The following is a 115343-nucleotide window of genomic DNA, read 5'->3' on the forward strand; positions in this document are numbered from 1 at the left end:
TATTATATTCTTTAAAAAGTCGGGCAATTGTAGCGCCGTAATTTCTTTTTTTATCTAAAGAATTTAAGGCGATTTGATATTCTTTATTTGCTTGAATATCCTTTTGTTGTCGTTCAAAATTATAGCCTTTTATGATGTTTAAAAACACCAAATTTGGTTTTTCTTTTATTCTTTCAGATAAAAGAGCATCAGCAACTAAAAACTGATTGGTTTCTTGATAACTGGTTACAAGCCTTTTTAAATACAGGCTATTGTAGGGGCTTTTATTGTGTAATTTTTTATAAAGATGTACTGCTTTTTGGTAGTCGTTATTTCTGAAATAATTTTCAGCGACTATAAATTCATTTTGTTGGGCATGTAATTGTACATTACAAAACAAGCTAAAAATGAGTATATTAAATAGAATAACGGCTTTTTTCATGTATCAAAAATACAGAAGAAAATTGTTCTAATTATGATTTGTGTTTGAAAATTTGCTGTTTTTTTAAGCGAAAAGATATAAATTATTTAGTTAAACTTATACCTCACAGGTTTTAAAAACCTGTGAGGTTTGTTGCTATTGCGAGGAAATTAAATAAATTTAGTTTCTCACATTTTTATTTTTTTTAAACAAGCTCTTAAAATAGTACAAATGCCTAGCCCCGATTGACGCATTTGTTTGAGCTCTTTTTTATTTTTTTCTTTTGAAAAATAAAAAAAGCGAGTGCGGAAAGCGGGAAATTGCTTCAAAAAAATAGTTTATAACTAAAAAACCGAATTCGTTAAAGATATTTTATTTCAGTTTTACATCCTGATTTGTCACAATTTTGTCAATTCGAGTGATTTTAATGACTAGAAGGAATTAAAATTGTATCGAGAATTTTATTTTGATTGATTTTGATGCTAAAAAGTTCTCGATACAATTTTTTTGAAGGAAAAAAAATCACTCGAACTGACAGGGTATTTGTAAATTTTTGTAATAAAATTTAAACAAGCTCTAAAGGCATTTAAAAACCCCAAGTTTTCAACAAAGAAACTTGGGGTTTACTATTTTATAAAAGTATATTTTTTAATGATTAATCAATCATATCAAAACCACAATAAGGAACTAAGGCATCAGGAATTTTAATTCCGTCAGCTGTTTGATAATTCTCTAAAATACCCGCTAAAACTCTAGGTAAAGCTAAAGAACTTCCGTTTAAAGTATGCACTAATTGACTTTTTCCTTCTTTGTTTTTAAAACGTAATTTTAAACGATTTGCTTGATAGGTTTCAAAATTTGAAGCCGAACTAATTTCTAACCAACGCTCTTGAGCTGTTGAATATAATTCGAAATCGAAAGTTAAAGCCGATGTAAAACCTGTATCGCCACCGCATAAACGTAAAATACGATATGGTAATTTTAAATCGCGTAAAATATCTTTAATATGTTCAACCATTTCGCTTAAAACATGGTACGAATTATCAGGGTGTTCAATGCGAACAATTTCTACTTTATCAAACTGATGTAAACGATTCAACCCACGAACATGTGCGCCATAACTACCAGCTTCTCTACGGAAACAAGGCGTATAACCTGTGTATTTAATTGGTAAATCGGTTTCTTTTAGTAAATCATTTCTGTGGATATTGGTAATTGGTACTTCACCGGTTGGAATTAAATATAAATCATCTACCGTTGAATGATACATTTGTCCTTCTTTATCTGGTAATTGCCCTGTTGCAATTCCTGAAGCTTCGTTAACTAAATGAGGAACTTGAACTTCTTTATAGCCAGCATCTGTATTTTTATCTAAAAAATAGTTGATTAAAGCACGTTGTAAACGAGCCCCTTTTCCTTTGTAAACAGGAAAACCTGCACCGGTAATTTTTGTACCTAATTCAAAATCAATAATATCATATTTTTTAGCTAATTCCCAGTGAGGTAAAGCGTTTTCGCCTAAATCAGGAATAATTCCTTCGCTAAAAATTTTCTCGTTGTCTTCTTCACTTTTTCCTGCTTTTACAGAGGCGTGAGGAATATTCGGAATTTGATATAATAATTCTTGTAATTTATCAGAAATGCTATTTAAATCTTCTGTAAATTGTTTTGAATCTTCTTTTAACTGCCCTGTTTTTTCTTTTAATAAATTGGCTTTTTGAATTTCGCCTGCTTTAAAAAAACCACCAATTTCTTTGGATATTTTGTTTGATTCAGCTAATACATTATCTAAAGAAACCTGTGTAGCTCTACGAGTTTCATCAAAAGTTAATACTTGATTAATAATTGTTTCGGCATTGGCAAAATTACGTTTTGCTAAACCGTCTAAAACAACTTGTTTGTTGTCTCTAATAAACTGAACCTGTAACATCTTTTTGTTTTTTTTAAGAACTGCTAAGATATAAGAAGCCGTACACTTAAACAACCTGTTTTTGAAGCTAAATTTGTTCTAGCATGATAAAAAAATCTAACATGGTTATATTGAAGTAGTCGCATATTTTTTCGAGTGTGAGTATTGTTATATTAGTTCTTCCTTGTTCAATTCTAGCTAAATGAATGCCTGTATCAATATAAAAATCATTAGAACTAATTCCATTTTTACTGCGTAATATTTTAAGACAAAGCACCATTTTTTTTAGGATTATCTCTTCTTTGGAGAGTATCATTTTTTCACATAAAATTCTAAAAAACATATTAAAGTAAAATGACAACTATGTCATTTTACTTTAATATGAATGCTTTAATTTTGTATCAGTAAAAAATAACCTAATAAGAGTTGTATTTAAGAGTTATCTTTTTTATATCAAGAAGGGGGTGTATTAAAATTTAGCTCTTGACGCAACTTTTTGTTTTAAGGGAAATCTAATATAGGTTTAATCTTTTGTTAAATAGGTTTTTTGGGGTTTTCAAGAGGTTACGCTTAAAAGTTGTTTTTAATTCAGATGTTTTGGGAGGGGCGTTATTATTAATTTAGCTTTTGGCGTAATTTCTCAAGCTTATTTTTTTAAATACTCTAAACTAATATCTTTATCCTTTTCAAGTTGGATAACCAAATCGTTTAAAGAATCAAATTTTTGCTCATTTCTTAAAAAATACAATAATTCTACAGTAATATTTTGATGATATAAATCGGCTTTAAAATCAAAGAAATGTACTTCAATACTTTGGTTTTTTCCGTTAACTGTTGGTCTGTTTCCAATGTTCATCATTCCAAAAACACTCTTGTTTTCAATAGTTGATTTTACAATATATACACCTGTTTTAGGAATTAATTTATAAGATTCAGGAATTTCAATATTTGCTGTAGGAAAGCCTATTTTTCTGCCTAGCTGTTTTCCTTTAACTACTTTTCCTGATAAAGAAAACGGCGTTCCTAAATAATTATTGGCTGTTTTTAAGTGTCCGTCTGCAAGATTTTTTCTGATTTTTGTAGAGCTTACCGAAACTTGGTCAATATCTTGCGCCGGAATTTCTTCAACAGTAAAATTATATAAATGAGAATATTCTGTTAATTGGGCTATATTTCCTTCTCTATTTTTACCAAAATGATGGTCGTAACCAATAATTAATTTTGAAGTATTAAATTGATTTACCAAAATTGTACGTACAAAATCTAGGGCGGTAAGTCTTGAAAATTCTTTGCTAAAAGGGTGAATAATTAAATAGTCTAAGCCTAATTTTTCAAGATATGCAGCACGTTCATCTATGGTATTTATCAATTTAATAGTAACATCTTTTTGCAATACCATTCTAGGATGCGGAAAAAAAGTTAAAAGCACCGATTTTTTACCAGATGTTTTTGCTTCGGCAACCAATTTTCGAATTATTTTTTGATGTCCTATATGTACGCCGTCAAAAGTTCCAATAGTTACAATTGTTTTTTGCGTTGGCTTAAAATCAAAAATGGAATGGATAATTTTCAAGATAAAATTTTTTGTAAAAATACAATTTGTAAAAGAGCTTTAAAAGGTTGATTAAATTTTATTAACTAAAAAAGCCGAGATAGGAGTCTCGGCTTTTTTAATAGTGGGTATTAATATTACAACATACTTACTTTTCCGCTGCTAATATGGTAAACTCCTCCTACAATTTTAATTTCACCAGCTTGCTCCATTTCATTTAAAATAGGGCTCTTTTCTCTGATTCGTTGAATTGTTAAACTTACATTGTTTTCAATGGTTTTATTAACAAATTCGGTGTTTGATGAATTATGATCACCAGTAATTTCTTTTTCTGATTTTTTTACAGCTGGTTGAATATTACTTAACATAGATGTAATATTTCCTAATTCTACATGATCGCAGGCTGCTTTAATTGCACCGCAACTTTCATGACCTAGCACAAAAATTAACTTACTTCCTGCTACTTTACATGAATATTCCATGCTTCCTAAAATATCAGTATTTTCAAAATTTCCAGCAACTCTAGCTACAAAAACATCGCCAATAGTTTGATCAAAAATTAATTCAACAGGTACTCTTGAGTCAATACATGAAAGTACAATTGCTTTTGGATGCTGACCATCTGTTGTTTGAGTAATTAAGGCTTTATGGTCTATGGTGTGAACTTCATCTCTAATAAAACGTGAATTTCCTTCGATAAAATCTTGTAACACAATCATTGGTGTTAATTTGTCTTGAGCGTCTTTTGTTAGTGCTTTATTTCTGTGTGGCATAATTTTTTTATTTTTTAAAATCGTCTTTTATATTTTTTATTAAGAGTACACATTTTTTTAAATATAAACGTGTATTTAAATAGTATTTTTTTTAGTTCTTAAATTAAAAAACTCAATATAACTCGGCGGATTTTTTACAATACCTCTTTCTGATATTAATTGAATATCTATATTTCTTTCTTTGGCTTTAAAAGCAAAATCTTCTAAAATTTCGATGATATCATTATCTAAATATCGTGTTTTTCGAACATCTAATTCTAAAAAAGTTTCTTTAGGTAAGCTGTCTAGTTCTTTTAAAATAGCTCCTTTGTTAAAAAAAGTAACTTCTTCTGCAAGTGTCATTTTAATTTTGTGCTTACCATTACTTTTATCTTCAATATGTAAAAAGTGTGAGTTTTGAAAACTTTTAATTAAAATAACCACAATTCCTACTGTTAATCCTAAGGCGATACCTACTAATAAATCGGCAAATACAATACCTATTACTGTTACTGTAAAAGGTATCCATTGTTTCCATCCTAGTTGAAATATTTCTTTAAAAACCTTTGGTTTCGCTAAGTTATATCCTACAACTAATAAAATTGCCGCTAAAACAGATAGTGGAATTTTATTTAATAAAGTAGGAATTAAAAGTACTGAAATTAATAATAAAAATCCATGAATTATTGTCGCTAACTTTGTTTTTCCTCCTGATTGAATATTTGCAGAACTTCTTACAATAACCTGTGTAATTGGCAAACCACCAATAAGCCCAGAAATAATATTCCCTGTTCCTTGCGCTAACAATTCTCTATTTGTTGGTGTTACATTTTTATCTGGATCTATTTTATCTGATGCCTCCACACATAATAATGTTTCTAAACTTGCTACTAAAGCAATAGTAAAAGCAGTAACCCAAACTTGTGGATTTGTAATAGCGCTAAAATTAGGAAAGCTAAACTGCCCTAAAAAAGAATCTAAACTATCAGGTACTGGTACGCTTACTAAATGTGCTGGGTTTATACCATATTTAGTATTTTGAATTGTAATAAAATAATACACAATACCTGCAACAACTGCTACTAAAGGACCTTGTATTATTTGAAATATTTTTCCTTTTTTAGATAAAACAGTACTCCATAGTAATAATATCACTAAACCAATAAACCCAATGATTGTAGCGCCTAGGTTAATATTATCAACAATATTTAAAATAGCAGAAAAGGTGTTTTCACCAGAAGCCTCTATAAAACTATCGGCTCCTTCAGGCTCTGAATCGTAGCCAAAAAAGTGAGGGATTTGTTTTAAAATAATAATAATACCAATACCTGTTAACATTCCTTTAATTACTGATGAAGGAAAATAATACCCAATAATTCCAGCCTTTAAAAAACCAAAAATCACCTGAATAACTCCTCCTAAAACTACGGCAACTAAAAAGTTTTCATAGCCACCTAAAGTACCAATAGCGGTTAATACAATAGCTGCTAAACCTGCTGCCGGACCACTAACTCCAATTTTAGAGCCACTTAAAGCCCCTACAACAACACCACCAATTATACCTGCAATTAATCCAGAAAATAAGGGTGCGCCACTAGCTAATGCAATACCTAAACACAAAGGTAATGCAACGAAAAATACGACTACACTTGCTGGTAAATCGTTTTTAATATATTTGAACATATATATAAGTAATTTGCCTCTAAGCTTTATAAACTTAGAGTTGTTTTTAATAATAAATAATTTTTTTGTACTGCTTAGAAATTAAATAGCAAACTTTGGTGGAGGAGTGGTGGTCTTTAAATATTGAGAAACATAATTTTTAGAATGAAAAATTACAATTTCTATTTTTTGAGTTTTTCTGAAAAATAAATTTAAATCAGCGGTTTGATACAGTTTCAACTCTTTAGAGGTTTCCTCTACAGTGCTTTCTTCTTCCTCTTCGTTTAAGTCTAAAAAAATGGTAACATCTTGGCTGCTATCAATTAAAGTTATAATTGTAGGTGCAGCAATCATGCTCATAAATAAGATAGAGAAAAAAAGTGCAATTTTTACTTTCAACTGATTAAGTTTAATTTAAGAGATACAAAAATAAGAAAGGTTTTTTAATTTATGAGTTAAATTATAGCTAATAATTATGTAACAACTTAACTGAGCTGCTAATAACCCACCCTGTTTTTCCGTCAGATAATTTTATTTTATTCCAATTATCAACAGTGTCAATAACTAGAATTTTTGTGCCTTCGTGTAGTGTGAATAGTCTATCGGCATCATTTGTAGGCGCATTTTTTACTGTCATTTTTTCTGAAAAAACAATCGCTTTAACCTTGTTTTTTGATTGATTGTATTGAAAATTGGCAATACTTAAAGTAATTATTAATAGTAAAAAAGAGATTATACTAGTTGCAAAAAACACCCTTTTTTTGCTTGGAGTGTATGAAAAATAGTACAAAACAACTAAAATACTCGCTAAAAAAGACAGTATAACTACAAAAACAGCCCAGGTGTTATAGGTGAATTTTTGTAATACATTGTAATTTATCCTTTGTAAAAAAGTAAGCGGTAATTCTTCAATTCTATCTAAAGTTAAACGTTTTGCGATGTTTAAATTATTTCTAGCATCGCTATTTAATGGGTTTAATTGAAGTGCTTTTTCATAATTATAAATAGCAGGCGCTACTTTATGCAACTTATGATAGGCGTTCGCTAAATTAAAATGCACTTCAGAACAAACGACATTTTTACTGCTTTCAATTTGTTTATAAACCTTAATAGCATCAATATATTTACCTTCTTTGTATAAAGAATTGGCGTTTTCAAACAATTTATCCGCAGTTTGTGCTAATAAAATATTCGGTATTAAAAACAATAGTAATACAATACATTTTCTCATTATAATTGCTTGTCTAATTGAGTAATAATTTGTGTTGCTTTTTGGTATTCTTCGGTCATTTGCAGGTTTGTAATTGGCGTATATCGTGCAAAATCACAATCGGATAAAACAGTTATAAAGCTTTTAATAGTAGCCTTATCAACCTTTTTTTCTTGAAGTAAATCGGTAATTTTTTCACTACTAATATCCGTTGTTTCTATCTGTAGTTTTGCTTTTAAATAATTGTGTAACGCTCTTTCTAAAGCCTCATAAAAAGCTTCTTTTTCACCTAATTCCTTCTTTGCTTCCGATAAGTATTTTTTAGCTAATTTATCTGCCTTTCGTTGTTTATTTCCTACAATATCACCATTTCGTTCTTGTTTTTTCTTAGCGATAAAAATGCTAATAGGAATGGCTAAGACTGGTAATAATAGCAATACATAAAACCAAATAGATTTAAAAAAATCGGTGCTTTTTAAAGGTTGAAAACTTGTTGAAGTTTGAATATATTTAAAATCATCACCAGTAATTTCAACGGGTTTTTTATTTAAATCGCCCGATTTTTTGGTAGCAGGTAATGTTTTTCCTTCTAAAATAGCTACAAATAAATCATCAGTAATAATGGTTTTATAGGCTTTTTTCTTCGGATTAAAATAAGAAAAACTCGTTTTCGGAATTTTGTATTTTCCTTTATACTCAGGTACTACGGTATAAATATCGGCAACTTCTCCTTTTAAACCTGTTGAAGTAATGCTAACATTTTCTTTTCTTTCAGGCTGATAAATTTCAAGTTCTTCAGGCGTTTCTATCTTCGGAAGTTCAAATAATTTTAAATTCCCTTGCCCACGAACAGCTACTTTTAGCAAAGAAGATTCATTCGCTTTTAAAGTGTTTTTATTTAAGGAAACATTAAAATTAAATTCACCAACGGCACCTGTAAAATTTTCAGGTTTATTTTCAAGAGGTAAGGGTTTCGCATTCACTATTTTTTTAGCCGAAGAAAAGTCTTTACGAACTTGTTTTGTCATGGAATTTCCAAAAAAATCGGCACGACCCGTAGGAACCGCCACCACAATATCCATTTTCATAGGATTTAGGGTTAGTTTTCCATCTCTAGTAGGTATAAGAAACGCTTTGTGCATAACGGCATATCGGTAACGTTCACCATTATAGGTACCTATTTGCACGGGTGTTCCATTTCTTTTAATTTCTTGATTCCAAAACCCATTATATTGCGGATTCTTGGTAATAGCATGGTCGTAAATACCGATATTTTCACTAAAATATAATCGGTATTCAACATAAATACCTTCGCCAACATAAGGTTGAGAATTTGAAATTTGCGCTACTAAATGTATATTTTGTTGCGCAATATAATTAGGATCGTTAGGATCTTTAGGAACTTCAACAGTACTTAAAACGGTAATTTTTACAATGTTTGACTTTACTATTTCTCCGTCTATTTCTATTGTTGCAGCAGGAATATTGTATGTCCCCTTAGCTTTGGGTTCAATAATATAGGTGTATGATTTTTTAAAGGATGATTTACCATTTATCCAAGATTGACTAACCGATTGGCTAGGTCCTCCAACAACTTTAAAGTTTTTAAAGTTAGGTGGTGTAAAGTTATCGGCACCTTGTTGGCTAATGGTAAATTCTATACGCAAACGTTGGTTAACGCCTAATTTATTTTTACTAACGCTTGTTTTTAATACTGATTCTTGCGCATTAATAGCAAATGTTATAAAGCAGCTTAATAAAGCGATATATAGTTTTAATTTCATATTCATTTTCAAAAACGTAAAAATTAGTAAGGTTTTAAAAGTTGGAAAATTACCAATCTTTTTCTTGTTTTACTTTTCTTCCTTTCGATTTTTTCACATTCATTTTCTTTTGAGTCTTCTTCTCTTCATTATTTAAGCTTTCCAACAATTGTTTCATTTGTTGAGCAGACATTTTTGCCTGTTTAGGCTGTGGCTTTTTAGCGTCTTTTTTCGGATCATCTTTCTTCTTTTGATTATTCTGATCGTCTTTTTTATCTTTATCGTCGCCTTCTTTGTTCTTGTCTTTTTCCTTGTCTTTCTCTTTATTTTTATCGTCTTCTTTCTTATCCTTTTTATCTTTGTCGTCGCCTTTTTTGTCTTTATCTTTTTTATCCTTGTCTTTATTTTCTTTGTCGTCCTTCTTATCCTTATTGTCTTTGTTATCCTTATTATTTTTCTTGTCTTGCTGTTCTTTCTTTAATTTCTTTTTAGCAACAGCAAGGTTATAACGTGTTTCATCGTCATTCGGATTTTTACGCAACGCATTTTTATAAGCATCCACCGCAGGTTGATACTGTTTTTGCTCCATCATAGCATTTCCTATATTATGATATGCGGCTGCTTTTGATAATTTATCGGTAGCAGTTTTAGCAGTAAGTTCAAATTGTTCTACGGCTTCTTTGTATTTTTTTTGTTGATATAAAGTATTACCAAAATTATAACTTGCTTTATCGTAAGTACTATTTTTATCTAATGCTTTACGGTATAAAATACTAGCATCATCAAATTTTTGTTTATTGTAAAGCTTGTTTCCTTTACGTAACAAAGCCCTTGATTCTCGTTGTAATTTTAACGTGTCTATTTGTGCGGATGCCTGTATAGTCATCAGTATAAAAAGTACAAATAGTATATTTTTTGAATGTTTCATTTTCTATAAAATAGCCGTTACGACTCTTTTTCGTTAAACAAATCTGCTTTTTTAACCCATTTTGTTTTTCTTTCGAAGAAAAATAAATCGATTATTAAAAATAATAACCCAATTCCTAAAAACCATTGAAACTGATCTTTATAATCAGAAAATTGTTTGGTTTCAAATTCACTTTTTTGAGCATTCGTTATAATTTTTTCGATAGCATTCACAGGATTTGACGTTTTATTTCCATCGATATATTTTCCTTGGGAAGCTTCAGCAATATCTTGTAAAACATCCGATTTTCTTTTGGTGATAACCGTCTGTTCTTGATTATCTTTTTTATAACCAACTAGTGCACCGTTTCTTTTTATCGGAATTGGAGCTCCTTTTTCTGTTCCAACACCAATTGTATATACTTTTACGCCTTCATTTGAAATATTTTGGGCAAGTTGTTTTGTTTCTTCTTGATGATCCTCTCCATCAGAAATAACAATTAAAAAACGATTCGTTTGTTCATCATTATTATAATAGGTTTTAGCTAAATTTAATGCTTCATTAATAGCAGTTCCTTGGCTTGAAACCATATCAGGATTGGCATTTTGTAAAAACATTTTAGCCGCCGCATGATCCGTAGTAATTGGTAATAACGGATAGGCATTTCCTGCATAAATAATAATACCAATTCTATCGCTACCTAATTTATCAATAATTTTTGAAATGATTTGTTTAGCTTTCTCTAACCTGTTTGGAGCAATATCTTCTGCTAGCATACTTTTAGAAACATCTAAAGCAAAAACTACATCAACACCTTCTCTTTTTACGGTTTTCAGTTTTGTTCCCATTTTAGGATTTACTAACGAAACAATTAAAAAAGAGATTCCTATTAAGAAGAAAATCAATTTTAAAACCGATTTAAAAGTAGATGAATTTGGTGCGATTTTAGCTAACATTTTTGCGTTAGTAAACTTTTTTTGAGTGCGTTTTTTCCACCATAAAACAAATAAGAAAACAACAATTAATATCGGAATAATTGCAAATAGCCAAAAATATATCGGTTCTTCTAATCGGTATAACATGTTTATATAAAACTTTTAAATAGTGTGTTTTTCAATAAAAATTCTAATAATAAAAAGATACCTGCAATAAATACCAATAATCGGTAATTTTCGGTGTAATTATAATATTTGAATTCTTCTATTTTTGTTTTTTCTAGCTTATTAATTTCGCTATAAATGGCTTTTAATTTAGAGTTATCGGTTGCTCTAAAGTATTTACCATCTGTTTCTTTTGCGATATGTTTTAATAACTTTTCGTCTATTTCTACTTGTTGATTTCTAAAAGAAATTTTTCCAGTTCGAGGATCTTTTGCCCAAGGAAAAGGTGCCATTCCGTTTGTACCAATACCGATTGTATATACTTTAATTCCGTTTCCTTTGGCTAATTCGGTTGCCGTTTTCGGATCTACAAAACCAGCATTATTTACACCATCGGTTAAAAGAATAATCACTTTACTTTTGGCTTTGCTTTCTTTTAGTCTATTTACGGCAGAACCTAAGCCCATACCAATAGCTGTTCCGCCATCTAACTGACCCCATTTAATTTCAGAAATTGTTCTTTTTACAATCGATTTATCGCTAGTAATTGGCGTTTGAGTAAAACTTTCACCTGCATAAACAACAATTCCAATTCTGTCATTTGGTCTGCGATTTACAAAATCAACAGCCACTTTTTTCAGCGCTTCTAATCTATTAGGTTTTAAATCTTTTGCCAACATACTAGCCGATACATCAATTGCCATAACAATATCAATCCCTTTATTCGATTTTGTTTTTTTACTTACGGCTACATTTCTGGGTCTTGCTAAACCAACGATTAAACAAGCTAATGCAAGTAATCTGAAAATATATAATAATGGTTTTAGTTTTGGTAAAATTCCGCCATTTATTTTAAATCCTTTTACACTTGAAATGGTTAATTGTGCGCTGTCTTTTTTTCTAGAATAAAAATTCCAAAAAGCCAATAAAGGTATCAATATTAGCAACCATAAAAATTCAGGACTATGAAACTCAAAGTTATTCCACTTCATCTTCTATTGCTTCTTTTTTAGGTTTTAAATTATCGATAATGCTTTTAGCATCTTTACGATCTTGTTCAATTTGATAATCCATCGGTTTCGATTTTGCAAACTTTACTAAATCCGATTCTTGTAATAATTTTTTTAACTTATCGATAGTTTCTTTATTTGTTTCAATCGATTTTATGTTGTTAAAATCATTTAAAACATCCATTAATTCATCGGTTGTAATTTCTAAAGCGGGTAATTTTAATTCTCTTTCAATATATCCTCTAATAATATTTGTCAGTTCGCTATAGTATTTTTTTGTTTCATTATTTTGCCATAATAATTTTTTATCTAAAGCTTGTAATTTTTCAATAGCTTCTTCATACGGAGGCAATAATGGAACAATAGTTTTTTCTTTAATTTCTTTTTTCTTTCTGATAATAAAATAATAGAGTAGTGCTCCAATTAAAATAAGTAATGCTACTACCCACCAAAAATACTGTTCAAAATCATTATATTGATATCCTTCAGTTTTGATTCCTTTGATATCAAATTTTTTAGCTTTTGTTGTATCAATAGCAATTGTGGTTACATTGATAAGTAAACTATCGGTTAAATAAGCTTGGTTTTTAATAAAAATTTGTTGTTGTGGAATGTAAAAAGCACCACTATCAAAACCAGTTAAAATATATTTTTGAATTATTTTATTATTGATTTTTTCAATTTTTAAAGAATCAACAACTTCTAATCCTTTTAAATTTTCTAATTTAGGAATGATAACATTTTCAGTTTCATTTACTAAAATTTTATATTGAAATTGCTCACCAATACGAATATTAGTAGTATCAATTTCAACTTGTACTTTGTCTGATTGTGAAAAACCAACGCAATATATCAGTAGGAATATGTAAAATAATGTAGCTCTCATTTTTTTATGCTGTCAATTAAAATAGGCAATGATTATTTTCGTTTAAAATAGCCTAATAAACTTTTCACGTAGTTTTCATCTACTCGAGTATTAATAGTTCCTGAGCCACTTTTCTTAAAAGTAGTTTCAAAATAATCGGCTAATCGCAAAGCGTTTTCTTTGTATTGATTTCTAACAGATGTAGAACTTGTGTTTACTAAATGAGTATCACCTGTTTCAGCATCTTGCATTGGCACCATTCCTAAATTAGGAATTTCCTCATCATGTTTATCATAAATTCGAATACCAGTTACATCGTGTTTTTTACCAACAAGTTTTAAAGTACGTTCATAATCATCATCCATAAAATCCGAAAGCACAAAAACAATAGCTTTCTTTTTGGTGATGCTCGATAAAAACTTTAAAGCCTCATTAATATTTGTTTGTTTGCTTTTTGGTTTAAATTCGATTAATTCTCGAATAATTCTCAGCACATGACTTTTTCCTTTTTTAGGAGGAATATAAAGTTCCATTTGATCAGAAAATAAAATCAAACCAACATTATCATTATTTTTGGTAGCCGAAAAAGCCAATGTCGCGGCAATTTCGGTAATGGTATCTTTTTTAAATTGATTAGAAGTACCAAAAAATTCCGAACCAGAAATATCAACAAGCAACATCATGGTTAGCTCTCGTTCTTCTTCAAAAACTTTAATATGAGCTTCGTTATAACGTGCTGTAACATTCCAATCAATCGCTCTAATATCATCACCATATTGATATTGACGGACTTCCGAGAAAGTCATACCACGCCCTTTAAAAGTAGAGTGGTATTCTCCACCAAAAATATGGTTAGACAATCGACGTGTCTTTATTTCTATTTTACGAACTTTTTTTAGTAATTCTTTGGTGTCCATATTTTTTATTAAGGCACTTGTACTTCATTAATTATAGCATCAATAATATCCATAGAGGTAATGTTTTCAGCTTCTGCTTCATAGGTAATTCCAACCCTGTGACGTAAAACATCGTGTACAATGGCACGAACATCTTCAGGAATAACATAGCCTCTTTGTTTAATAAAAGCGTAGCATTTTGCAGCTTTTGCTAAGTTGATACTTCCACGAGGCGAAGCTCCAAAGCTAATTAAGGGTTTTAATCTTTCTAAATTATATTTTTCAGGATAACGAGTTGCAAAAATAATATCTAAAATATATTTTTCAATTTTTTCATCCATATAAACCTCGTTTGCAACCTTACGAGCTCTTAAAATATCATCTACAGAAATTACTGGATTTACCGTACCAAAACTTCCGTTTAAATTTTGACGCATAATTAATTGTTCGTCTTCAATTTTTGGATAATCAATAACTGTTTTTAACATAAAACGGTCAATCTGAGCTTCAGGAAGTGTGTAAGTTCCTTCTTGTTCTACCGGATTTTGCGTTGCCATTACTAAAAATGGTTCTTGCAGTTTAAAAGTAGTATCGCCAATAGTAATTTGACGTTCTTGCATCGCTTCTAATAATGCAGATTGTACTTTAGCAGGCGCACGGTTAATTTCATCAGCTAAAACAAAATTTGCAAAAATAGGTCCTTTTTTAATGGTAAACTCATTTTGTTTTACGTTGTAAATCATGGTTCCTACAATATCGGCAGGTAATAAATCGGGTGTAAACTGAATACGACTAAAACTACCTTGTACCGCTTTTGATAAAGTATTAATAGCAAGTGTTTTTGCCAAACCAGGCACTCCTTCTAATAAAATATGCCCGTTACCAAGAAGCCCAATAAGTAAGCGCTCAATCATATGTTTTTGCCCAACAATGACTTTATTCATCTCATTGGTTAAAATAGCAACAAAAGCACTTTCTTTTTCGACTTTTTCATTAATAGCTCTTACATCTACATCCATAGTAATTGAAATATTATTATAATTTATGAAACAAAGCTACAATAATAAGGAAATAATAGCTGTTAAAATATGGTTAAAGCTAAAAACTATACTACCGTTATATTATTGATACAATAATGATTATAAAATTAATTTTTTATAGTTATTTTTAGTTAAATAGGTTATTATTGTGAAAAAATTAACTTTTTTAAGAAAAATAATAAAACTATGTTAAACCACCATTTAAGAACACGGAAAACACAAATTATCAGCTGTTTTTTATTGATGACATTAACTACAATAAGCTCAATATTAGCACAAACAATTAAGGGTAAGGTAGTTGATCAAAGCGGGTCAGGAATTCCTTTTGTTAGTGTTTTAAAACAACACACAGTAAACGGGGTAAGCACTAATGAACAAGGAGACTTTTCATTAGATGTTGAAAAAATGCCTGTTACGTTGGTTTTTTCATCCGTAGGATTTACCACATTAACCAAACAAATTACTAAAAACACCTACATAACAGTTGTTTTAAAAGAAGGAAACGTTTTAAATGAAATTATTTTAACAGGAAACCGATCAAAACCACGAACAATTTTAGATTCTGCTGTACCAATCGATAATGTTAGTGTAGGCGAATTACAAGCAACAGGGCAAACAAATATTGATAAAATGTTAATGTATGCAATACCTTCATACAATGCGAGTAGTCAAACGGTTTCAGATGGAACAGCACATTTTGATCCAGCCGATTTAAGAGGTTTAGGACCTAGTAGAACCTTGGTTTTAGTAAACGGAAAACGTAAAAACCAAAGTGCTTTAGTCTATGTAAACGATACACCTGGTAAAGGTGAAGTTGGTGTGGATATGAAAAGTATTCCAACCGCAGCGATTGAACGAGTAGAGGTATTGCGTGACGGTGCATCGGCACAATACGGGTCGGATGCTGTTGCAGGAGTTATCAATATTATTTTAAAGAAAAACACTAAGTTTACGCAGGTAAATGTTACTTCAGGAGTTACTAGCCAAGGCGATGGAGCAAATGTTTCGGCATCAGCGAATCATACGCTTACCTTTGGCGAAGGAGGTTTTTTAAATGCCTCACTTGATTTGAGTTATCAAGATAAAACAAACAGAGCTGGCGAGCCATCAAAGGATGATTTATTTGGCGTAGATAATCAATGGACAAAAGAAAATCCTGCTTTAGGAATGACTATCGGACAGGCAGAAATGAAAAAAGCGGCAATTTTTTTAAATGCTGAATATCCTTTAGATGAAAACACCAAATTATATGCTTTTGGAGGTTTTAACGCTAGGCAAGGAACAAGTTTTGCATTGTATCGTCCGCCATATTGGATTACCAACGATTTTGGTTTATTAACACCAAAAGGAAAAACATACAGCGGTTTTCAACCTACTTTTGAAACAGGAATTCAAGATGTTTTAGTTACCGCAGGAAGTAAATTTATGTTAGGCGAATTCAATGCCGATGCAAGTGCTAGTTACGGTAAAAACTCGGTAGATTACACCATCGGAAATACCATTAATGTTGATTTAGGAGCAAAAAGCCCTACTTCTTTTGATGCAGGAGCCTATGCTTTTAGCAATATTATTGGAAACTTTGATGTAAGTCGTTCTTTTGGAGCTGTAAGTATTGGTTTCGGACTTGAAGGTCGTCAAGAACAATTTGATGTTATTAAAGGAGAAGAAGCTTCTTATTATAAAAGTGGTGCACAATCTTTTCCAGGATTACAACCAAGCAATGCTTTAAGTAAAACAAGAACAAATATTGGCGGATACACCACATTAGATTGGGATATTACTGATAATTTTTTAATAGGAGGAGCTGCTCGTTATGAAGAATATTCAGATTTTGGCGGAAATACTTCTTGGAAAATTAATTCAAGATATAAACTAGGAAGCGCAGCTGTTTTAAGAGGATCTTACGGAACAGGATTTAGAGCGCCCTCATTACACCAAGTATATTTAAGTAATGTACAAACCTTAATTTCTGATGGAAAAATTTCAAATCAAGGAACATTTAACAATGTAAGTTCGGTAATTAAAGGATTAGGCGTTGCCTCTTTATTTGCAGAAACATCTAAAAGTATTTCGGCAGGTTTAACGGTAAAAGCATCGAACGATTTTACAATTTCGTTAGATTATTACAATGTTAAAGTAGCCGATAGAGTTGTTTTTTCAGGAGAAATTGGCGGGAAAGATGACAACGGAATGCCAAATGCATCCGTGCAAAAAGTATTAGATGAAAATAAGGTAACGAGTATCAAATTTTTTATCAATGCGGCATCTACGAAAACTTCAGGTTTTGATTACACGATGCGTTATAAAAATATTGATTTTGCTTCAGGAAAACTAGCCTTAAATTTAGCTTTAAACGTGAATAAAACCAAGTTAGAAGGCGAGGTAAAAACGCCTACTAAATTATCAAATTATAAAAACGCTATTTTTAATAGAAAGGAGCAGTCAAGAATTATTAGCGCCCGACCAAATACCAAAATTTCTTTTGGTACAAATTATAAACGCGATAAATTTAATGCCAATATAAACAACACCTATTTTGGCGAAGTAATTTGGCAACATGCTTCGGATGCTCAAAAAGATCAAACCTTTGGCGGTAAAGTTTTAACCGATATATCTTTAGGATATGAACTTTCAGAGCTAATTTCATTTACAGCACAAGTGAATAATTTATTCAATGTGTACCCAGATACTATTGATACAAAAGGCGATGTAGTAACCGATTTAGGTGGTCGTTTTAAATATCCTTGGGAAGTAAATCAGTTTGGTTTTAGCGGAACAATTTTTAAAGCAGGCGTAACTTTTAAGTTTTAAAACTTATTTAAATTAAGATTTTATTTATATAGAAAAAGCACCTTTTTTAAAGGTGCTTTTTTTTAGAATTTATGATATTTTTATCTATATTCTTTTAACGATAGTGTATCGTTTTCAAAAACGGCATAAGTAAAATATTTAACCCAATCACCGGTATTTATATACATGCTTTTTTCTTGAGGTATTTCTTCGGATGCTTTTTTAGATACGTCAATTTCTAAAGGAAGATGACGGTGTCCGAAAACAAAATAATCGTAATGTTTTGTTTCTAGTTTACGCTTGCAATATTGCACTAGCCATTCTTTATCTTCGCCTAAAAATTTGGCATCATCATCGCCAGAAATCATTTTATTTTTAACCGACATATATTGCCCAATACGAACACCAATATCAGGATGCAACCATTTAAACATAAACTTAAACATCGGAAAAGTAAACACTTTTTTCATTCGTTTGTAGCCTTTGTCGTGTGGTCCTAAACCATCGCCATGCCCTATAAAAACTGTTTTTTGGTTGATGTTAAACACTTGCGGTTTATGATATACAGGAATATTTAATTCTTTTTCAAAATAATCGACCATCCATAAATCATGGTTTCCTACAAAGAAATAAATAGGAATTCCGCTGTCTTTAATTTCGGCAAGTTTCCCTAAAATACGTACAAATCCTTTAGGAACAACGGTTTTATATTCAAACCAGAAATCAAATAAATCGCCTAATAAAAAAATAGCTTCAGCATCGTCTTTTACTTGGTTTAGCCAACCTAGAAATTTTTGTTCTCTAGGAAAACTTTTTTCGGCTGTTGGCGCACCTAAATGCTGATCGGAAGCAAAATAGATTTTTTTATTTGGAGTAGTCGTAATTGTAATCAAAGGTGTAATTTTTGGTAAAAATAACTAATTTGAGGTACTTTTGTTGAATAAAACGATTAATAAATAACGCTTTAACATCAGTAGAATATCATGAAAATAAATCCTTTTGACGATACTTATTTTATGAAAAAAGCTTTAGAACAGGCTCAAACAGCTTTCGATAAAGGCGAGGTTCCTGTGGGTGCTGTTATTGTTTTTAAAGATAAAATAATTGCCCGAGCGCATAATTTAACTGAAATGCTAACTGATGTAACAGCGCATGCAGAAATGCAGGCTTTTACGGCTGCGTCTGATTTTTTAGGTGGAAAATATTTAAAAGAATGTATTTTGTATGTTACTCTTGAGCCTTGTCAGATGTGTGCGGGTGCAAGTTATTGGACGCAAATCGGGAAAATTGTGTACGGCGCTAGTGAGCCGAAATTAGGTTTTTCTGTGTTACAAACGAAGTTGCATCCTAAAACTAAAGTTATATCGGGGGTTTTAGAGGAGGAATGTGGTTTTTTATTGAAGAAATTTTTTGCTGAAAAACGAAATTTGAATTAGGATATCATTTATATGAAAAGAATTACCTAATTAAAATTTACTTCCTGCTTAATTTAAAGCCTTACTATATCTGTTGAAATTTTTGATGAAATAGTGATTTTTTTTCTTCAAAAATAAAACACTGGTATTCGATTGACTCAAATTGATCAATAGTTATGTCTATTATATGTTCCTTATAAATTAACCAGCTGTGTGATTGATTATTAAACCACATGTTTACTTTTTGTTCAATTTGTTTAAAACCATTTGCTTTTAATCTATCTAGTAATATGTTTGATGCATTACCACAGCAGCCTAAAGGGAAATTTTCACTTCCTGTAAACTGAATTTTTTTATTTAATATTTCTTCTCTTAAACAAATAATAATATTTTTTATTATTTGTTTTTCTTTTTTATTCATTTGAAATATTTTTATGACTATGTTAAATAGATATTTTCATTCGTAGTGAAATTTTAAAATAAACTTTGCTGTTTACAATCACTTTCGTGTTCTAAAAGCCATTTTTTACGCCATAAACCGCCTGCGTAGCCTGTTAATGAACCGTCTGAACCGATAACTCGATGACAAGGAATTATAATCGAAATGGGGTTTTTACCGTTTGCCGATGCTACGGCTCTAATGGCTTTCGGATTTCCTAATTGTTTTGATTGCTGTAAATAAGTGGTGCTTTTTCCGAATGGAATATTTAATAATTCTGCCCAAACTTTTTGTTGAAAATCTGTTCCTTGCGGATTTAGTTTTAACGTAAAGATAGTTCGTGTTCCTGCAAAATATTCGGATAATTGGGTAACACAATTTTGTAAACAAATCGGAATTTCAGTTGAAGAATTAATTTGTTCATCTACAACTGAAACCGATTGAATTCCGTTTTGGTTACCAACAATTTTGGCAGTTCCTAAGGGAGTTTTGTAATATGTGGTTTGTAAATTAGACACTAAAAATATCTTTAGAGTTTTGTGTGGTAATTGCTGAAATTTCATCAAAAGTTAATCCGTAAATATCAACTAATTTATCAACAACGTTGGTTAAATAAGCGCTTTCGTTGCGTTTTCCTCGGTAAGGTGTTGGCGCTAAATATGGAGAATCGGTTTCTAAAACAATATCTTTTATATCGATTTCATTTAAAAATTTATCGATTTTCCCCTTTTTAAAAGTGGCTACTCCGCCAATTCCTAATTTCATATTATATGAAATTGCTTGTTTTGCTTGTGCTAAAGTTCCTGTAAAACAATGAAAAATTCCAAATAAATCAGCGCCTTTTTCGGCTTCTAATACTTCAAAAACTTCGTCAAAAGCATCTCGGCAATGAATTACAATGGGTAACTTTTTTTCTTTTGCCCACTGAATTTGTGTTCTAAAGGCTTCTTGTTGTTGGGTTACAAAGGTTTTATCCCAATATAAATCAATCCCAATTTCGCCGATGGCATAAAAAGGGCGTTTGTCAATCCATTTTTTTACGTGTGCTAGTTCTTCTTTATAGTTTTCTTTGACATAAGTCGGATGTAAACCCATCATTAAAAAAACATCGTTCGGGAAGTTTTTTTCTAAATCGAACATTCTTTCTGTGGATGAACTGTCGATGGCTGGGATAAAAAAACGAGAAACGCCCGCATCTTTTGCACGTTGTATCATTTCGGTTCTGTCTTGGTCAAATTCTTCGGAATATAAATGGGTGTGTGTATCGGTAATCATTTATGTATATTTACAATTAGCAAAACCACAAAAGTACGAGAAATGGCAAGTTTGAAGAAGGTATTAAAGAAAAAGAAGTATTCAAAAATAAAACTCCGCAAAAAGGAAACACATCACTTAGAGTTAACTGCAAAAATAAACGGCATAAAAGGAACGTTTATTTTAGATACAGGTGCTTCAAATTCGTGTGTTGGTTTAGATTTGGTGAATCGTTTTAAATTGGTATCGCAAGAAAGCGAAGTCAAAGCAGCAGGAGCAGGCGCAATTGATATGGAAACTCGAGTGTCAGAAAATAATGTATTGAAAATAGGGAAGTGGAAAACCACAAAATCTAGCTTGGTTTTGTTTGATTTGGTACACGTAAATACGGCGTTAACTCAGCACGATGCTACAGAGGTTGATGGTATTATCGGGGCTGATATTTTAGAGAGTGGCAAGGCTTTGATTGATTATGATAAAGGTGTTTTATATCTGAAGAAAATCAACGAAAAGAAGCTTAAAAAGCTAGCTGAAAAAGCTGCGAAAAAACAGCAAAAAATAGCCCGAAAAATAGCAAAGAGAATAGCTCGAAAAAATGAAGGTAATTTATCAAAAGTGCCTTTTTAGTATTGTTTTAGCAGGTCGTTAAAGTATTTTGTTATCAATTAAAAAAAGGGCGTATTAAAATTAGGTAGTTTATCATTTCTAAAATAATACTCCCAAAAATTAGCAGCATACTATAATAAGAAAGGGTTTCTAAGATGTTTTGTTTCTTGTTTTCAGAAGATGTTTCAGAAGCTGTTTTCGAGCTTTTCATTTTAGAGGTAAAGAATAAAACAACGTATAAAAAACCACTAATCATCGGTAAATAATATACAATAGTTTGTCCTTCTCCTAAAAATTGTGATAAGTTGATCGAACTTCCAAAGAGATAAATAAATAGCCAATTAAGCCAAAAAAAGAAGAATTGCAGTATTAAAATACTCAAAATAGCGGCTGGCAATTTATTAGGTAATTCCTTGTTCTCATCTTGTATCTCTTGGTTGGAATTAAGATATATCAACACATAAAAAGGCATAAAACAATGTAATAATAATCGAATCCAAAAATTGATTTCTAATACAGGGAAATGAATCGTTAAAAATTGATAAGAAGATAGTATATCAAAAAAACTAAATACAAATAGCGTAAACATAGAAATTCCAAGCATCGGAAAAAATATAAATCCCATAATATTGCCTTCCATTCCTTTTAAATAAGTTCGTAAAGTACTCGTGGTAATTAACCAAGTAATTACCGAAATAAAAAGATGTTTAGGGGCAAAAAATTTCCAAATATTAAAATCAATAAAAAGACTAAACAGATAAGTAATACTTAAAATGATACTCAAATAAATTCCTGTAAAAAATATATAAGGCGCTAATTTAAGTTTGCTAACATTAGTTTCTTCTTTTGTGAAAAAATACGATTCATAACGAAATGAAAATAGTATGAATAGTAAAAACGAAAAAGGATTTAAAAGTATATTAACAATAGATAGTAGTATTTGTAGTATCAATTTAATAGGGTTTTCAAAAACTTAAAAGTAAGGTTTTATTGTTTTGTAAAGGGGTTTTAGAAGTATTTAAAATCAAAAAAAAAGGCTCGTAATTTTTAAATTACAAGCCTTTTTAAATTCTAAAAAATTATATAAAACTGAAAAATATTTAAGAAACTACTTCTTTAATTCTTCTAACTGCCTCACGTAATTGTAATTCCGAAGCCGCATACGACATACGAATACAAGCAGGCGCACCAAAAGCTTCACCAGTTACAGTTGCTACATTTGCTTCTTCTAATAATAACATAGAAAAATCGCTTGCATTTTTAATTTCATGTCCTTTAATTGTTTTTCCGAAGAAAGAAGATACATCAGGAAAAACATAAAATGCTCCTTCAGGAATATTTAATTTAAATCCTTCAATTTCTGAAAATAAACTTAAAACTAAATCTCTACGAGTTTTAAATTCATCAACCATATATTTAATTTTACTAGGCTCCGCTAAAACAGCCGTAATTGCAGCACGTTGTGCAATACAATTTGTTCCTGAAGTAATTTGCCCTTGCATTTTAGTACACGCTTTAGCAATCCATTGTGGCGCACCGATAAAACCAATTCTCCAACCTGTCATCGCAAATGCTTTCGCTAATCCGTTTACGGTAATGGTACGGTCGTACATATTTTCGATAGCTGCAAAACTAAAATGCTGTGTTCCGTAGTTAATATGTTCGTAAATTTCATCCGATAAAATATAAATATTTGGGTGATTTTCTAATACTTTCGCCAACGCTCTGTATTCTGCCTCGGTATAAATAGTTCCACTTGGATTATTTGGCGAGTTAAAGAAAATCATTTTTGTTTTAGGCGTAATTGCTGCTTCTAATTGTGCTGGAGTAATTTTAAAATCCGTATCAATAGAAGAAGGGATTTCAACAAATTTAGCTTCACATAAAGTAGCAATTGCCGAGTAACTTACCCAATAAGGAGCAGGTAATAAAACCTCATCGCCTGGGTTTAATAACACCTGTGCAATATTTGCAATCGATTGTTTTGCTCCCGTAGAAACGACAATCTGATTTGGGGCGTAGGTTACATTATTATCACGCTTAAATTTGGTGCAAATAGCTTCTTTTAATTCGACATAACCATCCACAGGTGTGTATGAATTATAGTCTTGATTAATTGCTTCGATCGCGGCATCTTTAATAAAATCGGGCGTATTAAAGTCAGGCTCTCCTAAGCTTAAACTGATAATATCTTTACCTGCGGCTTTTAATTCTCTTGCTTTAGCAGCCATCGCCAAAGTTTGAGATATTGGTAAACTGTTAATTCTGTTTGATAATGCGTTTGACATTGATTATATTATTAAGGTGCATTTTGTTAAAATGCGTGTTGTTAAAATGCGTATTATTTTAAGCTGCATGAGGTTTTTCACCCAAGCTTCCTAATTGTTTAAAGTGCTCAATAAAAGCTCTTGTCATTGTTTTGTACTCGTTGTATGGCAAGTCAAATTCTTGGGCAGTTTCCTTGACTATTTTTGCTATTTTGTTGTAATGAACATGCGAGATATGCGGAAAAATATGGTGTTCTACTTGATGATTTAATCCACCGGTATAAAAATTAACCAACCAGTTTGTAGGTGCAAAATTAGAGGTGGTATATAATTGATGAACTGCCCAGGTGTGTTCTAAATTTCCGTCTTTATCAGGCAATGGCATTTCTGTTTTTGGAACTACGTGTGCTAATTGAAAAACAACGCTTAAAATCATCCCTGCGGTATAGTGCATTACAAAAAAACCTAGTAATACTTTCCACCAAGCGATGTCTAAAACCAATAATGGCAATACAATCCATAATGAATAATAAGCAATTTTAGAAATGACTAATTTTGTCCATTCTACCTTCGGATTAGGGAATTTACCATACGATAACTTACGTTTTAAATAACTACTCATTTGTTTTACATCGGTAGTAATAGCCCAGTTAATGGTTAATAATCCGTATAGAAATATTGAATAAAACTTTTGAAATTGATGTACAGGCAACCATTTTGAATGCTTCGAAAAACGGATGATTCTACCAGCGTCAATATCTTCATCATGTCCTTTAATATTGGTGAAAGTATGGTGCAATACATTGTGTTGTACTTTCCAGTTATAGACATTTCCTGCTAAAATATAAATACTGCTTCCCATTAATTTATTCAGCCAATTTTTGCTTGAAAAAGAATCATGGTTGGCATCGTGCATTACGTTCATACCAACACCAGCCATACCAATACCGGTAATAACGGTAAGTAAAAGCATTGTTGATTCGGGCATTGGCACGGTTAATATTAAAGCAAAAGGAACTAAGAAAGTAGCAAACATAATAATTGCTTTACTATACAATTTCCAGTTACCGGTACGTTTAATATTGTTTTCTTTAAAATAGGTATTTACCTTTTTATTTAGCGTTCGAAAGAACTTTACGTTGTTTGTTCTGGAGAAGTTTATTGTCTTCATTGTGTTGTGTGTTATATATAGCAAAAATAAACGTTTTTACCCTATATTATTGATTACAAACCACTTTTTAACAAGAAAGATATCTTTTGTTAGATAAATGCGTATTCCCGATTAGTTTTTTACTTTTGCACTGAAAAATATATTCAATCATAATATCAATGGAACTTATAAAAAAATATTTTACCGACTTAACGGAAACACAATTAGCACAGTTTTCAAAATTACAAGAACTATATGAAGATTGGAATTTAAAAATTAACGTAGTTTCTCGTAAAGATATTGATGAATTGTACCTACGTCATGTATTACATTCTTTAGGAATAGCAAAAGTTATGCAATTTAAACCAGGTTCTAAGGTTATGGATGTTGGTACAGGAGGTGGTTTTCCAGGGATTCCATTGGCAATTTTATTTCCTGAAACTCAGTTTCATTTGGTAGATTCTATCGGAAAAAAAATAAAAGTAGTCAATGAAGTAGTGGCAGGCTTAGGTTTAGAAAACGTAAAAACCACCAACGGACGTGTTGAAGAGGTAAAAGATACCTACGATTTTATTGTAAGTAGAGCAGTAGCTCAAATGGAAACATTTGTAGGATGGACAAAAGGAAAAATCTCTAAAAAGCAGAATCACGATTTAAAAAACGGAATTTTATATTTAAAAGGAGGCGATTTATCGGAAGAATTAGAAAAATATACCTCAGCAACGATTTATGATTTACCAGATTTCTTTGAAGAAGATTTCTATGAAACCAAAAAAGTGGTGCATTTAGGGATGAAGTTTAAGGCGTAATTTTTTATAATTAGCTGTTTTCCTATAATTCAGTATCTATTTAAAAACGTTGTCAATTCGAGTGATTTTAATGACTAAAAGGAATTAAAATTGTATCGAGAATTTATATTTTATTTTTCTTTATTTTGAAGATAAAAAAGTTCTCGATACAATTTTTTGAAGAAAAAAATTACTCGAACTGACCGTTTTTTACAATTATTAAAGACTTAACAACATCCCGAATTAGGCGCACAGCTTGTTTGTTCTTGAATTTCCGCTAATTTTACGTTTGGTTTTTCACTAATTTTAGTTGCTTTTGCATCAGGAATTCCACATTTATCTTTGTCTAAGCAATCGGTTAGCGTGCTTGTTAATAAAAAGTGCGTTCCATCAAAATCTAAGCCATATTTCCCGATTGTTGTTCCTTGATATTCCACTTCAATATCTAAATCGGCAATATGTAGTACTTTTTCAGAAAGCGCAATAATGCTCATTAATTTTTCAGGATGCAATCGGTGATCGTAATCATCGGCTTCCCATAATTGAAAGTTTACAAGCTCTTCGGTTCTTACTGTTCCGCCACAATCGATAAAGTTTTTGGTAACTCTTCCGACTTCTGTTACGTGAAAATGACTCGGTACTAATTCGCCGTTTGGTAATTTAAAACTGATGTTTTTTAAGCTTGATAAATGTTTTTTAATTTCTGATAATTTCATGATTTTTTTTATTTTAAAATAAGTGAATCGTTTTATTATAATGAGAGATTAATATAATTTTTTTGAAGCTATTTCCCGCTTTCCGCACTCGCTCTTTTTTTTTGAAGGAAAAAAAAGGAGCTCAAACAATTGCTACAATCGGGGCTAGAAAAACAGTGCTAGCTTTAGAGTTTTACAGTCTTTAAAAGAGTATTTACACCTGCTTGTGCTACTTTAAAATCATTTTCTACCGTGCTACCGCTTACACCAATAGCGCCAATAAGTACGCCGTCGGAATTTTTTATAGGGATGCCTCCTGCAAAGGTAATCATGCCGTTATTAGAGTGTTCGATATTGTATAAAGGTTGCCCGGGTTGCGATAATGTACCTAGAACATCGGTGTTTTTACCAAACAAAGCGGCCGTTTTTGCTTTTTTCATGGCAATATCAATTGGGCCTAAAAAAGCGCCATCCATGCGTTCGAAAGCGACTAAGTTTGTCCCTGCATCTACGACAGAAATACTCATTTTGGTATTTAGAGAAATTGCTTTTATTGTTGCAGTAGCAAGTACTTTTTTTGCTTGGCTTAAGGTAATGTTCATAGAATTAAATTTTTTAGACGCTGATTTAGACGCTAATTTCACGAATTTTCGCTAATTCTTTTTAGAAGCTAATTTCACGGATTTTTGCTGATTTTATTTAGATGCTGGTTTAGACGCTGATTTCACGGATTTTCACTAATTCTTTTTAGACGCTGATTTCACGGATTTTTGCTGATTTTTATTTAGATGCTAATTTAATGGATTTTCGTTGATAAAAATTAAATAAAATTGGCTAATTATTTATTTTGAAATAGGTTCGAATCCTAGCCCCGATTGTAGCGGTTGTTTGAGCTCTTTTTTATTTTTTCTTTTAAAAAAATAAAAAAAGCGAGTGCGAAAAGCGGGAGATTGCTTCAAAAAAATTTTCTTATTAATTTTAATGTTTTGCATAAAAAAAAAGCCTTTTCAAACAGGTTGAAAAAGGCTTTTAAATTCTAAAAATAGAAATTTTATATAAGGTTTTAATACCAGCGTTTTTTCTTCTTTTTAGAAGCTTCAGACTTACGTCCTTTTTTATTGGTGCTAATGGTATTTGGTTGCTTTATATGTTTTGGTTTTACCAATAAAAACGGGTGATCTTCAATAATTTTTATCGGGCGTTTTAAAACTTCTTGAATGCTTTTAATATAGCTAGTTTCATCGGCACCACAGAATGAAAAGGCAATTCCCGCTTTTCCTGCTCTACCAGTTCTACCGATTCGGTGTACATAAGTTTCAGGAACATTTGGAATATCTACATTAATTACAGCATCAATTTTATGAATGTCAATACCACGAGCGGCAACATCGGTAGCGATTAGAATATTCGCTTTGTTGCTTTTAAAATCTTCAATGGCTTGGTTACGTAAAATTTGGGTTTTATCTCCGTGAATACTCGTTACGTTATAGCCGTTTTTAATAAGGGTTTGCTCTAATTTATCAACGCCAAATTTGGTACGTCTGAAGATAAGAATACGCCCTTGTATGGTGTTTTTTAGTAAATATAAACACAAATCTACTTTGTGTTTTTTAGGCGTGTAATATAATAATTGCCCAATTTTATTAACGGTATTATCGGTAGGGATAACGTTAACAATTGCTGGCTTATACAACATTTGTTTTGCTAAATCGCTTACTTTTTCGGGCATGGTAGCCGAGCATAAAAGCGTTTGTTTTTTGCGAGGACAAAGTGCTTCAATCTTTTTTACATCATGGATAAAACCCATGTCTAACATTAAATCGGCTTCGTCTAAAACAAAGGTTTTTAAGGTGGTTAAATCAACAGATCCTTGTTCGTGTAAATCGATTAAACGCCCTGGTGTTGCTACTAAAACATCAATTCCTTTTGCTAAAGTTTCTTTTTGTGCTTTGGTTGATATTCCTCCGTAAACAACTCCTGCTAGTATGTTTGTGTGTGCTGCGTAGGTGCTAAAACTTTCTTGAATTTGTATTGCCAGTTCTCTGGTTGGGCTTACTACTAAAGCTTTTATTTTTTTAGGGCCTCTTTCAGGAACAAGGGCTAGTTCTTGCGCTAAATTATGGATAATTGGCAATGCAAAAGCCGCTGTTTTACCCGATCCTGTTTGCGATCCAACAATTACATCTTTTTTATCTAGTACTAACGGAATTACTTTCTGTTGTACTAAGGTTGCTGTGTGATATTTTTGTTCACTAAGTGCTTTTAAAATATCGGTATTAAGATGTAAGTCTGTAAATTTCATTGATTATTTTTTTTGCAAAGATACTGTAATTCAAACTTACATGAAATTTATAAGTTTGGTTGAGGGTTATTTTAAAACACTCATAAATTCACCAACAATATTCATATCGTTAGCATTCTCTTGATTGATGATAAGATCTTTCTTAAAGTATTTTCAAACAAATATTTTTCTATTATTTTTTTTTATTCATTAATTTTAACCCATTAATATCATCTAGTACAGGTGGTTCACTTATTAAAGCATTAGTAAATAATTTAGTACCTGTTGCTATTAAAACTCTTTCAATTAAAAGTCTTGTATGGTCTGAAGTTTCTGGAGGAAGTTGAATAATAGAGTATTCACTCCAGTCTTCAAATGAATGATGTTCTTGATTTACAGGGTATCTTTGAGATAGAGATTTTTTAGTTTCACCAATATATAATTCTCGATTTTCTCTATTAAGAAGTAAATAAAGATTGTTCTCATTCAATTCTTTAGCGAGGTTAGTTCTTGGTAGCCAATCAGTAACTTGAATTCTTCTCAAAATTTCACTTTCATCACTTAAAAGATAATCTGCAATTAAATAAGAACTTAGTTCTTTAAAAACTTTAGGAAAACCTTGTGATTCATCCTTAACTCTAAAAAATTCTTTTATAAATACAATAGGTTTGTCATTATCCCATTTTATCTTGACTTGTAATTGTTCTTTAAAACCACCAATATCAAATTCAGTATATCTTAGATTTTTATAATGTTCATCTCCTATATGATATTCTAAAGCCCTCACAAAACTTTTAGGGTAGTCTTTTGCTAGCATAACAGCAAATTCATTATCCCATTTAATTCGATAACTACTTTCTTTAGATCTGTTTTTTATAAATGACAACCAGATTCGTGCTTTAAATGTAGATTTTAGCCTACCAAGTTCCCTTGGACTTTCATAAATAATTTCGATATCCCATTTAAAATTTTCTTTATTATGAGTATCTGTCAATTCACTTCCCCAGCTCTTAACATAGTAAGAAGGAATTGTAATAGTCAAGTCATTAATAAACATAGATTTATGTATGTCTAATGGAAAAAAATCAGCGGTTAATCTTATTGGCTGTACTCTATTACTTCTTTTATCCATTATTTATTTGCTTATAAAGAGCTTCCCCGATTTTTTCAATAACACCAACTACAAGTGCATTTCCCATAAAAAAAGCTCTTTTTGTATCTGTAACTCCATCCATTTTTGTGTGATCATCAGGAAACATATTTAAGCGTTCTAATTCAATAGGTGTCAATCGTCTTAAACCTCTTTCTGAAACAATAACGTGTTTGAATCTTGAAGGTGATTTCCCTCCTTCACCTGTAATTATAGTTCTTGAAGCATTATCTAAAGCATCAGGATAAATCATTCCGCCTTCTGAATAATTATATTCAAAACCATCTTTAGAAACTCTTAGGATAGATTTAGAACCTTTTAAATATTCCCACATTTCTTTCTCAGTAGTCATTGTTTTCTCAGTCCCGTCTTTTTCTAAAATAGATTTTGGAGTTTTTAACTTATTATCTTTAATGAAAAACTCATCTGTTACCTCTCCATTTTGAAGAATATCACCTAAAACGACTCTATCTCCTTTATAATCAGGACTTGTTTTACTTGTGTAAACTTTTCCCTTAAAGAGTAACCCTGTGTTTTGAAAAGGAGAAAGTTTCCCTTCTTTATTAAATTCAGTCGTTATTTCTTCTAAGCTTCCTTTGATTTCAAATTCTTCAATTTTTTTTATTTCTTCTAAAGGAAAAGCATTTGCAATTGTTCCTTTTTCTTGTAACCAATCTATTTTTTTTGATTTTGATATTCTTTGATATACTTTAGTTGATTTATGATAACCAATAATAAAAGTTCGTCTTCTTCTTTGTGGCATTCCATATTCGCCAGCATTTATAACTCGCCACTCTACAGCATAACCCAAATCATTTAAACTCTTTAACATTACAGCAAAATCACGACCTCTTTGAGATGCTGGAGATTTTAAAAGTCTATCAACATTTTCTAAAAACAAATATTTTGGTTGATTTTTTTTATCTTCTAGTATTTTATGAATCGCCCACCAAAGTACTCCTTTTTTACCTTTTAATCCTTTTGAATTGTTTAAAGTTGTTGCAACGGAATAATCTTGACAAGGAAAACCTCCTACTAATAAATCGTGATCTGGTATTTCCTCAACATTTCTGGTTACAACTTCATTTAAATCTTCATTTGAATGATTTTTTGTTCCAAATTTATTTTCATAAACCATTGATGCGTGTTGCATTTTTGTAGAAGGCTCCCATTGATTACTCCAAACAATATCGTAATTATTATATTTTTCAAGTCCAAGGCGAAATCCTCCAACACCTGCAAATAATTCTACTACTTTTATTTTATTATTTATCATTTTCTTGAGATTTGTAATAATTAATTTTTTCTTCGGCAACTCTTAGAATTTTAGTTGTTGCTTCTGTGTATTTTAAATCGTTTGCTATTTTATCAGAATACCAATTTATAATTAGTTCTTGTTCCGATAGATTGTAAAATTTAGCAAGTCTAATTAGTTGCTCTTTAGTAGGTTTTCTTTTGTTTTTTTCGAATTTGCTAATCAAAGATTGATCAATATCAACTTGTGCTGATACTTTTCTAAGAATCATTTTTTTTTCATCTCGAGCAACTTTTAAAATATTTCCTAATGATTTCATTGGACAAATTTATTTTAGACTAATTTTGTCCAAAAATAAATGTTATTATTTAATTAAATAGATTTTTATTCTTAGAATATTGAATATTTATTAAAAAAAACAAAAACAACTTCTTTCCATTTAAAATTCCAACCAAAAAAAAGCAACCTCATCTTTGAGATTGCTTTTAATTATAAAACAGGCTATAAATTAAAAATAGCGAGCTAGTAAAGTATTATTTAACCGTCTTTTTAGCATCGTTTAATAAAATAGGCTTTCCGAATCCTAATTTATTTAAAGGCGCTAATTGTGTTTTGGCATCACTTACAAAAAGCCAAATCATTCTGTTCGGATTGATGTATTTTTTAGCCAAATCCTGTATTTTTTCAATAGTCATATCAGCAACTATTTTTTCACGGTTTTTAATGTAATCACTATCTAAATTATAAGCACTAATATTTTGTAACATATTTAATTTAGCACTCATAGTTTCAAAACGTCGGGCGTTACTTTTAATTAAAAACCCTTTGGTAGTAGCCAAATCTTTATCAGAAAAAGTAGTAGGGTAGTCGGTAATTATTTTTTTAACCAATTCTGCCGATTCTAAAGTAACATTACTTCTAACACGACTAAAAATAGTAAACGGACCTGCTGCTTTTGTTCCTGAAAAATAAGAGTAAATACCATAAGTATATCCTTTTCCTTCTCTTAATTCTTGTGTTAATCGAGACGCAAAACTACCACCACCAAGAATATAATTCATTACCGTTGCAGGATAATAATCAGCATCGGTAGCCGCTAAAGCAGGCGCACCAAAACTAATAATAGATTGCTTTGAATTAGGAACATCGTAAAAATAAATACTTGATTTTTGTGGCGCTTCAGGAGTTTTATATACAGGAATACGTACTTCTTTAGCAGCCCATTTAGTCGTTAAATCGGTCAAAGGAGCAAGCGCTTTTTCTTTGCTTATCGCTCCAACAATGTGCATTTTAGCAACCGATGGCGAAAAATAGCTTGAATAATATGATTTTAAATCATCTAAAGTTATTTTTTTTACAGAAGCAATACTTCCTAAGGTGTTCTTAGAACGGATATTGTCTTTCCCGTAAATCAACTCATTATAAATGTTTTTGGTAATTGTTGCCGGGCTCGCTTCTTGCTGACGTAAATTACCAATTACCGATTTTTTAATCAATTCAAATTCGCTAGCATCCCAACGAGGTTCTAACAGCATTTCGCTAACCAAAGCAATGGTTTTATTGTAGTTTTTAGCCAAAGTAGTACCGCTTATAGTAATGCCTTGTTTCCCTGAATAAAAAGTAATATCGGCACCTAATTCTTCAACTGCCTCTTCTAATTGAGCTACGGTTTTATTTTTTGTACCGTTATTCATTAAACGAGCCGTTAGGTTTGCAACACCTAATAAATTCATGTTTTCTACTAGCTGACCGCCGTCAATAACAATATTAAAACGTACCAAAGGAACTTCACTATTTTCAATTCCAAATACTTTAATGCCGTTTTTTAAGTTGTTTTTCCAAATAGCAGGAACACTTAAAGTAGGTTTTTTTCCGTAAGATGGCTCTGTAGCTCTGTTTATTTTTGAAGGTGTTTTACTGTATTTTGCTGCAATTTTAGCATCGAATTTTTCTTCAGCTCCTGCAACAATTTTTTCTTGTTTTATAATCGCTTCTTTGGCATCTTTTAAGGCTAATTTTTTCATTCCTTTAGGAACAAAACTTGTTGTTACAACATTTTTATCTTTAATATAGGTAGTGTAAACACGCATTACATCTTCTTTACTAACCTTTAAAGTACGTTCAATTTCTTTGTTGATAAGCGCCGGATTTCCCGCATAGGTATTGTAAGATGCTAAATTAGTTCCTTTACCAAGTACGCTTGCCAAGCTGCTGTAAAAATTGGTTTCTAAACCTGCTTTTATACGGTTTAAATCTTTATCAGAAATCCCTTGTTTTTCAAAATTAACGAAAGCCGTAGTAATTCCCTTGTTAATAGCATTCAAATCAACATTATTAAAACCGCGAACCGATAATTGTGCTTGCCCTGCTAATTCTGCCGACCAATTCCACATACTTGTGCTAGCGGTAAGTTTTAAACTATCAACTAAAATAGTATTTAAAGGGGCTTTTTTTCCTTGCGATAAATACTGAGTTAATACATCTAAAGCATACGAATCTTCATGGTATAAAGCAACCGTTGGCCAGGCAATTGTTAGCTTTGGTAATTTGGCGAAATTATCTTCAAAATAGAATGATTTTGATGTTTCAAGCTTTCCTGGTTTTTTAGCTAAAGGTGTAATTTTTTCACCTCTTGGAATTTCGTTGAAATATTTATAAACCCATTCTTTGGCTTTTGCAGTGTCAAAATCCCCCGATAAAACTAAGGTAGCATTGTTAGGAACATACCATTTTTTGAAAAAGGTTTTTACATCGTTTAAGGTAGCATTTTGCAAGTCTTCTAATGAGCCAATTACCTGCCAGTTGTACGGATGATTTTTCGGGTATAAATTTCGATCAATAATTTGCTGATTAAAACCATACGGACGGTTGTCAACACTTTGACGTTTCTCGTTTTTTACCACTTGTTTTTCTTTGGCTAAAACAGGGTCGGTTACGGTGTTTATAAACCAACCTAATTTATCTGCCTCTGCCCAAATCATTTTTTCTAAAGCATCGTTTGGTACGGTTTGTAAATAATTGGTACGGTCTCTGTTGGTAGATCCGTTAGCGCCTGAACCACCAATTTTAGCACTCATTTTGTCTAAACCTCCTTTTCCTAAATTTTCAGATTCTAGGAATAATAAATGTTCAAATAAATGTGCAAAACCTGTTTTTCCTTCGGTTTCTCTAGCCGAACCTACATGAACCATTAGTTCAACAGCTACCACAGGATCGGATGTGTCGGTATGTAAAACAACTTGTAAGCCGTTGTCTAATTCAAATTTTTCAAAAGGAACACTTAACGATGAGGTCGGTTTTGAAATGTTTGTGGTATTATTTGTTGCGTTTTCTTTTGTATCCGAAGCACAGGTAATAAAAAGGATTGCGCTGGAAAATAAGAGTAGTTTTTTCAACATTATTTAAGGGTTTTTTAGTGTTTTTTTAATATTTATTAAAGCGATAAAGATACAGTATCTATAAAATGAATTTTTTTAAATAAATGCTAGAGTTTAGTAGAAAATAGCACAAAAAAAGCAACCTCAAATAAATGAGATTGCTTTTTAATATAAAAATTATCTAAATTTAGATATAATTTTAATTCTTATCCTAAGAAAGGATATTTAAAATCTGTAGGAGATACTAACGTTTCTTTTATCAAACGAACAGAAGTCCAACGTAATAAGTTTTGTGCAGAACCAGCTTTATCATTTGTTCCAGAAGCTCTAGCTCCTCCAAATGGTTGTTGTCCTACAACAGCTCCTGAAGGCTTGTCGTTAATGTAGAAGTTTCCTGCTGCATTTTCTAAAGCTTTAGATGCTTTTTCAACAAAGTATCTATCTTTTGAAAAGATAGCTCCTGTTAAAGCATATTCTGAAGTTTCATCAACTAATTTTAATGAAGCTTCCCATTCAGCATCTTCGTACACATAAACAGTCATTACAGGACCGAATAATTCAGTACACATTGTTGAATATTTTGGAGATTTTGCTACAATTACAGTTGGCTCAATAAAGTATCCAACAGATTTGTCATGGTTTCCACCAATTATAATTTCAGCATCAGCATCCGCTTTTGCAGCGTCAATGAAACTTGCGATCTTATCAAAAGAACCTTCGTGAATAACTGCATTTACAAAGTTAGAAGTATCTTCTGGAGAACCCATTTTTAATTGACTCGCTTGAGCAATTAAATGTTTCTTAACTTCTGGCCAAAGTGACGCAGGAATGTAAGAACGTGAAGCCGCAGAACATTTTTGCCCTTGGTATTCAAAAGCCCCTCTTGTCATTGCAGTAGCAACTTGTAAAGGATTTGATGAGTTGTGAACCCAGATAAAATCTTTTCCACCAGTTTCTCCAACAATTCTTGGATAGGTCTTGTAAGTATGGATGTTATTTCCAATTTGTTTCCATAATTCTTTGAAAACATGAGTAGAACCTGTAAAGTGTAATCCAGAGAAATCTGGAGAAGATAACACGATATCAGAAATCATAACAGGATCACCATATACAACGTTAATTACACCGTCAGGTAAACCAGCTTCTTTAAATAAATCTACAATTACTTGAGCAGAATATGCTTGATGATCAGAAGGTTTCCAAACAACAACATTCCCCATTAAAGCTGCTGCTGCAGGTAAGTTTGCTGCAATAGAAGTAAAGTTAAAAGGAGAAATTGCATATACAAAACCTTCTAAAGGTCTGTACTCAACTCTGTTCCAAACTCCCGCTGAAGATGTTGGCTGATCTTTGAAAATATCAGTCATATATTCTACGTTGAAACGGAAAAAATCAATCATTTCACAAGCTGCATCAATTTCAGCTTGATATACGTTTTTAGATTGTGCAATCATTGTTGCAGCGTTCATTCTTGCTCTATAAGGACCTGCTAATAATTCAGCAGCTTTTAAGAAAATAGCAGCACGTTCCATCCAAGAAACGTTAGACCAAGCTTCTCTAGCAGCTAAAGCAGTACTAATTGCAGCATCTACGTGCGATTTATCAGCAGTATGATATTGCCCAACCACGTGTTTATGATCGTGTGGAGGTGTAATGTTTTTGGTGTTACCAGTTCTAACTTCTTCCCCATTAATATGCATTGGCACATCGATGTTTCTGTTAAACATGTCTTTGTAAGTTGCTAATAACTCTTCTCTTTCTGGAGATCCAGGAGCGTATCCTTTTACAGGTTCGTTTACCGCTTTTGGAACTTTAAAAAATCCTCTTGCCATTTTAGTATGTTGTTTGTAAGTTAAAAAAAATCTTATTTAAAAATGAAAAATAGCATAAAAGCCTTTAATTAGCCGATATAAATTTTTCATAAAGTAAAAGAATCAAAAGATTACTTTACGGAACAAAGTTAACACTTATTTTAATATTTACTAAGTTGTTTTTACTTCTGATTTATCAAAAAAACATACAATATGTGCAGGCTAACTATTTGCCTTTGGGTAATAATGATTCGATATTAACGTCGAATAGAAATGAAGAGCTGAAATGAAATACAATTGCATTAAAAAATAACAGAGAATCTTGCTTTTCTTCCGAAGATAAAAATAGTTAATTTTCCATGTATATAAAACCAAATTAACTGCCGAAATTTCATTAAAAATAAACTGTTTTCTTGTAAAAAAAAAGTAAGTGTAATTTCTATTTTGAAGTAGTAAGTAGTTTCACTTAATCTTCATTTATGGCTACATATAGGGAGTTTTGAAATAAAGTTTATTATTACTTTTGCATAAAAAAAGTCATGTATAAAATACGATTGTTGTTTTTATCAATAATTTCGATGTTGTTATTTACAAGTTGTTTTGAGTTTGTAGAAGAAATATCTTTTCATAAAGATGGCTCAGGGACAGCTACATTTACACTAAATTTAAGTACAAGTAAAACCAAAATAGCCTCTATATTATTATTAGACAGTATAAACGGATATAAAGTTCCATCGAAAGTAATAATTCAAAAAAAAGTAGCTGTTATTGTAAAAAAAATGAAAACTATTCAAGGAATTCACCAAGTAAAAAACAGCTTAAATTTTGATGATTTTATTGTAAGTATTTCTTGTGATTTTGATACTGCAAAAGCACTTAACAGTGTTTTAGCAACTTTTAGTAATAAAAAGGACGCATTAGCACTGCAAAAAAAACCTCATTTTAAGTACGATAAAACACGTAAAACCTTCATCCGAAGTCATCATTTTAATATCGGAAAAGAGTTTCAAAAAACAAAAATGAAGGATAGAAAAGTTTTTGAAACTGCCAGTTATACTAGTGTGTATCGTTTTGAAACGCCTGTAAAATATTGTACTAATAAACTTGCTAAAATATCAAAAAGTAAAAAAGCAGTGTTTTTACGAGTAAATGCTCAAGAAATTATCAACAATAAACAAACGATAAAAAATAATATTAAACTACTAAACTAAACGCTAAACTAAACTTGAAAAAATTAAAAATAACCATGAAAAAACTAATTGCTACCCTACTATTTATAAACATATTTGTTGCTTTACAGGCTCAAAAATTAGAAAACAAAATTCCCAATACTTCCGATATTGTAGTCGTTGCCGATGCTGATAATTTATTCAAATTAATAAACATTTCAGAAATAGACAACAGTTTTTTAGGCGAAGAAATGTTAAAAGTCATTAATAGAAGCAGAGAAAAAAAAGTAAGCTCAGTGGGTGGCGCAGGAATTGCTATAAAATCAAACGCGTATTACTTTTTTGAAAGAACTGATAGTATTTCATACCATACATTTTTAGTGAAAATCAACGATAAAGCTCGTTATCAAGCGATGTTGAAATCAAGAGATTTAAAGAAAATTAAAAAAGAACAAGGGTACAGTTATATTCAAAAAAACAGCGAATTAATGCTTTGGAATAATGAGTTTCTTGTCTTTGTAAAAGGCGATAAACACCGTGGGTATTTTAAGCAACATACCGAGCGTTTTGAAAAACTAAAACAAGAAGGACAATCGATGTATGCTGTAAAAAAATCCCTGTCAAAACAATGGATTTTACAAAAAGGATTTTCAATAGCAACTAATGGTTTATTAACTTCAATTGCGGTAAATCCAAGCTTTCAAAAGGCGAAAAAAAGAAATGCTGCTGCAACACTTTGGGTGCGTAATTATGGCGAATTAATAGCCGATGTAATTGGTTCTTTAGGAAGAGGTTTAAAATCATCAATAGCTTCATTAATGCCTCAAAACGGTGAAAACATCAACGGAATAGAAACGGTAAGTGCTAATCTATTTTTTAATAAAAAAAATGCCAATTTATTATTAGAAATGACTGTTAGCGATGACATGAAAAAATCGTTCAAAAAGATTTATAATCAAAAAATGAACAGCACTCTAATTAATAGTTTTAATCATGATAATGCCTTGGCTTTTTGGAGTGTTTCTATAAATACCGAACAATTATTGCTAGAATATCCGGCAATGGTTGACAAAATGTATGGCGGAATGTTTCCAAAATTTAGTCAAGAGATTAGCGTTGTTGGCGATGTATTATCATTAATTATAGATGAAAAAGCAATGGCAAGCTTAGTTACTGGTGATGCTTTATTTGTATTAAATGGTTTTGAAAAAAAACAGGTATCATATAAATCATATAAATATGATGACAATTACAAACGTAAAGAAATAACCAAAACAAAAGAAACATTAATGCCGGATTTTACTTTTATGATGGGCTCAAAAGAAGAAAAGTTACTAACAAAATTATTCAAATTAGGGCAAAAGCACAAGTTGCTAAAAGGAGTAAAAAATGTTTTTGAATTGGATGTTAAAAAAGCAAAATTACCGTTTAATGTATATGCGGTTATAAAAAAGGAGGTGCTTTATATTACAAATTCAAAAGTAAGGGCGGTAAAATTATCGCTAGGAAAAACAAGTTTTAAAACAAGAAAACACCGCAGGTTAATTAAGAAAAATTCAAGTGTTTTATTTGCCGATGTAAACGCGTTACTTGCTCATTTACCAAAAAAATCATTTCGAAGTACTGAAAGAAAAATGATTGCTTTTTCGAATGATAATATTCAGGATGTTCGTTTTGTGGTTTCAAAAATGAAAGGAAACAAAATAGCATCAAAAGTTGAATTAAATACCAAGGGTAAACAAGAAAATACCTTAAAATTATTGTTTGATTTTATAAATAATGTTGCAAAGTAACGAAATGTTTAAAAAAATATTATTTGTTGTTTTTCTGCTGATTAGCACACTGTTTACCTTCGGATATTTTAAGTATTATCCCAGAGAAAATACGGCTGTTAAAATACCTGTTTCTGCGGATGTAATTATTCGTGTAAATTTACGTGAAATAGCATATAATATGTTAAAGGATGTTGTAAAACATCCTTTAACATATTTAAAATCGTCTAAAAAAAATAAGCAAACTAAAGTTGGTTCTTTGTTTGAACAGCTTAAAATTCCTTCGGATGTTTTTTTTTATAGCAATAACGATATTTTAAAAAATACATGGGTAAGTACTGTTATTGAAATCAAAAATAAAGCGGATTTATTATCCTTTTTTAATCAAGATAAATTTGTTAAAAAATCACTTGAAAATGCTGTTTATTTCATCAGTAAAAAGACGGTTTATTTTATCAATAATAATCAATTAAGAATTGTTTTTAATATAGATGAAATTACTAAAGTTGAAACGAAACTAAAGATTCTTTTAAATACAAAGGAGTATTTAAAAGATGAAAACAGCATTGTTCAGAAATTAAAAAACAGCAAAGAACTTATTGCTTTATCAACTAAAACTAACGATTTTTTAGAACTTGGAATTGATGAAAATGAAATATCAATACTTGGAGAATTATCTGAAAAAAACACGCCTTTTTTATCTTCTGAAAACAATATAAATAATGGCTTATTAGCAACTGTTTCAGGAAAAGTAAAAAAATCTTTTTTGAGCGATTATTTAGATAAATCATCAAAAGATAGGTTTAAAAAATTCACAAATTTATCAATCGATAGTCTTCAAAGGCATTGGAATGGTGAATTTAATGCCAATTTAAATGCTTTTATCCAACGAAAAGATAGCGTTGTAACGTATCAATATGATGATGATTTTAATAAAATTGCAAAAACAACGATTCAAAAAACAATAATTCCTGATGTAAATGTAAGTTTTGGAGGCGGTGCTTTTTTAAATTATTTAGCATCAAAAAAAGCACTAAAAAATATTAATGAAAAAAAAATATTGCTTGTAAATCCGTTGTTTAAAACCTATGCTTATCAGCAAGAAAAGAGCTTGTTTTTATCTTCAAAAGATGAATCTAATACTATTTTAAATAAGGAAAAGAACAAGAAGTTTAATCAGCACGCTAAATTTTTACTTTTTATAGAGGTAGAAAAATATTTAAAAACTCAAGATACTTCTTTAGAAAATTTCACGAAGTATTTAGCTGAAATAAAAACAATAAAGGCAGTGGTTAGCACTGATAATAAGGTGTCGGTTAAAGTTTGTTTTAAAACAAGTGCGCTAAATTTTTTATATCAAACAATTAAGTAACACCCTGTTTGTGAAATTAGTTTAAAGAAGGGCTTGCGGTTAGTTGAAATATAGGAATAGTAACGATAAATTCTTCAAGAGTTTCGGTATTAATCATTTTGTAATTTCCTTTCATTGCACCTGTTGTTGATAGTAAAAAACAGTTTGATCGGTATTTAAAAATATCGTTTGGTTTTAAAACAGGAGTTTCGCCAACTACCCCTTTACCCACTACGTGTTCTGTGTTTTTAAGAGCGTCCATAATAATCCAAAAACGTTCTAAAAGTTGTACGGTGTCGGTAGAATTATTTTCAATAGAAATATAATAACTAAAAGAAAAATATTCATGTTCACCTTGGTTAACCACACCATTAAAATTGGTTTCGATTGCTATTTTAATACCCTTGCTTATTTGTTGTAACATAGTTTTATTTTTTTTATTAAGAAGTTTTAATTGATGAACACCAAGTTACCTATTTTGATTAAAGTAGCCATTCCCAAGTCCGATAACACGGTGGTAAGTTTCGCCGAAAGGCTTATAATATACGATAACTGTATATTCATTTTCGGTTTGATAGAATGAACCACTTACTTCATTTAGGTTTGTAATTTGCTTGTTACTTAGTGTTACATACTTATAATTATAAAACCCTTGTTTGAATTTAATTGCAGCCTGGTATTGTTCTGAAACCGTATCATATTTCATTTTATTTTCTTCGGATAATTCATAATTATTAAACGCTCCATAAATAAAAACAGCCTTATTTTGATAAGCTTCATAAGCGGCTAACGAAAAATGAACCATAGAATAATCCGCCTCTGTATTGGTGTCATTAGCCTCTAAGGTTCTTACGATAAATTGCCCGTTGATATCAGGGTTATAGGTGTACACTTTGTCTGTTCGTTCTTCGTTAAGGTATAAGTAGCTGTGATATAGTTCTTTTCGTTGTGTTTTGGCAATGCTAAAATTACTGCTACGTAAGTGTTTGGTATCAAAATTTAAAAACTCATTGCCACCCCAAAAATTTGTTTGAAGCGTATGGTTGTAAATAAGCTGTTGCTGTTTTATAAATTTTGGTTGAATATTATATCGAACCGTATTCCAATTATGGTTTTGTAATAAGGCGATATTAATTTCTTGCTGCGCATTATTTATACTTAAATTTTGATGATTTACCGTAAATTGTACCGTTTGTTTTTGATTGTTTGATTTCGCTTCTCGGCTTCTAAAAACAGCTACGCCAACGGTTGTAATATCTTCATAAAAAATACAGCGTCTTGTAAATACTAGGTCATAATTTTCATCTAAAATAGAAATTAAATAATTTCCACTTTTTGTGATGATGGTGTTTTGATTAGGAATATCAACCGTATAATGTGTGTAGGGCTGTAAGGTATTGAATGAATTACTTGTGTTTATAATTTCATTTTGATCAAACCCCTCAATATATTGACTAGAAGTTAAATTACTAGGTTTCCAATTATAGGTCATGTGTTCAATTTTATACTGATATTCTTTATTATCAGCCTCTAAATCATCAAAAGATAAGGTTAAAACACTTCCTAAACGCACAATTGCCGCAAACTGATTTTTGCTGTGTTTTGGGCGCAATTGAATTGTGTTGATGTTTTGGGCGCTAATAACAAAATGAAGGGCACTAAATAAGAAGCTTAATAGGTATTTTATCATGAATGCAAAGGTATCAAAATATAAACCAACGCTACTTATTTATTTAGAACAAATATAAATAGCTAATTATTCAAAAGATATAAATATAAATACTTACTCGAAAAAATCAAAACCTGTAAATTTGTTTTTTTTTAGAAAATCAATTTAACCAGTTCAGTTCCTATGTCAAAAGACATCCGTATTAAGAAAGGCTTGGACATCAAGCTCGTTGGCGAAGCAGCGCAAATAACTACCGAACTTCCGTTAGGTGGTGTGTTTGCAATTCAGCCAGATGATTTTCACGGCGTTATTCCAAAAATTTTAGCAAAACAAGGTACCGAAGTAAAGGCGGGTCAAGCACTTTTTTATTCAAAAAGTGATGAGCGTATTTTATTTCCAAGTCCTGTTAGTGGTAAAATTTCAGAAATCGTTCGTGGAGCCAGAAGAAAAGTTTTAGCAATTAAAATCACTGCTGATGCACAGCAGGAGTACAAAGATTTTGGTAAAAAAGATGTTGATGCAATGTCTGGTGAAGAAGTGAAAACTCACTTGTTTGCTTCAGGTTGTTGGCCATTTGTAAAACAGCGTCCGTATGACGTGATTGCAGATCCGAATCAAGCACCTAAATCAATTTTTGTATCTGCCTATGCAAGTGCACCTTTAGCAGCCGATTATGATTACGCCTTAAAAGGTAAAGAAGCTGAATTACAAACTGCATTAACTGCTTTGACAAAATTAACAGCAGGTAAAGTACACGTTTCTGTAGCAAAAAAATCAACATCATCTCCTTTTAAAGGAATGAAAGGTGTTGAATTGCACAACGTATCTGGACCGCACCCTGTTGGTAATGTGAGTACGCAAATTGCACAAATAGACCCTATTAATAAAGGGGAAGTTGTGTGGGTTGTTACACCTCAAGATTTAGTAGTTATCGGTGAGTTATTACTAACTGGTAAATTTAACGCAAAGCGTACTATTGCTTTAGCAGGATCTAAATTCAGCAAACCTCAATATGTTACTGCTTTGGCAGGAGCAAATATTGGAGATCTTGTAAAAGGGAATTTAGAAGCTGATAATGCGCGTGTAATTAGCGGAAACGTATTAAGCGGTGTTCAGGTTGATACAGCAGGATATTTAGGATACTATGAAAACATAGTAACTGCAATTCCTGAAGGTGATGATTATGAATTATTCGGTTGGAATAAACCTGTTTTTAACAAGGTTTCTACCTCAAGAGCATTTACGTTCTCTTGGTTAACTCCGAAGAAAAAATACAACTTAAATACTAATACAAACGGTGAACACAGAGCTTTTGTGGTTACAGGATCGTATGAAGAAGTATTTCCGTTGGATATTTTTCCGATGCAATTATTAAAATCTTGTAAATACAAAGACCTTGACGAAATGGAAGGGTTAGGTGCTTACGAAATTGCACCAGAAGATTTCGCTTTAACAGAATTTATTTGTGTGTCTAAACAGCCTCACCAGAAAATAATTCGTGAAGGATTAGATTTAATGAGAGAAGAATTAGGATAAGATATGGGCTTAAAACAAAACTTACATAAGTTAAAAGAAAAGTATAAAGGTACTAAGATGGCACCTGCGTTTAACGCAATCCACACCTTTTTATATTTGCCTAATGAGACGACTCACGGAGGAACTCATATAAAGGCTGCTGATGATTTAAAACGTACCATGAACATAGTAATTATGTCATTAGTACCGTGTTTAATCTTCGGAATGTTCAATGCAGGTTATCAACATAACGCTGCTATCAATGGATTTACAGAAGGAATGTCTTTCTTTAGTGGAGAGTTCTGGAATATGGCGAATTTCTTAATCGGTTTAGTGAAAATTTTACCGTTAATAATCGTATCATATGTGGTTGGTTTAGCTGTTGAAATTGTTTTCGCAGTAATAAAAGGTCACGAAGTAGAAGAAGGGTATTTAGTAACAGGAATGTTAGTTCCGTTAATTGTGCCAATCGATTTACCTTTATGGATGCTATCTGTAGCGGTAGTATTTGGTGTAGTTATCGGTAAAGAAGTATTTGGAGGTACAGGAATGAATATTTTAAATCCTGCATTAACAATACGTGCATTTTTATTCTTCGCATATCCAACTTGGATGTCGGGAGATAAAGTATGGGTTCAAGGAGCTAGAGAATTAACAGGAACAGCAGATGCTATTTCTGGAGAAACTATTCTAGGAACTTTAGCACAATCGCAACCAGTAACACATTCTGTTTCTGATATGTTCTTCGGATTTATTCCTGGTTCAGTAGGAGAAACATCTACCTTCTTAATTTTATTAGGAGCTTTATTTTTAATCTTTACAAAGATTGGAAGCTGGAGAATTATGTTATCAGCAGTAATCGGAGCTTTAGTAATGGGATTCATTTTTAATCAAGTAGTTGGTTTAGGATGGATTGGTGAAACAAGTAAGTTTTACGGATTAATGAGTTTAGATTTCTGGAAACATTTATTAATTGGAGGTTTTGCATTTGGAGCTATCTATATGGCTACTGATCCTGTATCAGCATCGCAAACCAACAAAGGAAAATGGATTTATGGTTTCTTTATCGGATTTATTTCGATTATGATTCGTGTATTTAATCCTGCCTATCCAGAAGGAGTAATGTTAGCTATTTTATTAATGAACGTTTTTGCTCCAACAATTGACCATTATGTGGTTCAAGGGAATATCAAGAGAAGATTAAAACGTGCTAAAGTTAAAACTGCCTAATTATGAGTAAGAGAACAGACAGTAATGGATATACGCTACTTTTTGCCATTGCAATGGTATTAATAGTAGGTGCGTTGTTAGCTTTTACAGCTTCATCGCTTCGCCCAATGATTGATGCAAATAAACGTATCGAAAAGCAACAAAATATTTTGTATGCGATGGGGGTAAATGAAAATGATGAATCTAGCGCAGTCTTTGTTTCTAAAGACAAAGTAGCTGGTGAGTTTTCAAAATACATCAAAAAACAAATCGTTATTGAAGGTGCTAAGGTTACTGAAGATGCGAATGCGTATTTAATCGATGTAAAAAAACAGCAAACAGCTGCAAAAGCAGGAAAAGTAAGAAAATTACCAGTATTTATTGGTGAAAAAGACGGTAAAACGTTTTACATCACGCCAATTAGAGGTAAAGGTCTTTGGGATGCTATTTGGGCATATGTTGCCTTGGATAAAAACATGGTAGTTCAGGGTGCTTTTTTCGATCATAAAGGAGAAACGCCAGGTTTAGGAGCAAATATTAAGCAACGCTATTTTATGGATGACTTTATCGGAGAAGATTTAATGAACAACGGTTCTTTTAAAGGAATTGGAGTTTCAAAATCGAATAATGATCCGAAGAACGAAGATAAAAATGATAACGAGGTAGATGCTATTGCAGGTGCAACAATTACAGGTGATGGAGTTGCTGCAATGATTAAATCTGAATTAGGTTTATACGTGCCTTACTTTAAAACATTGAAATAAATATGGGACTTTTATCAAAAAAAGACGCAGCATTAATTACAGATCCGTTATTAGATAACAACCCAATTACGATTCAAGTATTAGGTATCTGTTCAGCATTAGCAATTACAGCAGAACTTAAAGCTTCTATAGTAATGGCAGTTTCTGTATTATTTGTATTAGGTATAGGAAACGTTGTAATCTCTTTAATGAGAAACATTATTCCATCAAAAATTAGAATTATTGTACAGTTAATCGTAGTTGCTGCTTTAGTAATTATTGTTGATCAAGTATTAAAAGCTTTTGCTTACGAGTTAAGTAAAACACTTTCGGTATTTGTTGGTTTAATTATTACCAACTGTATTATTATGGGACGTTTTGAAGCTTTTGCTTTAGGAAATGGTCCTTGGAAATCATTCTTAGATGGAATTGGAAATGCATTAGGATACGGAGCTATTTTAATTGCAGTAGGTTTCTTTAGAGAGTTATTAGGTTCTGGTACTTTATTAGGATTTAAAGTATTAGGAGATCCAATAGAACAAACAGGATTGTATGCATTAGGATATGAAAATAACGGATTTATGTTATTATCTCCAATGGCATTAATTGTTGTTGGTATTATTATTTGGATACAACGTAGTAGAAACAAAGCATTAATCGAGGATTAAATCCTCTTCAATATTTATAGTTTAAATTGTTTATTGAATTTAAACTATAAATAAAAAGGAAAGAGGGAAAAATATAAAATATGGAACATTTAGAATTATTTTTCAAGTCGATATTTATTGATAATATGGTATTTGCTACATTCTTAGGAATGTGTTCTTACCTAGCAGTATCTAAAAAAGTAGCAACAGCCGTAGGTTTAGGAGCTGCCGTTATTTTTGTACTTGCTGTAACAGTACCTGTCAACTGGTTATTAGATCAATATTTATTACAGCCAGGAGCATTGTCATGGTTAGGAGATGAATATGAAGGTTACGATTTAAGTTTCTTATCATTTATTATGTTTATTGCAACAATTGCAACCATGGTACAATTGGTAGAAATTATTGTTGAAAAATTTGCCCCAGCATTGTATAATTCATTAGGTATTTTCTTACCATTAATTGCCGTTAACTGTGCAATTTTAGGAGGGTCTTTATTTATGCAATCTCGTGAAATTCCAACATTAGGTTTATCTTTAACCTATGGAATTGGTTCAGGAATCGGATGGTTTTTAGCAATTTTAGCAATTGCAGCTATTCGTGAAAAAATCAGATATTCAAGCGTTCCTGCGCCATTAAGAGGTTTAGGAATTACTTTTATTATCACTGGATTAATGGCAATCGGGTTTATGAGTTTTGGAGGTATGTTAACAGGAGGTGACGAAGAGGTTAAAACTCTAGAAGCTCCTGAAGCAGCAGTTGTTACTACAACAGTAACCGAAAACAACGTAGCAAAGGTAGAAAAGGTAAAAGAGGAAGCTGAGAAATTAGCTGATAACACTAAAAAAATTATAGAATAATGGTATTTTTAGAAGTAAGTACAGGAGGTACGGTAGCTGTAACGGTTATATCATTTTTAATAATTCTATTAATTTTAGTAGGGTTGTTATTATTTGTAAAGCAAAAATTAGCACCATCAGGACCCGTAAAAATTACCATTAATGGTGATAAAGTAATTGAAGTAGCTTCAGGAGGTACCTTATTATCTACTTTAGGTAACGAGAAAATTTTCTTGCCATCAGCTTGTGGTGGTGGTGGATCTTGTGTACAATGTGAGTGTCACGTAAATTCTGGTGGAGGTGAAGCTTTACCAACAGAAACACCTCACTTTACACGTAAAGAATTAGCACACGGAGTTCGTTTATCTTGTCAGGTTAAAGTAAAACAAGATATGGATATTTCTATTCCTGAAGAAATTTTTGGAATTAAGAAATGGGATGCAGTTGTTGTAAGAAATTACAACGTAGCTACTTTTATTAAAGAATTTGTAGTTGAAATTCCAGAAGATATGGGCTACAAAGCAGGTGGATATATTCAAATTGAAATACCAGCTTGTGAGGTAAACTATTCAGAGATGGATGTTACAGCGCATCCAGAAGAACACGACAGACCAGACAAGTTCGAAGCAGATTGGGATAAGTTTGGTTTAAGACCATTGGTAATGAAAAATACAGAAACTGTAGAAAGAGCATATTCTATGGCTTCTTATCCTGCCGAAGGAAGAGAAATTATGTTAAATGTACGTATTGCAACACCTCCTTTTGATAGAGTGAAAGGTGGATGGATGGATGTAAATCCTGGAGTTGCTTCTTCATACATTTTCAACTTAAAGAAAGGAGATAAATGTGTAATCTCAGGACCTTATGGTGAATTCTTTATCAACGAATCAGAAGCAGAAATGTTATATGTTGGTGGTGGAGCAGGTATGGCGCCAATGCGTTCTCACTTATATCACTTATTTAGAACATTAAAAACTGGAAGAAAAGTAACGTATTGGTATGGTGGTCGTTCAAAAGCGGAATTGTTTTATGTAGAACACTTTAGAGCTTTAGAAAGAGATTTCCCTAACTTTAAATTCTTTATTGCTTTATCTGATCCAACAGAAGCGGATAACTGGAAAGTTAAAACTGATGTAAATGATGAAGCTGGAGATGGGTTTACAGGATTTATTCACCAGGTAGTAATCAATGAGCATTTAGCGAAACATGAAGCACCAGAAGACTTAGAATTATATTTCTGTGGTCCACCATTAATGAACAACGCTGTTCAGAAAATGGGAGAAGATTTTGGTCTTGCTGACGAGAATATCCGATTTGATGATTTTGGAGGATAAATCTTTATCAACTAAAAAAAATCAAAAATTATATAAAACCGATACATTACTGTATCGGTTTTTTTTGTGCTTAAAAATACAGGCATTTTATCCAAAGAAATATATTTATGGTATTTGGGCTTAGAAAACGTACCTTTGCGGCAAATTACTGTAAATGATTACTTTTCAAGATTTAGATTTATCAAACCCATTACAAAACGCAATTCAAGAATTAGGTTTTGTAAACCCAACTCCAGTTCAGGAGGAAGCCTTTCCAATTATACGATCAGGTAAAGACGTTGTTGGTATTGCTCAAACAGGTACCGGGAAAACCTTTGCCTATATGTTACCGATACTTCGCGACTTGAAGTTTTCAACCCAACAACACCCAAGAGTGCTTGTTGTTGTACCAACGCGTGAATTAGTGGTGCAGGTAGTTAATGAAATAGAGAAGCTTTCAGAATTTATGACCTTACATACTGTAGGTGTATTTGGAGGGATTCCTTTAAGCAGACATAAAGAAGCTGTAGCGCAAGGTGCCGATATTATTGTAGCAACTCCAGGTCGTTTATACGATTTAGCTTTAAGTAATATTTTAAAGTTAAGGTCAATCCAAAAGTTAGTGATTGATGAAGTTGATGTAATGCTAGATTTAGGATTTAGATTTCAATTATTAAACATTTTTGAATTATTACCTGTTCGTCGTCAGAATATTATGTTTTCGGCAACAATGACTCAAGAAGTTGAAGCATTAATTGATGATTTCTTTATCGCTCCTAAAAAGATTTTTATTGCGGTAAGTGGAACACCACTTGATAATATTAAGCAAATTAGTTACGATGTACCTAACTTTTATACCAAAGTTAATTTACTAGGTGAATTATTATCAAACAGAAAAGAATATAGTAAAGTATTAGTTTTTACTCCGAATAAAAGGAATGCCGATCGATTGTTTGAATGTACAAAAGAAGATTTTCCTGGGCAATCGTGTGTAATTCACTCTAACAAAACACAAAATTATCGTTTACGTTCTATTGAACAATTCAATAAAGGCGAAAAACGTATTTTAATAGCAACCGATGTTATTGCTCGTGGATTAGATTTATCAGAAGTTACCCACGTAATTAACTTTAACACGCCTTATTTTCCTGAAAATTATATGCACAGAATCGGTAGAACGGGGCGTGCAGAAAAAGAAGGAACTTCAATTCTTTTTTCAACAGAAGCAGAATTACCAGCTAAAGCGAGAATTGAAGAATTGATGAATTATGAAATTCCAATGTTAGAAATTCCTGAAGAAGTTGAAATTTCTAAAGAATTAACAGAGGAAGAACGTCCGAAAGAAGACGGAGAAAAGAATAAAAACAGAACTTCATTAGAGTATGTTCCTGGTCCTGCTTTTCATGAAAAAAGTGAAAAGAATAGTAAAACTAATCAAGGTGGTTCTTATCGTAGAGAAATTGCGAAAAAATATAAGAAGCCTAAAACAAAAGGTGATAAGAATTATAACATGCGTAATAAGAAAAAATAATGCAAGTACTTACTAAACAAGAGCTTCATAATTTAGGGATGAATATTGCTGGTAAAAAGCTTCAGGAAATGGGCTATGAGTTTGTTGCTATTAATAGCGCATTAAAAAAACATCCTCAGTTTGTATTATATAAAAAAGGTGAACCTACTATTTTTGTGTTGGTAAAAACAACCAATAATATTCAAACACCCGAAGATTACGATTTTTTATGGATGGAAACATTTAAACAACATGCCGAAAAAAACAATGCAAAAATTTGGTTTGCAGGCATTGGTATTGCAAATTCAGAAAGCGTTGAAATGCCTGTTTTTAAAGATCAACCTTATTATGTGGCATTTGAAGATTTTATCAAGATTTAAAACATCTTAAAAAATTTTTATCGCCTAAAAAATATTTTAAAGAACACTCATTTTGTAAAAAGTGAGTGTTTTTTTATGTTTAAATTTTAAAATTATTTGAAGCTATTTCCCGCTTTCCGCACTCGCTTTTTTTGTTTGAAAAAAACAAAAAAGAGCTCAAACAATTGCTTCAATCGGGGCTAAGTTTATTTGGTTGTGTTGTTCTTTTTTATTGTTTTTTGTCAATTCGAGTGATTTTAATGACTAGAAGGAATTAAAATTGTATCGAGAATTTGAATTATTTTATATTGATAAATTTTATACAAAAAAGTTCTCGATATAATTTTTTTGAAGGAAAAAAATCACTCGAACTGACAGGTTGTTTTGTTTTTAAATAGGTAATTCAATCAATTTTTGATTATAATTTTAAAAACATCCGAAGTAGATAAAATATTAAAAACGCCATATATTTTAAATATGACAAAGAACAAATGAAAAAAGAGTTGTTCAATTGATAAAATTGTATTTTTGCATCGTATGGAAGAAACACGTGAAGAAATAATCGAAAAAGCGGTTTTAATTGGTATTATAACCCAAAAACAAAACGAAAAACAGTCTGATGAATATTTAGATGAGTTGGAGTTTTTAACCTTAACAGCAGGAGGAGTTGCTGTAAAACGCTTTGTCCAGAAAATGGAAAAACCAAATCCTAAAACTTTTTTAGGAACTGGTAAATTAGAAGAAGTAAGAATGTATATCGCATCAAAAGGCATCAGTATCGCTATTTTTGATGACGAATTATCGCCTGCGCAATTGCGTAATATTGAAAATGAATTAGGATGTAAAGTATTAGATAGAACAAATTTAATATTAGATATTTTTGCAGGAAGAGCGCAAACAAGTTCGGCAAAAGCACAAGTAGAATTGGCACAATGTCAATATTTATTACCTCGATTAACAAGATTATGGACGCATCTTGATAAGCAAAAAGGGGGTATCGGAATGCGTGGACCTGGTGAAACAGAAATTGAAACTGACCGTCGTATTATTAGAGATAAAATTACCTTATTAAAGAAAAAACTTTCTACTATTGACCGTCAAATGGCAGTTCAACGTAAGAATAGAGGTAAAATGGTACGTGTTGCATTAGTAGGTTATACCAATGTTGGTAAATCAACTTTAATGAACGTAATTAGTAAAAGTGATGTGTTTGCCGAAAATAAATTATTTGCAACTCTTGACACTACTGTAAGAAAGGTTGTAATTAAGAACATTCCTTTTTTAATGACCGATACTGTTGGTTTCATTAGAAAATTGCCAACACAATTAGTAGAATCGTTCAAATCAACCTTAGATGAAGTTCGTGAAGCTGATTTGTTATTACATGTAGTGGATATTTGTCATCCAAATTTTGAAGATCATATTGCATCTGTAAATAAAATTTTAGATGAAATAGGTGCTTCAAATAAACCTATTTTAATGGTTTTTAATAAAATTGATGCTTATACTCACGAAACTATTGATGAGGATGATTTAATCACCGAAAAATCAAAAAATCACTACACTTTAGATGATTGGAAAAACACTTGGATGAATGATTTAGGCGAAGAAAGCCTTTTTATATCGGCATTAAATAAAGACAATTTAGAAGATTTTAAAGAAAAAGTTTACGAATCGGTTAAAAAAATACATATTGAACGATTTCCTTACAATAACTTCTTATACGAAGACGATTTACCAATAGAATAAACACATAGCTTAACAATAAAAAGTGCCTAAAAATTTGTTTTTATGTGCTTTTTATTGTATGTTTAGTATCTCTTATAGAGAAAGATATTTTAACCATTTTATCCCCCCAGAAAATGAAAAATAATAAAAATAGATCACTTGCCCCATCAAAATTCCTTTTTGATAGCACTTTTCAAAGTAAATTAGAACTCCGCTTTTTCAGTATAAATTTATAAATAAAATAGCTTAATAGCGTTCAATAGTTTTTTTTAACTATCGAATGATTTTTCTTAAAGTTAAAATAAATTGTAATGAAAAACAGAATAAACATAACCGTAGCGCTTGTTTTCTTTAGTGTGTTGCAAATTTTTTCTCAAAAAAAATGTGGTACTCAGGAAGAAGTATTCGTAGATCTTAACGCCATTAATAAATGTACTGTAGAAACAGCTATCGTAAAAACAAAAGAGTCTAAAACGAAATATATTGTAACCTCAAGTACTCGGTATTTAAAAAAACGAAGCACCCCAAATGCAGAAGTTCATTTAGCGAGTAATTTAAAAACAAAGACTGTTGTTGAAACTAAAAAACCAACTAAAATAACGGAAAGCTTATTGACAATAATAAAAAATGAGGCGGAAAAAGAAAATATATCTTTTGATGCTGTTGATCATATTCCATTATTTGCGTCTTGTGATGAAAATTCACTAGACAAAGTTCATTGTTTTAATATGCAAATGGAGCAGCATATTGTTACTAATTTTGAGTATCCGAAGGAAGCTTTAAAAAAAGGAATTGAAGGCGATTTTGAAGTTAGTTTTGTGATCGATAAAAATGGAAAAGTAAAAGATATTAAAGTGTTAGGAGAAAATGACAATATTATTTTGAAAAAAGAAGCAATGCGAATTGTTTTATTACTTCCGAAGTTTACACCAGGGAAACAAAAAGGTGCTTTAGTAAGTGTTTTATATAAATTTCCAATGAATTTTACCTTAAATTAATAGTTTATTAACCAGGGGTTAACATGGTTTTAGGTTCTTTGATGAATAATATATATTTGCAGGTTTAGTTACGTTTTTTTAGTAATTAGTTGTTTTACAGTTTGATGTGGTTTGTTTTATAGAGGAAGATTAATATTGTTACTATCTTTTTTGTCAATTAATGCAATATTACGAATTTCCATAAAATAAAGAAGCTAGTAGCGTGGTTTCTAAATTACCTGAATTTTTTTCTGTAAAATATAGATTTAATTTGCCCTAGAAGAATAACTTTAAAGGCGATAACTACTTTCAAAAAAGAATTTAAACCAATCAATATGCTAAAAAAATTACTCCTATTTTTTTTTATAGCTTTTAGTGTTACTTTATCGGCACAGCGTACTTTAACAGGAAAAGTGTATGATGAATATCTAGAACCTTTTCCGAGTGCACTTATCAATTCATTAGAAAACAGCGCTATATCAGCTGCTGATGGTAGTTTTACCTTAACCACATCATTAAATTTTCCGTTTACAATACAGGTTACTGCTTTTGGATACAGAAAAGAGGTTATTGAAATTACTTCCGCAACTCAAGAATTAAATATTATTTTAAAAGAAAGCTCTTCTTTAGATGAAGTTGTAATATCAGCATCAAGATCTCCAGAACGAGTTATAGAATCGCCAGTAACTATTGAGCGCTTAGGGATTACTGATATTAAAAATAATACGTCAATTTCTTTTTATGATGGGCTTACTAATTTAAAAGGAATTGATTCTCGTGAGGCTAGTTATGGTTTCAAATCTATCAATTCTCGTGGTTTTTCTACTTTTGATAATACTCGGTTTGTGCAATTAGTCGATGGTGTTGAAACCTCAATTCCTGCCTTAAATTTTTCGGTAGGTAATATTGTAGGTTTATCAGAATTAGATGTAAAAGATATTGAAATATTACCAGGAGCTTCTTCGGCTTTATATGGTGCAAATGCCTTTAACGGTATTTTATTAATGAGAAGTAAAAATCCTTTTGATTATGACGGTATCAGTAGTTATTACAAAACTGGTTTTATTAATCAAGAAGCGTTAGGGACAGCGCAGTTTTATGATGTAGGTCTTAGAATGGCGTATAAATTTAGCAATCATTTTGCTGCAAAAGTAAATTTTGTGACCTATAAAGCAGAAGAATGGCATGCAAATGATGCTAGAAATACAACGGGAGTTGGTGGTGTTGTTACGCAAGGAAATAGAGAAAAGACCTTAGATTATGATGGTGTAAATTTTTATGGAGATGAAGTTTCTTATGAATTACCAGGTATTGGAAATGTTAGTAGAACAGGGTATGCTGAACAGCAACTGTACGATTATGATGGAAAGGCAGTAAAATTTGATGGTTCGTTTCATGTACGCCCATTTGGCGACCAAACATTAGAGGTAATATTAAATGCTCGTTTTTCATCAGGAAATAACATGTATCAAGGAGCGAATAGGTTTGCTCAAAACGATTTTTCTATAACGCAATATAAATTAGAGTTTTTAGGTGAAAACTTTTTTGTTCGTGGTTACTACACAGGTAATACTACTGGCGAAACCTATGATTTACGATTTGCAGGTATTGCTTTAAACGAGCATTATAACCCAAGTGGAAATTGGTTTAAAGAATATGGAACGGCATTTTCAGGGGCTATAAAAAATGTAACAGCAGGGAATGATAAAGCGGCAAGAAATTATGCCGATAGAAATAGGCTACAACCCGGAACAGCTGCTTTTAAACAAGCATTACACGGTATTATTGAAAAGCCTATTAATCAAGGAGGTTCGGGCTTAAGAGATAAAACACAACTATATAATGTAGAGGCGAATTATAATTTTAGAGACCTAATTAAATGGGCACAAATTCAGGTAGGTGCTTCTTATCGTAAATTTAATATTAATTCAGAAGGAACTTTATTTACCGATGTAAATAGTCCTTTAGCTTTTGATATGTTAGGAGCGTATTCGCAAATTCAAAAGAAATTTTTTGAAGATCGCTTAAAATTTACAGGATCTGTTCGTTATGATAAATCTCAAAATTTTGAAGGTAATTTTTCACCAAGGGTTGCTTTAAATTACGCGATTAAAGAAAATAAAATACTAAGAATATCGTATCAAACAGGTTTTAGAACTCCAAGTACTTTAGAACAATATATAGGTTTAAAAACAGGGCCTAATTCTTTTCTTTTAGGAACATCAAACCAAAACATAGCACGTTTTTCAACAGTAGCTAAAAATAGTAATAACACGACCAATATTATTACAGGCGCAGCTATTTTTGAAAAAGCATTTGTACTTAATAATAACGTTCCTGTTCATGTAAAACCGACGCCTATAAAATCAGAAAAAGTAACTTCTTATGAAATAGGATATAGAAGTATTTTAAATATTACACGTAGCAATGTAATGGAGTTAGATGTCAATGCTTACTATAATCAATATGATAATTTTGTTGCCAATAAAAACATCGTTGTGCCTAATTATGGTGCCGTTTTAAATGGCGTTCCTGATGCGCAGGCCTTAAAGGCTTTTTCAAATAAAGATGTTACTGCTGTTTTATTAAACACAAACACAACAGCAAAAGTAGATTCATACGGTGTTGGATTAGGCTTAACAACAAAAGTATTTAAAACATTTAATTTTGGCGCTAACTACACCTTAAGTAAAATGATATTTAACCAAGAAGATGATCTTGATTTTAAGCCCGGTTTCAACACTCCCGAACATCAAGTGAAAATAATGTTTGGTAATGCTAATTTGTTTAAAAACTTCGGATTTAACATAAACGCAAGATGGCAAGATAAATTTTTATGGCAATCTAATTTTTTAACAGGAGAAATAGAAAGTAGAACTTTACTTGATGCTCAAATAAATTGCAAAATACCTTCTTTAAAATCAAGAATTAAAATAGGAGGAACGAATTTAACAGGAAAAGACTACGTTGTGGCTCCTGGTTCAGGATTAATAGGGTCTATGTACTATATATCGTGGGTAATTAATCAATAAGTGCTTTCTATTTTATAAGTTTACTAAATAGTAGCTACAATTAACTAAAGAAAAGCACAAAAAGCCTGAACAATTTATTGCTCAGTCTTTTTTGTAGGCTTTTTTTTAGAAATTTAAAGTTATACTAATGTTAATTAAAAGTAAAATAGTGTTGGTTTTACAAGTAAAATTAATTTTTTTAAATATGATTTTTTAAAAAAAACAAAATTGAATTATGATTTTTTTTAATTATTGAAATCCTTTAAAAACACATTGTTTAGCCTTTTTTAAGCGATAGCATTTTACTTAAAGTGTTTTTTTAAAAGCTTGTATTTAAGAGGTATAAAATAAAAAACATAGAATTAAGTTGTTTTATTTTAAAATTTCATACTTTTGCATTGTGTTAATATGACTTTTTTGTTATATATAATGCAAGTAAATTCCACCATTATGAAAAATTTATTATTTTTTTCCTTGTTAATTATAGTTAACATGTTTTCTACTGTTCAAGCTCAAAAGGTTTGTGAATCTCCAGATGCAAACGAAATAGACTTAAATAGCATTAGTGTTACAAAATGCACCATCAAAGAGTCTAAAAGTAAGCGAAATAAGAATAAGAAGTCTAGGCTTATTTCTGTATCAGTATCTGCAAATAAAAGACATTTAAAGAAAAGAGAGCTTTTAAAGAAGAAAGAAGTTACCGCAATTGGAGCTACGGGAGTTTCTAAGGTTTCTGAAACTGCGTTAAATGCTGAGATTACAAATACAATATCGTTGAAAAACAATATTGAAAACCTTAAAAATAAATTATCAAAAGAAGAGGTTCGAAAAGCATTAAAATTTACATCTGTAGATAAAATACCTGTTTTTGATGCTTGTAAAAAAGCAGAAAAGGGTGAAGAATCTGATTGTTTTAATAATGAAATGATGCGTCATATTTCTAAGTATTTTAGTTATCCAGGAGAGGCTGTTAGACAAAATTTACAAGGAGATGTTTGGGTTCGTTTTATTATTGACAAAAGCGGTTACGTAAAAAACATCAAAACATTAGGACCTGATAATGCTGAAATATTAAACAATGAAGCTGCTCGTGTAGTTTTAAAGTTGCCAAGGTTTAAGCCAGCAAAAAAAGAAGGAAAGCGTATTTCTGTAAAGTATGGTTTTCCAATTAATTTCTCTTTAGAGGAGTAAAAATAATTTTAAATTATAAAACACGTTAAAATGTTTAAAAAATATTCAATAATTATTGTTTTTGCCTTGTTTAGTATGGTGTCATACGCACAGGTAGAGGTAAAAGGTTTGGTTTATGATGAATATCTAGAGCCTTTTTACAATGCTAAAATTACTGTTTTAGGTGTAAATACATTATCTGATCAAGATGGTGGATTTACTTTAAAAGTATCTAAAAACTTCCCTATAACTTTAAGAGTTTCTGCTTTTGGTTATCAAACAGAAGAATTGGTAGTTGAAGGTTTAGATAAGTCAATTAATATCATTTTAAAAGAAGCATATCTTTTAGATCAAGTAGTTATATCAGCTTCTAGAGTTCCGGAACGAATTATTGAATCTCCTGTAACTATTGAGCGTTTTGGTTTAAACGATATTAAAAACACCACTTCAAATTCTTTTTATGATGGTTTAACTAATTTAAAAGGAATACAGTCACGAGAGGGTGGTTACGGATTTAAATCAGTAAATACAAGAGGTTTTTCAGATTTTAGTAATTCTAGATTTATCCAAATGGTAGATGGTATGGATACTGCAGCACCAGCCTTAAATTTTAGCCCAGGTAATTTATCAGGAGTTTCTGATTTAGATATTAATAATGTAGAGATTTTACCAGGAGCTTCTTCTGCATTATATGGAGCTAATGCTTATAACGGGCTTATGTTATTAACAACTAAAAATCCTTTTGATTTTACAGGTATTAGTGTTTTAATTAAAAGTGGAAATACTTACCAAAAAACAGCAGGAAACAATACTTTTTATGATGCTTCTATTCGTATGGCTTATAAATTTAGTGAATCTTTAGCTGCTAAAGTAAATTTTAATTACCTTACAGCTGAAGAGTGGCACACTAATAACAGGAGAAATAAACAAATTGATACCAATAAAATTATAGAAGGTAATAGAGATAATACTTTAAATTTTGATGGTGTTAATATATACGGTGATGAATTTGATTACAGTACTAAGTTGTTAGATTTAGCTGGATATGATGAGGACTACTTTCTTGGTGCTGAATATGATGATTTTGATTTTTCTAAAGATTTTAATCTTAGTAGAACAGGGTATTCAGAGAGAGAGTTATTAGGTAATAATCAAATAATTAAAAACTTAAAATTTGATACATCTATACATTACAGACCTTTTAAAGACGAATCGTTAGAATTAATTGTAGCAACAAAAATTTCAACAGGTAATAGTCTTTTTCAAGGAATTTCAAGATATGCACAGAGAGAATTTTATGTTAATCAATCTAAATTTGAAGTAAAAGGAAGTAACTTTTATGTAAGAGCTTATTATACATTAAATGATGCTGGGAATTCTTTTGATTTAAATAGAACAGGTAGTATAATGACATCATTATCTGGTGAATATTGGGGCTACGATTATTACGAAAATCTACGTAGATCTCTTGATGCTAATAATATAGGGTTTCAAGATTTTCAGAAATATCCAGAACTATTAAAACAAGCAAGAGCATACGCTGATTCATTTACATTAAAACCTGGCACAACAGCATTTAATAAAGAATTAGAAAGAGTAAAATCAACATTAATTACCAAAGGAGGTAGTCAAATATATGATAAAAGTGCCTATTCACATGCAGAAGGAAATTATAACTTTAGTTCTTTATTAAATAATTGGGGAGATGTTCAAGTAGGAGGATCTTTTAGACAATACAATCCCAATTCTAAAGGAACAATATTTAATGATGCTAAAGAAGCTATTAAGGTAAATGAGTATGGTTTTTATAGTCAAGTTCAGAAAAAAATTTTAGAAAACAGATTAGGATTAACAGCATCTTTACGTTATGATAAATCTCAAAATTTTGAAGGTAACTATTCTCCTCGTTTAGCTATAAATTATGCTTTAGGAGAGGATAAAAATCATTTTGTAAGAGCTTCTTATCAAACAGGTTTTAGAAACCCAACAATACAAGAACAGTACTTGATGAACCAACCAGGTAGGAAAATGAATCTAGGAACATCAAAAGAGAATCTAGATAGAATTTCTATAGGTAGAAATTACGATAAATTATATAACAATAATTATAGTCCTGCATTAGACGGTATTATTTCAGGCAATGATATTATTAATAATTCATTACTAACTTCATCAGTATATAAATCTGATGATTATAAAGGTAAAGATTTTATAAAATCAGTATATACTGAAGTAAAGCCAGAAGAAGTTCAGACAATTGAATTAGGGTATAGAAGTATGTTTGGTATTACAGAAACAAATAACATTAATATAGATGTTAATACTTTTTATAGTAAACATAAAGATTTTGTATTTAGACAAGATATAGTAACACCTAAGGTAGGATTAGTTTATCCTTTTGGAAATAGAAAGTTAACAGCAGAGGAATTAGCTGATCCAATTATAAAATCAGGTAAAATTGTAGATGGAGTTTTAGTTGCTGACAAATGGGCTTATAATGCACTTTATGATCTAGATGATGATGGTCATTTATTAGCCCAAGAATTTAATCTGGTTACCAATAGTAAGTCAAAAGTAACTTCTTATGGTTTTGGAATTGGTTTAAACACTAAATTATTAAAAACATTTAATTTTGGATTAAATTATAACTTTATAGATTATGAAATTAAAGATAAAGATTTAGGTTTTTTTGAGCCAAATTTTAATACACCAAAACACACAGTAAAAGTTCAGTTAGGTAACAACAATGTGTTTAATAATTTTGGGTTTAATGTAAATGCAAGATGGCAAGATGAATATAGATGGGTTTCTCAATTTGTAAAAGGAGATGTATCAGAAAGAACTGTAATTGATGCACAGTTAAACTATCGTATTCCTTCTATGAAATCTAAAATAAAAATTGGAGGAACAAACTTATTCGGTAAAGAATATATTGTAGCACCAGGATCTGGTCAAATAGGACAATTATATTATGTTTCTTGGACAATAAATAACTAAGAACTTTAGCATATATTTTACAAAAACTCGAGCATTGCTCGAGTTTTTTTGTTTTAAAAAAAAATATTTAATTTTTCAGTACTTGTTAAAATTTTATCTAAAAAAAAATATTACAGAAAAATAAGAAATCGAAGCCGTTAAACTGAATTTATTTCAGTTTTTCATTCTAATTTCTCACAGTGCTTAGCTGCTTAGCTGCTTAGCTGTGTAGCTTATTCAAGAATGAACTTGTAGATTTTAGACAACTAATTCTTTATTTAAAAAGAATCTATTTTACCTTTATAAAAGTGTTTTTTAGGTGTTTTTGTTACTCTATTTGACTGATTAACTTATATTTGTCTAACCTTCCCTTCACACATTTATTTTCCTTCCCCTCAGGAAAAATTATTTAATTAATGTAATTTTTTTGATATGATGAAAAAAATAGTGTTCCTAACGACGATGTTACTTCTATTAAACTCAGTAACAATTGCCCAAAAATTTTGTGAATCTGCAGATGAAACTGCTGAGATTGATTTAAATAGTATTAGTGTTACAAAATGTACTATTAAAGAGCCTAAAAATAAGAGTAGTAAGAAATCTAGGCTTATTTCTGTAACAATATCTGCAAATAAAAGGCATTTAAAAAAGCGAAAAACTTTAAAGAAACAAGAGGTCGCAAGTCTTGGAGGTATAAATACTGTTGAAGTTGGCGAAATAGTTAAGAACTCTGAAATTACAGGTGCAGTCGTACTAAAAAACAATATTGAAAACCTTAAAAATAAATTATCAAAAGAAGAAGTTCGAAAGGCTTTAAAATTTACAGCTGTAGATAAAATACCCGTTTTCAAAGCTTGTGAAAAAACAAAGAAATCAGAAATTTCAGATTGTTTTAATACCGAAATGATGCGTCATATTTCTAAATATTTTAGCTATCCACTAGAAGCGATTAAACATGGCGTTAAAGGTGAAGTTTGGGTTCGATTTATTATTGATAAAACAGGTCGTTAAAAACATTAAAACACTAGGCCCTGACGGTGCTACAATATTAGATAACGAAGCGGTTCGTGTAGTTGCTATGCTACCTAAATTTAAATCCGCTAAAAAAGATGGAAGTTATACGACTGTAAAGTATGGTTTTCCAATTAATTTTTCACTAGAAGAGTAGAAGTAAAAAAAAATTTTTAAAAGAAATTTTACGATGTTAAAAAAATAATTAATAGGGATGTTTTTTATTTTTTGTAGCGTAATTACATACGCACAAATAGAAATAAAAGGAGGGGTTTACGATGAGTATCTAGAGCCTTTTTATAATGCTAAAATCACTATAAAAACAGAAAGTACTACTACTTTTACAGATGGTAAGTTTGCCTTGAAAACCTTGCGAAAATTACCGGTAACGCTAATAATTTCTGCTTTTGGTTATCAAACAGAAAAACGGATTATTAGAAGTTTAGATACGCCAATAAATATTATATTAAAAGAAAATTTATTACTAGATCAAATTGTTATTTCTGCATCTAGGGTTTCTGAAAAAATTATTGAATCACCAGTAACAATTGAAAGATTTGGTTTAACAGAGATTAAAAATACGTCTGCTAATTCTTTTTATAATGGCTTAGCAAATTTAAAAGGGGTACAATCTAGAGAAGGAGGTTATGGGTTTCAATCTATAAATACAAGAGGTTTTTCAGATTTTAGCAATTCTCGATTCGTCCAAATGATTGACGGTATGGATACCGCAGCACAGGCATTAAGTTTTAGTACAGGGAATTTTTCAGGAGTTTCAGAATTAGACATCCTTAGTGTTGAAATTTTACCAGGAGCATCTTCTGCATTATATGGAGCTAATGCTTATAATGGTTTGATGTTAATGAATACCAAGAATCCATTTGATTATACAGGAATTAGTAGCTTATTTAAAACAGGATATACCAGCCAAAAAGAAGGTGGAAATAATCCTTTTTATGACGCCTCTATACGAATGGCGTATAAATTTAATGACTATTTTGCTGCGAAAGTAAATTTTAATTATTATGAAGCAGAAGAGTGGCATGCCAATGATTTAAGAAATAAGGAAATTATTAGTCATGAAATAATTCCTGGTGATATCAGTTCGACAGTTAATTATGATGGTGTTAATACCTATGGAGATGAGATTTTTTTTGATTTGAGTCAATGGAATGGTTATTTACAATATGATATGCCTGGTAGTGCCGAAATACCTTATGGAACATATTTAAGAAGAACAGGTTATAGTGAAAGCGAGCTTTTAAAAGATGATTTTAAAACCAATAATACCCGATTTTCAGGAGCATTACACTTTAGACCTTTTAAAGATGAGCGTTTAGAAATTGAATTATCTTCTAGGTTTTCTTTAAGAGATAACCTTTTTCAAGGCACAAGTAGATTTGTACAGCGTAATTATTTTACAGAACAACATAAAATAGAAGTTAAAGGGAACGATTTTTATGTTAGAGGATACTATACTGGAAATGACTCTGGTAATTCATACGATTTAACAAAAACTGGAATTGAGCTTAATCGTTATGCTGATGATTTTTATTATTGGGAACTTGAGTATTATAACAAACATTATCTTGAAGGAAAAACAATAGCTAATACTAGAGCTTTAATAGATTTACATAGGTTAAAACCAAATACCAAATTATTTAATAAAGAGTTTAATAAAATTACATCAACATTAATTTCACAAGGTGGTAGTGCTTTATATGAAAAAAGTCATTATAAGCATTTAGATGGTAATTATAATTTTAAACGATTATTGAATAACTAGGCTGATATTCAAGTAGGAGGTTCTTACAGGAATTATAATCCAAACTCTAAAGGAACACTTTTTAATGATGCTTTTGAAAAGATAGAAATAGAAGAATATGGTTTTTATTCTCAAATTCAGAAAAAATTATTTAATGAGAGATTAAAAGTAACAACATCACTTCGTTATGATAAAGCAACTAATTTTGATGGAAATTATTCACCAAAAATAGCCTTGAATTATGTTTTAGGTACTGATAAAAATCATGTGTTAAGAGCTTCTTATCAAACAGGTTTTAGAAACCCAACAGTTCAAGAACAATATATGTTTTTAAATCCATCAATTAAAACAACAATAGGAACTGTTAAGGCTAACTTAGATAGAATATCTTCTGAAAACTACACGCCAGTTTTTGATCCTACTTTAAATGACTACCAGACAAGAGTCGTAACTGGACAAGAAATACTAAATAATTCTGTATTAACTAGCACTGCGTTTAAAGCTGACGGTGATTATTCGAAGGCAATTAAATCTGATTATGGAGAGGTTCTTCCAGAGGTAGTTAAAACACTTGAATTAGGGTATAGAAGTATGTTTCGTTTAAATAATAACACCAATTTTGATATCGATATTAACGGGTATTATAGTAAGCATGATAATTTTGTTTTTACACAAGATATAACAACCCTTAGCTTAGGAAAAGTCTATCCTTTCGGAAATAAAAAATTAACTCAACCAGAAATAGAAGCTCTTAATTACACACCTATTATAAACGACCAAGGTGTTGTGGTTTATGACGAAATGGCTTTTGTTTCTATAGCACAAGGGTTTTGTGAAGATTTTAGTATTATAACCAATAGTAAATCTAATGTTGATTCTTATGGTTTTGCTTTAGGGATGCATACTAAATTATTCAAAAATTTTGATTTTGGAGTAAACTATAATTTTAATGATTATGAGTTTGAAGATAAAGATAACGGACAATTTGAACCTAATTTTAATACACCAAAACATGCTGTAAAAGTGCAGTTTGGAAATAGTAAACTTTTCAGAAATGTAGGGTTTAATATTAATGCTAGATGGTCGGATAAATATAAATGGGTTTCGAAATTCGTAAAGGGTAATGTAGATGCAAGAACGGTAATTGATGCACAATTAAACTACCGTATTCCTTCGATGAAATCTAAACTTAAAATTGGAGGAACAAATTTATTTGGTAAAGAATATTTTGTAGCACCAGGATCTGGTCAAATAGGGCAATTGTATTATATATCTTGGAGCATTAATAACTAAGTTATTTTATATATATTAAGCACACAAAAAACCTGAATAATATTTTATTCAGGTTTTTTTTTGGTTATTAATATGTTGTACCGATTTTGTTGTTGGTGTTTTGTTGTTGGTGTTTTGTTGTTGGTAGAGACGCAATGCATTGCGTCTCTACGATGTTCTGCTCAGGAAAATGATGCTGAATCGTTAAACAAAAAAATGAGCCCGATTAGATATCGAGCTCATTTTTATAAATAGGTTATTTTTATTTTTTTACTTAATAAGCTCTTTCGTCATTTCCTTCATAGAAGTTAATAAACGCTTGGTTTACCACTCTGTTTCCACCATCGGTAGGATAATCACCTGTAAAATACCAATCACCTAAATTATCAGGACAGGCTTTGTGTAAGCTTTCAACGTTTTGGAAAATTACTTCAATATTAGAAGAAATATCCGCAGTTTTTAACATCTGAGCAATTTTAGCCGAAATTTGTTCATCGGTAAAAGGAGCATATACCTCTTTTACATAATTTACAACATCTTTATCTTGGCTAACCTGTTGCTTTTTACATTTGGCATATACGCTATCAATAATACCATACTGATCGGTTTCTTTTAACAATTCTAATGCCGCTTTAAAGGCGATAAAATCATTAATTTTTGCCATATCAATACCATAACAATCAGGGTAACGAATTTGAGGAGCCGAAGAAACTACTACAATTTTCTTTGGATTTAATCTATCTAATATTTTAATGATACTTTTCTTTAAAGTCGTACCACGAACAATACTATCGTCAATAATTACCAAGTTATCGGTTGGTTTTACAACGCCATAAGTAACATCGTAAACATGGGCTACTAAGTCATCTCTACTGCTATCATCAGTAATAAAAGTTCTTAATTTTGCATCTTTAATAGCTATTTTTTCAAAACGAGGTCTTTTAGAAAGAATATCGGTTACTTTTTCTTTCGATAATTTTCCGCCACCTGCTAAAATAGCTGCTGTTTTTTGCTGATTTAACACATCTTCGGCAGCTTCCATCATTCCAAAAAATGAAGTTTCTGCGGTGTTAGGAATGTATGAGAAAACAGCATTTTCAATATCGTTATCAATCGATTTTAAAACCTCAGGAAATACATATTTTCCTAAGTTTTTACGTTCGGTGTAAATATCGGCATCGCTTCCTCTTGAAAAATAAATACGCTCAAAAGAACAGGCTTTTTTAACACGTTGTTCTAAAACAGGCGCCATAGAAGTTTCACCACTTTTTTTAATAATTAGTGCATGACCTCTATCAATTTCTTTGATTTCGTTAATATCAACATTAAATACCGTTTGAATTGCAGGACGCTCTGAGGCTACCACTACAACTTCATCATCTTGATAATAAAATGCAGGACGAATCGCCGAAGGATCTCTTAAAACAAAAGCATCACCGTGTCCTAATAAACCAGCCATAGCGTAACCACCATCCCAGTTTTTTGCTGAACGTTGTAAAATTCGTTGGATATCTAAATGCTCTTCAATAAAAGGAGAGGCATCTTTTTTACTAAATCCAGCTTCTTTTGCTTTTACATATAAATCAGAAACTTCATCTTCTAAGAAATGACCGATTTTTTCCATTACTGTAACGGTATCGGTAGCTTCTTTAGGATGCTGTCCTAAATCAATTAAATCATTTAAAAGTTGCTTCGAATTGGTCATGTTAAAGTTACCTGCAACAAGTAAACTTTGATGCCTCCAATTACTTTGACGTAAAAAAGGATGTACATTTTCGATAGAATTACCACCAAAAGTACCGTAACGAACATGCCCTAAAAATAAGTTACCTAAATAAGGAACATTATTTTGTAGCCATTCGGTGTCGTTTACTTTTTCAGGGTTTTCTTCAAAAACGCCGCTAATACGGTTGTTGATTTTTCCGAAAATATCTTTAATTGGTTGCGATTGATTAGAACGAATTCTGCTAATATATCTCGTTCCTGGTGCTACATCAAATTTAATACTAGCAAAACCCGCACCATCTTGCCCACGATTGTGCTGTTTTTCCATTAATAAATACATTTTATTTACCCCGTATAAAGCGGTTCCGTACTTATCTTTATAATATTGTAATGGTTTTAATAATCGAACCATTGCAATACCGCACTCATGTTTAATAGCGTCACTCATTTTGAAAAAATATTTAATAGTGTGTTGTTGTTGTTCTTGTTATTCTTGTTGTTGTATGTTTTATGCTATAAAAAAAATCCGCAGCAAAAAGCGCGGATTTTTAAGTTATGATAGTTTTATATCAAATTGTGTCAATTCTTTAAAAGCTTGTAAGCGTGTTAGCACTTCTTCTTTTGTAAGATTTTCCATTCGTTGTGTTCCAAATTTTTCAACACAAAAGGACGCTAAATTAGAACCGTAGATAATTCCGTTTTTCATGTTGTCAAACGAAATGTCTTCAGTTTTTGCTAGATATCCACAAAAACCTCCTGCAAAAGTATCTCCTGCTCCTGTTGGATCAAATACTTCGGCTAACGGTAATGCTGGCGCAAAGAACATTTTTCCTTCACTAAATAATAAAGCACCGTGTTCTCCTTTTTTAATGATTACATATTTAGGACCCATTTCATGAATTTTCTTCGCAGCATTTACTAACGAATATTCTCCACTTAATTGACGCGCCTCTTCGTCATTAATAGTAACAACATCTACACGTTTTAAAACGGTGTGTAAATCATCTAAAGCGATGTCCATCCAAAAGTTCATCGTATCTAATACTACTAATTTTGGCTTTTCAGTCATCTGATCTAAAACAGATGCTTGTGTTAAGGGGTGTAAGTTTCCTAACATTACAATACCTGCATCTTTAAATGCTTCAGGAACTACAGGGGTAAAATGTTCTAATACATTTAATTCTGTAATTAGGGTATCGCGTGAATTCATATCGTTATGATATTTACCACTCCAAAAGAAAGTTTTACCTTCTTTTACAACTTCAATACCATCGGTATTAATTCCTTTACTGTTCATCATATCTAAATATGATTGAGGGAAATCTCCTCCAACAACAGAAACAACTCCGGTTTTAACTCCAAAATTAGAAGCTGCCAAACCTACGTAAGTTCCTGAACCTCCTAATATTTTATCTGTTTTACCAAAAGGTGTTTCAATAGCGTCAAATGCTACGGTACCAACTGCTAATAATTTGCTCATTTCTTGTTTTTTTACTGTAATTTTGCACTTTTAACAAAGTGTCACAGTGCAAAAATAGTTTTAAAAAATGACTATCAAAGAAATACAAGAAGAAATTATTGACGAGTTCTCTATGTTTGATGACTGGATGGAGCGTTACGAATATATCATTGACTTAGGAAAATCATTACCTATAATAAAGGACACTTTTAAGTTAGATGAAAATTTAATTAAAGGATGTCAGTCAAAAGTTTGGTTATATTCAGAGTTATCTGGCGACAGTATTCTGTTTACTGCCGATAGCGATGCTATTTTAACCAAAGGAATTGTAGCCCTATTATTAAGAGTTTATTCTAATCAAACACCACAAGCAATTTTAGCTGCAAAAACTGATTTTATAGATGAAATTGGTTTAAAAGAACATTTAAGCCCAACCCGTGCAAATGGTTTAGTTTCTATGATTAAGCAGATAAAAATGTATGCAATAGCGCAACAATCAAAATTGACAACCTAAATTAATAGTCAAAATTAACAACGAAAAGAAGTAGGAAAGATGACAGATAAACAACTAGACGAATTAGGAGATAAAATAGTAGGTGTTTTAAAAACAATTTACGATCCTGAAATTCCAGTAGATATATATGAGTTAGGTTTAATTTATGATGTATTCGTGTCGGAAGAAAACGATGCTAAAATTTTAATGACCTTAACTTCGCCAAATTGCCCGGTAGCAGAAAGTTTACCTGTTGATATTGAAAATAAAGTAAAATCATTAGAAGAAATTAACAACTGCGAGGTTGAAATTACTTTTGATCCTACTTGGACAAATGAAATGATGAGTGAAGAAGCGAAGTTAGAACTTGGAATGCTATAAAAATGGCAGCACAAATTATAAATAAAGTAGCAAACAGTCAATTAACAACCATCGATCTTGAAGATTTTTATCCAAAGGGAAATCGTATTGTTTTTGATATTAAAGATTGGTTGTATGAAGAATTAATTCTTCGTGAAAAAGACTTCCGAGAACAAGTTAAAAATCATAATTGGTCGCAATATGAGGGAACTTTTGTTGCTTTGAGTTGTTCGGTGGATGCAGTAATTCCTTCTTGGGCATATCTTTTATTAACAACAAAGTTAACCGAATTTGCTAAAAAAGTAGTAGTAGGAAATTTAGAATTACTAGAAACGGTGCTTTTTAATGATATTATTACTAATTTAAATATCACAGAATATCAAGATAAAAGATTAATAATAAAAGGCTGTTCTAATAAACCAATACCACAAAGTGCTTATACACTGCTGGTAAGCAAAATTCAGCCAATTTGTAAAAGTATTATGTTTGGGGAAGCCTGTTCAACGGTGCCTTTATTTAAAAAAAAATAAGTGCATAAAGAGTGACTTTTATAAAATAATATTGTCTAATAAAAAGCGTAGTTTTACGCTCTTAAAAATTATAAAATTAACAGTATGAAAAAAATTGTTTTAACATTCGCATTTGTATGCGCTATTGCTTCTTTAAAAGCACAAACAGTTGAAGAATTAAAAAAAGACCTTACAGATAAAAAAGGTGAAATAAGTAAATTACAAGGTGAAGCAAGTGCTTTACAATCTAAAATTGATGCTTTTCCAGGATGGAAATTTGGTGCATTTGGTACTATTGGAGCAAATTTTTCAGGTTTTGATAAATGGTATTCTAACGCAGTTCCTAATTCATCAGCAGGAAATGTAGGTATCACTGCAAATGGTTTTGCTAATTTAGATACTGATAAATATTTTTGGAGAAATTCAGGAAATATCAATTTAGGATGGGTTAAATTAGATGATAAAAACAACGCTACTGACGATACTGATTTTCAGGGAACTACCGATGTTTTTACTATAACTTCTTTATTTGGTTATAAATTAACGAAAACAGTAGCTGCATCAACATTAGTTGAATACAGAACATCTTTAATTAAAAACTTTAACGATCCAGGATATTTAGATTTTGGACTAGGGCTTACCTGGATTCCTATGCCAGAATTAGTGGTAGTTGCACATCCATTAAACTACAACTATGTATTTAGTAAATCAGGATCAAACTTTGATTCATCATTAGGAGCTAAAATAGTAGCAGAATACAACAAGAAAATTGGTAACTTTAAATTCAGATCTAACTTATCAACTTTCCAAAGCTATAAATCAGCAGATTTATCAAACGCAACTTGGGTTAATTCACTTGGTTTTAATATCTGGAAAGGTATTGGAGTAGGAATTGAGTCTGGTTTAAGAGCTAATAAACAAGAAGCATTTAATTCAGAATTAACAAATTACCCTTCTTTAGCAGCAACCCCAGGAAAAATACAATCTTACTGGTTAGCAGGTTTAAGCTACGGTTTCTAAATAAAAAGAGTATTATTATAATATAATTATAAGAAACCTCAAGCAGTAATGTTTGAGGTTTTCTTTTTTACGTATTTTAGCTAAAAATAAAATTAAATTAAATGACACTATTAATTATTTACGCTACAGTTTCTATTTTTTTCTCTTTTATCTGTTCTATTTTAGAGGCTGTTTTATTAAGTGTAACCACCACTTTTATCAATGTTAAAAAGAAAGAAGGCGCTGCTTTTGCTACAGAATTAGAAACCTTAAAAAAAGATGTTGACAAGCCTTTAATTGCTATTTTAACATTAAATACTCTAGCGCATACAGTAGGGGCAATTTTAGTAGGAACAGAGGCTAAGAAAATTTTTAATGATGACGGTTATGGTGTTTTTATTGTTTCGGCAGTGATGACTATTTTAATTTTAGTAGCCTCAGAAATTATTCCAAAAACCATTGGAGCAACGTATTGGAAACAGTTAGCAGGCTTTACTACAACAGCTTTAAAAATGATGATTTTTCCATTAAAATGGACAGGAGTTCTATGGATTTTACAATTAGCAACGAAATTAATTGGTGGAAAATCGGGGCATGGAGAAAGTGTTTTAAGCAGAGAGGATTTTTCAGTAATGACAGATATTGCCCAGCAAGAAGGGGTTTTTCATGAAGATGAAAGCAATGTTATTAGAAACATGCTAAACTTTAAAGACGTTCAAGCAAAAGATATTATGACACCTCGAACTGTGGTAGTGTCAGCAGATGAAAACCAAACAATTCAATCTTTTTTTGATAAAAACAAGCAGTTAAACTTTTCAAGAGTTCCTGTTTTTTCTAAAAACTCAGACAACATAACAGGTTATATTTTAAAAGATCAGCTTTTATTAGCTTTAATTGATAAAAAAGGAAGCCAGCCTTTGAGTTCAATTAAAAGAGATATTTTAGTAGCAAAAAGAGAATTATCAGTTCCTGATTTGTTTACTACATTAGTAAAAGAACGCGAGCATTTAGCGTTAGTTATTGATGAATATGGATCGGTAAGTGGTTTGGTTACTCAAGAAGATGTTATTGAAACTCTTTTAGGTTTTGAAATAATGGATGAAAGTGACCGTGTTGCCGATTTGCAAAATTTAGCCAGAACAAACTGGGAGAAACGTTCAAAAAACATTGATATTATTGATCATTCTGATGAGTCATAATTCTTTTAAGTACTTATAAAATAAATACAAAAAAACTCAGTACTAAATTTAGTACTGAGTTTTTTTATATTTTAAGTGCTTCTTTTCAATAAAATTATAGCGGAATAACAATTGAACCGTTAAATTTTTCTCTTATTTTATTTAAAGCTCTATCTGCCTCTAATTTTGTTCTATAATCGCCAACCTGTGCTTTCCAATCAGGCTGATCGTAGGTAATTTTAGTAAAAACACCTGGGTATTCAAGGCGAAATCTATTTCGTAAACTTTTCGCTTTGGTTTCTAATCCATTATATAATTGGATTCTATAACCAGTACCGTTGTTTTTATTATATGTTCTTTTTTTTACAATCAGCGCAGCAATCTCTTTGTTGTCCTTTTGATTTTGCTGTGCTTTTGCACTCAAAACACCTATTGAAAGTGATAGCGCTAAAATTAGTATAAGACCTCTTTTTTCCATTTAATTAAAACTTTATACAAAAGTAATGACTTGTAATTTAATAGATTGTTTACTTGAGTTATTTAGAACAAATATAAATTATAAATTAGGATTCTCTTAACTTTTCACAATTTATATAGAAGTAGTACTTTTGCGTAACCTTCTATGCGCTATTTTACTAATAGCCTTGTAGATAAAAATGTATTAAAACTTATATTTAACAGTATGAAAAGTGTGAAACATCACAACAGATTAACCCAGACACTCGTAAAGAGTTTAGCTTTCTTTTTAGTTTTATTAGTGAGTTTTTCAGCATTTTCACAAGATGTTGATGAAGCTCGTCAAAAAGAAGGGAAAAAATTATTTAAATCTTTATGTGCATCATGTCACAAGTTAGACAAAAAACTTGTAGGTCCTAAATTAGGAGACATTGAAAGTAGAAGAGAAAACGATTGGTTAAAGTCTTGGATTAGAGACAATGCCGCGTTTAGAGCTTCTGGCGATAAAGACGCAATTGAAGTTTTTGAAGAGTACAAGCAATCTAGCATGACGGCTTTTCCTCAGTTAACTGATAAAAATATCGACGATATTCTTTATTACACCACTGTAGGAAAACTTAAAAAAGCAGGTGAAGCTGCTGTTGCTGTTGGAACAACTGAAAAAGGAGAAGCTCCTGGATGGTTGTTGTATCTTTTAGCTGCTGCTATTATTGTAGCTTTTTTAATTATTGCTAGTTTATTAAAAACAATTAGTGAATTAAAAGGAGCTCCTAAAACACCAGGTGTCGTAGGACAAACTGCTGATTTATGGGAAGGGTTAAAGAAAAATACCTTTTTACAAGTGTTAATCGTTATATTTTGTGCTTTAATGGGTGCTTATTTTTTCTTCGGAACCTTATTTCAAATAGGAGTAGACGAAGGATATCAGCCAATTCAGCCAATTGCTTTTTCACACAAAATTCACGCTGGTGATAACAAAATTGACTGTCAATATTGTCACTCTTCAGCAAAACATAGTAAAACATCAGGGATTCCTTCAGTAAGTGTTTGTATGAATTGTCATAAAAACATATCTGAAGTAGCAGATGATACTAAAGTTGTAATGGATGATCATACTTTAGTGAAATCTGACTTAGATAAAGAAATTGCTAAGATATATGAGGCTGCCGGATGGGATGCTGAAAATTTAGAATACACTGGAGTTACCAAACCTGTTAAATGGGTTAGAGTTCATAATTTACCAGATTTTGCATATTTTAATCACTCACAGCACGTTAGTGTTGCTGGTTTAAAATGTCAAAAATGTCATGGTCCTGTTGAAGAAATGGAAGAGGTATATCAATATTCTCCATTAACAATGGGTTGGTGTATTGACTGTCATAAAGCAACCAAGGTTGACTTAAAAGGCAATGAATACTATGCTAAAATTCATAAGCAATTAGCAGCAAAGTATGGGGTTGACCAAGTGTCAATTGCTCAGTTAGGTGGAAAAGAGTGTGGTAAGTGCCACTATTAATCAATTAGAAAGTAGAAAAACACATATATAAATGGCTTCAAACAAAAAATACTGGCAAAGTGTTGAAGAACTAAAAGGTAGTTCTGTTGTTGAAACGCTACGTAATAATGAGTTTGTACAAGATATTCCTACAGATGAATTTTTAGGTGATAAAGAAACATTAGAAACTTCATCAACCTCACGTAGAGATTTCTTGAAATATGTTGGATTTACCACAGCAGCCGCTTCTTTAGCAGCCTGTGAAGGTCCCGTAAGAAAATCAATCCCTTATGTAGTACAACCAAATGATATTGTTGTAGGTATTGCAGATTGGTATGCAACTACAATTGCAGATGGTTTTGATTTTGCAAACGTATTAGTAAAAACACGTGAAGGTCGTCCGATTCTTGTAATGCCAAATAAATTAGCATCAGGAGAAACAAACGCACGTACACAAGCATCTGTTTTATCATTATACGATGATCAATTACGTTTAAAAGAACCTAAAAAGGGTGCGGATCAAATTTCTTGGGCAGATGCCGATAAAGAAATTATAGCAACTTTAAACGAGTTAAAAGGAGCAAACGAACCAGTTGTATTATTAACAGGTACGTTAGCGAGTCCTTCAACTGAAAAAGTAATTACAGCATTTACGGCTGCATATCCAAACGTAAAGCACGTTGTTTATGATGCTATTTCAGAAAGTGCAACCGCTGATGCTTTTCAGGCAATGTATGGTACACGCGCTTTACCAAATTATGATTTTAGTAAAGCAGAGGTTATCGCTTCTATTGGTGCTGATTTTATTGGAGACTGGCAAGGAGGTTATGAGAAATCATACACTGATGGGCGTAAAGCTGCATCTGGTAAAATGTCTTACCATGTTCAGGTAGAAAGTAATATGTCATTGGCAGGAGCAAATGCTGATAAAAGATTGGTTGTAAAACCTTCTGATCAAGTATATGCTTTGGTTAATTTATATAATGCTGTAACAGGAGAGTCAATTCCTTCTAAAACAACTAAAATTGACGCTGAAATTAAAAAGCTAGCAAGCAATTTAATTAAAGCAGGTTCAAAAGGAGTTGTTCTTACAGGATTAAATGATAAAAACGCTCAGTTAATCGCTTTTGCAATTAACGAGAAGTTACAAAGTGAGATATTCGATACCAAAGCTGTTAATTTAACACGTCAAGGTAACGATACTCAAGTAGCTCAATTAGTTGCTGATATTAAAGCAGGAGTAGTAAAAGGTTTAGTTACTTATAACACAAATCCTTTATATACGTTAGCAAACGCTGCTGATTTAGCTGAAGGAATCAAGAATTTAAAATTATCTGTTGCAATATCGACTCAAAACGATGCAACGGCTAATGCTACACAATATACCTTACCAGCACCTCACAACTTAGAGAGTTGGGGAGATGTTACAATTACTAAAGGTACGTATAGTTTAATGCAGCCAACAATTTCACCATTATTTAATACCCGTCAGTTACAAGATGTGTTATTAAAATGGTCAGGTAGTTCTGTAAACTATTACGATACTTTAAAAGAATTTTGGAGTACTACTGTATTAAACGGAGCTTCTTGGAATCAGGCATTACATGATGGTTTTTTCAAATCAGCAATAGTTTCAGAAGAAGAAGAAGTTTTTGAATCGGCTGTAGTTATTAGTACTTCAGTTTCTGAATTATTAAAAACAACAAGTACCGCTTCAGGTTTTGAATTAAACTTGTTTTCATCAACTGCATTAGGTGATGGTAAACAAGCAAACAATCCTTGGTTACAAGAATTACCAGATCCTATTACACGTGCTTCTTGGGATAATTACTTAACCGTTTCAATGGCTGATGCTAAAGAATTAGGTTTTGATAACCCAGTAAAAGATAACGGTGCTATTAATGGAAACTACGCTACGGTAACAGTAAATGGTGTTTCTATTGAAAAAGTTCCAGTAATGATTCAGCCAGGTCAAGCAAAAGGATCTGTAGGTTTAGCATTAGGATACGGTAGAACACAAACGTTAAAAGAAGAGATGCAAGTTGGTTTAAACGCGTATCCTTTATATAAAAACGGAAATCCTATTCAATATAATGTTTCTATTGAAAAAACTTCAGGATGGCATAAGTTTGCTTGTACACAAGTACAAAGTACACTTGCAGGTCGTCATGATATTTTAAAAGAAGCAACTTTAAAGCAGGTAGCTGATAAAAATTTAGACCCAAAACATACTTGGAATAAGCCTTCAATGGTTTCTTACGATCATAAAGAAGTTGAAGCAAAAAGCATCGATTTATGGGCAGACCATAATCGTGAAGTTGGGCATCACTTTAATTTATCTATTGATTTAACATCTTGTACAGGATGTGGGGCTTGTGTAGTAGCATGTCATGCAGAAAACAATGTGCCAGTTGTAGGTAAAGACGAAGTAAGAGTAGGTAGAGATATGCACTGGTTGCGTATTGATCGTTATTATTCTTCTACAGTAATTGATAAGCAACATGAAGCTTCAATGACTATTGAAGAATTTAAAGCTCAAAACTCTAGATTATCAAACAAAGAAGTTGAAAGAAAGTATACTGAAAAGGTTTTAGAATTAAGTAAAGGTGATTTATTTGACGCTTTAGAAAATTCTGCTGAAAACCCAGAAGTAGCTTTCCAACCAATGATGTGTCAGCACTGTAATCATGCACCATGTGAAACGGTATGTCCGGTAGCAGCAACATCACACGGTCGTCAAGGTCAAAATCAAATGGCTTATAACAGATGTGTTGGTACTAGATATTGTGCAAATAACTGTCCTTATAGAGTTCGTCGTTTTAACTGGTTTAATTATTCAGAAAACAGCGAATTTGATTTCAATATGAATAACGAATACGGTAAAATGGTATTAAACCCAGATGTTGTAGTTCGTTCTCGTGGAGTTATGGAAAAATGTTCAATGTGTATTCAAATGACACAGGCAACAATTTTAAATGCTAAGAAAGAAGGTAGAGCAGTACATAAAGATGAATTTGAAACCGCATGTTCATCAGCTTGTTCGTCAGGATCAATGGTGTTTGGAGATGTAAATAATCCTGAAGATGCAGTTACTGCATTAAAAGAGGATGATAGGGCTTTTCACGTATTAGACTATATTGGAACAAAACCAAACGTAGTGTATCAAGTGAAAGTAAGAAATACAAACGAAGCTTAATAATAAAACTAATAAGTATATAGATTTATGTCGTCTCATTACGAATCATCTTATAGAGAACCTTTAGTGCTGGGTAACAAAAGTTACCATGATATCACTGAAGACATTGCAAGACCTATTGAAGGTAAAGCAAATCAAAATTGGTATATCGCATTTTATATTTCCTTAGCAGCAATGCTTTGGGGATTTGGATGTATTTTCTACACCGTCGGTACAGGTATCGGTGTGTGGGGATTAAACAAAAACATCGGTTGGGCATGGGATATTACCAACTTCGTATGGTGGGTAGGTATTGGTCACGCAGGAACCTTAATTTCGGCGGTACTATTACTATTCCGTCAAAAATGGCGAATGGCAATTAACCGTTCGGCAGAAGCGATGACAATTTTCGCGGTATTCCAAGCAGGGTTATTTCCAATTATTCACATGGGGCGTCCATGGAACGGATATTGGGTGTTACCAATGCCAAACCAGTTCGGGTCATTATGGGTGAATTTTAACTCACCATTATTATGGGATGTATTCGCAATTTCAACCTATTTATCAGTATCACTAGTTTTCTGGTGGACTGGTTTATTACCAGATTTTGCAATGATTCGTGATAGAGCCGTTAAGCCTTTTCAAAAGAAAATATATGCTTTATTATCTTTCGGATGGTCAGGTAGAGCTAAAGATTGGCAACGTTTTGAAGAAGTGTCATTAGTGTTAGCAGGTTTAGCTACACCATTAGTACTTTCAGTACATACAATTGTATCTATGGATTTTGCTACTTCTATTAACCCAGGATGGCATTCAACAATATTTCCACCTTATTTCGTAGCAGGAGCAATCTTTTCGGGGTTTGCAATGGTACAAACCTTATTAGGTATTATGCGTAAGGTTACTAATATGGAAGCATATATTACACGTTTACACGTAGAGTATATGAATATTGTAATCCTTTTAACAGGTGGTATTGTAGCGGTAGCATATGCAACAGAATTCTTTATTGCATGGTACACCGGTTCACCTTATGAAAACTATACGTATTTATCATTTGGAGCAGAAGCAGGAGCATATGGATGGGCATTTTGGTCATTATTAATATGTAATATTATATTGCCTCAATTATTGTGGATAAAGAAATTAAGAAGAAGTTTTATCTTCTCTTTCATTATGTCAATCATCATTAATATTGGTATGTGGTTTGAGCGTTTCGATATTATTGCAATTGTATTAAGTAAAGGACACTTACCATCAACATGGTGGCGTTTTGAACCAACATTTGTCGATGTAGGTATTTTTGTTGGAACTATTGGTTTCTTCTTTGTATTATTCTTATTATACGCAAGAACATTTCCAGTAATTGCACAAGCAGAAGTTAAGACAATCTTGAAATCTTCAGGACAGCATTTTAAAAAATTAAGAGAAGAGAACAATGAGCACTAGCAAAGTAATTCACGCATTTTATAATGATGATGATATCTTAATGGATGCCGTTAAGACAATCAAAGGAGAACATCATCATCACATCGAAGAGGTATTTTGTCCATTTCCAGTTCACGGATTAGACAAAGCATTAGGATTGGCACCAACCCGTTTAGCAATTACTGCATTCTTTTACGGAATTACAGGATTATGCTTTGCTATTTGGATGACAAACTATATGATGATTCAAGATTGGCCACAAGATATTGGAGGTAAACCTAATTTTAGTTGGTTTTCTAATATGCCAGCATTTGTGCCAATTATGTTTGAATTAACCGTGTTTTTCGCAGCCCATTTAATGGTAATTACTTTTTATATGAGAAGTAGAATATGGCCATTTAAAGAAGCCGAAAACCCTGATCCAAGAACAACAGATGACCATTTTTTAATGGAAATTCCTGTAAACGGTAACGAAGAAGAGTTAAAAGCGTTGATAGCAACAACAGGCGCTGTAGAAATTAACATAGTAGAAAAGCACTAATAACCAGAGATATGAAAAGTTTTGTAAAAATAATCGTGGCTTTAGTTGTTATAACAAGTGTTATTTCATGTGGAGATAAACGCACACCAAACCGACAATACATGCCAGATATGTATGTTGCCGTTCCTTATGAACCTAATGGGGCAGAAGGGTTAAATGGTAAAATGGTAGATAGATTACCAGTTGCTGGTACGGTAAGTAGAAAAGGTATTGTAGCTTATGATATTCCTGATACAAACGAAGGATATGAAAAAGCAAAAGCAACTTTAAAAAGCCCTTTAGCGACTACTGAAAAGAATTTAGCAAAAGGAAAAGAGTTGTACGGAATTTACTGTGCTACTTGTCATGGAGCTAAAGGAGATGGTAACGGAGTTTTATCTCAAAGAGATAAATTTAACGGAATACCAAACTACAAAGAAAGAGACTTAAATCCAGGGAATATTTATCATGTTATTATGTATGGTAAAAATTTAATGGGATCTCATGCAGGACAATTACAGTACAAAGAGCGTTGGCAAATTGTGCAGTATGTAGAGAAATTAAGAAGTGAATTAAAATAACTCTATAATAGATAGTTAAGATATGTACCAGTTTACAGGAAAATTAAAAATACTTGCTATTGCTCTTATGATTTTAGGAGCGTTAGGTACTGCCATCAGTTTTATGTCGGCACCTAAAACGTTAACAGAGGCAAAGGCAATTTTAGCAAAACAACATGGTGCTCATCACAATGAGCATGCTACAGATACCGCACATGCAGTAGCTGTACCTCATATTGAAGAAGCTAAAAAAGAAGCACATACTGAGGTTGAAAAACATTCAGAAAAAACAATTGAGACACATACTGCTGATACTACAGCAATACACACTCAAGCAGTTAAAGAAGTACATTCAGAACAAGCAACAACTGCTCATACTGAATCTGCAACACATGCTGTAGAAGCAACAGAAAAACACGCTGAAGCTGTAGTGCACGCAAGTACTACTGATGCTCATGCCGAAAACCATGACGCACATGCTGAACATGCTTTTCACCAAATGCAAAATCGCCCTTGGGCAGCATTTTTTGTAGCGTTAATGTTCTTTTTAGGAGTTACATTATTAGTATTGGCTTTTTATGCAATTCAAAGAGTTGCACAAGCAGGTTGGTCTGTGGTGTTATTTAGAGTAATGGAGGCTATTACAGCGAATTTACACTATGTAAGTGTTATTATGTTATTGTTTTTAATAGCAACATTTATGCACATGAATCATTTATTTCCTTGGATGAACGAGGGAGTTTTTGATCCGCAACATGCAAATTATGATGCTGTTATCGATGGAAAAAAATGGTTTTTAAATACACCTGGATGGTTAATGAGAAGTGTCTTTTACTTAACGGTATGGAATGTATATCGTTTTATCATTAGAAAAGGATCAATCAAACAAGAAAATGGAGATTTAAAATTACACATGAGAAATTACAATATTTCTGTAGTATTTTTATTCTTTTTTCTTATAACAGAATCAATGATGTCTTGGGATTGGATTATGGGAATTGACCCACACTGGTTCTCTACATTATTTGGATGGTATGTATTAGCTACTTTCTTAGTATCAGCATTAACAGTAATTGCTTTTGTAACAATTTACTTAAGAGCAAAAGGTTTTTTACCATTTGTAAACGATAGTCATATTCATGATTTAGCGAAGTATATGTTTGGTTTTTCAGTATTCTGGACCTATTTATGGTTTGCGCAGTTTATGTTAATTTGGTATGCTGATATTCCTGAAGAAACAACCTATTTCTTATTGCGTTTTAATGAATACAAAGTACCATTTTTAGCAATGGTAGTTATGAACTTCATCTTTCCGATATTATTATTAATCAATAGTGACTTTAAAAGTGTACCTTGGTTTGTAACAATAGGAGGAGTTGTAATATTAGCAGGTCATTATTTAGATTTATTCGTAATGATTATGCCAGGAACAGTTGGCGCTCAATACGGATTTGGGATTGGAGAAATAAGTGGAATTTTATTCTTCTTAGGATTGTTTATATTTGCTACTTTTAACGCATTTGCAAAAGCAAATCCATTAGCAAAAGGGAATCCTTTCTTACATGAAAGTGAAACACACCATTACTATAATATCGAACACAGAGGAGAAGATAGTAATCATCATTAATAATTATAATTAATAAACAAATAGTTTAGATAATATGCTCGCTTTATTTTATATTTTCATAGCAATTGCAATAGGAGTTAGCTTCTGGCAAATTACACGTATCATGAATCTACGTTCTGTAATAGCTACAGACAAAGACAATGAAACACAAGGTAAAATTGCCATAGGATTTTTAATTTTTTTCTATGCAATGATGGTTTACTGCTTAATTGCAATGAACGTAATTATGTTACCGGAATCGGCCTCTATTGAAGGAGAACACGATGATAATTTATTTAACATTACTTTTTGGTTAATCGGTATTGTTCAATTTGGAATGCAATTTTTAATCTTCTTTTTCACTTACAAATACAGGGGGAAAAAAGGTAAAAAAGCATTATTTTATGCCGATAGTCATACTTTAGAATTAATATGGACAGTTATCCCAGCGGTAACAATTGTTATATTAATTGGATATGGTTTATGGGCTTGGAATAATATTATGTATGTTGGTGATGATGAAAATCCAATTGTAATTGAAGTATATTCAAGACAATTTGACTGGCAAGCACGTTATGCAGGAGCAGATAATGAATTAGGTTTAGGAAACGTAAACTTTATTAAAGGTATTAACTCTATGGGAGTTGATATGTCTGACCCTAAAGCACAAGATGACAAGAAAGTTACCGAAATGGTTTTACCAAAAGGTAAAAAGGTTGTTTTTAAATTCCGTTCTCAAGATGTGTTGCACTCTGCATATATGCCTCACTTTAGAGCGCAAATGAACTGTGTACCAGGAATGATTACTCAATTTGCCTTTACACCAAAGTACACCACTGCAGAAATGCGTTTAAGTACTGAGGTTATTGCAAAAACCGATGGAATCAATAAAATAAGAAAAGCAAAAGGAGAAGATCCTTATGAGTTTGATTATTTATTGTTATGTAATAAAATTTGTGGTGCATCTCACTACAATATGCAAATGAAAATCACTGTTGTTGAACAAGCAGATTATGACAAGTGGTTATCAGAACAAAAAACATTAGCGCAAGTTATTAAATAAGATATTTTTTAAAAGTATATATAATAGATTATGTCAGATCATCATCACAAAGAAACATTTGTAACTAAATACATCTTTAGTCAAGATCATAAAATGATCTCGAAACAATTTCTTGTTACGGGTATATTTATGGGGATTATAGGGGGATTCATGTCTATGTTATTTCGTTTACAAATAGCATGGCCAGATACTTCTTTTTCAATCATAGAAGCATTTTTAGGAAACCATCAAACTGATGGGATTATGGATCCTGATATGTACCTAGCACTGGTAACAATTCACGGTACAATAATGGTGTTTTTCGTATTAACTGCTGGTTTAAGTGGTACTTTTTCGAATTTATTAATTCCATTGCAAATTGGAGCTCGTGATATGGCTTCTGGTTTCTTAAACATGGTATCATACTGGTTATTTTTCTTATCATCAGTAATTATGATAATTTCATTGTTTGTAGAAGCAGGACCGGCATCGGCAGGATGGACAATTTATCCACCATTATCGGCATTGCCACAAGCAATTCCAGGATCGGGTACAGGAATGACCTTATGGTTAGTATCGATGGCAATTTTCGTAGCCTCTTCATTAATCGGATCATTAAACTACATCGTTACCATTTTGAACTTACGTACAAAAGGAATGAAAATGACCAGATTACCATTAACAATGTGGGCATTTTTTGTAACAGCAATTATTGGAGTAGTTTCATTTCCAGTATTATTATCAGCGGCATTATTATTAATTTTTGATAGAAGTTTTGGAACATCATTCTTCTTATCAGATATTTTTATCTCTGGAGAAGTATTACACTATCAAGGAGGATCGCCAGTATTATTTGAACACTTATTCTGGTTCTTAGGACACCCGGAAGTATATATTATTTTATTACCAGCATTAGGGTTAACATCTGAAGTAATTTCAACAAATGCACGTAAGCCAATTTTTGGATACCGTGCAATGATTGGATCTATTATGGCAATTGCGTTTTTATCAACAATTGTTTGGGGTCACCATATGTTTGTATCAGGAATGAATCCTTTCTTAGGATCGGTATTTACCTTTACAACGGTATTAATTGCTATTCCATCGGCAGTAAAAGCATTTAACTATGTAACCACACTTTGGAAAGGAAACTTACAATTAAACCCAGCGATGTTATTTTCTATCGGATTAGTTTCTACCTTCGTAACAGGAGGTTTAACAGGATTGGTTTTAGGAGATTCTGCTTTAGATATTAACGTACATGATACTTACTTTGTAGTAGCTCACTTTCACTTAGTAATGGGAGTATCTGCTTTATTAGGGATGTTTGCTGGTGTGTATCACTGGTTTCCTAAAATGTATGGTAGAATGATGAATAAAACATTAGGTTACTGGCACTTTTGGTTAACCATAATTGCTGCTTACGGAGTATTTTTCCCGATGCACTTTGTTGGGTTAGCTGGTTTACCACGTCGTTATTATACAAACTCAAACTTTCCAATGTTTGACGATTTAGTTGAAATTAACGTATTTATGACATTAATGGCATTTTTAGGAGGAGCAGCTCAGTTACTATTCTTAGCAAACTTCTTTATTTCAATGTACAGAGGTCAAAAAGCAACGATGAATCCTTGGAAATCAAATACTTTAGAGTGGACTACACCAGTAGAGCACGTTCACGGAAACTGGCCAGGAGCTATTCCTGAAGTTCACCGTTGGGCTTATGACTACAGTAAAGTTGATGAAAATGATGAGTATGTTCACGGAGAAGATTTCGTATTACAAACCACACCATTATTAGAAGGTGAAGAACCATCTTAACATATAAAACTTATTAAAAGTTTAAAAAAAGCCTTCCAAAATTTTGGAAGGCTTTTTTGTTTTAGAACTGTTTTGATGTATTTTATATTTTACCTAAGTAATATGTATCTTAGCATTGATAATTTACTAGGTAACAATTATTACAAACCAAATAGTATATTTCAAGTATATTTGTAATTATATGAATGAAAACTTAAACCCTGAAAACACCAATTTCTCAAGCGATGAGCTGGATGTAGAAAAACAACTACGCCCACTTTCCTTTGATGATTTTGCAGGTCAAGATCAAGCAATTGAAAACTTAAAAATATTTGTTGAAGCAGCCAATCAACGAGAAGAAGCTTTAGACCATACTTTATTTCATGGACCTCCAGGATTAGGAAAAACCACCTTGGCTCATATTTTAGCCAATGAATTAGGTGTTGGAATAAAAGTAACCTCAGGACCTGTTTTAGATAAACCAGGCGATTTAGCAGGGTTATTAACAAATCTTGATGAACGTGATGTGTTATTTATTGATGAAATCCATCGATTAAGTCCTATTGTTGAAGAATATTTATATTCAGCAATGGAAGACTATAAAATCGATATCATGATTGAGTCGGGGCCTAACGCCCGTACCGTCCAAATTCATTTAGAACCTTTTACGTTAATAGGCGCAACCACACGTTCAGGGTTATTAACCGCTCCGATGAGAGCTCGTTTTGGTATCAGCAGTCGTTTACAATATTATTCAACCGAATTATTAACCACTATTATTGAGCGAAGTGCCTATATTTTAGGCGTGCCAATATCAATGGAAGCGGCCATTGAAATAGCAGGTAGAAGTAGAGGAACACCTCGTATTGCAAACGCTTTATTACGAAGAGTTCGAGATTTTGCTCAAATAAAAGGAAACGGAAGCATCAGTATTGAAATAGCAACCTACGCCCTAAAAGCATTACATGTTGATGCAAATGGTTTGGACGAAATGGATACTAAAATTTTAACGACCATTATTGATAAATTCAAAGGTGGTCCTGTAGGGCTTAGTACAATAGCAACGGCAGTTAGTGAAAATACCGAAACTATTGAAGAGGTATATGAGCCTTTTTTAATACAACAAGGTTTTATAATGCGTACCCCAAGAGGTAGAGAAGTTACCGATTTGGCTTATAAACATTTAGGAATAACAAGAGATTTAACAAGAAATTTAGTGAAAAATTCAACGAAAGGCGAACTTTTTTAAAATGAAACTAAAAAAAATAATACCTATATTTCAATGGTTGCCTAACTATAAAAAATCAGGATTAAAAACTGATATTGTAGCAGGTATAACCGTAGCAACGGTGTTAATCCCGCAAGGAATTGCTTATGCTCTAATTGCGGGACTACCACCTATTTATGGCTTGTATGCCGCTTTAGTGCCACAATTAATATATGCTATTTTTGGATCGTCACGCCAAGTAGCAATCGGTCCTGTGGCAATGGATTCATTAATTGTAGCAACAGGCGTTTCTACCTTGGCATTAATGGGGTCTGAAAGTTATATCGCTATCGCTATTTTATTAGCATTAATGGTGGGAAGCATACAATTTTTAATGGGCGTATTTCGCTTAGGATTTATAGTTAATTTCTTATCAAGACCTGTAATTATTGGTTTTACATCGGCGGTAGCGCTTATTATCGGTTTAAATCAATTTCGGAATTTACTAGGGGTTAATTTTTTACAAAGCGATCAAGTTCAGCTTCTTTTAGAAGATATTATATATAAAATTGCTGATTTTAAAATAGCAACAACTATTATAGGAGTCATAGCCTGTTTGATTATTATGATTCTTAGAAAAATCAATAAAAAAATACCAAATGCGTTAATTGTAGTAACATTAGGAATTATAACACTTCGTTTCTTTGGCAATTACCTAACCGATGTAGCCATTGTAAAAGACATTCCTTCAGGCTTGCCTACATTGATAATTCCGGTAATAGACCTCGCTTTAATTAGAGAGTTATTACCCATTGCGGCAACCCTAGTTATGGTTGGTTATCTAGAAATTATATCGATAGGAAAAACTCTTGAAGCAAAGCAAGATGAGTACCGAATACAGCCAAATCAAGAATTAATTGCCTTAGGATTAAGCAATATCGCGGGCTCTTTTTTTCAGTCTTACCCAATAACATCAAGCTTTTCTCGCTCAGCGATAAACGAAGAAGCTGGCGGTAAAACAGGTGTTTCAGCAATTGTATCGGCATTGATTGTAGTGCTTACCTTGCTTTTTTTTACCCCGGTATTTTATCATTTGCCAAAAACGATATTAGCTGCAATTATTATTGTAGCAGTATTTAATCTGATAAATGTATCGGAAGCTAAAAAACTTTGGAAATCTAATAATTTAGACTTTTGGCTGTTGATCGCTACTTTTTTAGCTACGATATTTTTTGGTATAGAACCAGGGATATTAATAGGTGTAGTTTTATCATTAGTTGTATTAATTTATAGAACTTCAAGACCTTATGTTGCCGAATTAGGAAAAGTACCAAATTCTGATTTTTATCGAAATAAAAGCAGGTTTGAAGAAGTAATTACAGATAAAGAGGTATTAGTATTTCGTTTTGATGCTCAATTATTTTACGCAAACTGTACTTATTTCCGAGATAAATTAGACGAAATATCCGAAGAAAAAGGCAGTGCATTAAAACTAATTGTATTAGATGCCGAAAGTATTAACAGAGTTGATAGTACAGGCGTAGAAATGCTAAAAGAACGTATTCGATACTATCATAAAAGAGATATTGCCTTTTATTTTGCAGGTGTAAAAGGACCTGTAAGAGATGCCCTTTTTAGAGGTGGCGTATTAGAGGTGGTAAGTTTAGATTATTTTTTTATGCGTGCCAATGGCGCAGTACATTTTTTTAAAACAGGAAATAACGAAAATCAAAAAAAATACGCTCAATATATACATCAAGCGTATAAATAATTAACATTATGAAAATAGAGCAAATTTATACAGGTTGTTTAGCACAAGGTGCTTATTATATTGAAAGTGAAGGCGAAGTAGCTATTATCGATCCATTGCGAGAGGTAGAATCGTATATCAAAAAAGCAACACAAGATACTGCAAAAATCAACTATATTTTTGAAACTCATTTTCATGCCGATTTTGTAAGTGGACACGTAACTTTAGCCGAAAAAACAGGGGCAACAATTGTGTACGGACCAACGGCAAAAACTACTTATAAATCGCATATAGCAACAGATGGCGAGGTTTTTAAAATCGGAAAAATTACCATTACCGCACTGCATACACCAGGGCATACCATGGAAAGTACGTCATATTTATTAAAAGATGAAAACGGAAAAAACCACGCTCTTTTTAGTGGCGACACCTTATTTTTAGGTGATGTTGGTCGCCCAGATTTAGCACAAAAAGGTGCTTTAACAATAGATGATTTAGCAGGTTTTCTGTATGATAGTTTGCGTACTAAAATTATGACATTAGAAGATCAGGTAATTGTATATCCAGCACACGGAGCAGGATCGGCCTGTGGAAAAAACCTAAGCAAAGAAACCATCGGAACAATTGGTGATCAGAAAAAAAACAATTATGCGTTGCGTGAAAACATGACAAAAGCCGAATTTATAAAAGAAGTAACCGACGGGTTATTGCCGCCGCCAGCCTATTTTCCTTTAAATGTAAAAATGAACAAGGAAGGATATGAATCTATTGATGACGTTATCAAAAACGGTGCAAAAAGTTTATCGGTAGCCGATTTTGAAAAAATAGCTAACACAACCGAGGCAATTATTTTGGATGTGCGTCATCAATCAGAATTTATAAAAGGATTTATTCCACGATCAATTTTTATAGGTTTAGGCGGAACATTTGCTCCTTGGGTAGGTGCTTTAATTAAAGATGTAAAACAACCAATTTTATTGGTAACGCCCGAAGGAGAAGAGGAAATGGCAATTACCCGTTTATCACGCGTAGGATTCGACAATGTTTTAGGATATTTAGAAGGAAGTTTTAACGCTTGGAAAGCTTCGGATAAAGAAATTGATACTTTACGTTCTGTTTCTGCGGATGTTTTAGAAGATGCAATAAGCAAGAAAGCCCTTGTTTTTGACGCTCGTAAACCTGGTGAATACGCCAAAGAACACATTGTTGATGTGCCAAGCACACCCTTAGATTTTTTAAACGATCATATTGAAGAATTTCCTAAAACCGAAGATTTTTACGTGCATTGTGCAGGCGGATATCGCTCGGTAATTGCGGCATCAATATTAAAAGCAAGAGGATATCATAATGTAATTGATGTATCAGGAGGTTTTGCAGCGATACGAAAAACAAGTATTGAGAGAACAGTTGCTGTTTGTCCATCAACTTTAAAATAATAGATTTTTTAGATAAAACATTTAGAGCCTGCTTAAATTTCATCTGAAAAAAAATATAACATAAAAATAAGGAATCGAATCTGTCAAACTGAATTTAGTTCAGTTTCACATCCTGATTTGCCGTAGTTTTCCTGTTGATGCGATGCTGAAATAATTCAGCATGCCGAGAATTTAATTTTTAAACAGGCTCTTAAAAGAAAATAAAAATGAAAAAATATTTAGTATTCATCGCATTAATTTTTACGGTTTTTACATCGTGTAAATCTCAAGAAAATAATATCAAAAATACTACAGTTGCTGATTTACAGTTACTTTTAAAAACTGAAAAAAAGATTCAATTGCTTGATGTTCGAACCCCTGAAGAATGCTCACAAGGTATTATTAAAGATGCAATAATGATCAATGTTTTTGCTGATGATTTTGAAGAAATCGCCTTAAAAAAATTAGATAAAACAAAGCCTGTTTATGTGTATTGCAGATCAGGAAGAAGAAGTGTAGCGGCATCAGTACGTTTAAAAAAACAAGGTTTTGACGTTTATAATATCTTAGGTGGATATATTGATTATCAAAAATTTACATCAACAAAAAAGTAGTAATTAAGTACTAAAAAAAAGAAAGCATGACACAAGAAATTTATATAGAAAACTTAAAATGTGGCGGTTGTGCCAATACAATTATCAACGGATTAACAGCAATTCAAGGCGTTAATGAGGTAAAAGTTGATGTAGAAAAATCATTGGTTACTTTAAATGCAACCCAAGAAAGTTTGATTTTATCCAAAGAAAAATTAGCAAAATTAGGATATCCTGAAGTTGGAAGTGAAAACACAGTATTACACAAAGCAAAATCGTTTGTGAGTTGTGCTGTTGGTAAAATTAATAAGTAAAAAACCTCATTAAATTGAATTATATTGTTTTGTATCTTTGTAAAACGGCTGGATAAAATAATATCGTAAAAGTTGATAAACTTTAATAAACAAAATTATGGGATTAGCTACATTAAAAAAACAAGGAAATACAGAGAGTTTTTACAAATATCTAGAAGAAAATAAAGATAATTTTAAAGATAAAAAAGTAGATGGCTATTATCATACAGACGTAGTTGCAGATGCTTATACAAAAGGATTTAACAACGGAAAAGAAATTGCAAAGACCAATGTAATTGAAGATTATAACAAGCAATTTATTGAGAAATTTGTACGTAAATCAACTCAGATATATTTAGACACACACAAATTAATTGACTTATTACATAAAGAAAAGTTTAAAATCAACTCTTTTTATATCAATGCTTTTTCTGAATATCCAAAAGTAATTATTGCCATTGAAGAAGAATTAATGTTAAATGATGAATTTATTAATTTAGCATATCGTAAAATTTTTGAATTACAGAAAGATTTTAAAAATGATTATAATACAACGTTAGAAATGAGTTTGTCTTGTTCGGAAAACTTAGATATAGATTTATTATCGGCTGATGGATTTCAGTATCAAGAAACTATTTTTTAGTATGGCAAAACAAAATAAAGAACAACACGCCCAAAGAAATAAAGCGTTATCTATTCAGTTATTAAAGGAAGGAACGTATCTTGATTGGGTGGTTACAACTTCTTTTTATTCGTCAATTCATTTTATTGAAAATAATTTATTGCCAACCACTATTAAAGGAAAAACCTGTAGTGAGTTATTTGATGTTAAAAAAGTATATAAGACTGATAATTTACATCAAACAAGAGAGTTTCTTTGTCAAGAAAAATTAACTTTTGACACCGCTATTAAATACAAATGGCTAAGTGATAATTCTAAAAATGCAAGATATACATCTTATAAAATATCGAAATCTGTAGCTGAAAAAGCGCTAAAAAATTTAGAGTTAATTGAAAAAGAATGTAAAGAAAGAGTATAAAAATCAAGTAATTATTGCATTTCAATAAATAGAAAATCCCAAGTTTTTAAAGCTTGGGATTTTTATTTGTATAAAAAGAAAATTATTTCTTAAAACTTAAAAGTAACTCCTGCTAAAAAGTTAATCGTAGCTTGTGGATAATATCCTTGAATTTCAGTAGTTGTTCCAGCTTTCGACCAAGTATCTAAATAAATATAGCCTCTATCGACATATTGTTTATCAAAAACATTGTTTACAACCCCTGTAAATACAATCGATTTAAAAATTGATTTGGTTTTTAATTCATACATGATATTAAAATCACTAGTAAAATAACTGCTCAATTTAGACGCCTCGGTATCGGTATTACTCAAATATTGTTCGCCTACAAATTTCGATAAAAATGCTAGTTGTAAATTTTCTGATACTTGATAAGTTAATGAATTTCCTGTAACAATATTTGGTGAATTAGCAATATTGGTATTTCCTAATTCTTGTAATTTATCGTTTCTGTTAGTAACGAAATCAACATTTTTATTTTGACTTACCGAAACATTTTGACCAATTGAAAATTTATCATTTACACGTATATTGGCATCCATTTCTACACCAACTCGGTAACTATTACCACTTGCACTACGCAACGCATCGCCAGTATCATCAATTTCACCTGTTAAAACTAACTGATTTTGATAATCCATAAAGTAAATATTGGTATTTAATTTGATGGTTTTCGTTTTTAAACGCCAACCTAATTCATAATCATTTAAACTTTCGTGGGTAGTTACTCCGCCTTTAAAGTCGCTTCGGTTTGGCTCTCTATTTGCTCTGGCAAAAGAAGTGTAAAAGCTATTTTGATTGTTTAAAGTATAGGTAAATCCTATTTTTGGATTAAAGAAATTAAAGTTTTTATCAACGTTTAAATCTTTTCTTTTAGAGGTTAAACCGTTTGTTTTATAGCTGATAAATCGTCCTTGTAAATCAACAAAAGCTCTTAAATCATCGGTAATATTAAATGATATTTTCGTAAAAATATTCGCATCTTTTTTAGTCGATGTTCCATCGTAATAACGATCTCTGATGTTTGCATTATCAGCAAATTCTTTCGCCCAAATAACTTCTCCAAAATGGTCATTTTCATAGTAACTGTACGAACCACCAGAAATAATTTCTAGTTGATCGTTATTATAAGTGGCGTTAAAATTAGCTACATAAAAATCATTGTCTAACCAACGGCGAACAATTAAATCGGTGGCAGGAGTTCCGTACCAATCGGTTGCTGTAGCTTTTACCAAATTATTATATTTTGAAACAGCACTTTCTCCTTTAAATTGCTCAAAATATCCTTTTCCTTTGGTGTAATTTAAACCAAGATTTGTTGCCCAGTTTTGACTTAATTTTTCGTTCCAATGCAATTGATAATGGTCTTGATTATAATTATCAACTTCGTTATCGTATGTTAATGGATTTTGTCTTCTATCTTCCTTTAATTGTTTTGCAGAAATTCCATCCCAAGCTTGATAAGTCTCTTCTTTTCCGCCAAAGGCAATGGCTTTTATTAAAGTATTTTTATTGGTGTAACTTGCTTGTAAAAAGTACGATTTTAAATCGGTAGAAGCCCTGTCAATATAGCCATCAGAATAAATATTTGACAAACGACCTGCTAATTCAAAATGCTCGTTTATTTTTCCTGTGGTAAATTTTACGGTATGTTTTCTTGTTCCGTACGACCCAAAAGCATTTGAGATTTCTCCGCCCGCTTTTTCAGAAATCCCATCAGTTAAAATGTTTAAACTTGCCCCGAAAGCACCTGCACCGTTTGTAGAAGTTCCTACGCCACGTTGCAATTGTAAACTTTGAGTTGACGATGCAAAATCGCCTAAATTAACCCAATAACTTCCTTGACTTTCAGAGTCATTATAAGGGATTCCGTTAATGGTTACATTTACTCTTGTAGCATCCGAACCACGAACGCTCATGTAGGTATAACCCACGCCAGCCCCAGCATCCGAAGAAGAAACGACATTTGGTAAGTAGTTTAATAAAACAGGAATATCTTGCCCTAAATTACGTTTTTCAAGTTGTTTTTTTGAAATATTTGAATGTGTTACAGGAGCGTTTGCTTGCACACGAACGGCATTTACTAAAACAGCATCTAATACGTTTTTTTCTTTGGATAATTGAATGGTAATTTGTTGGTTATTGGTAAGTTCTATTTGTTTTAGTGCTGTTTTAAATCCGATATAAGAAACTTCTAAAAGATGTGTTCCTTTGGATAAATTCAGTTTAAAGTTCCCTTTTTTATCCGAAGAAACTCCTTTTTTTGAATTTTTAAGAACAATAGAAGCACCATTTAAAGGTTCTTGATTGTTGTTAATTATTTTACCAGATAAAATAAAACTTTGCGCATTTACGGCAAAACTGCTACATAATACGATTATAAAAGCGATGCTTTTAAGTTGTTGAATAAAAGACATTTGTCTCATTTTTTTTATAAATAAAAATCGAATAAAAAGAGGCAATTATTCTTTTTGTTTGAATAATTAATTTGATAACATCATAGCATTTTTTAAAGCCCTAAAACCCTTTTTTATAAGATGATTTTAGTGCTTTGCAATATGTTTTTTCCCTAAACAGCATTACCTGTTCTAGGTTCATTGGGTGTGATCTCAGCCGATATTTGGCACCCCTTTAAGAGAACATTGCAAAGGTATGATTCAATTTTTGAATGGCATAAAAACAAGCTTATTTTTATCTTATTTTTTATTAAAAAAACATTAATTAACGATGGGTTTTTTTAGCGGGTTATTATTAAATATCTTTGAAAAGATATAACAATTATTCATTATTTTAAAAGGTCAATTTAATGGCATTAATTACTACAAAAGCAATTGTTTTGAGGGCGATTAAATATGGCGATACCAGTTTAATTGTAACTTGTTTTACTTTAGAAAGCGGCATGGTTTCTTACCTTATCCGAGGCGTTTTAAAATCAAGAAAAGGAACACTTAAAAAAGCTTATTTTCAGCAATTAACACAGTTACTTATTCAGGCAAAGCATCATCAAAATAGGAATAAAAATGTTTTAAGTTCTATAAAAGAAGCTCAGGTTATTTATCCTTACACCCATATTCATACTTCGGTTGTTAAGCAGTCTATCGTACTTTTTTTATCAGAAATATTAACAAATATTATTAAAGAAGAAGAAAAAAATGACGTTTTATACCAGTATATAGAAACGAGTTTAATTTGGTTAGATACGCATAGTGATGTTGCGAATTTTCACTTATTATTTTTGTTGAATTTATCAAAATTTTTAGGGTTTTATCCTGATGTTTCTCAAGCGAATAAACCTGCTTTTAGTTTATCCGAAGGACGATTTACAACAGCAACCTATGAGAAATTAGTACTCACAGGAAATGAATTACTGCTTTTTAAAAAGCTGTTAGGTATAAATTTTGATGCTATACACACTATTTCGTACCATAAAAACGAAAGGCAGACCATCCTTGGGGTTATAATTCGATATTTTGAATTACATTTGGAGGGTTTTAAAAAGCCAAAATCATTAGCTATTTTAGAAACCGTGTTTAGTTGATTTATGAAGCAAATTATACTCTTATTTTTTTTACTTACAAGCATCGTTATTTTCTCACAAAAGCTTGCTATTGTTGATGCCCAAACAGGCGAAGCAATTGACGGGGTAGCGGTGTTTAATAAAAACAAAACAATCGCTGAAATTAGTGGTGTTGATGGTTTTGTAAATATTTCGGCATTTAAAGCATCCGAAGTGCTTGTTTTTTCACATGTTTCGTATGCGGGTTTTCAGGAAAAAAAATCAATATTAAAAAAAAATAAGTATCAGGTTTATTTATCAAAATATTCAGAACAATTAGATGAAATTATTGTTTCTGTTTTTAAAAACAAAGAAAAAACCAATAGAATTGCCGAACAAATTGCCGTTGTTTCTTTAAGAGATATTCAAAAGGTGTCGCCACAAACATCGGCTGATTTACTAGCGAGTATTCCAGGAATTAAAGTGCAAAAATCACAATTTGGTGGCGGAAGTCCTGTGCTTAGAGGGATGGAAAGTAACCGTGTTTTATTGGTTGTCGATGGCGTTCGCATGAATAATGCTATTTATAGAAAGGGACATTTGCAAAATTCGATTACCGTAAACCCTAATTTATTAGAAAGAACAGAAGTGGTTTTTGGTCCTTCATCGGTTATTTATGGTTCGGATGCGCTTGGCGGTGTAATTCATTATTATACGAAAACGCCGAAATTATTTAAATTATCGAATAAAAATAAAAAAAGTAATATAAAAGGAAGTAGTTTTTTGCGATATAGTTCGGTAAATAATGAAGTTACAAATTCAGTAACTACAGAATTACAGTTTAAAAAATGGGCATCGCTGACCAATATTTCACACAGTAGTTTTGGCGATTTAAAAATGGGGAAAAATCGAGCACATGGTTTTGATACTTGGGGCAAAGTGTTTTTTTATTCTGATAATTTAAACGGAAATTACACTGAAAATCCGACGAAAAATAAAGATATAAATTTACAGAAAAACACAGGGTTTAGCCAAACTGATTTTTTGCAGAAATTATTTATTCCGCTATCAAAAAATACTGATTTAAAATTTAATTTTCAATATTCAACATCATCAGATATTCCACGCTTTGATAAATTAATGGAACAAAAAAATGGCAGTTTAAAATTTGCCCAATGGTATTATGGTCCTCAAAAAAGGCTGTTAATTTCTTCGCAGTTAGCGATTAATCCGAAGATAAAATGGTTGGAAAAAGGTACGATTACCTTAGCATATCAAAATATTAAAGAAAGCCGTATTCAACGAAAATTTGGAAGTTTAGCGCGGTCTTATAAAAATGAAAATGTAAAGGTATATAGCGCAAATGCCGATTTTACAGTTCCTTTAGCTAAAAAACGTGATTTAGGTTATGGTTTAGAACTTGCTTATAATGATGTAAATTCAAATGCTTATGGCAAAACTTTAAAAATATCTACGGATAAAAGTATCGGTTTTAATGATAGTTTTATGGTGCAATCTCGCTATCCTGACGGTGGAAGTAGTTATTTTAGTTCGGCAATGTATTTAGATTATCGCCAAGATATTTCATATAATTCCACCTTAAATACGGGGGTTCGATTTACCAATACTCAATTAGATGCTCGCTGGATAAATCAGGCGTTTGTAAAATTGCCAAGCACTGATATTTGCTTAAATAACAACGCATTAACCCTTACGGCGGGCTATGTGTATAAGCCGTTTAAAACATGGCAATTAAATGCGGTGTTGTCATCAGGGTTTCGCGCGCCAAATATTGATGATGTAGGAAAAGTAAGAGAAAAAAATGGTGAAGTTACCGTGCCAAATATCAATTTAAAGCCAGAGCATGCCTACAATACAGAGCTTGGTGTTCAAAAATATTTTAATAATAAAAAGTTTCGAATTGGCGCAAATGTGTACTATACTTTATTGAATAATTACATCTATAGAGAAACCTTTATGCTCGGGGGCGTTTCAAAAATTTTATACGATGAAGAACAAGGAATTATTGTAGCAAATGTAAATAAAGGAACGGCGTATATTACCGGTGCAACGGTGAGTTATCAGGGGAAATTAGCTGAAAAATGGAAAACTTCAGGTTCTTTTACCTATACAAAAGGACGTGCTTACGATACGAAATTACCACTCTCGTCAATTCCGCCTTTATTTGGTCGTTTTGAGCTTAGTTATGCCGATAATAAATTAGAAAGTGGCGTAAATTTTATTTTCAACGCTAAAAAAAATATTGCGGATTCTAATTTAGAAGAAGGCATTGACAATCATAAACAAACGCCAATTATCAACCAAAATGCGACCGCTGATATTGATAAATATTATGGTACGCCAAGTTGGATGACTCTTGGTTTACATGCTAAATATACGCTGAATAAAAACATTTCAATACAAAGCCAATTCAGTAATTTATTGGATGCGCATTATAAAGAATTTGCCTCAGGAATTTCAGCACCGGGGCGAAATATTTCAATATCGTTATTAACTAATTTTTAAATACAAATACAGATGATTAATATTTTTAAAATTGTAAGTTTATTGGAAGGAATATCTTATATATTATTGCTTTTTATAGCTGTTCCTATTAAATATTTACAAGGCGATGCAAGCTATGTAAAAATGCTAGGAATGCCTCATGGAGTACTATTTGTAGCCTACATAATTTTAGCAATTATGTTAAAATCTTCACAGAAATGGAACACAAAAACCTTCGGAATTATTTGCGGATTATCATTGTTGCCTTTCGGAACTTTCTTTGTTGGAAAATATTTAAAAGCGTAGTTTTTATTTATCAACAAAATATTTTAAAGCGATATTTTATAAACTTTTTTAGTTTGTAAAGTATCGCTTTTGTAGTATTGAAAACCCTTATCGCTGTTTTAAAAAAACATTATTTTATTTTAAAAAAAGCACTTAAAATAGTGCTATGATAAAGTATGTTGCTGATAATTAAGTAGTACCGAATTTGTTATTGATAAAAAAAGTGTATTTTGCAATAGCGTTAATAAATTAATTATTTATAAATTATGAAAAAAACACTATTACTTATTGCATTTGTGCTACTGAGCACTGCAACAATGGTTGCTCAAACAATCATAAAAGGTACCGTTAATGACGCATCTCTTGGGGGAGTATTACCAGGAGCAAACATTAAGGTTTTAAGGAAAGCTGTAGGAACTTCTACTGATTTTGATGGGAAATTTACCATGAAAGTAGTTGATATTCCTCCTTTTACTATAAAAATTTCATCTATAGGATATCACTCTAAAACCATCGAAATAACAAAAAATAATCAAGTTGTGGTGGTTAGTTTAACCGAAAATGCAACTTCTTTAGACGAGGTTGTAATTTCGGCATCAAGAACTCCTGAGCGTGTAATGGAATCGCCAGTAACGATTGAGCGTTTTGATTCAAGGGCTATTAAAAACACCGCTTCTGCATCTTTTTATGATGGCTTAGAAAACCTAAAAGGAGTTGATATAAATGCCAGTGGATTAACATTCAAATCGGTAAACACACGTGGTTTTGCCTCTTTTGCTAATGAGCGTTTTGTACAATTAGTTGACGGAATGGACAATGCTTCTCCTGCATTAAATTTTGCTTTAGGAAACTTGTTAGGAATGTCGGAATTAGATGTTAAAACCGTTGAAATATTACCAGGAGCAGCATCTGCTTTGTATGGCGCAAACGCATTTAATGGTATTATGTTAATGACCAGTAAAAGTCCTTTTGAAGATCAAGGAATTAGTTTTGTATATAAAACAGGTTTTACAAGTCAGCAGGCTGCGAGCAATAATCCTTACCACGATACAAGTATTAGAATGGCACATGCTTTTGATAATAAATTTGCCGTAAAAGCAACATTATCATATTTAAAAGGAGAAGAATGGCATGCAACAGACACTAGAAATACCACAGGTGTTGGTGGAACATATTTACCAGGAGATAGAAATTCTAGGACAGATTATGATGGTTTAAATGTATATGGCGATGAGGTTGGAACAAATATAAGAACTGCTTCAGGCTTAGGAATTATTCCGAGCGTTCGAGTAAGCAGAACGGGTTATAACGAAGTCGATTTAATGAGTAACGAAGCAAAAAGTGTTAAATTTGGCGCAGCATTACATTATCGTCCTTGGGGAAATGACCGTTTAGAAATTATATGGAATTCGAAATATGGTACAGGAAATACTATTTATCAGGGGCAGAACAGGTATAATATTTCTAACTTTTTTATGGAGCAACATAAATTAGAATTTAAAGGAAAAAACTTTTTTATAAGAGGATATTATACCGGTGAAGATGCTGGCGATTCTTACGATACTCGTTTTACAGCCATTAATATTAACAGAGAATGGAAATCGGATAAAAACTGGTTTAGCGATTATATAGCAGCCTATGCGAATTCGGTACTTGGCAACCCTAATATAGACACTTCTTTAGCGCATGCTAATGCTAGAAAAGCAGCAGATACAGGGCGTTTAATTCCAGGGACAACCGCTTTTAATAAAGTAACTAATGAGCCAGATTTAACAAAGGGTTCAAAATTTCAAGATAAAACAAGTTTATATCATGTAGATGCAAATTTAAACTTACGTGATTATATTGATTGGGCAGAGGTACAAGTTGGCGGTTCGTACCGACAATTTAATTTGAACTCATTCGGTACTATTTTCACAGATCAGAATAGCTTAATTGATTATGATGAATATGGTTTATATACCCAACTTCAAAAGAAAATGATGGAAGATCGTTTAAAATTAACCACCTCTGTTCGTTATGATAAAGCAAAAAATTTCGATGGAAATATTTCTCCTCGTTTGTCATTAGCCTATGCCGCAGGTGAAATGAAAAATCATAATTTAAGAGCCTCTTTTCAAACAGGTTTTAGAAATCCAACAACGCAAGATCAGTACATCGGTTTGGCAACAGGAGGCGGAACTTTAATTGGTACTTCTGAAGATAATTTAGATAGGTTTACTTCTTCGCCTTTACCTGTTAGTATTGCAGGGCAACAAATTCCAGGAATTAATTCTGAAACAACATATACAGGTAGAGATGCCTTTACCAATGCTTTTTCAGAAAGTTCTATTATAGACAAAACACCTACCAAGGCTAATTTTGATTTGGTAAAACCTGAAAAAGTAACTTCTTATGAAATAGGGTATCGTGGGGTAGTCGCAGTATCAGAAAGTAAAGTAGGTATTGATTTTAGCATGTATTATAACGATTATAAAGACTTTATCGCCTTAAAAAAAATAGCCGTTCCTTTTTATGGTGTAGCGGGCAGTAGTTTGCCAAGTGTGTTACCAAATGTAAGCGAAGGTGATTTAGCTTTATTAGCCTTAAAAAATGGTGATTTTGCAGGCGTTGGATTTAGAACAAATTCATCGGCAGCTATTACTTCTTATGGGGTAGGGCTTGGTTTAAGCACAAAAGTTTTTAAAGGATTTAATTTAGGGGTAAATTATACCTGGTCTAAATTTGATTTTGATCAAAGCTCAGACCCCGATTTTCAAGCAGGATTTAATACTCCTGAACATAAAATTAAAATACAGTTTGGTAAAACCAACTTGTTTAAAAACTTTGGTTTTAATGTAAGTACAAGATGGCAAAATGATTTTTACTGGGAATCATCTTTCTTTGAAGGAGCTGTAGCTGCTAGAACAGTATTAGATGCGCAAGTAAATTATAAAATTCCTTTTTTAAAATCAGTATTTAAATTAGGAGGTGCTAATTTAACAGGAAAAGAATATTTTAGTGCACCAGGTATTGGAGCAATAGGATCTCAATTCTTTATTTCTTGGACAATAAATAACTAAAAAAATGAAAAAAATGACATTAAAATATACATGGTTATCGGTAGTTTTTATTGGGTTGGTAGCCTGTGATGTAAATAATGATTTAGATCCAATTACAGAAAAAAATGAAAAAGAAACCATAATTTCTTTAGAATCAGGTAGTGCTGATTTTTCAAATTATGTAGCAGTAGGCGCATCTTTTACCGCAGGATATACAGATGGAGCAGTATTTAAAGCAGCTCAAAAAAACTCATTTCCAGCAACCTTAGCATCTAAATTTGCGATGGCAGGCGGTGGTAAATTTACCCAGCCATTAATGAGCGATAATTTTGGTGGCTTTACAATTGGTGGGAAAATAGAAGGAGCACCTAGGTTCTATTTTAATGGATCAGTACCTGTAATGTTAGGAGTAACACCAACTACAGAAATATCAAATATTAAAGTAGGGACTTACAATAATATGGGAGTTTCTGGTTTAAAAAGTTATCATTTAGGAGTAAAAGGTTATGGTGCATTAGCGGGGTTACCAAACGCAAATCCTTATTTTATAAGAATGGCATCATCGCCAATGGCAAGTGTTTTAGAAGATGTAATTACACAGAATCCAACCTTCTTTTCGTTATCAGAAATTGGTGGAAATGACGTGTTAAGTTATGCTGTTTCAGGAGGTGTTGGTGTTGATCAAAAAGGAAATTTAAACCCAGCAACTTATGGCAGTACAGACATAACAGATCCTACTGTTTTTGCAAGTGTTTTTTCAACAACTGTAACAGCTTTAACAAGCAATGGTGCTAAAGGAGTTGTCGCTAATTTACCTGAGGTTACATCACTTCCTTATTTTACAACAGTGCCCTACGCTCCTTTAAACCCTGCAGATCCTGCTTTTGGTACACAAATACCTACTTTAAACAATGTATTTGGTGCAATTAACGGAGTATTTGAAGCTATTGGCGTACCAGAACGTGCTATTGTATTTGTAACAGATGCCGCCAATCCGGTAGTTATAAAAGATGAAGCTTTAGAAGATAAAACAGCACAAATAATCGGAACATTATTAGCAAGCCCTACTTTTACTGATTTTGTAGCTGGTTTTGGTTTGCCTACCGATGCGAGCACCTTGCAAAAAGTAGCAGGTTTATTAGGAACTTACTACGGGCAGGCAAGACAAGCAACAGCCGATGATTTATTAGTCTTACCAAGCAGTAACATTATTGGTAAAGTAAATGCAAATTCAGTGAAATTTTTATTGAGCCAAGGGTTGCCAGCACAATTAGCAGGAATGTTTTCTGTAGAAGGAGTTTCGTTACCATTAGCCGATAAGTGGGTATTAACAACCAAAGAAATTGAAAAAGTTAAAACGGCAACCACTGCTTATAACAGCACAATTAAAAATATTGTAACTCAAAAAGGCTTGGCTTTTGTCGATTTTAACGCAATTTTAAAACAAGCGGCTACTAGCGGTTTAGATTTTGATAATTATAACATGACAACTAGTTTTGTTACAGGCGGTTTGGTGAGTTTAGATGGCGTTCATTTAACAGCTAGAGGCTATGCTTTAATGGCAAATGAAATGCTAAAGGCAATTGATAAAACCTACGGATCTAACTTTGAAAGCGCAACAAATGGATTGGCTAAAGCGGCTGATTTCCCAACAGGTTACGCGGCTACTTTAAAGTAAGAAAGTAGTATTATTAAAATACTATTTTTAGGATAAAAACGGCTTCATTTTTTTAAATGAAGCCGTTTTTGTTTTATTCGTTACTGTTGTCAATCCACTCTTTTATTTTGTTGTCATTGATAATATATTTTTTATACTTATCATCTTTATATCGATAATAAATAAATATAGGCATTAATATAAAAGCCATGTATAAAACGCCAAGCCCCATTACAATTTGTGCTATCGGATGCTCGGTATTTAAAAGATAAGCCCCTGTAAACATCCAAAGTAAAAAGATGATGAATAATATTTTTAATGCAGTTTTCATTATTTTGATTTTAATAGGACAAAAGTAAAAAATCCTACCGTGTAAATACAGGTAGGATTTTTATTATTTTGAGTATGGTAAAATAATTACATTTTTTGTAACCAATTTTTTACATCAACTTCTTTTTTGATAAGCTCTCTTAATTCAGAAATTGGAACACGTTTTTGTTCCATAGTATCTCTATGACGAATTGTAACAGCGTTGTCATTTAAAGTGTCATGATCAACAGTAATACAAAATGGCGTACCATTTGCATCCTGACGACGGTAACGACGACCAACCGCATCTTTTTCATCATAAGCCACGTTAAAGTCCCACTTTAAATCTTCCATTATTTTACGAGCAACTTCAGGCAAACCATCTTTTTTAACTAGTGGTAAAATAGCTGCTTTTACAGGTGCTAAAATAGCAGGAAGCTTTAAAACAGTTCTTGAAGTTCCGTTTTCTAAAGCTTCTTCTTGTAAAGAATTTGAAAAAACAGCTAAAAACATTCTGTCTAATCCGATAGAAGTTTCTACTACGCAAGGCGTGTAACTTTTGTTATCTTCATGATCAAAATACTGTAATTTCTTTCCTGAAAATTCTTCGTGTGCTTTTAAATCGAAATCTGTACGTGAGTGAATTCCTTCTAATTCTTTAAATCCGAAAGGAAACTTAAACTCAATATCAGCGGCTGCATCAGCATAATGTGCTAATTTTTCATGATCGTGAAAACGGTAATTATCCGCGCCCATTCCTAATGATAAATGCCAGTTTAAACGGGTTTCTTTCCATTTATTGTACCATTCTTTTTGCGTTCCTGGTTTTACAAAAAATTGTAATTCCATTTGTTCAAACTCACGCATTCTAAAAATAAATTGACGAGCAACAATTTCGTTACGAAATGCTTTACCTGTTTGAGCAATTCCAAAAGGAATTTTTAATCTTCCTGTTTTCTGTACGTTTAAAAAGTTTACAAAAATACCTTGTGCCGTTTCAGGACGCAGGTATAAATCCATTGCAGATTCAGCAGAAGCACCTAATTTTGTACCAAACATTAAGTTAAATTGCTTAACATCCGTCCAGTTTTTTGAACCTGTTAAAGGGTCGGCAATTTCTAATTCTTCTATCAATAATTTTACATCGGCTAAATCTTCATTTTCTAAAGATTTTCCTAAACGAGATAAAATGGTATTAATTTTTTCTTGATAGCCTAAAACACGTCCGTTTGTTGCAACAAACTCTGCTTTGTTAAAAGTCTCTCCAAAGCGTTTTTCGGCTTTTTTAACTTCTTTTTCAATTTTAGTTTCAATTTTAGCACAGTAATCTTCTACTAAAACATCGGCTCTGTATCGTTTTTTAGAATCTTTATTATCGATTAAAGGATCGGTAAAAGCATCAACATGCCCTGAAGCTTTCCAAGTATTTGGATGCATCAAAATTGCCGCATCAATACCGACAATGTTTTCGTGCATTTGTACCATTGCTTTCCACCAATAATCTCTAATGTTTTTCTTTAACTCAACTCCGTTTTGAGCATAGTCGTAAACCGCACTTAAACCGTCATAGATCTCAGAAGACTGAAATACATAACCATATTCTTTTGCGTGTGATATTACTTTTTTAAAGTGATCTTCTTGTTTTGCCATATTGCAAAAATAAAATAAGGATTTAAACTAATACTATTCTAAAACGAAAAAGTGACTAATTAAATGATTTTTTTACTTTTTCGTGGTTTTTTATCGTTTTTAAAGATGTTTTTATCTTAAATTAAGAATGGTTGCACCTAAATAAAGCTGATCTATAAAAGTACTAATGGTATATTTTCCTTTATTAATATCATCTCTATTGACTAAAATAAGCGATACTAAACTTAATTTGTCATTATTATAATTTACATCAATAGCATCGGTATATTGAATATTTGCACCGTTTTTTAAGTTGGTAACTCCTTTTGGTGCAATAACATTATTATTTTGATCTGTAATTTGAATATACACTGTTTTTTTACCAGTATCAGCTACGGGGTTTTCGAGTAAATCAAAATTGACTCTAAAGGCATCTGTTCTGCTAGATCTTGAGGTTGAGGTTAGTTTTCCGTTGCTACGCTCTTTCATAGCCACGGCATTAACGGTATTTATTTTTAGAATACTGCCGGCAGTTACTTTAGTTTGAAGTATTTTTTGTTTTTCTTCTAATTCGTTATTTTTATCGGTTAAAGAAGTATTTATAGTTTCTTTTTGCGCTAAAATAGTTTTTGTAATTGCATTTTTTTGAGTCAATTCCTGATTGGCAATACTTAATGAATCTACTTTGATAAATAGTTGTTTATTTTCATATTCTAAACGACTTATTTTTTTTCTGTAAATTCGTATTAAACTGTAATTGTCTATCTGTAATATTTTTATCGAATCTCGAAGGTTGTTCATTTTAACAAGTTCAAGCTGTAGTCTTTTAGAAATACTTTTTTTACGAACCACAACATCGGTATAATCTCTAATCATTTCATCGAGCTCCTTTTCTAGATCGTTTTTATCATCTTTAAAGGCTTTTTGAAGAGTATCATGTTGGCTTTTTTTCTGTAAAGAATAGAGGGTTAAGGATAGCATTGTTATTAGTAATAAAACAATTATAGCGCTTTTTTTTCTTTCAGTAGTCATAATTTACGGGGGAATAATGTTTTTTCTATTTAAGCCTGAGGGTTGTTTTTTTTATAAAAACACCATCAATAAAAATATTCACATGGTAAAAACCTTTGGTTAGGGAGTTTTTATTTACATGAATAAATGAAATTACGGGCAATATTTTTTTATTGTATTGTACGGTTAATATGTCATTACAAAATATTTTTTGCTTGTTTGTTAATAAGACTTCTTTAACGGGTGAAACAACCTGATTATTGTAAACAATTTGAATATAAATAGGTTTTAAACCAGGTTTAATAATTTTATTTTCTAGTAAATTAAATGTTATTTTAAAAGCGGTTGTTTTACTCGCCCTATTAGTATGGGTGTATTTACCGCTTCGTCTTTTTTTCATTGCTACTACTTTTATTGCAGCTATTTTTAAAACTTGAGCAATGGCAATTTTTTCTTTTAAAAGCTTTTTCTCTTTGTCTAGAGAATTGTTTTTATGTTTTAAGCGATTATTTTGATGTCTTTTTTGAATTAAAACTTCGGTAACGCTATCATTTTTAGTTGTTAATTGATTATTTTTTGAACTTAAAGAGTCAATGTAAGAAAAAAGTAATTCATTTTGTTTATTTAAAATTAAAATACGTTTTCTGTAAAACCGCAATAAACGATAATTTTCAGCTTTTAAGTTATGAATAGTATCTTTAAGTTTAATTATTTCATGAAGTTTATTTCTTAAATTTAAAGAAACATCATCCTTTTGGTTAAGTGCTTTTTCATATTTTTTTAAAACAGTATTTAATTCAAATTCTAGGTCTTTTTTTTCGGAATCAAAAGCTATTTTTAATTCCGAATATTCACTTGCATTTTTATACGACAATACACCTGTTGTAATTAATAATGCAAGTAGAAAAGCAATAAACCCCGTATTTTTAAATTTTGTTGCAATCATTCATCGGTTTTCTGATAAACGATTAGGTTTATCAGAATCTAATATACTGCTTTTTGTGCAGTTATAAATAAATGCAGGAGGGAAGTTAAGCGATTCAAAACTTAGCTTGATGTTACTTCCAAAAACTTCTTTTAATTTTTTATAATATGTTAAGCTATACTGATATTGAATAAACAATCCATTATTACTTAAAAGGTTATAACTTTCAACCAAAATACGATGCGATATTTCTTTTGGAATAATCGTTAACGGTAAGCTAGAAACAATATGATCGGCATTTTTGTAGCCTAATTTTTCAATTTCGATAGCCATTTTTTCGGCAGAAGCTTTTAAAACAATTAACTGCGGATTTTTTATCTTCTTTAGTTCATCATAAAAGGCATCATTAATTTCAAAGCAAATTAAAATAGCCTCAGGTTTAAGTTTTTTTAAAATACTATGTGTTATAGGGCCGTTTCCAGGACCTAATTCTATAATAACATTCGCTTTTGAAAAATCAATTTCCCGAAGCATTTTATTTGCTAAATATTTAGAACTAGGGGCAACAGTACCAGCTGTTTTGTAATTTTTTACAGCTTCTTTAAAGAAATTAAATTTTTTACTCAAAATAATATTTTGTTATGTTTTTTGTATATTTCTGCTCAAATAAGGTTCGTAAAGATGCAAAATTTAAAAGATATATTCTATTTATTTTATCCTAATTTATGTATTAATTGTGCAACTACATTATTACAAAGCGAAACTTATTTATGCACTGTGTGTAGTAATAAACTACCCATTATAGAAAATAACCAGTATGTAAACAATAGCTTATTGGCACCTTTTTATGGTAAAATTTTGGTGAAAAATGTCCGTTCATTCCTGTATTATCAAAAAAAGGGTGTTACTCAAAAAGTAATTCAAGAGTTAAAATATAAAAATCAACCAGAAATAGGTCGTTTTATAGGTAATTGGTTTGGCGAAAACTTAAAAGAATCAGGTGTTTTTAAAGAGGTCGATTATATAATTCCTGTGCCATTACATCAAACTAAATTAAAAAAGAGAGGCTACAATCAGCTTACAGAATTTGGTAAAACCCTAAGTGTTCTTTTAAATGCAACCTATAAACCCGATTTTTTAATAAAAACAACCATTGCTAAAACACAAACAAGAAAGCTTCGTTTTGAACGGTTTTATAATATTAAAACAGCTTTTAAATTAACTGATGTTAAGGTGTTTGAAGGCAAGCATGTTTTATTAATTGACGATGTATTAACCACAGGAGCAACTCTAGTGGCTTGCTGTGAAGAGTTATTAAAAACAAAAAATATAAGCATTAGCATTGCTACGATAGCGTACACTAAAAAAGAATAATTTTGTTAGGCTTAATTTACTACTTTTGAAGTTCTATTTTAAGAATATTTAAAGAATTAATTTGTGAAAAATAAATTATTAATTTTAGTCGTTTTAGCATCTGTAATTATAGTTAGTTGTGCAAGAAAAGGAAGGCCAGAAGGCGGTTCTAAAGATGAAGATGCGCCAATTATGATGACGGCAAAACCGCCTTATAAAACGATCCATTTTGATAAAAAAAATATTAAAATTGAATTTGACGAATATGTAGTTTTAAAAGGATTATCGAAACAATTAGTTGTTTCCCCTCCTTTAAAATATCCACCAATTATAACACCTCAAGGAACTGCGAGTAAGTATATTAATATTGAAATTTTAGACACTCTAAAAACCAATACAACCTATACTTTTAACTTTGGAAATGCAGTACAAGACAATAATGAAAATAATAAACTAGAAAGTTTTAAATACGTTTTTTCTACAGGAAATTATATTGATTCATTAAAATTAAAAGGCTCAGTAGCGCCAGCGTTTACACAAAAAAAGCTTAAAAACATCAGCGTTTTATTATATCGTTTAGATAGCACTTATACCGATTCAATTATTTACAAACAAAAACCAAATTACCTTAGCAGTACTTTAGATTCTACTAATTTTGAATTTACCAATTTACGCAAAGGAAAATACTTGTTATTAGCCTTAAAAGAAGCGTCAAGCGATTATATTTTTAATAGCAAAACAGATGAAATAGGATTTTATAAAGACACAATTTCATTACCAAGAGACACACTTGTTTTAAACCCTATAACACTTTTTAAAGAAGTACAGCCGTATCGATTTAAAAGAGGAAAAGAAGTTTCAAAAGGAAAAATTCAATTCGGATATGAAGGAAAACGTGGAAATATGAAAATTGAATTAGTATCAAAAGTTCCTGCTTCATTCAAATCATTTTCAGCCTACGAAAAAGACAAAGACACCCTTAATTATTGGTTTACCCCTGTAAAACAAGATTCGTTAAATTTTAGTATCAGCAATAAAAATTTTAGCGATATCATTACTGTTCGTTTACGTAAAAAACAAATCGATTCTTTGGCTATTTTATCAGAAGTAAAAAGTGTTCTACCTTTAAAAGATACCTTATTTTTAAGTACTAATAATCCTATTACAATTTTTGATAAATCAAAGTTTTCATTAGTAGATAAAGACACCGTTGCAATTCCCTTTCAAGTAAAAAAACAACGTATAAATAAGCTCGCTATTTTATTTGAAAAAACACCTTCAACATTTTATAAATTGGCAGTTTTGCCTAAAGGAATTATCGATGTATATGAAACTAGCAATGATACGTTAAAATATCAATTTAAAACCCTAACCGTTGAAGACTACGGAAGTATTATTTTAGAGGTAAAAAAACAAACAAAGCATCCTGTAATTATGCAACTTTTAGATAAGGGCGAAGTGGTAAAAACCAAGTATATTTCTTCATCTGAAAAAGTAATATTTGATTTATTAGCACCCAAAGAATACACCGTTCGAGCAATTATCGACACCAATAAAAATACTATTTGGGATACAGGAAATTTTTTATCAAAACAACAACCCGAAAAAGTTATTTACTTTGAAAAGGCATTTAAATTAAGAGCCAATTGGGAAATGAATGAAGTATTTGTTATTGAATAAAGGAGTTTATTCTTGTTGATTTTTTGACTTGTTTTTTATAACTTTATCAAAAAAACTATGTCAAGACTTTTATCGAATTTACCTATTGAAAACTTAACTCCTGAAAATGATTATATAGGAATTATAGAAAAAGGAACACTTTTAAAATCCTTTTTTTTAAATAATAAAGATGAATTTTCAAAAATAAAAATATTTTCTATTTACGGAGAATGGGGAAGCGGTAAAAGTACTTTGATGAAGTATTTAGAAAAAGAATTGAAAGGTTCTTTTAATACTTTTTTCTTCGAATCTTGGGAGTTTGAAAGTGATGCGAATTTAGCAAACTCTTTATTAGAATTTTTAGCTAAAAAATCAAATACTAAAGTTGATAATTTTCTAGAAAATGGAAGTAAATTATTAGAAGGTTTTGCTAAATCTGTAACTTTTAAAGCTCCTTTTGCAAATTTTAGTGCTAAAGAAATGCTTAATCATGTTGATAATCAAACTTTTTTTGAATTAAAAGAACAGTTTTCTAAAGATTTTATTGATTGGGAAAATAAAATTACAGAAAGAGAAGGAGATAAAGCTCCAAAATATAATATTGTTTTTATTGATGATTTAGACAGATGCGAACCCGAAAACGTATTGAATTTATTATCAGCAATGAAACTTTTTTTCACCTACGGAAAGAAGACTATTTTTTTATGTGGTATTGATAAAAAAGCAGTTACAGAAGCTGTACAAACAAAATATGGAGATATTGTAAAAGCAAACGAATATTTAGAAAAAGTGTTTGATATTTCTTTTTCGATGCCAGAAAATATAGATGCAATGAAATTGGTAAACAGTTATTTTGATGAAAGTGAAAAGGTAAACGATAAAAAATTAGGTGATTTAATAAATGATTTTTTTGAGAAATTACATTTTAAAAATCCAAGGAAAATAAAAAAGATATTAAATAAATATTTAATAATTAAGAACTTAAAAGAAAGCGATGTTTCACAAAGTTTAAAATTACCAAACATTATTCACAATGGTTCTGGAACTCTTTTTGAAACCTATTTGACATTATATTTGCTTATTTTAAATGAATTTGAAAATGGTATCTTTGAGAGTTTTTTAAATGTTCCGTTTTTAAGAATAAAAACAGATGAGGCTATTAAAAAATATACTGAAGAGAAGAATAAACAACAATATTTTGGTTTGAAAGAGAATATAATTAACAAAAATTTGAATGATTTTAATTTCCATGAGAATCAGAGAAGAGATTATTGTTATTCAGATTTGATTGTTTTTTTTATACCAATAAATATCAATACTATAAGTGATAGTGTAGTTTCAAACATAGATTATTTTAATGAAGATTTAAATGTTTATGAGAAAAAATATGATTATTTCTTTTTAAAGTTTCTGATAATTAATGAAAATGAAATAATAAAAGATTTAAAAAAATCTAGTTATTCATTACTAAATTACAAAAAAATTATTGCTAACTTAATTTAATAAATTAGCAATAATTTTTTATATTTACTCCCCCTCATACCTAGTAGCCGTTGGGCAAAACAACAATTCTGTTGGATTATCAATATCATATAAATACTGATAACTTCTAGTTTCTTTTTGGCAATAAGGCGCTATTAATTGTAGCATATTTTCAAAACCTGCTAAAGTTAGCACACAAAAAAATGTTTGCTTGTCTTTGGTCAAAATCCCTTCATCAGATTTGAATAAACCAAAAATTAAATTACAATTTCGAGCCTCAATAAAATCAATTTCAGATACATCTAATCGTTGTTTTTTTTCGATAACAGTCTCTTTAATTAATGCACTAAATTTAGTCGCTTCTTCTTTATTGAAATTGTACAAACGCACTACATGTTCATCAAAACCATTGACATTATCTATATAATCTACTTCCATTTTCTCTTACTTTTCTTTATATAATAAATATTAATGTGCTTGTAACCAATTTTCACCAATTCCGATTTCTACATCCAACGGAACTTCCATTTTAAAGGCATTTTCCATTTCTTGCTTAATAATTGGTTTGATGATTTCTAATTCATCTTTATGAGCGTCAAAAACCAATTCATCATGCACTTGCAATAACATTTTCGATTTAAAATTTTCTTTTTCAAATCGCTTATAAATGTTAATCATTGCCAGTTTTATAATATCGGCAGCACTTCCTTGAATTGGCGCATTTACAGCATTTCTTTCCGCCCCTGAACGCACCATTCCATTTCTCGAATTAATATCTTTTAAATATCTACGACGGTTTAAAACCGTTTCTACATAGCCATTATCACGCGCAAAATCGACTTGTTTTGCCATGTAATTTTTTAACTTCGGATAGGTCTCATAATAGGTGTCAATCAATGCTTTTGCTTCTTTTCGAGATAAATCGGTTTGATTGCTCAATCCGAAAGCCGAAACTCCATACACAATACCAAAATTGACGGTTTTAGCGTTGCTACGTTGCTCACGAGTTACTTCTTCTAAAGGAACATTAAATACTTTCGATGCTGTAGAAGCATGAATATCTTCGCCATTTTTAAAGGCTTCAATCATGGTTTCTTCTTGGCTTAATGAAGCAATAATTCGCAATTCAATTTGAGAATAATCGGCAGCTAATAACACATAATTTTCATCTCTTGGGATAAAAGCTTTTCGAACTTCCTGTCCTCTTTTGGTACGAATTGGAATATTTTGCAAGTTCGGATTGTTAGAACTCAACCTTCCTGTAGCAGCAACCGCTTGTGCATACGAGGTGTGAACACGCCCTGTTTTTATGTTTACTTCGTTTGGCAAAGCATCAACATAGGTGCTTTTTAGTTTTTTATACTGACGATATTCTTGAATATCTCTAATAATTTGATGGTCTTTCGCTAAAAGAGAAAGCACCTCTTCGGCGGTAGAATATTGCCCTGTTTTGGTTTTTTTCGGCTTTTCAACCAATTCCATATTTTCAAACAATACAATACCCAATTGTTTTGGTGAAGCAATATTAAATTCTTCACCCGCTTGCTGGTAAATATTTTTTTCTAAACGCTCAATATCATTTGTTAAATCAACAGAAAGTTCTTTTAAAAATGGCACATTTAAGTTAATTCCTTCAATTTCCATCGCTGTTAAAACCGATACTAAAGGCGTTTCAATATCATTAAATAGCTTGGTTACATTTCCGCTTTCTAGCTCTTTGGTAAAATGCTCTTTTAACTGCAAGGTAATATCGGCATCTTCAACGGCATATTCGGTTTGTTTGGCAATTTCAACAGTTCGCATTGACAGTTGATTTTTCCCTTTTTTACCAATCAAATCGGTAATTGGAACAGGCTGATATTTCAAATATGTTTCGGCTAAAATATCCATTCCATGACGCATATCAGGGTTAATTAAATAATGCGCAATCATGGTATCAAATAATTTTCCTTTAACAGAAACCTTATAATTTGATAAAACTTTGAGATCGTATTTTAAATTATGCCCAATTTTTTGAATAGTTGATGCTTCAAAAAACGGCTTAAATTCGGCTAAAATAATAGCTGTTTCTTCTTGGTTTTCAGGAAAAGGAACATAATATCCTTTGCCTATTTCCCAAGAAAATGAAATTCCGATTAATTCAACTTCCAAGGCTTTTAAACCGGTAGTTTCGGTATCAAAACATACCGATTTTTGTTGCATTAATTTTTCTAGTAATATTTTTCTTGATAAAGGAGAATTTACCTGTTGATAAAAATGCGGGGTATTTTCAATAGTTTTAAAACCAGAAACAGCCACTTTTTGATTAACAGTTCCAGTTCCTGGAGCGGCAAATAAATCAAATTGTCCATCGGAATCTGTTGCAGGAATTACATTTGCTTCTTCTTGGCTTTTCAGTGAGTTATCTGCCTGATTTCCTATTTTATTTTCGGTATTTTCTTCGGATGCTTTTTCGCCTGGTTTTACAGGAACAGCAGCAGTAAATACCCTAACAAAAGTATCGGCTAAACGTTTAAATTCTAATTCGTTAAAAATATCGGCAGTTGCTTGAATATTTGGCTGACACATTTCAAAATTATCCTGATCAAAATCAACAGGAACATCTAACATAATAGTGGCAAGTTCTTTAGATAAAATACCTAATTCAGCATTTGCTTCTACTTTTTCTTTCATTTTCCCTTTCAAATCGGCAGTGTTTGCTAGCAGATTTTCCATAGAACCATATTGCGCTAAAAATTTCTTCGCCGTTTTATCACCAACACCAGGCAAACCAGGGATATTATCCACCGCATCGCCCATCATTCCTAAATAATCGATCACTTGTTCAGGACGTTCTACGCCAAATTTTTCTTGAACTTCAGGAATCCCCCAAGTTTCATAACCACCGCCAAAACGAGGGCGATACATAAAAATATTTTCAGAAACCAATTGAGCAAAATCCTTATCAGGGGTTACCATAAAAGTTTTGTATCCTGCTTTTTCGGCTTTTTTTGCAAGCGTTCCTATAATATCATCCGCTTCATATCCTGATTTTACAACCACAGGAATATTCATCGCTTTTAACATTGCTTCAATATATGGAATGGCAATTTTTATAGCCTCAGGAGTTTCCTGTCTGTTGGCTTTATATTCAGGGAAAGCTGCTCTTCTATCTACAGAACCACCACGGTCAAAACAGACGGCTAAATGGTCGGGGCGTTCTCGTTTTATAACATCTAACATCGAGTTTGTAAAACCCAAAATAGCCGAAACATCCATTCCTTTCGAGTTAATTCGTGGATTTTTAATAAAGGCGTAATATCCTCTAAAAATTAATGCAAAAGCATCTAGTAAAAAAAGTCGTTTTTGATTTTCCATTGGTGTTTTTTAAGCCTATTGAAGTGTGGTTGAATATTTTTTTAAAAGCTATTTGAAAAGAAATGAACAACTAAAAAATAGTCATTAATTCAGTTGGCAAAGCTACGAAACTTTAACAAGACGTTAAAAATTGATTTTAATAATCAACCTATCTTTGTCTTACTTTTAAATATAGTTATATGTCTCGATGGTTGCTTTCAATTTTAAGTATCGTATTTGTTGTTGTTATTTTTGAAGCCTATGCTTTTCAGGCGATAAAAACAATTACTAAAAACACATTTATTCGTTATGCTTGGTTATCTATTGGTTTTTTAGCCTATGCTTATTTTTTTTACGTGGTATTTTCTTCGGATAGAAGTTCAGGGCAAACTTTACAATTTCAGGTTGCTTTGGGCATGCTTTTAGTAATATTGCTTCCTAAGTTATGTATGTTATTGGTATTGTTTGGTGAAGATTTTTTTCGATGGATTCAAAAGGGAATTTCTTATATTTCATCCGAAGAAACAAAACCTTTAGCGGGGCGAAGAACTTTTATCGCAAAAATAGCCTTAGCAATGGCATCGATTCCTTTTGCAGGATTATTATATGGAATTTTTAAAGGAAAATACAATTATAAAGTACTAAAATATCAATTGTCGTTTAAAGATTTACCCGAAGCTTTTGACGGTTTTACCATCACACAAATTACCGATATTCATTCAGGAAGTTTTACCAATAAAGAAAAAATAAGCTATGCGGTTGATTTGGTAAATCAGCAAAAATCAGATATGATTCTATTTACAGGCGATTTGGTTAATAATTTCGCCCACGAAATGGATAATTGGATTGACGTATTTAAAAAATTAGAAGCGCCTGTTGGTAAATATTCGGTGCTAGGAAATCATGATTATGGCGATTATTCTACTTGGAAAAATGATGCAGATAAAAAGGCGAATTTTAAGGCGATAAAAGAATTACATCCTAAAATAGGCTTTGAATTGTTATTAAACGAACACCGATATATTGAAAAAGACGGGCAAAAAATAGCCTTAGTCGGTGTTGAAAATTGGGGAAAAGGCTTTAATAAAGCAGGCGATTTAGGCAAAGCATCCGAAGGAATAAAAAAAGAAGATTTTAAAATATTAATGAGCCACGATCCAAGCCATTGGGAAAACAAAGTAAAATTGGATGCTTTTAATTATCAATTAACGTTGAGCGGTCATACGCATGGTTTACAATTTGGTATTGAAATCCCAGGATGGATTAAGTGGAGTCCATCGCAATATGTGTATAAACAATGGGCTGGTTTGTATCAAGAATTTGGGCGTTATATTAATGTAAATAGAGGCTTTGGTTACCATGCTTTTCCAGGAAGAGTAGGAATTTGGCCTGAAATTACGGTTATTGAGTTAAAAAAAGCCTGATTTTGTTGTATATATCGTAATTATTTGGTTAAAAAATACTATTTTTAAGAGAAATATATTTAAAAAACTAGATGTATGGCAAAATTTGGCGAAATTATAAGTAACAACAAACCTGTTTTAATTGATTTTTATACTGATTTAAATCCTTTAGATTCTACGGTAGAAATGCTTAGGCATGTTGCTGCCGCTTTAGGCGATAAGGCAAAAGTAATTAAAATTGATATTAAAGATAACGAAATACTAGCTAAAGCTTTAAGTATTAGAGGGAATCCTACTTTTATAATTTATAAAGAAGGTGTAATGAAGTGGCGAAAAACAGGCGTTCAAGACGCAAATACTTTAATCGGTTTGGTGAAGAAATATTTGTAAAAAAGTATTTTACCTTGTCTTTTCTATTAAAAAAAAAACCGCATTACTTAATGTATTATCATTAGTAATGCGGGAAGTTCTATTGCTTTTAAAATACTTAAAACTAAGGTTTAATAGTATCTAATTCTCGAACAGGTTGTTGCGGTTCATTAGCCATTAAATGTTTAAATAAATTGGCATGATTTAAATAGGCTTCAAAGGCTTTTTTACCGTATTCCATATCATTATCATATTTTGTAATTTGTTGAATTAAATTTTGATACATGTATAAACTTGTTTCTAAATTATCAATAATTAAATCAACATCTTGGTCTTTAAAAGTACTGTAATATTTTAATTTTTGTTGAAAAACATCAATTAAAGTTTCTACGGTTTCATGTGCTTTTTCAATATCGCCCATGCGGTAATATAATTCAGGGTATTCTAAAGAAACACTATAGTGTTCAAATTGTTTAATTGGCAATTTATATAGGGATAAATCTAACACATCTTTTGCATTTACCGAATCACCTTCTTTTAAATATTCTTCGGATAAACGCATTAAATTATTACGGATAGAAATTGCGTTGCGCTTAGATTGCTCATCTAAATAAATTTTACCATTATTGATGGTTTTCCAATTCCATTTTTTAACGTTATCGTGCATTTTTTTAGTGTCGATACGCCCCATAGAAAACATTGATTTTCCTTTGTTTGAGGTTTTAATAGGCACAAATTTATACGACATTCCGTCTAATTGTAAATAATCTTTTAACCAAATATATTCTTCATCGGCATTGGCACCTCCTGTGAAATAAATAGGACGTTTCCACTGAAAATTATTTAAAATATCGAGCATTAAAATTCGATTTTTGGTTAAACCTTGCTCGCTAACAGTAATATCGATATAGTCTAAAATTTTATCGGCATCTTTTTGTGCTACCAATCCTGTTTTTAAAACATTGGCTTTATTTACAGGAATTCGAATATGATTTGTAGGATAAAACTTTTCTCTAACATCATTTTCTTCATCAATATAATAGGTTTGGTCATTATCACTTTCAATCCATCGCATAAAATTATTTATAGACATTATAGAGTCTTTAAATCGTGGATGCGCAATATGATACGCCATATCTAAGGTTCCGTATTTATATTGTTCGTGTGTTAATTGCGATGGAATCGGTTCAGCTTGGTAGGTTTTCTTTTTCATTTGGTCGATATACCAAGCAGTTTGAAAAAGACTCGTATTTACAATTTTAATATCCTGACGAACACCCTCGACCTGTTGCATGTACCAAAGTGGAAAGGTATCATTATCGCCAATGGTAAAAATTATCGCATTTGGGTCACAACTCTCTAAATAGGTTTGTGCATTTAACTGCGAAATA

At 31.4% G+C, this 115343-nt stretch carries 98 protein-coding genes (2 of these 98 only partly in view); 54 read left to right on the plus strand and 44 right to left on the minus strand.

From position 1 onward, the window contains the following. From AQ1689_RS04640 to AQ1689_RS04710, 15 genes are all read right to left on the minus strand, one after another. Positions 1 to 421: the beginning of a tetratricopeptide repeat protein gene (locus AQ1689_RS04640; RefSeq protein ID WP_101955324.1), read on the minus strand. 1367 nt of this gene lie to the left of the window's left edge; 421 of the gene's 1788 nt are visible here — the first part of the coding sequence; it begins with the start codon at positions 419 to 421; its stop codon lies beyond the left edge, outside the window. A 634-nt stretch (positions 422 to 1055) separates the two neighbouring features. Beyond that, entirely contained in the window at positions 1056 to 2330 is a 1275-nt protein-coding gene (gene serS, locus AQ1689_RS04645; protein ID WP_101955325.1) for a serine--tRNA ligase, read from the minus strand. Between the two features lie 67 nt (positions 2331 to 2397). Continuing rightward, entirely contained in the window at positions 2398 to 2652 is a 255-nt protein-coding gene (locus AQ1689_RS13435) for a helix-turn-helix domain-containing protein (protein WP_145993606.1), read from the minus strand. Positions 2653 to 2955: 303 nt separating this feature from the next. Further along, positions 2956 to 3882, minus strand: coding sequence for a bifunctional riboflavin kinase/FAD synthetase (locus AQ1689_RS04655; RefSeq protein WP_101955326.1), 927 nt, complete (start codon positions 3880 to 3882; stop codon positions 2956 to 2958). 116 nt (positions 3883 to 3998) lie between these two features. Further along, positions 3999 to 4634, minus strand: coding sequence for a carbonic anhydrase family protein (locus tag AQ1689_RS04660; protein WP_058886117.1), 636 nt, complete (start codon positions 4632 to 4634; stop codon positions 3999 to 4001). Positions 4635 to 4709: 75 nt separating this feature from the next. Next, positions 4710 to 6296, minus strand: coding sequence for a SulP family inorganic anion transporter (locus AQ1689_RS04665; RefSeq protein WP_101955327.1), 1587 nt, complete (start codon positions 6294 to 6296; stop codon positions 4710 to 4712). An 81-nt stretch (positions 6297 to 6377) separates the two neighbouring features. After that, positions 6378 to 6674 (minus strand): hypothetical protein, encoded by a 297-nt coding sequence (locus tag AQ1689_RS04670; RefSeq protein ID WP_083501107.1) that lies wholly within the window; start codon positions 6672 to 6674, stop codon positions 6378 to 6380. A 67-nt stretch (positions 6675 to 6741) separates the two neighbouring features. Further along, complete coding sequence (locus AQ1689_RS04675; protein WP_101955328.1) at positions 6742 to 7506, minus strand: SH3 domain-containing protein; 765 nt, start codon at positions 7504 to 7506, stop codon at positions 6742 to 6744. After that, entirely contained in the window at positions 7506 to 9269 is a 1764-nt protein-coding gene (locus tag AQ1689_RS04680) for a BatD family protein (RefSeq protein ID WP_101955329.1), read from the minus strand. The genes AQ1689_RS04675 and AQ1689_RS04680 overlap by 1 nt, the downstream gene beginning before the upstream one ends. Positions 9270 to 9318: 49 nt before the next feature. Beyond that, the gene (locus AQ1689_RS04685) at positions 9319 to 10176 is read right to left on the minus strand and encodes a tetratricopeptide repeat protein (RefSeq protein WP_101955330.1); all 858 of its coding nucleotides are present in this window, start codon (positions 10174 to 10176) and stop codon (positions 9319 to 9321) included. 17 nt (positions 10177 to 10193) lie between these two features. Next, entirely contained in the window at positions 10194 to 11237 is a 1044-nt protein-coding gene (locus AQ1689_RS04690) for a vWA domain-containing protein (RefSeq protein WP_101955331.1), read from the minus strand. A 2-nt stretch (positions 11238 to 11239) separates the two neighbouring features. Then, entirely contained in the window at positions 11240 to 12247 is a 1008-nt protein-coding gene (locus AQ1689_RS04695; RefSeq protein ID WP_101955332.1) for a vWA domain-containing protein, read from the minus strand. Further along, complete coding sequence (locus tag AQ1689_RS04700; protein WP_101955333.1) at positions 12234 to 13151, minus strand: BatD family protein; 918 nt, start codon at positions 13149 to 13151, stop codon at positions 12234 to 12236. Before AQ1689_RS04700 ends, AQ1689_RS04695 begins: the two co-directional genes overlap by 14 nt. Positions 13152 to 13183: 32 nt before the next feature. After that, positions 13184 to 14047, minus strand: a complete 864-nt coding sequence (locus AQ1689_RS04705; protein ID WP_101955334.1) for a DUF58 domain-containing protein — start codon at positions 14045 to 14047, stop codon at positions 13184 to 13186. An 8-nt stretch (positions 14048 to 14055) separates the two neighbouring features. Continuing rightward, positions 14056 to 15045 carry an AAA family ATPase gene (locus tag AQ1689_RS04710; RefSeq protein WP_101955335.1) on the minus strand — a complete coding sequence of 330 codons (990 nt, stop codon included), beginning with the start codon at positions 15043 to 15045 and terminating at the stop codon, positions 14056 to 14058. A gap of 264 nt (positions 15046 to 15309) precedes the next feature. On the opposite strand from AQ1689_RS04710, the gene AQ1689_RS04715 reads away from it, so the two are divergent. Further along, complete coding sequence (locus tag AQ1689_RS04715; protein ID WP_101955336.1) at positions 15310 to 17877, plus strand: TonB-dependent receptor; 2568 nt, start codon at positions 15310 to 15312, stop codon at positions 17875 to 17877. Between the two features lie 80 nt (positions 17878 to 17957). Here AQ1689_RS04715 and AQ1689_RS04720 read toward each other — a convergent pair whose 3' ends face one another. After that, positions 17958 to 18749: a UDP-2,3-diacylglucosamine diphosphatase gene (locus AQ1689_RS04720; protein ID WP_101955337.1), complete on the minus strand. Its 792-nt coding sequence runs from the start codon at positions 18747 to 18749 to the stop codon at positions 17958 to 17960. Between the two features lie 90 nt (positions 18750 to 18839). On the opposite strand from AQ1689_RS04720, the gene AQ1689_RS04725 reads away from it, so the two are divergent. Next, positions 18840 to 19292 (plus strand): nucleoside deaminase, encoded by a 453-nt coding sequence (locus AQ1689_RS04725; protein ID WP_101914083.1) that lies wholly within the window; start codon positions 18840 to 18842, stop codon positions 19290 to 19292. 64 nt (positions 19293 to 19356) lie between these two features. On the opposite strand, the gene AQ1689_RS04730 is transcribed toward AQ1689_RS04725, so the two are convergent. The 3 genes from AQ1689_RS04730 to AQ1689_RS04740 are packed head-to-tail and all read right to left on the minus strand — an operon-like array spanning position 19357 to position 20985. Then, positions 19357 to 19692 (minus strand): hypothetical protein, encoded by a 336-nt coding sequence (locus tag AQ1689_RS04730; RefSeq protein ID WP_101955338.1) that lies wholly within the window; start codon positions 19690 to 19692, stop codon positions 19357 to 19359. A gap of 53 nt (positions 19693 to 19745) precedes the next feature. Then, positions 19746 to 20228 (minus strand): methylated-DNA--[protein]-cysteine S-methyltransferase, encoded by a 483-nt coding sequence (locus tag AQ1689_RS04735; RefSeq protein WP_369800844.1) that lies wholly within the window; start codon positions 20226 to 20228, stop codon positions 19746 to 19748. Beyond that, positions 20221 to 20985, minus strand: coding sequence for a TatD family hydrolase (locus tag AQ1689_RS04740; protein ID WP_101955339.1), 765 nt, complete (start codon positions 20983 to 20985; stop codon positions 20221 to 20223). The genes AQ1689_RS04735 and AQ1689_RS04740 overlap by 8 nt, the downstream gene beginning before the upstream one ends. A 42-nt stretch (positions 20986 to 21027) precedes the next feature. Between AQ1689_RS04740 and AQ1689_RS04745 the strand changes: the two genes are divergently transcribed. Further along, the gene (locus AQ1689_RS04745) at positions 21028 to 21591 is read left to right on the plus strand and encodes a retropepsin-like aspartic protease (RefSeq protein ID WP_101914086.1); all 564 of its coding nucleotides are present in this window, start codon (positions 21028 to 21030) and stop codon (positions 21589 to 21591) included. Between the two features lie 34 nt (positions 21592 to 21625). Here AQ1689_RS04745 and AQ1689_RS04750 read toward each other — a convergent pair whose 3' ends face one another. The 3 genes from AQ1689_RS04750 to AQ1689_RS04760 form a co-directional block, all read right to left on the minus strand. After that, positions 21626 to 22522, minus strand: coding sequence for a hypothetical protein (locus tag AQ1689_RS04750; protein WP_101955340.1), 897 nt, complete (start codon positions 22520 to 22522; stop codon positions 21626 to 21628). A gap of 148 nt (positions 22523 to 22670) precedes the next feature. Continuing rightward, entirely contained in the window at positions 22671 to 23858 is a 1188-nt protein-coding gene (locus AQ1689_RS04755) for a pyridoxal phosphate-dependent aminotransferase (RefSeq protein ID WP_180947530.1), read from the minus strand. A gap of 58 nt (positions 23859 to 23916) precedes the next feature. Then, on the minus strand, positions 23917 to 25008 hold the full coding sequence (locus AQ1689_RS04760; protein WP_101914088.1) for a fatty acid desaturase family protein: 1092 nt from the start codon (positions 25006 to 25008) through the stop codon (positions 23917 to 23919). 158 nt (positions 25009 to 25166) lie between these two features. Here AQ1689_RS04760 and rsmG point away from each other — a divergent pair, with 158 nt between their 5' ends. After that, positions 25167 to 25796: a 16S rRNA (guanine(527)-N(7))-methyltransferase RsmG gene (gene rsmG / locus AQ1689_RS04765; RefSeq protein WP_058886100.1), complete on the plus strand. Its 630-nt coding sequence runs from the start codon at positions 25167 to 25169 to the stop codon at positions 25794 to 25796. Between the two features lie 206 nt (positions 25797 to 26002). Here the strand turns inward: rsmG and AQ1689_RS04770 are convergent, their stop codons facing one another. From AQ1689_RS04770 to pruA, 8 genes are all read right to left on the minus strand, one after another. Beyond that, positions 26003 to 26491 (minus strand): DUF6428 family protein, encoded by a 489-nt coding sequence (locus tag AQ1689_RS04770; RefSeq protein WP_101914089.1) that lies wholly within the window; start codon positions 26489 to 26491, stop codon positions 26003 to 26005. A 164-nt stretch (positions 26492 to 26655) separates the two neighbouring features. Then, on the minus strand, positions 26656 to 27072 hold the full coding sequence (locus AQ1689_RS04775) for a GlcG/HbpS family heme-binding protein (RefSeq protein ID WP_101955341.1): 417 nt from the start codon (positions 27070 to 27072) through the stop codon (positions 26656 to 26658). Positions 27073 to 27533: 461 nt separating this feature from the next. After that, the gene (locus tag AQ1689_RS04780; RefSeq protein ID WP_101955342.1) at positions 27534 to 28772 is read right to left on the minus strand and encodes a DEAD/DEAH box helicase; all 1239 of its coding nucleotides are present in this window, start codon (positions 28770 to 28772) and stop codon (positions 27534 to 27536) included. A 172-nt stretch (positions 28773 to 28944) separates the two neighbouring features. Continuing rightward, complete coding sequence (locus AQ1689_RS04785) at positions 28945 to 29883, minus strand: hypothetical protein (protein ID WP_101955343.1); 939 nt, start codon at positions 29881 to 29883, stop codon at positions 28945 to 28947. After that, positions 29876 to 31177, minus strand: coding sequence for a DNA (cytosine-5-)-methyltransferase (dcm, locus tag AQ1689_RS04790; protein ID WP_101955344.1), 1302 nt, complete (start codon positions 31175 to 31177; stop codon positions 29876 to 29878). The genes AQ1689_RS04785 and dcm overlap by 8 nt, the downstream gene beginning before the upstream one ends. Beyond that, positions 31167 to 31475, minus strand: coding sequence for a helix-turn-helix domain-containing protein (locus AQ1689_RS04795; RefSeq protein WP_101955345.1), 309 nt, complete (start codon positions 31473 to 31475; stop codon positions 31167 to 31169). Before AQ1689_RS04795 ends, dcm begins: the two co-directional genes overlap by 11 nt. Before the next feature lie 214 nt (positions 31476 to 31689). Further along, positions 31690 to 34554, minus strand: coding sequence for a M16 family metallopeptidase (locus AQ1689_RS04800; protein WP_101955346.1), 2865 nt, complete (start codon positions 34552 to 34554; stop codon positions 31690 to 31692). 185 nt (positions 34555 to 34739) lie between these two features. After that, positions 34740 to 36365, minus strand: a complete 1626-nt coding sequence (pruA, locus tag AQ1689_RS04805; RefSeq protein ID WP_101914096.1) for an L-glutamate gamma-semialdehyde dehydrogenase — start codon at positions 36363 to 36365, stop codon at positions 34740 to 34742. Positions 36366 to 36883: 518 nt separating this feature from the next. Here pruA and AQ1689_RS04810 point away from each other — a divergent pair. Genes AQ1689_RS04810 through AQ1689_RS04820 form a run of 3 tightly spaced genes read left to right on the plus strand, consistent with a single transcriptional unit; the run spans position 36884 to position 40657 of the window. Next, positions 36884 to 37555, plus strand: coding sequence for a hypothetical protein (locus AQ1689_RS04810; protein WP_145993608.1), 672 nt, complete (start codon positions 36884 to 36886; stop codon positions 37553 to 37555). A gap of 35 nt (positions 37556 to 37590) precedes the next feature. Continuing rightward, entirely contained in the window at positions 37591 to 39306 is a 1716-nt protein-coding gene (locus AQ1689_RS04815) for a hypothetical protein (RefSeq protein ID WP_101955347.1), read from the plus strand. Positions 39307 to 39310: 4 nt separating this feature from the next. Then, positions 39311 to 40657 carry a hypothetical protein gene (locus tag AQ1689_RS04820; protein WP_145993730.1) on the plus strand — a complete coding sequence of 449 codons (1347 nt, stop codon included), beginning with the start codon at positions 39311 to 39313 and terminating at the stop codon, positions 40655 to 40657. 16 nt (positions 40658 to 40673) lie between these two features. On the opposite strand, the gene apaG is transcribed toward AQ1689_RS04820, so the two are convergent. After that, positions 40674 to 41060, minus strand: a complete 387-nt coding sequence (gene apaG / locus AQ1689_RS04825) for a Co2+/Mg2+ efflux protein ApaG (protein ID WP_101955349.1) — start codon at positions 41058 to 41060, stop codon at positions 40674 to 40676. Between the two features lie 45 nt (positions 41061 to 41105). Next, positions 41106 to 42326 carry a type IX secretion system plug protein gene (locus AQ1689_RS04830; RefSeq protein ID WP_101955350.1) on the minus strand — a complete coding sequence of 407 codons (1221 nt, stop codon included), beginning with the start codon at positions 42324 to 42326 and terminating at the stop codon, positions 41106 to 41108. A 162-nt stretch (positions 42327 to 42488) separates the two neighbouring features. Here AQ1689_RS04830 and AQ1689_RS04835 point away from each other — a divergent pair, with 162 nt between their 5' ends. The 17 genes from AQ1689_RS04835 (at position 42489) to AQ1689_RS04915 (ending at position 64371) form a co-directional block, all read left to right on the plus strand. Next, on the plus strand, positions 42489 to 43841 hold the full coding sequence (locus AQ1689_RS04835) for a Na(+)-translocating NADH-quinone reductase subunit A (RefSeq protein WP_101955351.1): 1353 nt from the start codon (positions 42489 to 42491) through the stop codon (positions 43839 to 43841). Between the two features lie 3 nt (positions 43842 to 43844). Then, a complete protein-coding gene (locus tag AQ1689_RS04840) occupies positions 43845 to 45050 on the plus strand; it encodes an NADH:ubiquinone reductase (Na(+)-transporting) subunit B (protein WP_101955352.1) in 1206 nt (401 codons plus the stop codon). 2 nt (positions 45051 to 45052) lie between these two features. Next, complete coding sequence (locus AQ1689_RS04845) at positions 45053 to 45793, plus strand: Na(+)-translocating NADH-quinone reductase subunit C (RefSeq protein ID WP_101955353.1); 741 nt, start codon at positions 45053 to 45055, stop codon at positions 45791 to 45793. Between the two features lie 2 nt (positions 45794 to 45795). Beyond that, positions 45796 to 46440: an NADH:ubiquinone reductase (Na(+)-transporting) subunit D gene (locus tag AQ1689_RS04850; protein WP_058886083.1), complete on the plus strand. Its 645-nt coding sequence runs from the start codon at positions 45796 to 45798 to the stop codon at positions 46438 to 46440. 80 nt (positions 46441 to 46520) lie between these two features. Further along, complete coding sequence (nqrE, locus tag AQ1689_RS04855) at positions 46521 to 47279, plus strand: NADH:ubiquinone reductase (Na(+)-transporting) subunit E (protein WP_101955354.1); 759 nt, start codon at positions 46521 to 46523, stop codon at positions 47277 to 47279. Then, positions 47279 to 48592 carry an NADH:ubiquinone reductase (Na(+)-transporting) subunit F gene (gene nqrF / locus AQ1689_RS04860; RefSeq protein ID WP_101914106.1) on the plus strand — a complete coding sequence of 438 codons (1314 nt, stop codon included), beginning with the start codon at positions 47279 to 47281 and terminating at the stop codon, positions 48590 to 48592. The genes nqrE and nqrF overlap by 1 nt, the downstream gene beginning before the upstream one ends. 154 nt (positions 48593 to 48746) lie before the next feature. Next, complete coding sequence (locus AQ1689_RS04865) at positions 48747 to 50102, plus strand: DEAD/DEAH box helicase (protein WP_180947531.1); 1356 nt, start codon at positions 48747 to 48749, stop codon at positions 50100 to 50102. Beyond that, a complete protein-coding gene (locus tag AQ1689_RS04870) occupies positions 50102 to 50461 on the plus strand; it encodes a Na(+)-translocating NADH-quinone reductase subunit F (RefSeq protein ID WP_101955355.1) in 360 nt (119 codons plus the stop codon). Before AQ1689_RS04865 ends, AQ1689_RS04870 begins: the two co-directional genes overlap by 1 nt. Positions 50462 to 50977: 516 nt before the next feature. Further along, positions 50978 to 52189, plus strand: a complete 1212-nt coding sequence (gene hflX, locus AQ1689_RS04875; protein ID WP_101914108.1) for a GTPase HflX — start codon at positions 50978 to 50980, stop codon at positions 52187 to 52189. A 290-nt stretch (positions 52190 to 52479) separates the two neighbouring features. Beyond that, a complete protein-coding gene (locus tag AQ1689_RS04880) occupies positions 52480 to 53166 on the plus strand; it encodes an energy transducer TonB (RefSeq protein WP_101955356.1) in 687 nt (228 codons plus the stop codon). A 314-nt stretch (positions 53167 to 53480) separates the two neighbouring features. After that, a complete protein-coding gene (locus AQ1689_RS04885; RefSeq protein WP_101955357.1) occupies positions 53481 to 56177 on the plus strand; it encodes a TonB-dependent receptor in 2697 nt (898 codons plus the stop codon). A 429-nt stretch (positions 56178 to 56606) separates the two neighbouring features. After that, positions 56607 to 57347 (plus strand): energy transducer TonB, encoded by a 741-nt coding sequence (locus AQ1689_RS04890; RefSeq protein ID WP_159459629.1) that lies wholly within the window; start codon positions 56607 to 56609, stop codon positions 57345 to 57347. Between the two features lie 30 nt (positions 57348 to 57377). After that, positions 57378 to 60323, plus strand: coding sequence for a TonB-dependent receptor plug domain-containing protein (locus tag AQ1689_RS04895; protein WP_101955358.1), 2946 nt, complete (start codon positions 57378 to 57380; stop codon positions 60321 to 60323). A 411-nt stretch (positions 60324 to 60734) separates the two neighbouring features. Then, positions 60735 to 61313 (plus strand): energy transducer TonB, encoded by a 579-nt coding sequence (locus AQ1689_RS04900; protein WP_145993731.1) that lies wholly within the window; start codon positions 60735 to 60737, stop codon positions 61311 to 61313. Further along, complete coding sequence (locus AQ1689_RS04905; protein WP_159459630.1) at positions 61294 to 61470, plus strand: energy transducer TonB; 177 nt, start codon at positions 61294 to 61296, stop codon at positions 61468 to 61470. The genes AQ1689_RS04900 and AQ1689_RS04905 overlap by 20 nt, the downstream gene beginning before the upstream one ends. Positions 61471 to 61527: 57 nt before the next feature. Beyond that, positions 61528 to 63099 carry a TonB-dependent receptor plug domain-containing protein gene (locus AQ1689_RS04910; protein ID WP_101955359.1) on the plus strand — a complete coding sequence of 524 codons (1572 nt, stop codon included), beginning with the start codon at positions 61528 to 61530 and terminating at the stop codon, positions 63097 to 63099. Between the two features lie 6 nt (positions 63100 to 63105). Continuing rightward, positions 63106 to 64371: a TonB-dependent receptor domain-containing protein gene (locus tag AQ1689_RS04915; protein WP_101955360.1), complete on the plus strand. Its 1266-nt coding sequence runs from the start codon at positions 63106 to 63108 to the stop codon at positions 64369 to 64371. Positions 64372 to 64624: 253 nt separating this feature from the next. Here AQ1689_RS04915 and AQ1689_RS04920 read toward each other — a convergent pair whose 3' ends face one another. Both AQ1689_RS04920 and AQ1689_RS04925 read right to left on the minus strand, forming a co-directional pair. Further along, complete coding sequence (locus AQ1689_RS04920; RefSeq protein WP_101914117.1) at positions 64625 to 66523, minus strand: amidophosphoribosyltransferase; 1899 nt, start codon at positions 66521 to 66523, stop codon at positions 64625 to 64627. A 105-nt stretch (positions 66524 to 66628) separates the two neighbouring features. Further along, positions 66629 to 67555, minus strand: coding sequence for a PfkB family carbohydrate kinase (locus tag AQ1689_RS04925; RefSeq protein ID WP_101914118.1), 927 nt, complete (start codon positions 67553 to 67555; stop codon positions 66629 to 66631). Between the two features lie 67 nt (positions 67556 to 67622). On the opposite strand from AQ1689_RS04925, the gene AQ1689_RS04930 reads away from it, so the two are divergent. The 5 genes from AQ1689_RS04930 to AQ1689_RS04950 all read left to right on the plus strand — a co-directional run bounded on the left by AQ1689_RS04930 (position 67623) and on the right by AQ1689_RS04950 (position 71094). Then, complete coding sequence (locus AQ1689_RS04930) at positions 67623 to 68048, plus strand: SufE family protein (RefSeq protein ID WP_101914119.1); 426 nt, start codon at positions 67623 to 67625, stop codon at positions 68046 to 68048. Between the two features lie 39 nt (positions 68049 to 68087). Next, positions 68088 to 68408: a DUF59 domain-containing protein gene (locus AQ1689_RS04935; RefSeq protein ID WP_058886069.1), complete on the plus strand. Its 321-nt coding sequence runs from the start codon at positions 68088 to 68090 to the stop codon at positions 68406 to 68408. A 2-nt stretch (positions 68409 to 68410) separates the two neighbouring features. Continuing rightward, the gene (locus tag AQ1689_RS04940) at positions 68411 to 68917 is read left to right on the plus strand and encodes a DUF2480 family protein (protein ID WP_101955361.1); all 507 of its coding nucleotides are present in this window, start codon (positions 68411 to 68413) and stop codon (positions 68915 to 68917) included. An 84-nt stretch (positions 68918 to 69001) separates the two neighbouring features. After that, positions 69002 to 69916, plus strand: coding sequence for a DUF3078 domain-containing protein (locus tag AQ1689_RS04945; RefSeq protein WP_101914121.1), 915 nt, complete (start codon positions 69002 to 69004; stop codon positions 69914 to 69916). A 101-nt stretch (positions 69917 to 70017) separates the two neighbouring features. Then, positions 70018 to 71094, plus strand: coding sequence for a CNNM domain-containing protein (locus AQ1689_RS04950; protein WP_101955362.1), 1077 nt, complete (start codon positions 70018 to 70020; stop codon positions 71092 to 71094). A gap of 94 nt (positions 71095 to 71188) precedes the next feature. On the opposite strand, the gene AQ1689_RS04955 is transcribed toward AQ1689_RS04950, so the two are convergent. After that, a complete protein-coding gene (locus AQ1689_RS04955; RefSeq protein WP_101955363.1) occupies positions 71189 to 71551 on the minus strand; it encodes an SPOR domain-containing protein in 363 nt (120 codons plus the stop codon). Positions 71552 to 71755: 204 nt separating this feature from the next. On the opposite strand from AQ1689_RS04955, the gene AQ1689_RS04960 reads away from it, so the two are divergent. From AQ1689_RS04960 to AQ1689_RS05030, 15 genes are all read left to right on the plus strand, one after another. Continuing rightward, complete coding sequence (locus tag AQ1689_RS04960) at positions 71756 to 73045, plus strand: cytochrome c3 family protein (protein ID WP_101914207.1); 1290 nt, start codon at positions 71756 to 71758, stop codon at positions 73043 to 73045. A gap of 31 nt (positions 73046 to 73076) precedes the next feature. Then, entirely contained in the window at positions 73077 to 76220 is a 3144-nt protein-coding gene (locus tag AQ1689_RS04965; RefSeq protein ID WP_101955364.1) for a TAT-variant-translocated molybdopterin oxidoreductase, read from the plus strand. Positions 76221 to 76247: 27 nt separating this feature from the next. After that, positions 76248 to 77648: an NrfD/PsrC family molybdoenzyme membrane anchor subunit gene (gene nrfD, locus AQ1689_RS04970; RefSeq protein WP_101914125.1), complete on the plus strand. Its 1401-nt coding sequence runs from the start codon at positions 76248 to 76250 to the stop codon at positions 77646 to 77648. Next, positions 77638 to 78168, plus strand: coding sequence for a DUF3341 domain-containing protein (locus AQ1689_RS04975; protein WP_101914126.1), 531 nt, complete (start codon positions 77638 to 77640; stop codon positions 78166 to 78168). Before nrfD ends, AQ1689_RS04975 begins: the two co-directional genes overlap by 11 nt. An 11-nt stretch (positions 78169 to 78179) precedes the next feature. Continuing rightward, positions 78180 to 78728 carry a c-type cytochrome gene (locus AQ1689_RS04980; protein WP_180947532.1) on the plus strand — a complete coding sequence of 183 codons (549 nt, stop codon included), beginning with the start codon at positions 78180 to 78182 and terminating at the stop codon, positions 78726 to 78728. 22 nt (positions 78729 to 78750) lie between these two features. After that, positions 78751 to 80334, plus strand: coding sequence for a quinol:cytochrome C oxidoreductase (locus AQ1689_RS04985; RefSeq protein WP_101955365.1), 1584 nt, complete (start codon positions 78751 to 78753; stop codon positions 80332 to 80334). Positions 80335 to 80368: 34 nt separating this feature from the next. Further along, positions 80369 to 81376, plus strand: coding sequence for a cytochrome c oxidase subunit II (locus AQ1689_RS04990; RefSeq protein ID WP_101914128.1), 1008 nt, complete (start codon positions 80369 to 80371; stop codon positions 81374 to 81376). 30 nt (positions 81377 to 81406) lie between these two features. After that, on the plus strand, positions 81407 to 83176 hold the full coding sequence (locus AQ1689_RS04995; RefSeq protein WP_101914129.1) for a cytochrome c oxidase subunit I: 1770 nt from the start codon (positions 81407 to 81409) through the stop codon (positions 83174 to 83176). 181 nt (positions 83177 to 83357) lie between these two features. Beyond that, a complete protein-coding gene (gene ruvB, locus AQ1689_RS05000; protein ID WP_101955366.1) occupies positions 83358 to 84404 on the plus strand; it encodes a Holliday junction branch migration DNA helicase RuvB in 1047 nt (348 codons plus the stop codon). Between the two features lies 1 nt (position 84405). Continuing rightward, entirely contained in the window at positions 84406 to 86133 is a 1728-nt protein-coding gene (locus AQ1689_RS05005) for a SulP family inorganic anion transporter (RefSeq protein WP_101955367.1), read from the plus strand. Between the two features lie 8 nt (positions 86134 to 86141). Next, positions 86142 to 87548: an MBL fold metallo-hydrolase gene (locus AQ1689_RS05010; RefSeq protein ID WP_101955368.1), complete on the plus strand. Its 1407-nt coding sequence runs from the start codon at positions 86142 to 86144 to the stop codon at positions 87546 to 87548. Positions 87549 to 87754: 206 nt separating this feature from the next. After that, the gene (locus AQ1689_RS05015; RefSeq protein ID WP_101955369.1) at positions 87755 to 88141 is read left to right on the plus strand and encodes a rhodanese-like domain-containing protein; all 387 of its coding nucleotides are present in this window, start codon (positions 87755 to 87757) and stop codon (positions 88139 to 88141) included. Between the two features lie 26 nt (positions 88142 to 88167). Then, a complete protein-coding gene (locus AQ1689_RS05020; RefSeq protein WP_101914134.1) occupies positions 88168 to 88434 on the plus strand; it encodes a heavy-metal-associated domain-containing protein in 267 nt (88 codons plus the stop codon). A gap of 97 nt (positions 88435 to 88531) precedes the next feature. Beyond that, positions 88532 to 89056 (plus strand): hypothetical protein, encoded by a 525-nt coding sequence (locus AQ1689_RS05025; protein WP_101955370.1) that lies wholly within the window; start codon positions 88532 to 88534, stop codon positions 89054 to 89056. A gap of 1 nt (position 89057) precedes the next feature. Continuing rightward, entirely contained in the window at positions 89058 to 89453 is a 396-nt protein-coding gene (locus tag AQ1689_RS05030; RefSeq protein ID WP_101914136.1) for a hypothetical protein, read from the plus strand. Between the two features lie 89 nt (positions 89454 to 89542). Here AQ1689_RS05030 and AQ1689_RS05035 read toward each other — a convergent pair whose 3' ends face one another. Next, positions 89543 to 91909 carry a TonB-dependent receptor gene (locus AQ1689_RS05035; RefSeq protein ID WP_101955371.1) on the minus strand — a complete coding sequence of 789 codons (2367 nt, stop codon included), beginning with the start codon at positions 91907 to 91909 and terminating at the stop codon, positions 89543 to 89545. Positions 91910 to 92298: 389 nt separating this feature from the next. Here AQ1689_RS05035 and recO point away from each other — a divergent pair, with 389 nt between their 5' ends. The 5 genes from recO (at position 92299) to AQ1689_RS05060 (ending at position 100497) form a co-directional block, all read left to right on the plus strand. Beyond that, positions 92299 to 93030 carry a DNA repair protein RecO gene (gene recO, locus AQ1689_RS05040; protein WP_101955372.1) on the plus strand — a complete coding sequence of 244 codons (732 nt, stop codon included), beginning with the start codon at positions 92299 to 92301 and terminating at the stop codon, positions 93028 to 93030. Positions 93031 to 93033: 3 nt separating this feature from the next. Further along, a complete protein-coding gene (locus AQ1689_RS05045; protein ID WP_101955373.1) occupies positions 93034 to 95514 on the plus strand; it encodes a TonB-dependent receptor in 2481 nt (826 codons plus the stop codon). A 12-nt stretch (positions 95515 to 95526) separates the two neighbouring features. Further along, positions 95527 to 95799, plus strand: coding sequence for a DUF3817 domain-containing protein (locus AQ1689_RS05050; protein WP_058886050.1), 273 nt, complete (start codon positions 95527 to 95529; stop codon positions 95797 to 95799). A 245-nt stretch (positions 95800 to 96044) separates the two neighbouring features. Further along, positions 96045 to 98840 (plus strand): TonB-dependent receptor, encoded by a 2796-nt coding sequence (locus tag AQ1689_RS05055; protein WP_101955374.1) that lies wholly within the window; start codon positions 96045 to 96047, stop codon positions 98838 to 98840. 4 nt (positions 98841 to 98844) lie between these two features. Beyond that, complete coding sequence (locus AQ1689_RS05060) at positions 98845 to 100497, plus strand: SGNH/GDSL hydrolase family protein (protein ID WP_101955375.1); 1653 nt, start codon at positions 98845 to 98847, stop codon at positions 100495 to 100497. Between the two features lie 73 nt (positions 100498 to 100570). On the opposite strand, the gene AQ1689_RS05065 is transcribed toward AQ1689_RS05060, so the two are convergent. The 5 genes from AQ1689_RS05065 to AQ1689_RS05085 form a co-directional block, all read right to left on the minus strand. Continuing rightward, the gene (locus AQ1689_RS05065) at positions 100571 to 100807 is read right to left on the minus strand and encodes a hypothetical protein (RefSeq protein ID WP_058886048.1); all 237 of its coding nucleotides are present in this window, start codon (positions 100805 to 100807) and stop codon (positions 100571 to 100573) included. Positions 100808 to 100893: 86 nt separating this feature from the next. Then, positions 100894 to 102435: a glycine--tRNA ligase gene (locus AQ1689_RS05070; RefSeq protein ID WP_101955376.1), complete on the minus strand. Its 1542-nt coding sequence runs from the start codon at positions 102433 to 102435 to the stop codon at positions 100894 to 100896. A 111-nt stretch (positions 102436 to 102546) separates the two neighbouring features. Next, positions 102547 to 103446: a hypothetical protein gene (locus AQ1689_RS05075; protein ID WP_101914144.1), complete on the minus strand. Its 900-nt coding sequence runs from the start codon at positions 103444 to 103446 to the stop codon at positions 102547 to 102549. A 25-nt stretch (positions 103447 to 103471) separates the two neighbouring features. After that, entirely contained in the window at positions 103472 to 104371 is a 900-nt protein-coding gene (locus AQ1689_RS05080) for a hypothetical protein (RefSeq protein WP_101914145.1), read from the minus strand. Further along, positions 104372 to 104977, minus strand: coding sequence for a class I SAM-dependent methyltransferase (locus tag AQ1689_RS05085; protein ID WP_101914146.1), 606 nt, complete (start codon positions 104975 to 104977; stop codon positions 104372 to 104374). 54 nt (positions 104978 to 105031) lie between these two features. Here AQ1689_RS05085 and AQ1689_RS05090 point away from each other — a divergent pair, with 54 nt between their 5' ends. The 3 genes from AQ1689_RS05090 to AQ1689_RS05100 all read left to right on the plus strand — a co-directional run bounded on the left by AQ1689_RS05090 (position 105032) and on the right by AQ1689_RS05100 (position 108865). Beyond that, complete coding sequence (locus tag AQ1689_RS05090) at positions 105032 to 105724, plus strand: ComF family protein (RefSeq protein WP_101955377.1); 693 nt, start codon at positions 105032 to 105034, stop codon at positions 105722 to 105724. A gap of 63 nt (positions 105725 to 105787) precedes the next feature. After that, on the plus strand, positions 105788 to 107383 hold the full coding sequence (locus AQ1689_RS05095) for an Ig-like domain-containing protein (protein WP_101955378.1): 1596 nt from the start codon (positions 105788 to 105790) through the stop codon (positions 107381 to 107383). Between the two features lie 57 nt (positions 107384 to 107440). After that, positions 107441 to 108865 carry a KAP family P-loop NTPase fold protein gene (locus AQ1689_RS05100; RefSeq protein WP_101955379.1) on the plus strand — a complete coding sequence of 475 codons (1425 nt, stop codon included), beginning with the start codon at positions 107441 to 107443 and terminating at the stop codon, positions 108863 to 108865. Positions 108866 to 108889: 24 nt separating this feature from the next. On the opposite strand, the gene AQ1689_RS05105 is transcribed toward AQ1689_RS05100, so the two are convergent. Together AQ1689_RS05105 and polA are read right to left on the minus strand one after the other, a co-directional pair. Then, positions 108890 to 109282: a hypothetical protein gene (locus AQ1689_RS05105; protein WP_101914150.1), complete on the minus strand. Its 393-nt coding sequence runs from the start codon at positions 109280 to 109282 to the stop codon at positions 108890 to 108892. A 30-nt stretch (positions 109283 to 109312) separates the two neighbouring features. After that, positions 109313 to 112201 carry a DNA polymerase I gene (gene polA / locus AQ1689_RS05110; RefSeq protein ID WP_101955380.1) on the minus strand — a complete coding sequence of 963 codons (2889 nt, stop codon included), beginning with the start codon at positions 112199 to 112201 and terminating at the stop codon, positions 109313 to 109315. Between the two features lie 179 nt (positions 112202 to 112380). On the opposite strand from polA, the gene AQ1689_RS05115 reads away from it, so the two are divergent. Then, a complete protein-coding gene (locus tag AQ1689_RS05115) occupies positions 112381 to 113604 on the plus strand; it encodes a metallophosphoesterase (protein WP_101955381.1) in 1224 nt (407 codons plus the stop codon). Positions 113605 to 113679: 75 nt separating this feature from the next. Continuing rightward, a complete protein-coding gene (locus tag AQ1689_RS05120) occupies positions 113680 to 113973 on the plus strand; it encodes a thioredoxin family protein (protein WP_058886037.1) in 294 nt (97 codons plus the stop codon). 103 nt (positions 113974 to 114076) lie between these two features. On the opposite strand, the gene AQ1689_RS05125 is transcribed toward AQ1689_RS05120, so the two are convergent. Continuing rightward, positions 114077 to 115343 carry the 3' portion of a glycosyltransferase family 117 protein gene (locus tag AQ1689_RS05125; RefSeq protein WP_101955382.1) on the minus strand. The gene runs 1850 nt beyond the window's last position, so only the last 1267 of its 3117 coding nucleotides appear in the window; its start codon lies off the right edge, out of view — the gene reads right to left on this strand; the stop codon is at positions 114077 to 114079.

Origin of the sequence: Tenacibaculum finnmarkense, assembly GCF_900239185.1 — a bacterium.
In the GTDB taxonomy this organism is placed as follows: domain Bacteria; phylum Bacteroidota; class Bacteroidia; order Flavobacteriales; family Flavobacteriaceae; genus Polaribacter; species Polaribacter finnmarkensis.

Bases quoted from the DNA above. Each gene is read 5' to 3' on its own strand.
- AQ1689_RS04965 (WP_101955364.1), top strand. From the start codon at position 73,077: ATGGCTTCAAACAAAAAATACTGGCAAAGTGTTGAAGAACTAAAAGGT.
- AQ1689_RS05030 (WP_101914136.1), top strand. From the start codon at position 89,058: ATGGCAAAACAAAATAAAGAACAACACGCCCAAAGAAATAAAGCGTTA.
- AQ1689_RS04950 (WP_101955362.1), top strand. From the start codon at position 70,018: ATGACACTATTAATTATTTACGCTACAGTTTCTATTTTTTTCTCTTTT.
- AQ1689_RS04900 (WP_145993731.1), top strand. From the start codon at position 60,735: ATGATGAAAAAAATAGTGTTCCTAACGACGATGTTACTTCTATTAAAC.
- AQ1689_RS05025 (WP_101955370.1), top strand. From the start codon at position 88,532: ATGGGATTAGCTACATTAAAAAAACAAGGAAATACAGAGAGTTTTTAC.
- AQ1689_RS04990 (WP_101914128.1), top strand. From the start codon at position 80,369: ATGCTCGCTTTATTTTATATTTTCATAGCAATTGCAATAGGAGTTAGC.
- AQ1689_RS04975 (WP_101914126.1), top strand. From the start codon at position 77,638: ATGAGCACTAGCAAAGTAATTCACGCATTTTATAATGATGATGATATC.
- AQ1689_RS04935 (WP_058886069.1), top strand. From the start codon at position 68,088: ATGACAGATAAACAACTAGACGAATTAGGAGATAAAATAGTAGGTGTT.
- AQ1689_RS04705 (WP_101955334.1), bottom strand. From the start codon at position 14,047: ATGGACACCAAAGAATTACTAAAAAAAGTTCGTAAAATAGAAATAAAG.
- AQ1689_RS05045 (WP_101955373.1), top strand. From the start codon at position 93,034: ATGAAGCAAATTATACTCTTATTTTTTTTACTTACAAGCATCGTTATT.
- AQ1689_RS04880 (WP_101955356.1), top strand. From the start codon at position 52,480: ATGAAAAACAGAATAAACATAACCGTAGCGCTTGTTTTCTTTAGTGTG.
- AQ1689_RS05055 (WP_101955374.1), top strand. From the start codon at position 96,045: ATGAAAAAAACACTATTACTTATTGCATTTGTGCTACTGAGCACTGCA.
- nqrE (WP_101955354.1), top strand. From the start codon at position 46,521: ATGGAACATTTAGAATTATTTTTCAAGTCGATATTTATTGATAATATG.
- hflX (WP_101914108.1), top strand. From the start codon at position 50,978: ATGGAAGAAACACGTGAAGAAATAATCGAAAAAGCGGTTTTAATTGGT.
- AQ1689_RS04685 (WP_101955330.1), bottom strand. From the start codon at position 10,176: ATGAAACATTCAAAAAATATACTATTTGTACTTTTTATACTGATGACT.
- AQ1689_RS05015 (WP_101955369.1), top strand. From the start codon at position 87,755: ATGAAAAAATATTTAGTATTCATCGCATTAATTTTTACGGTTTTTACA.
- AQ1689_RS04730 (WP_101955338.1), bottom strand. From the start codon at position 19,692: ATGAATAAAAAAGAAAAACAAATAATAAAAAATATTATTATTTGTTTA.
- AQ1689_RS04800 (WP_101955346.1), bottom strand. From the start codon at position 34,554: ATGTTGAAAAAACTACTCTTATTTTCCAGCGCAATCCTTTTTATTACC.
- AQ1689_RS05115 (WP_101955381.1), top strand. From the start codon at position 112,381: ATGTCTCGATGGTTGCTTTCAATTTTAAGTATCGTATTTGTTGTTGTT.
- AQ1689_RS04910 (WP_101955359.1), top strand. From the start codon at position 61,528: ATGTTTTTTATTTTTTGTAGCGTAATTACATACGCACAAATAGAAATA.
- AQ1689_RS04920 (WP_101914117.1), bottom strand. From the start codon at position 66,523: ATGAGTGACGCTATTAAACATGAGTGCGGTATTGCAATGGTTCGATTA.
- AQ1689_RS04820 (WP_145993730.1), top strand. From the start codon at position 39,311: ATGTTTAAAAAAATATTATTTGTTGTTTTTCTGCTGATTAGCACACTG.
- AQ1689_RS04960 (WP_101914207.1), top strand. From the start codon at position 71,756: ATGAAAAGTGTGAAACATCACAACAGATTAACCCAGACACTCGTAAAG.
- AQ1689_RS04795 (WP_101955345.1), bottom strand. From the start codon at position 31,475: ATGAAATCATTAGGAAATATTTTAAAAGTTGCTCGAGATGAAAAAAAA.
- AQ1689_RS05005 (WP_101955367.1), top strand. From the start codon at position 84,406: ATGAAACTAAAAAAAATAATACCTATATTTCAATGGTTGCCTAACTAT.
- recO (WP_101955372.1), top strand. From the start codon at position 92,299: ATGGCATTAATTACTACAAAAGCAATTGTTTTGAGGGCGATTAAATAT.
- AQ1689_RS04680 (WP_101955329.1), bottom strand. From the start codon at position 9,269: ATGAAATTAAAACTATATATCGCTTTATTAAGCTGCTTTATAACATTT.
- AQ1689_RS05050 (WP_058886050.1), top strand. From the start codon at position 95,527: ATGATTAATATTTTTAAAATTGTAAGTTTATTGGAAGGAATATCTTAT.
- AQ1689_RS04695 (WP_101955332.1), bottom strand. From the start codon at position 12,247: ATGAAGTGGAATAACTTTGAGTTTCATAGTCCTGAATTTTTATGGTTG.
- AQ1689_RS04850 (WP_058886083.1), top strand. From the start codon at position 45,796: ATGGGACTTTTATCAAAAAAAGACGCAGCATTAATTACAGATCCGTTA.
- AQ1689_RS04740 (WP_101955339.1), bottom strand. From the start codon at position 20,985: ATGATTACCGATACACACACCCATTTATATTCCGAAGAATTTGACCAA.
- AQ1689_RS04815 (WP_101955347.1), top strand. From the start codon at position 37,591: ATGAAAAAACTAATTGCTACCCTACTATTTATAAACATATTTGTTGCT.
- nrfD (WP_101914125.1), top strand. From the start codon at position 76,248: ATGTCGTCTCATTACGAATCATCTTATAGAGAACCTTTAGTGCTGGGT.
- AQ1689_RS04775 (WP_101955341.1), bottom strand. From the start codon at position 27,072: ATGAACATTACCTTAAGCCAAGCAAAAAAAGTACTTGCTACTGCAACA.
- AQ1689_RS04700 (WP_101955333.1), bottom strand. From the start codon at position 13,151: ATGAGAGCTACATTATTTTACATATTCCTACTGATATATTGCGTTGGT.
- AQ1689_RS04830 (WP_101955350.1), bottom strand. From the start codon at position 42,326: ATGATAAAATACCTATTAAGCTTCTTATTTAGTGCCCTTCATTTTGTT.
- AQ1689_RS04895 (WP_101955358.1), top strand. From the start codon at position 57,378: ATGTTTAAAAAATATTCAATAATTATTGTTTTTGCCTTGTTTAGTATG.
- AQ1689_RS04760 (WP_101914088.1), bottom strand. From the start codon at position 25,008: ATGAAGACAATAAACTTCTCCAGAACAAACAACGTAAAGTTCTTTCGA.
- AQ1689_RS04885 (WP_101955357.1), top strand. From the start codon at position 53,481: ATGCTAAAAAAATTACTCCTATTTTTTTTTATAGCTTTTAGTGTTACT.
- AQ1689_RS05035 (WP_101955371.1), bottom strand. From the start codon at position 91,909: ATGTCTTTTATTCAACAACTTAAAAGCATCGCTTTTATAATCGTATTA.
- ruvB (WP_101955366.1), top strand. From the start codon at position 83,358: ATGAATGAAAACTTAAACCCTGAAAACACCAATTTCTCAAGCGATGAG.
- polA (WP_101955380.1), bottom strand. From the start codon at position 112,201: ATGGAAAATCAAAAACGACTTTTTTTACTAGATGCTTTTGCATTAATT.
- AQ1689_RS05105 (WP_101914150.1), bottom strand. From the start codon at position 109,282: ATGGAAGTAGATTATATAGATAATGTCAATGGTTTTGATGAACATGTA.
- AQ1689_RS04930 (WP_101914119.1), top strand. From the start codon at position 67,623: ATGACTATCAAAGAAATACAAGAAGAAATTATTGACGAGTTCTCTATG.
- AQ1689_RS05060 (WP_101955375.1), top strand. From the start codon at position 98,845: ATGAAAAAAATGACATTAAAATATACATGGTTATCGGTAGTTTTTATT.
- AQ1689_RS04770 (WP_101914089.1), bottom strand. From the start codon at position 26,491: ATGAAATTATCAGAAATTAAAAAACATTTATCAAGCTTAAAAAACATC.
- AQ1689_RS04835 (WP_101955351.1), top strand. From the start codon at position 42,489: ATGTCAAAAGACATCCGTATTAAGAAAGGCTTGGACATCAAGCTCGTT.
- AQ1689_RS04725 (WP_101914083.1), top strand. From the start codon at position 18,840: ATGAAAATAAATCCTTTTGACGATACTTATTTTATGAAAAAAGCTTTA.
- AQ1689_RS04745 (WP_101914086.1), top strand. From the start codon at position 21,028: ATGGCAAGTTTGAAGAAGGTATTAAAGAAAAAGAAGTATTCAAAAATA.
- AQ1689_RS04865 (WP_180947531.1), top strand. From the start codon at position 48,747: ATGATTACTTTTCAAGATTTAGATTTATCAAACCCATTACAAAACGCA.
- AQ1689_RS05020 (WP_101914134.1), top strand. From the start codon at position 88,168: ATGACACAAGAAATTTATATAGAAAACTTAAAATGTGGCGGTTGTGCC.
- AQ1689_RS04985 (WP_101955365.1), top strand. From the start codon at position 78,751: ATGTACCAGTTTACAGGAAAATTAAAAATACTTGCTATTGCTCTTATG.
- AQ1689_RS04995 (WP_101914129.1), top strand. From the start codon at position 81,407: ATGTCAGATCATCATCACAAAGAAACATTTGTAACTAAATACATCTTT.
- apaG (WP_101955349.1), bottom strand. From the start codon at position 41,060: ATGTTACAACAAATAAGCAAGGGTATTAAAATAGCAATCGAAACCAAT.
- AQ1689_RS04870 (WP_101955355.1), top strand. From the start codon at position 50,102: ATGCAAGTACTTACTAAACAAGAGCTTCATAATTTAGGGATGAATATT.
- AQ1689_RS05090 (WP_101955377.1), top strand. From the start codon at position 105,032: ATGCAAAATTTAAAAGATATATTCTATTTATTTTATCCTAATTTATGT.
- AQ1689_RS04945 (WP_101914121.1), top strand. From the start codon at position 69,002: ATGAAAAAAATTGTTTTAACATTCGCATTTGTATGCGCTATTGCTTCT.
- AQ1689_RS05070 (WP_101955376.1), bottom strand. From the start codon at position 102,435: ATGGCAAAACAAGAAGATCACTTTAAAAAAGTAATATCACACGCAAAA.
- AQ1689_RS04840 (WP_101955352.1), top strand. From the start codon at position 43,845: ATGGGCTTAAAACAAAACTTACATAAGTTAAAAGAAAAGTATAAAGGT.
- AQ1689_RS04780 (WP_101955342.1), bottom strand. From the start codon at position 28,772: ATGAAATTTACAGACTTACATCTTAATACCGATATTTTAAAAGCACTT.
- AQ1689_RS13435 (WP_145993606.1), bottom strand. From the start codon at position 2,652: ATGTTTTTTAGAATTTTATGTGAAAAAATGATACTCTCCAAAGAAGAG.
- AQ1689_RS04785 (WP_101955343.1), bottom strand. From the start codon at position 29,883: ATGGATAAAAGAAGTAATAGAGTACAGCCAATAAGATTAACCGCTGAT.
- AQ1689_RS04925 (WP_101914118.1), bottom strand. From the start codon at position 67,555: ATGAGCAAATTATTAGCAGTTGGTACCGTAGCATTTGACGCTATTGAA.
- AQ1689_RS04660 (WP_058886117.1), bottom strand. From the start codon at position 4,634: ATGCCACACAGAAATAAAGCACTAACAAAAGACGCTCAAGACAAATTA.
- rsmG (WP_058886100.1), top strand. From the start codon at position 25,167: ATGGAACTTATAAAAAAATATTTTACCGACTTAACGGAAACACAATTA.
- AQ1689_RS05120 (WP_058886037.1), top strand. From the start codon at position 113,680: ATGGCAAAATTTGGCGAAATTATAAGTAACAACAAACCTGTTTTAATT.
- AQ1689_RS04940 (WP_101955361.1), top strand. From the start codon at position 68,411: ATGGCAGCACAAATTATAAATAAAGTAGCAAACAGTCAATTAACAACC.
- AQ1689_RS05075 (WP_101914144.1), bottom strand. From the start codon at position 103,446: ATGACTACTGAAAGAAAAAAAAGCGCTATAATTGTTTTATTACTAATA.
- AQ1689_RS04755 (WP_180947530.1), bottom strand. From the start codon at position 23,858: ATGTCAAACGCATTATCAAACAGAATTAACAGTTTACCAATATCTCAA.
- AQ1689_RS04890 (WP_159459629.1), top strand. From the start codon at position 56,607: ATGAAAAATTTATTATTTTTTTCCTTGTTAATTATAGTTAACATGTTT.
- AQ1689_RS04715 (WP_101955336.1), top strand. From the start codon at position 15,310: ATGACATTAACTACAATAAGCTCAATATTAGCACAAACAATTAAGGGT.
- AQ1689_RS05010 (WP_101955368.1), top strand. From the start codon at position 86,142: ATGAAAATAGAGCAAATTTATACAGGTTGTTTAGCACAAGGTGCTTAT.
- AQ1689_RS04955 (WP_101955363.1), bottom strand. From the start codon at position 71,551: ATGGAAAAAAGAGGTCTTATACTAATTTTAGCGCTATCACTTTCAATA.
- nqrF (WP_101914106.1), top strand. From the start codon at position 47,279: ATGGTATTTTTAGAAGTAAGTACAGGAGGTACGGTAGCTGTAACGGTT.
- serS (WP_101955325.1), bottom strand. From the start codon at position 2,330: ATGTTACAGGTTCAGTTTATTAGAGACAACAAACAAGTTGTTTTAGAC.
- AQ1689_RS05080 (WP_101914145.1), bottom strand. From the start codon at position 104,371: ATGATTGCAACAAAATTTAAAAATACGGGGTTTATTGCTTTTCTACTT.
- AQ1689_RS04710 (WP_101955335.1), bottom strand. From the start codon at position 15,045: ATGGATGTAGATGTAAGAGCTATTAATGAAAAAGTCGAAAAAGAAAGT.
- AQ1689_RS04845 (WP_101955353.1), top strand. From the start codon at position 45,053: ATGAGTAAGAGAACAGACAGTAATGGATATACGCTACTTTTTGCCATT.
- AQ1689_RS04980 (WP_180947532.1), top strand. From the start codon at position 78,180: ATGAAAAGTTTTGTAAAAATAATCGTGGCTTTAGTTGTTATAACAAGT.
- dcm (WP_101955344.1), bottom strand. From the start codon at position 31,177: ATGATAAATAATAAAATAAAAGTAGTAGAATTATTTGCAGGTGTTGGA.
- AQ1689_RS04690 (WP_101955331.1), bottom strand. From the start codon at position 11,237: ATGTTATACCGATTAGAAGAACCGATATATTTTTGGCTATTTGCAATT.
- AQ1689_RS05065 (WP_058886048.1), bottom strand. From the start codon at position 100,807: ATGAAAACTGCATTAAAAATATTATTCATCATCTTTTTACTTTGGATG.
- AQ1689_RS04810 (WP_145993608.1), top strand. From the start codon at position 36,884: ATGTATAAAATACGATTGTTGTTTTTATCAATAATTTCGATGTTGTTA.
- pruA (WP_101914096.1), bottom strand. From the start codon at position 36,365: ATGGCAAGAGGATTTTTTAAAGTTCCAAAAGCGGTAAACGAACCTGTA.
- AQ1689_RS05100 (WP_101955379.1), top strand. From the start codon at position 107,441: ATGTCAAGACTTTTATCGAATTTACCTATTGAAAACTTAACTCCTGAA.
- AQ1689_RS04665 (WP_101955327.1), bottom strand. From the start codon at position 6,296: ATGTTCAAATATATTAAAAACGATTTACCAGCAAGTGTAGTCGTATTT.
- AQ1689_RS04675 (WP_101955328.1), bottom strand. From the start codon at position 7,506: ATGAGAAAATGTATTGTATTACTATTGTTTTTAATACCGAATATTTTA.